109 protein-coding genes and 2 tRNA genes (2 of these 111 running past the window's edge) are annotated in these 115343 nt (G+C 66.1%); 69 read left to right on the plus strand and 42 right to left on the minus strand.

The window, feature by feature from the left end; translation table 11 throughout:
• Positions 1–463 carry the final stretch of an alcohol dehydrogenase AdhP gene (gene adhP, locus VVS03_RS03420; RefSeq protein ID WP_368519538.1) on the plus strand. It extends 563 nt beyond the left edge of the window, so 463 of the gene's 1026 nt are visible here — the last part of the coding sequence; its start codon lies off the left edge, out of view; the stop codon is at positions 461–463.
• A 123-nt stretch (positions 464–586) separates the two neighbouring features.
• Here adhP and VVS03_RS03425 read toward each other — a convergent pair whose 3' ends face one another.
• Positions 587–2086 carry an amino acid permease gene (locus VVS03_RS03425; protein ID WP_409338321.1) on the minus strand — a complete coding sequence of 500 codons (1500 nt, stop codon included), beginning with the start codon at positions 2084–2086 and terminating at the stop codon, positions 587–589.
• Between the two features lie 69 nt (positions 2087–2155).
• Between VVS03_RS03425 and VVS03_RS03430 the strand changes: the two genes are divergently transcribed.
• The gene (locus VVS03_RS03430) at positions 2156–2767 is read left to right on the plus strand and encodes a MazG nucleotide pyrophosphohydrolase domain-containing protein (RefSeq protein WP_368519539.1); all 612 of its coding nucleotides are present in this window, start codon (positions 2156–2158) and stop codon (positions 2765–2767) included.
• 14 nt (positions 2768–2781) lie between these two features.
• Here VVS03_RS03430 and VVS03_RS03435 read toward each other — a convergent pair whose 3' ends face one another.
• Complete coding sequence (locus VVS03_RS03435; RefSeq protein ID WP_368519540.1) at positions 2782–3204, minus strand: hypothetical protein; 423 nt, start codon at positions 3202–3204, stop codon at positions 2782–2784.
• 233 nt (positions 3205–3437) lie between these two features.
• Between VVS03_RS03435 and VVS03_RS03440 the strand changes: the two genes are divergently transcribed.
• From VVS03_RS03440 to VVS03_RS03470, 7 genes are all read left to right on the plus strand, one after another.
• A complete protein-coding gene (locus VVS03_RS03440) occupies positions 3438–4214 on the plus strand; it encodes a lytic transglycosylase domain-containing protein (RefSeq protein WP_368519788.1) in 777 nt (258 codons plus the stop codon).
• A gap of 130 nt (positions 4215–4344) precedes the next feature.
• Positions 4345–5622, plus strand: coding sequence for a phosphopyruvate hydratase (gene eno / locus VVS03_RS03445; protein WP_368519541.1), 1278 nt, complete (start codon positions 4345–4347; stop codon positions 5620–5622).
• A 169-nt stretch (positions 5623–5791) separates the two neighbouring features.
• The gene (locus tag VVS03_RS03450) at positions 5792–6445 is read left to right on the plus strand and encodes a septum formation initiator family protein (protein WP_368519542.1); all 654 of its coding nucleotides are present in this window, start codon (positions 5792–5794) and stop codon (positions 6443–6445) included.
• Between the two features lie 46 nt (positions 6446–6491).
• Positions 6492–7037: a DUF501 domain-containing protein gene (locus tag VVS03_RS03455; RefSeq protein ID WP_368519543.1), complete on the plus strand. Its 546-nt coding sequence runs from the start codon at positions 6492–6494 to the stop codon at positions 7035–7037.
• A 62-nt stretch (positions 7038–7099) separates the two neighbouring features.
• Positions 7100–8071 carry an exopolyphosphatase gene (locus VVS03_RS03460; protein ID WP_368519544.1) on the plus strand — a complete coding sequence of 324 codons (972 nt, stop codon included), beginning with the start codon at positions 7100–7102 and terminating at the stop codon, positions 8069–8071.
• Between the two features lie 108 nt (positions 8072–8179).
• Positions 8180–8256, plus strand: a tRNA-Leu gene (locus tag VVS03_RS03465).
• Between the two features lie 332 nt (positions 8257–8588).
• Positions 8589–10043: a DHA2 family efflux MFS transporter permease subunit gene (locus tag VVS03_RS03470; protein WP_368519545.1), complete on the plus strand. Its 1455-nt coding sequence runs from the start codon at positions 8589–8591 to the stop codon at positions 10041–10043.
• A 156-nt stretch (positions 10044–10199) separates the two neighbouring features.
• On the opposite strand, the gene VVS03_RS03475 is transcribed toward VVS03_RS03470, so the two are convergent.
• A complete protein-coding gene (locus tag VVS03_RS03475) occupies positions 10200–11768 on the minus strand; it encodes an esterase-like activity of phytase family protein (RefSeq protein ID WP_368519546.1) in 1569 nt (522 codons plus the stop codon).
• Positions 11769–12101: 333 nt separating this feature from the next.
• Between VVS03_RS03475 and VVS03_RS03480 the strand changes: the two genes are divergently transcribed.
• From VVS03_RS03480 to VVS03_RS03495, 4 genes are all read left to right on the plus strand, one after another.
• The gene (locus VVS03_RS03480) at positions 12102–12737 is read left to right on the plus strand and encodes a hypothetical protein (RefSeq protein WP_368519789.1); all 636 of its coding nucleotides are present in this window, start codon (positions 12102–12104) and stop codon (positions 12735–12737) included.
• Between the two features lie 116 nt (positions 12738–12853).
• Complete coding sequence (locus tag VVS03_RS03485; protein WP_368534113.1) at positions 12854–13648, plus strand: Bax inhibitor-1/YccA family protein; 795 nt, start codon at positions 12854–12856, stop codon at positions 13646–13648.
• Positions 13649–14394: 746 nt separating this feature from the next.
• Positions 14395–14985 carry a DUF3558 family protein gene (locus VVS03_RS03490; RefSeq protein ID WP_368519548.1) on the plus strand — a complete coding sequence of 197 codons (591 nt, stop codon included), beginning with the start codon at positions 14395–14397 and terminating at the stop codon, positions 14983–14985.
• Positions 14985–16778 (plus strand): hypothetical protein, encoded by a 1794-nt coding sequence (locus VVS03_RS03495; RefSeq protein ID WP_368519549.1) that lies wholly within the window; start codon positions 14985–14987, stop codon positions 16776–16778. The genes VVS03_RS03490 and VVS03_RS03495 overlap by 1 nt, the downstream gene beginning before the upstream one ends.
• Positions 16779–16873: 95 nt before the next feature.
• On the opposite strand, the gene VVS03_RS03500 is transcribed toward VVS03_RS03495, so the two are convergent.
• From VVS03_RS03500 to VVS03_RS03510, 3 genes are all read right to left on the minus strand, one after another.
• Positions 16874–17365, minus strand: coding sequence for a hypothetical protein (locus VVS03_RS03500; protein WP_368519550.1), 492 nt, complete (start codon positions 17363–17365; stop codon positions 16874–16876).
• 44 nt (positions 17366–17409) lie between these two features.
• Positions 17410–17934 (minus strand): transcription elongation factor GreA, encoded by a 525-nt coding sequence (gene greA, locus VVS03_RS03505; RefSeq protein WP_368519551.1) that lies wholly within the window; start codon positions 17932–17934, stop codon positions 17410–17412.
• Positions 17935–18156: 222 nt separating this feature from the next.
• Positions 18157–18660: a DUF4307 domain-containing protein gene (locus tag VVS03_RS03510; RefSeq protein WP_368519552.1), complete on the minus strand. Its 504-nt coding sequence runs from the start codon at positions 18658–18660 to the stop codon at positions 18157–18159.
• Positions 18661–18823: 163 nt separating this feature from the next.
• On the opposite strand from VVS03_RS03510, the gene mca reads away from it, so the two are divergent.
• The 3 genes from mca to VVS03_RS03525 all read left to right on the plus strand — a co-directional run bounded on the left by mca (position 18824) and on the right by VVS03_RS03525 (position 20931).
• Complete coding sequence (gene mca, locus VVS03_RS03515) at positions 18824–19714, plus strand: mycothiol conjugate amidase Mca (RefSeq protein WP_368519553.1); 891 nt, start codon at positions 18824–18826, stop codon at positions 19712–19714.
• An 85-nt stretch (positions 19715–19799) separates the two neighbouring features.
• Positions 19800–20108 carry a hypothetical protein gene (locus VVS03_RS03520; protein WP_368519554.1) on the plus strand — a complete coding sequence of 103 codons (309 nt, stop codon included), beginning with the start codon at positions 19800–19802 and terminating at the stop codon, positions 20106–20108.
• A gap of 52 nt (positions 20109–20160) precedes the next feature.
• Positions 20161–20931: an isoprenyl transferase gene (locus VVS03_RS03525; RefSeq protein WP_368519555.1), complete on the plus strand. Its 771-nt coding sequence runs from the start codon at positions 20161–20163 to the stop codon at positions 20929–20931.
• A gap of 27 nt (positions 20932–20958) precedes the next feature.
• Here the strand turns inward: VVS03_RS03525 and coaA are convergent, their stop codons facing one another.
• Positions 20959–21885: a type I pantothenate kinase gene (coaA, locus tag VVS03_RS03530; RefSeq protein WP_368519556.1), complete on the minus strand. Its 927-nt coding sequence runs from the start codon at positions 21883–21885 to the stop codon at positions 20959–20961.
• Between the two features lie 193 nt (positions 21886–22078).
• Between coaA and glyA the strand changes: the two genes are divergently transcribed.
• Positions 22079–23380 (plus strand): serine hydroxymethyltransferase, encoded by a 1302-nt coding sequence (glyA, locus tag VVS03_RS03535; protein ID WP_368519557.1) that lies wholly within the window; start codon positions 22079–22081, stop codon positions 23378–23380.
• Between the two features lie 46 nt (positions 23381–23426).
• Here the strand turns inward: glyA and VVS03_RS03540 are convergent, their stop codons facing one another.
• On the minus strand, positions 23427–23771 hold the full coding sequence (locus VVS03_RS03540; RefSeq protein ID WP_368519790.1) for a DUF5997 family protein: 345 nt from the start codon (positions 23769–23771) through the stop codon (positions 23427–23429).
• A gap of 84 nt (positions 23772–23855) precedes the next feature.
• Here VVS03_RS03540 and VVS03_RS03545 point away from each other — a divergent pair, with 84 nt between their 5' ends.
• From VVS03_RS03545 to VVS03_RS03560, 4 genes are all read left to right on the plus strand, one after another.
• Positions 23856–24542, plus strand: a complete 687-nt coding sequence (locus VVS03_RS03545) for a LysR family transcriptional regulator substrate-binding protein (protein WP_368519558.1) — start codon at positions 23856–23858, stop codon at positions 24540–24542.
• Positions 24543–24662: 120 nt separating this feature from the next.
• Positions 24663–25298, plus strand: coding sequence for an LGFP repeat-containing protein (locus VVS03_RS03550; RefSeq protein ID WP_368519559.1), 636 nt, complete (start codon positions 24663–24665; stop codon positions 25296–25298).
• Between the two features lie 251 nt (positions 25299–25549).
• Entirely contained in the window at positions 25550–26923 is a 1374-nt protein-coding gene (locus VVS03_RS03555; protein ID WP_368526542.1) for a PhoH family protein, read from the plus strand.
• Between the two features lie 81 nt (positions 26924–27004).
• A complete protein-coding gene (locus tag VVS03_RS03560; protein ID WP_368519561.1) occupies positions 27005–27556 on the plus strand; it encodes an N-acetyltransferase family protein in 552 nt (183 codons plus the stop codon).
• A 173-nt stretch (positions 27557–27729) separates the two neighbouring features.
• Here the strand turns inward: VVS03_RS03560 and VVS03_RS03565 are convergent, their stop codons facing one another.
• From VVS03_RS03565 to glpX, 5 genes are all read right to left on the minus strand, one after another.
• The gene (locus VVS03_RS03565) at positions 27730–29289 is read right to left on the minus strand and encodes an MDR family MFS transporter (RefSeq protein WP_368534605.1); all 1560 of its coding nucleotides are present in this window, start codon (positions 29287–29289) and stop codon (positions 27730–27732) included.
• The gene (locus VVS03_RS03570) at positions 29283–29912 is read right to left on the minus strand and encodes a TetR/AcrR family transcriptional regulator (protein WP_368519563.1); all 630 of its coding nucleotides are present in this window, start codon (positions 29910–29912) and stop codon (positions 29283–29285) included. The genes VVS03_RS03565 and VVS03_RS03570 overlap by 7 nt, the downstream gene beginning before the upstream one ends.
• A gap of 98 nt (positions 29913–30010) precedes the next feature.
• On the minus strand, positions 30011–30538 hold the full coding sequence (locus VVS03_RS03575; protein ID WP_368519564.1) for a hypothetical protein: 528 nt from the start codon (positions 30536–30538) through the stop codon (positions 30011–30013).
• A 77-nt stretch (positions 30539–30615) separates the two neighbouring features.
• The gene (locus VVS03_RS03580) at positions 30616–32016 is read right to left on the minus strand and encodes a class II fumarate hydratase (RefSeq protein WP_368519565.1); all 1401 of its coding nucleotides are present in this window, start codon (positions 32014–32016) and stop codon (positions 30616–30618) included.
• Positions 32017–32130: 114 nt separating this feature from the next.
• The gene (gene glpX, locus VVS03_RS03585; RefSeq protein WP_368519566.1) at positions 32131–33150 is read right to left on the minus strand and encodes a class II fructose-bisphosphatase; all 1020 of its coding nucleotides are present in this window, start codon (positions 33148–33150) and stop codon (positions 32131–32133) included.
• 216 nt (positions 33151–33366) lie between these two features.
• Here glpX and VVS03_RS03590 point away from each other — a divergent pair, with 216 nt between their 5' ends.
• Positions 33367–33963 carry a DUF4245 domain-containing protein gene (locus VVS03_RS03590; protein WP_368519567.1) on the plus strand — a complete coding sequence of 199 codons (597 nt, stop codon included), beginning with the start codon at positions 33367–33369 and terminating at the stop codon, positions 33961–33963.
• Here the strand turns inward: VVS03_RS03590 and VVS03_RS03595 are convergent.
• From VVS03_RS03595 to xseA, 3 genes are all read right to left on the minus strand, one after another.
• Positions 33944–34303 carry a hypothetical protein gene (locus VVS03_RS03595; RefSeq protein ID WP_368519568.1) on the minus strand — a complete coding sequence of 120 codons (360 nt, stop codon included), beginning with the start codon at positions 34301–34303 and terminating at the stop codon, positions 33944–33946. The two genes, VVS03_RS03590 and VVS03_RS03595, sit on opposite strands and share 20 nt — an antisense overlap.
• 64 nt (positions 34304–34367) lie before the next feature.
• Positions 34368–34649 (minus strand): exodeoxyribonuclease VII small subunit, encoded by a 282-nt coding sequence (locus VVS03_RS03600; protein WP_368519569.1) that lies wholly within the window; start codon positions 34647–34649, stop codon positions 34368–34370.
• Positions 34650–34700: 51 nt separating this feature from the next.
• The gene (xseA, locus tag VVS03_RS03605; RefSeq protein ID WP_368519570.1) at positions 34701–35942 is read right to left on the minus strand and encodes an exodeoxyribonuclease VII large subunit; all 1242 of its coding nucleotides are present in this window, start codon (positions 35940–35942) and stop codon (positions 34701–34703) included.
• Between the two features lie 85 nt (positions 35943–36027).
• Between xseA and VVS03_RS03610 the strand changes: the two genes are divergently transcribed.
• Positions 36028–37014, plus strand: a complete 987-nt coding sequence (locus tag VVS03_RS03610; RefSeq protein WP_368519571.1) for a 4-hydroxy-3-methylbut-2-enyl diphosphate reductase — start codon at positions 36028–36030, stop codon at positions 37012–37014.
• Between the two features lie 108 nt (positions 37015–37122).
• On the opposite strand, the gene VVS03_RS03615 is transcribed toward VVS03_RS03610, so the two are convergent.
• From VVS03_RS03615 to VVS03_RS03625, 3 genes are all read right to left on the minus strand, one after another.
• A complete protein-coding gene (locus tag VVS03_RS03615; protein WP_368519572.1) occupies positions 37123–38007 on the minus strand; it encodes a DUF6542 domain-containing protein in 885 nt (294 codons plus the stop codon).
• A 120-nt stretch (positions 38008–38127) separates the two neighbouring features.
• Positions 38128–39246 carry a DNA recombination protein RmuC gene (locus VVS03_RS03620; RefSeq protein ID WP_368519573.1) on the minus strand — a complete coding sequence of 373 codons (1119 nt, stop codon included), beginning with the start codon at positions 39244–39246 and terminating at the stop codon, positions 38128–38130.
• Between the two features lie 35 nt (positions 39247–39281).
• A complete protein-coding gene (locus VVS03_RS03625; RefSeq protein WP_368519791.1) occupies positions 39282–40658 on the minus strand; it encodes an AI-2E family transporter in 1377 nt (458 codons plus the stop codon).
• A gap of 127 nt (positions 40659–40785) precedes the next feature.
• Here VVS03_RS03625 and ychF point away from each other — a divergent pair, with 127 nt between their 5' ends.
• A complete protein-coding gene (gene ychF, locus VVS03_RS03630; RefSeq protein WP_368519574.1) occupies positions 40786–41871 on the plus strand; it encodes a redox-regulated ATPase YchF in 1086 nt (361 codons plus the stop codon).
• A gap of 66 nt (positions 41872–41937) precedes the next feature.
• On the opposite strand, the gene VVS03_RS03635 is transcribed toward ychF, so the two are convergent.
• Positions 41938–42597 carry a pyroglutamyl-peptidase I gene (locus VVS03_RS03635; protein WP_368519575.1) on the minus strand — a complete coding sequence of 220 codons (660 nt, stop codon included), beginning with the start codon at positions 42595–42597 and terminating at the stop codon, positions 41938–41940.
• 41 nt (positions 42598–42638) lie between these two features.
• Between VVS03_RS03635 and VVS03_RS03640 the strand changes: the two genes are divergently transcribed.
• Together VVS03_RS03640 and VVS03_RS03645 are read left to right on the plus strand one after the other, a co-directional pair.
• Complete coding sequence (locus VVS03_RS03640) at positions 42639–43205, plus strand: mismatch-specific DNA-glycosylase (protein ID WP_368519576.1); 567 nt, start codon at positions 42639–42641, stop codon at positions 43203–43205.
• A gap of 108 nt (positions 43206–43313) precedes the next feature.
• Positions 43314–43847, plus strand: a complete 534-nt coding sequence (locus VVS03_RS03645) for a type 1 glutamine amidotransferase domain-containing protein (RefSeq protein ID WP_368519577.1) — start codon at positions 43314–43316, stop codon at positions 43845–43847.
• Between the two features lie 60 nt (positions 43848–43907).
• Here VVS03_RS03645 and VVS03_RS03650 read toward each other — a convergent pair whose 3' ends face one another.
• A complete protein-coding gene (locus tag VVS03_RS03650) occupies positions 43908–44633 on the minus strand; it encodes a FadR/GntR family transcriptional regulator (protein ID WP_368519578.1) in 726 nt (241 codons plus the stop codon).
• Between the two features lie 425 nt (positions 44634–45058).
• Here VVS03_RS03650 and VVS03_RS03655 point away from each other — a divergent pair, with 425 nt between their 5' ends.
• Together VVS03_RS03655 and VVS03_RS03660 are read left to right on the plus strand one after the other, a co-directional pair.
• Positions 45059–46003 carry a PRC and DUF2382 domain-containing protein gene (locus tag VVS03_RS03655; protein ID WP_368519579.1) on the plus strand — a complete coding sequence of 315 codons (945 nt, stop codon included), beginning with the start codon at positions 45059–45061 and terminating at the stop codon, positions 46001–46003.
• A 207-nt stretch (positions 46004–46210) separates the two neighbouring features.
• Positions 46211–47422 (plus strand): MFS transporter, encoded by a 1212-nt coding sequence (locus VVS03_RS03660; protein ID WP_368519580.1) that lies wholly within the window; start codon positions 46211–46213, stop codon positions 47420–47422.
• A 130-nt stretch (positions 47423–47552) separates the two neighbouring features.
• On the opposite strand, the gene VVS03_RS03665 is transcribed toward VVS03_RS03660, so the two are convergent.
• Complete coding sequence (locus tag VVS03_RS03665; protein ID WP_368519581.1) at positions 47553–48941, minus strand: dicarboxylate/amino acid:cation symporter; 1389 nt, start codon at positions 48939–48941, stop codon at positions 47553–47555.
• 151 nt (positions 48942–49092) lie between these two features.
• Here VVS03_RS03665 and VVS03_RS03670 point away from each other — a divergent pair, with 151 nt between their 5' ends.
• From VVS03_RS03670 to yedF, 7 genes are all read left to right on the plus strand, one after another.
• Complete coding sequence (locus VVS03_RS03670; RefSeq protein WP_368519582.1) at positions 49093–49791, plus strand: PIG-L deacetylase family protein; 699 nt, start codon at positions 49093–49095, stop codon at positions 49789–49791.
• Between the two features lie 108 nt (positions 49792–49899).
• Positions 49900–53178, plus strand: coding sequence for a formate dehydrogenase-N subunit alpha (gene fdnG / locus VVS03_RS03675; protein ID WP_368519583.1), 3279 nt, complete (start codon positions 49900–49902; stop codon positions 53176–53178).
• 72 nt (positions 53179–53250) lie between these two features.
• A complete protein-coding gene (locus tag VVS03_RS03680) occupies positions 53251–54252 on the plus strand; it encodes a 4Fe-4S dicluster domain-containing protein (protein WP_368519792.1) in 1002 nt (333 codons plus the stop codon).
• Positions 54249–55367, plus strand: a complete 1119-nt coding sequence (nrfD, locus tag VVS03_RS03685; RefSeq protein WP_368519584.1) for an NrfD/PsrC family molybdoenzyme membrane anchor subunit — start codon at positions 54249–54251, stop codon at positions 55365–55367. Before VVS03_RS03680 ends, nrfD begins: the two co-directional genes overlap by 4 nt.
• Before the next feature lie 129 nt (positions 55368–55496).
• Positions 55497–56498, plus strand: a complete 1002-nt coding sequence (yedE, locus tag VVS03_RS03690) for a selenium metabolism membrane protein YedE/FdhT (RefSeq protein WP_368519585.1) — start codon at positions 55497–55499, stop codon at positions 56496–56498.
• A gap of 12 nt (positions 56499–56510) precedes the next feature.
• A complete protein-coding gene (locus tag VVS03_RS03695; RefSeq protein WP_368519586.1) occupies positions 56511–56747 on the plus strand; it encodes a hypothetical protein in 237 nt (78 codons plus the stop codon).
• Positions 56747–57070 carry a sulfurtransferase-like selenium metabolism protein YedF gene (yedF, locus tag VVS03_RS03700; protein ID WP_290225688.1) on the plus strand — a complete coding sequence of 108 codons (324 nt, stop codon included), beginning with the start codon at positions 56747–56749 and terminating at the stop codon, positions 57068–57070. The genes VVS03_RS03695 and yedF overlap by 1 nt, the downstream gene beginning before the upstream one ends.
• Here the strand turns inward: yedF and selD are convergent.
• The gene (selD, locus tag VVS03_RS03705) at positions 57067–58053 is read right to left on the minus strand and encodes a selenide, water dikinase SelD (RefSeq protein ID WP_368519587.1); all 987 of its coding nucleotides are present in this window, start codon (positions 58051–58053) and stop codon (positions 57067–57069) included. The two genes, yedF and selD, sit on opposite strands and share 4 nt — an antisense overlap.
• Positions 58054–58233: 180 nt before the next feature.
• On the opposite strand from selD, the gene VVS03_RS03710 reads away from it, so the two are divergent.
• From VVS03_RS03710 to selB, 3 genes are all read left to right on the plus strand, one after another.
• Positions 58234–58328 (plus strand) — tRNA-Sec (locus VVS03_RS03710).
• 27 nt (positions 58329–58355) lie between these two features.
• Positions 58356–59648 (plus strand): L-seryl-tRNA(Sec) selenium transferase, encoded by a 1293-nt coding sequence (gene selA / locus VVS03_RS03715; protein ID WP_368519588.1) that lies wholly within the window; start codon positions 58356–58358, stop codon positions 59646–59648.
• A complete protein-coding gene (gene selB, locus VVS03_RS03720) occupies positions 59649–61442 on the plus strand; it encodes a selenocysteine-specific translation elongation factor (protein WP_368534112.1) in 1794 nt (597 codons plus the stop codon).
• A gap of 9 nt (positions 61443–61451) precedes the next feature.
• On the opposite strand, the gene VVS03_RS03725 is transcribed toward selB, so the two are convergent.
• Positions 61452–62327, minus strand: coding sequence for a hypothetical protein (locus VVS03_RS03725; RefSeq protein WP_368534111.1), 876 nt, complete (start codon positions 62325–62327; stop codon positions 61452–61454).
• Between the two features lie 361 nt (positions 62328–62688).
• Between VVS03_RS03725 and VVS03_RS03730 the strand changes: the two genes are divergently transcribed.
• Entirely contained in the window at positions 62689–64581 is a 1893-nt protein-coding gene (locus tag VVS03_RS03730) for a BCCT family transporter (protein ID WP_368534149.1), read from the plus strand.
• A 39-nt stretch (positions 64582–64620) separates the two neighbouring features.
• Positions 64621–65421, plus strand: coding sequence for a zinc transporter ZupT (zupT, locus tag VVS03_RS03735; RefSeq protein WP_368519591.1), 801 nt, complete (start codon positions 64621–64623; stop codon positions 65419–65421).
• Here zupT and VVS03_RS03740 read toward each other — a convergent pair.
• From VVS03_RS03740 to VVS03_RS03755, 4 genes are all read right to left on the minus strand, one after another.
• A complete protein-coding gene (locus VVS03_RS03740) occupies positions 65390–66694 on the minus strand; it encodes a chloride channel protein (RefSeq protein ID WP_368534110.1) in 1305 nt (434 codons plus the stop codon). The two genes, zupT and VVS03_RS03740, sit on opposite strands and share 32 nt — an antisense overlap.
• Complete coding sequence (locus tag VVS03_RS03745; protein ID WP_368534109.1) at positions 66675–67592, minus strand: DUF808 domain-containing protein; 918 nt, start codon at positions 67590–67592, stop codon at positions 66675–66677. The genes VVS03_RS03740 and VVS03_RS03745 overlap by 20 nt, the downstream gene beginning before the upstream one ends.
• Before the next feature lie 130 nt (positions 67593–67722).
• Positions 67723–68265 (minus strand): DUF402 domain-containing protein, encoded by a 543-nt coding sequence (locus VVS03_RS03750; RefSeq protein WP_368521031.1) that lies wholly within the window; start codon positions 68263–68265, stop codon positions 67723–67725.
• 4 nt (positions 68266–68269) lie between these two features.
• Positions 68270–68989, minus strand: coding sequence for a hypothetical protein (locus tag VVS03_RS03755; protein ID WP_368534148.1), 720 nt, complete (start codon positions 68987–68989; stop codon positions 68270–68272).
• A gap of 520 nt (positions 68990–69509) precedes the next feature.
• Between VVS03_RS03755 and typA the strand changes: the two genes are divergently transcribed.
• The 8 genes from typA to VVS03_RS03795 all read left to right on the plus strand — a co-directional run bounded on the left by typA (position 69510) and on the right by VVS03_RS03795 (position 77296).
• On the plus strand, positions 69510–71420 hold the full coding sequence (gene typA / locus VVS03_RS03760; RefSeq protein ID WP_368534108.1) for a translational GTPase TypA: 1911 nt from the start codon (positions 69510–69512) through the stop codon (positions 71418–71420).
• Between the two features lie 86 nt (positions 71421–71506).
• Entirely contained in the window at positions 71507–73105 is a 1599-nt protein-coding gene (locus VVS03_RS03765) for an ABC transporter family substrate-binding protein (protein ID WP_368521033.1), read from the plus strand.
• Positions 73092–74006 (plus strand): N-acetyl-1-D-myo-inositol-2-amino-2-deoxy-alpha-D-glucopyranoside deacetylase, encoded by a 915-nt coding sequence (gene mshB, locus VVS03_RS03770; protein ID WP_368521034.1) that lies wholly within the window; start codon positions 73092–73094, stop codon positions 74004–74006. The genes VVS03_RS03765 and mshB overlap by 14 nt, the downstream gene beginning before the upstream one ends.
• Positions 74003–74386 (plus strand): hypothetical protein, encoded by a 384-nt coding sequence (locus tag VVS03_RS03775; RefSeq protein ID WP_368519598.1) that lies wholly within the window; start codon positions 74003–74005, stop codon positions 74384–74386. The genes mshB and VVS03_RS03775 overlap by 4 nt, the downstream gene beginning before the upstream one ends.
• A gap of 48 nt (positions 74387–74434) precedes the next feature.
• Positions 74435–74758, plus strand: coding sequence for a ferredoxin (fdxA, locus tag VVS03_RS03780; protein WP_070769427.1), 324 nt, complete (start codon positions 74435–74437; stop codon positions 74756–74758).
• Between the two features lie 7 nt (positions 74759–74765).
• On the plus strand, positions 74766–75866 hold the full coding sequence (gene dapC, locus VVS03_RS03785) for a succinyldiaminopimelate transaminase (RefSeq protein ID WP_368519599.1): 1101 nt from the start codon (positions 74766–74768) through the stop codon (positions 75864–75866).
• 8 nt (positions 75867–75874) lie between these two features.
• On the plus strand, positions 75875–76675 hold the full coding sequence (locus tag VVS03_RS03790) for a pseudouridine synthase (protein ID WP_368521111.1): 801 nt from the start codon (positions 75875–75877) through the stop codon (positions 76673–76675).
• A 57-nt stretch (positions 76676–76732) separates the two neighbouring features.
• The gene (locus tag VVS03_RS03795; RefSeq protein WP_368519600.1) at positions 76733–77296 is read left to right on the plus strand and encodes a GtrA family protein; all 564 of its coding nucleotides are present in this window, start codon (positions 76733–76735) and stop codon (positions 77294–77296) included.
• Positions 77297–77626: 330 nt separating this feature from the next.
• Here VVS03_RS03795 and VVS03_RS03800 read toward each other — a convergent pair whose 3' ends face one another.
• The 5 genes from VVS03_RS03800 to VVS03_RS03820 form a co-directional block, all read right to left on the minus strand.
• Positions 77627–78118, minus strand: coding sequence for a hypothetical protein (locus VVS03_RS03800; protein ID WP_368534107.1), 492 nt, complete (start codon positions 78116–78118; stop codon positions 77627–77629).
• 151 nt (positions 78119–78269) lie between these two features.
• Complete coding sequence (locus tag VVS03_RS03805; protein WP_368519602.1) at positions 78270–79127, minus strand: DUF559 domain-containing protein; 858 nt, start codon at positions 79125–79127, stop codon at positions 78270–78272.
• A gap of 395 nt (positions 79128–79522) precedes the next feature.
• Positions 79523–80854 (minus strand): amino acid permease, encoded by a 1332-nt coding sequence (locus tag VVS03_RS03810; protein WP_368519796.1) that lies wholly within the window; start codon positions 80852–80854, stop codon positions 79523–79525.
• Positions 80855–80980: 126 nt separating this feature from the next.
• Entirely contained in the window at positions 80981–81952 is a 972-nt protein-coding gene (dapD, locus tag VVS03_RS03815) for a 2,3,4,5-tetrahydropyridine-2,6-dicarboxylate N-succinyltransferase (RefSeq protein WP_368519603.1), read from the minus strand.
• Positions 81953–82036: 84 nt separating this feature from the next.
• Positions 82037–83407, minus strand: coding sequence for an amino acid permease (locus VVS03_RS03820; protein WP_368519604.1), 1371 nt, complete (start codon positions 83405–83407; stop codon positions 82037–82039).
• Between the two features lie 129 nt (positions 83408–83536).
• On the opposite strand from VVS03_RS03820, the gene dapE reads away from it, so the two are divergent.
• Genes dapE through VVS03_RS03855 form a run of 7 tightly spaced genes read left to right on the plus strand, consistent with a single transcriptional unit; the run spans position 83537 to position 88425 of the window.
• Positions 83537–84640, plus strand: coding sequence for a succinyl-diaminopimelate desuccinylase (dapE, locus tag VVS03_RS03825; protein WP_368521035.1), 1104 nt, complete (start codon positions 83537–83539; stop codon positions 84638–84640).
• 43 nt (positions 84641–84683) lie between these two features.
• On the plus strand, positions 84684–85475 hold the full coding sequence (locus VVS03_RS03830; protein ID WP_368521036.1) for a TIGR00730 family Rossman fold protein: 792 nt from the start codon (positions 84684–84686) through the stop codon (positions 85473–85475).
• 4 nt (positions 85476–85479) lie between these two features.
• A complete protein-coding gene (gene folP / locus VVS03_RS03835) occupies positions 85480–86319 on the plus strand; it encodes a dihydropteroate synthase (protein WP_368521037.1) in 840 nt (279 codons plus the stop codon).
• The gene (locus VVS03_RS03840; RefSeq protein WP_368534106.1) at positions 86316–87059 is read left to right on the plus strand and encodes a glucosyl-3-phosphoglycerate synthase; all 744 of its coding nucleotides are present in this window, start codon (positions 86316–86318) and stop codon (positions 87057–87059) included. Before folP ends, VVS03_RS03840 begins: the two co-directional genes overlap by 4 nt.
• Positions 87056–87343, plus strand: coding sequence for a cell division protein DivIVA (locus tag VVS03_RS03845; protein ID WP_368521039.1), 288 nt, complete (start codon positions 87056–87058; stop codon positions 87341–87343). Before VVS03_RS03840 ends, VVS03_RS03845 begins: the two co-directional genes overlap by 4 nt.
• Before the next feature lie 44 nt (positions 87344–87387).
• Complete coding sequence (locus VVS03_RS03850; RefSeq protein ID WP_070769414.1) at positions 87388–87555, plus strand: DUF3117 domain-containing protein; 168 nt, start codon at positions 87388–87390, stop codon at positions 87553–87555.
• A gap of 9 nt (positions 87556–87564) precedes the next feature.
• A complete protein-coding gene (locus VVS03_RS03855) occupies positions 87565–88425 on the plus strand; it encodes a methyltransferase domain-containing protein (protein ID WP_368534606.1) in 861 nt (286 codons plus the stop codon).
• 14 nt (positions 88426–88439) lie between these two features.
• Here VVS03_RS03855 and VVS03_RS03860 read toward each other — a convergent pair whose 3' ends face one another.
• A complete protein-coding gene (locus tag VVS03_RS03860; protein ID WP_368519797.1) occupies positions 88440–89858 on the minus strand; it encodes a GH32 C-terminal domain-containing protein in 1419 nt (472 codons plus the stop codon).
• Between the two features lie 23 nt (positions 89859–89881).
• A complete protein-coding gene (gene glgA / locus VVS03_RS03865; RefSeq protein WP_368519611.1) occupies positions 89882–91036 on the minus strand; it encodes a glycogen synthase in 1155 nt (384 codons plus the stop codon).
• A 109-nt stretch (positions 91037–91145) separates the two neighbouring features.
• Between glgA and glgC the strand changes: the two genes are divergently transcribed.
• Positions 91146–92363: a glucose-1-phosphate adenylyltransferase gene (glgC, locus tag VVS03_RS03870; RefSeq protein ID WP_368519612.1), complete on the plus strand. Its 1218-nt coding sequence runs from the start codon at positions 91146–91148 to the stop codon at positions 92361–92363.
• Here the strand turns inward: glgC and VVS03_RS03875 are convergent.
• Positions 92360–93031, minus strand: a complete 672-nt coding sequence (locus tag VVS03_RS03875) for an O-methyltransferase (RefSeq protein ID WP_368519613.1) — start codon at positions 93029–93031, stop codon at positions 92360–92362. The genes glgC and VVS03_RS03875 overlap by 4 nt on opposite strands.
• Positions 93032–93145: 114 nt before the next feature.
• On the opposite strand from VVS03_RS03875, the gene sigE reads away from it, so the two are divergent.
• The 3 genes from sigE (at position 93146) to VVS03_RS03890 (ending at position 94865) form a co-directional block, all read left to right on the plus strand.
• On the plus strand, positions 93146–93754 hold the full coding sequence (gene sigE, locus VVS03_RS03880; RefSeq protein WP_368519614.1) for an RNA polymerase sigma factor SigE: 609 nt from the start codon (positions 93146–93148) through the stop codon (positions 93752–93754).
• Positions 93755–93894: 140 nt separating this feature from the next.
• Positions 93895–94302 (plus strand): zf-HC2 domain-containing protein, encoded by a 408-nt coding sequence (locus VVS03_RS03885; RefSeq protein WP_409338180.1) that lies wholly within the window; start codon positions 93895–93897, stop codon positions 94300–94302.
• A 5-nt stretch (positions 94303–94307) separates the two neighbouring features.
• Positions 94308–94865, plus strand: coding sequence for a twin-arginine translocase TatA/TatE family subunit (locus tag VVS03_RS03890; protein WP_368519615.1), 558 nt, complete (start codon positions 94308–94310; stop codon positions 94863–94865).
• Between the two features lie 3 nt (positions 94866–94868).
• Here VVS03_RS03890 and VVS03_RS03895 read toward each other — a convergent pair whose 3' ends face one another.
• The gene (locus VVS03_RS03895) at positions 94869–96005 is read right to left on the minus strand and encodes a P-loop NTPase (protein ID WP_368519616.1); all 1137 of its coding nucleotides are present in this window, start codon (positions 96003–96005) and stop codon (positions 94869–94871) included.
• Positions 96006–96096: 91 nt separating this feature from the next.
• Here VVS03_RS03895 and VVS03_RS03900 point away from each other — a divergent pair, with 91 nt between their 5' ends.
• Both VVS03_RS03900 and VVS03_RS03905 read left to right on the plus strand, forming a co-directional pair.
• The gene (locus tag VVS03_RS03900; RefSeq protein ID WP_368519617.1) at positions 96097–96801 is read left to right on the plus strand and encodes a hypothetical protein; all 705 of its coding nucleotides are present in this window, start codon (positions 96097–96099) and stop codon (positions 96799–96801) included.
• A gap of 134 nt (positions 96802–96935) precedes the next feature.
• Entirely contained in the window at positions 96936–97964 is a 1029-nt protein-coding gene (locus VVS03_RS03905) for an HNH endonuclease signature motif containing protein (protein ID WP_368519618.1), read from the plus strand.
• 87 nt (positions 97965–98051) lie between these two features.
• On the opposite strand, the gene VVS03_RS03910 is transcribed toward VVS03_RS03905, so the two are convergent.
• Positions 98052–101795 carry a multifunctional oxoglutarate decarboxylase/oxoglutarate dehydrogenase thiamine pyrophosphate-binding subunit/dihydrolipoyllysine-residue succinyltransferase subunit gene (locus VVS03_RS03910; RefSeq protein WP_368521042.1) on the minus strand — a complete coding sequence of 1248 codons (3744 nt, stop codon included), beginning with the start codon at positions 101793–101795 and terminating at the stop codon, positions 98052–98054.
• A gap of 144 nt (positions 101796–101939) precedes the next feature.
• The gene (locus tag VVS03_RS03915) at positions 101940–102707 is read right to left on the minus strand and encodes a hypothetical protein (RefSeq protein ID WP_368521043.1); all 768 of its coding nucleotides are present in this window, start codon (positions 102705–102707) and stop codon (positions 101940–101942) included.
• Between the two features lie 116 nt (positions 102708–102823).
• Between VVS03_RS03915 and VVS03_RS03920 the strand changes: the two genes are divergently transcribed.
• Genes VVS03_RS03920 through VVS03_RS03930 form a run of 3 tightly spaced genes read left to right on the plus strand, consistent with a single transcriptional unit; the run spans position 102824 to position 106254 of the window.
• Positions 102824–104524, plus strand: a complete 1701-nt coding sequence (locus VVS03_RS03920; protein WP_368519621.1) for a carboxylesterase/lipase family protein — start codon at positions 102824–102826, stop codon at positions 104522–104524.
• A 54-nt stretch (positions 104525–104578) separates the two neighbouring features.
• The gene (locus tag VVS03_RS03925) at positions 104579–105391 is read left to right on the plus strand and encodes a DNA primase (RefSeq protein ID WP_368519622.1); all 813 of its coding nucleotides are present in this window, start codon (positions 104579–104581) and stop codon (positions 105389–105391) included.
• Positions 105392–105417: 26 nt separating this feature from the next.
• On the plus strand, positions 105418–106254 hold the full coding sequence (locus VVS03_RS03930) for a hypothetical protein (protein WP_368519623.1): 837 nt from the start codon (positions 105418–105420) through the stop codon (positions 106252–106254).
• Between the two features lie 12 nt (positions 106255–106266).
• Here VVS03_RS03930 and VVS03_RS03935 read toward each other — a convergent pair whose 3' ends face one another.
• Positions 106267–106773 (minus strand): hypothetical protein, encoded by a 507-nt coding sequence (locus tag VVS03_RS03935; protein WP_368519624.1) that lies wholly within the window; start codon positions 106771–106773, stop codon positions 106267–106269.
• A gap of 106 nt (positions 106774–106879) precedes the next feature.
• Here VVS03_RS03935 and VVS03_RS03940 point away from each other — a divergent pair, with 106 nt between their 5' ends.
• Entirely contained in the window at positions 106880–108154 is a 1275-nt protein-coding gene (locus VVS03_RS03940) for an MFS transporter (RefSeq protein ID WP_368534105.1), read from the plus strand.
• Between the two features lies 1 nt (position 108155).
• Here VVS03_RS03940 and VVS03_RS03945 read toward each other — a convergent pair whose 3' ends face one another.
• On the minus strand, positions 108156–109217 hold the full coding sequence (locus VVS03_RS03945; RefSeq protein ID WP_368521045.1) for an alcohol dehydrogenase catalytic domain-containing protein: 1062 nt from the start codon (positions 109215–109217) through the stop codon (positions 108156–108158).
• A gap of 326 nt (positions 109218–109543) precedes the next feature.
• On the opposite strand from VVS03_RS03945, the gene VVS03_RS03950 reads away from it, so the two are divergent.
• Positions 109544–110860, plus strand: a complete 1317-nt coding sequence (locus tag VVS03_RS03950) for a YjiH family protein (protein ID WP_409338324.1) — start codon at positions 109544–109546, stop codon at positions 110858–110860.
• 27 nt (positions 110861–110887) lie between these two features.
• On the opposite strand, the gene hutG is transcribed toward VVS03_RS03950, so the two are convergent.
• Positions 110888–111874 carry a formimidoylglutamase gene (hutG, locus tag VVS03_RS03955; protein ID WP_368519628.1) on the minus strand — a complete coding sequence of 329 codons (987 nt, stop codon included), beginning with the start codon at positions 111872–111874 and terminating at the stop codon, positions 110888–110890.
• A 61-nt stretch (positions 111875–111935) separates the two neighbouring features.
• On the opposite strand from hutG, the gene VVS03_RS03960 reads away from it, so the two are divergent.
• The 3 genes from VVS03_RS03960 to VVS03_RS03970 all read left to right on the plus strand — a co-directional run.
• On the plus strand, positions 111936–112679 hold the full coding sequence (locus VVS03_RS03960; protein ID WP_368521048.1) for an IclR family transcriptional regulator: 744 nt from the start codon (positions 111936–111938) through the stop codon (positions 112677–112679).
• Positions 112680–112815: 136 nt separating this feature from the next.
• The gene (hutH, locus tag VVS03_RS03965) at positions 112816–114396 is read left to right on the plus strand and encodes a histidine ammonia-lyase (protein ID WP_368519630.1); all 1581 of its coding nucleotides are present in this window, start codon (positions 112816–112818) and stop codon (positions 114394–114396) included.
• Between the two features lie 282 nt (positions 114397–114678).
• Positions 114679–115343: the 5' portion of a urocanate hydratase gene (locus VVS03_RS03970; RefSeq protein ID WP_368521049.1), read on the plus strand. Its footprint extends 1012 nt past the window's final position; 665 of the gene's 1677 nt are visible here — the first part of the coding sequence; it begins with the start codon at positions 114679–114681; the stop codon falls past the right edge of the window.

A 115343-nucleotide genomic window follows, 5' to 3' on the forward strand; every position in this document is an offset into this window, starting at 1 on the left:
CGTGGCCATGGGCATGCGCGTTATCGCGGTGGACATCGCGGACGACAAGCTCGAGCTCGCCAAGAAGCACGGCGCCGAGTTCGCGGTCAACGCCAAGGACCAGGATCCGGCTCAGGCCGTGGAGGAATACACCCAGGGCGGCGCCCACGGCGTGCTCGTGACCGCGGTCCACCCGCAGGCCTTCGGTCAGGCCATCGGCATGGCGCGCAAGGGCGGCACCATCGTCTTCAACGGCCTTCCCCCGGGAGACTTCCCGGCGCCGATCTTCGACATCGTCTTCAAGGGCCTGACCATCCGCGGATCCTTGGTCGGTACGCGTCAGGACCTGGAAGAGGCGCTGGACTTCTACGCCCGCGGCAAGATCAAGCCGACCGTCACCGAGGTCAAGCTGGATGACGTCAACGACGTCTTCGACGGCCTCATCAACGGCGGCGTGGACGGTCGACGCGTCATCCGCTACTAGCCGCGCGCCCCTGCGCTAGCTGCTAGCTAGCCCGCGAAAGCCCAGCGAAAAGCCCGGTTGCTGCGTTGAGAGCAACCGGGCTTTGCCGCGTGCCTGGGCCGTGTGGTCTTTAAAGTAGTGCTGCTAGCGGAGGGTGAGCGAGCCGGTGCTCAGCCCCCAGATGGCAACGGCGGCGCCGATGGTCACGACGACGACCACGCCCCACTCGAAGGCGTTGAAGACGCGCTCGCGCTTGTACAGGCGGGTGCCGACGTAGGGGATCATGCCCGGGATGACCGCCAGGGCTCCTAAGAGCACGTAGACGGGATCGGCGGCGTAGATGAGCCAGACCGAGTAGATGAAGGCGACCAGCGCGATGGCGAAGTGGCGGTGGTTGTCCCGGCGGCCGACCTCGGGCCCGGAGATATCGAAACGCACCCCGGCGTGCGGGTGGTTCAGGCCCTTGCCGCGCACCGTGAGCAAGAGCAGATAGAACGCGGAGAAGATATAGGGCAGCAGGTACATGATGGTCGCCAGCTGCACCATGGCGTTGTAGGAGGTCTCGTTCAGGTAGAAGATGATGATGAAGACCTGGATGACCGAGGTGGAAATCAGCTGCGCGGCCCAGGGGGCGCCGGCTACGTTGACGGTGCCAATGCGGCGGGGGATGAGGCCATCGATAGCCATCATCACGATGGGCTCAGCGCACAGCATCTGCCAGGAGACATAAGCGCCCAGCACGGACAGGCACAGGCCTAGGGAGATGAGCGCGCCGCCCCACGGGCCGACCACGGCGGTAAGAACCGAGGCCATGGAGTTGTCCGGCAGCGCGGCGAGCTCTTCCTGGCTCAGCACGCCGAAAGATAGCGTGGATACGGACACCAGCAGGGCGAGGACGGAGAAGAAGCCGACGACCGTCGCGCGGCCGACGTCGCCGCGGGTGCGGGCCTGCTTGGAGTAGACGGACGCGCCCTCCACGCCGATGAAGACCCAGACGGTAAACAGCATGATGCCCTGGACCTGCTCGAACAGGCTGGCTTCGGAGGCCCGGCCCCAGAAGTCGAAGGTGAACTTGTCCCAGCTGAACCCGAGGAAGGCGACCAGGACGATGAAGGCCAGGATGGGGACCAGCTTGGCCACGGTGGTTACCAGGTTCATGAAGGCAGCCTGCTGGATGCCGCGGGCTAGCACGGCGAAGATGAGCCACGTCATGGCCGAAACGGCCAGGGCGGAGGTCCACTGGTGGTCCGCGTTGAAGAACGGGATGTAGTGGCCGACAGTGTTGAAGAAGAGGGTGGCGTAGCCGACCTGCGCCATGACAGAGCCGAGCCAGTAGCCCCAGCCGGAGGTGAAGCCGATGAAATCGCCCAGGCCGGCGCGCACGTAGGAATACACCCCGGAGTCGAGGTTGGGCTTGCGGTGCGCCAGGATTTGGAAGACGAAGGCGACTGACAGCATGCCGACGCCGGCGATGAGCCAGCCGATGAGCATGGCGCCCGGGCCGGCCACGGAGGCGATGTTTTGCGGCAGGGAGAAGATGCCCGCGCCCACCGTGGAGCCGATAATGAGCGCTACCAGCGTCCATAGCGTCACGGAGTGGGAGCGGCCCGTCGCTGCCACCACCGGGGAATCTTGATTAGTCACCCGTTAAAACTATCGTGTATACCGCCCGCAAGGGAATTCAGCGAAGACGACCCCCTATACTCGGGGTCTATGACTGTCCTGCTGCTCGATGAACGTTGGCCCACCCTGATCCCCATGCAGGCGCACGGCCGGCTTGCCGGCCCGGTGTCTTTCACCAGCGAAGTTCCCGTGAAGGTGCGGTGGAATTTCTCCGATCTGGTAACCGGGGAAACGCCCGAGGGCCTGCTGGTGACCACCGACGACAACGACCCGGAGGCCCGACGCCGGATTGCGGCGGGCGAGGCGGTCATCGAGGCGGAGTCGCGGCAGGACCCGGTCGGCCAGGCGCAGCGCGTGATGACGCGGGCGTTGCACATCGGGGAGTGGGAGCGGGCGCAAACGCACACCAGCCTGCTGCCGTATCTGGAGGAAGAATCCGCCGAATTCGCCGAGGCGGTGCGCTCCGGCGCCGCGGAAGCAGAGCTCTGCGCCGAGCTAGGCGACGTCTTCCTGCAGGTGCTCTTCCATGCCGAGATCGCCAGCCGCCGGGGTGCTTTCGAATTCGCGGACGTGGCGGCCAGCTTCGTGAACAAGATGCGCCAGCGCAGCCCCTACCTCTTCGACGGCACACGCACGGTCGTGCCGAGCGAAGAGCAGGAGCGTCTCTGGCGGGAGGGCAAGGCGCGCAGCCGTCGCTCCTAGCTGCTCAGTTCTACCTAGGCGCCCTGGCGCAGGGTAGAGGACAGCAGCGGGAGGTAGTCGCCCAGCTGGGAGGACAGGCCGGTGCCGCCGGTGAGCAGGGTGTCCTGCTTAACGATGCCGCACTCCAGGGCGCGGTCGGCGGTCTCGCCGGCGAACTTGGTGGCGGCCAGCTGAATGGGCGAGAAGGTCTGGCCGTTGGGGTTGAGCTCGCGCAGGTTGCGCGAGAGCTGGTTGCGGGTGGTCTCCGGGGTTAGCAGCTCGCCGGAGGTGGTGGCATCGATAGCGTGCAGGGTGGTGCGCAGGGTGTTGCAGTCGGCGCCCTTGATGAGCTGGGAGCCCAGATCCAGGATGGACGGGGCGGCCTGGGCCGCCGGGGCCAGGGCCAGGGTCAAAGCGGTAGCTGCCGCGGTCGCAGCGGCGGTAAGGCGAGAACGCATGAGAAAAGTCCTTTGGGGTGAGAAGAGAGGTTAAGGAAAAGGCCGGGGCCCGGCAGCTGGCCGGGTAGAGCCCAGATAGAACATAGCCGAGAAGTTGTTACAAAAGTTAAAAGAGTGACAAATGTTGCAAATTTGTGACCCTTTCCGCCGGTCGCGGCGCCCTCATGTCGCAGTTCGCCCCGGGCGATAGCAGGCCGGTAGGATATGACCTCGTGACTCAACGGACGGGCAAGATGGCACTGAGGGGATGCGGCTGCGCCGCGGTCCTCGCCATCGTGCTGATCGTCGCGCTGGTGGGCTGGTCACTGTCCTTTTTGGGGGCGCCCTCGCCCGTACGCAAGCTCGACCCAGTGCCGGACAACGTTCCGCCGCAATCCCCGGCAGAAGTCGCCGACATCAACGTCCACGCCCCAGGGCGCACCGCGGACAAGTTGACCTACTGGGCCCAGGATCTGTCCGAGCAGACTGGGATCCCCGCCCAGGCGCTGCGCGCCTACGGCAACGCAGAGCTTATCGCCCGGGATTCCTGGCCGGGCTGTAACTTGCGCTGGAACACGCTGGCCGGCATCGGCTACGTGGAGACCCGGCACGGCACCTACTCGGGCAACTGGTTCAAACCGTCCTCGCTGGATAGCAACGGCTACCCGCAGCCGCCCATCGTCGGCATCAGCCTGGACGGGACCAACAACACGGCCGAAATCCCGGACACGGACAACGGCGAATTTGACGGCGATACCGAGTACGACCGGGCCGTCGGCCCCATGCAGTTCATCCCCGAGTCCTGGAAGCGCGTCGGGGTGGACGCCAACGGGGACGGACACCCGGACCCGAACCAGATCGACGACGCCGCGGCCGGGGCGGCGAAATTGTTGTGCTTGGACGGACGTGACCTTTCGCACGAACAGGGGTGGGTCGCTGGTGTGCTCGCCTACAACCAATCGGGGGAATACGTGCGGAAAGTCGCCGCTGCGGCCAATTCTTATGCCATTGGCCAACCGGCTACCAGCTAAGGCCAGCCCGGCACAGAAAGCGAATATGGCCACGCCGCGGGCAAGTTTTCGGTAAAAATGGAAGCTAGGTAGGCGTCCCATGTTTTCGGGGCGCGCCCACATCTAACCTCTAGAGGAGTGAATTTCTAGCATGGCCGATATCCTGCACGTATTCGCACGCGAAATCCTGGATTCCCGCGGCAACCCGACCGTGGAGGCGGAAGTTTTCCTGGATGACGGTGCCCACGGGCTCGCCGGCGTCCCGTCCGGTGCTTCCACCGGTGTCCACGAGGCCCACGAGCTGCGTGACGGCGACGACCGTTACCTGGGCAAGGGCGTGACCAAGGCGGTCGAGAACGTCAACGAGGAGATCGCTGATGAGCTGGCCGGCTTCGTGGCCGATGACCAGCGCCTGATCGACCAGGCCATGATTGACTTGGACGGCACCGAGAACAAGTCCCGCCTGGGCGCGAACGCCATCCTGGGCGTGTCGATCGCCGCCGCCAAGGCTGCCGCCGAGTCCGCCGCGCTGCCGCTGTACCGCTACGTCGGCGGCCCGAACGCGCACATCCTGCCGGTGCCGATGATGAACATCCTCAACGGCGGCGCCCACGCTGACTCCGGCGTGGACGTCCAGGAATTCATGATCGCCCCGCTGGACTTCGACTCCTTCGCCGAGGCCCTGCGCGCCGGCGCCGAGGTCTACCACGCCCTCAAGTCCGTGCTCAAGGACAAGGGCCTGTCCGCCGGTCTGGGCGACGAGGGCGGCTTCGCCCCGTCCGTCGGCTCCACCAAGGAGGCGCTCGACGTCATCGTGGAGGCCATCGAGAAGGCCGGCTTCACCCCGGGCAAGGACATCGCCCTGGCCCTCGACGTTGCCTCCTCCGAGTTCTACCAGGACGGCAAGTACCACTTCGAGGGTGGCGAGCACACCGCGGAGGAGATGTCCAAGGTCTACGAGGAGCTCATTGACGCTTACCCGATCGTCTCCATCGAGGATCCGCTGCAGGAAGACGACTGGGAGGGCTACACCGCCCTGACCGCCGCCATCGGCGAGAAGGTCCAGATTGTCGGCGACGACTTCTTCGTCACCAACCCGGCCCGCCTGCAGGAGGGCATCGACAAGAAGGCCGCCAACGCCCTGCTGGTCAAGGTCAACCAGATCGGCACCCTGACCGAGACCTTCGACGCCGTGGACCTGGCTCACCGCAACGGCTACCGCACCATGATGTCCCACCGCTCCGGCGAGACCGAGGACACCACCATCGCCGACCTGGCCGTCGCCCTGGGCTGCGGCCAGATCAAGACCGGTGCCCCGGCTCGCTCCGAGCGCGTGGCGAAGTACAACCAGCTGCTGCGCATTGAGCAGGAGCTGGGCGAGGCCGCCGTCTACGCCGGCCGCTCCGCCTTCCCGCGCTTCAACGGCTAAGCGCAGCTAAATTTTAAGTAACGGCCCCGGGTATTCCCCGGGGCCGTTACTCGTCTTGGGGCTTCGCCAGGCTCTGTGGGCGTGGTCTTAAACTGCGCCCCTTTTTTAACACTCGCCCCGCCGCGCCGCCGCTGCGCGATGGGGCGGTCACGCTAGGATAGTGGCCTATATGGCACGCGAGAAGAAAACCCCCAGCAAGCGGCGCACCACCGTACCGGTAGCGTCGCGCTCTGCGGGGCGCTCCGGCCGGTCCACCGCGCGCCCGCGGCCCAAGGCAAACCGGAAGCCGGACCGCCTCGACGTCGCCGGCTTTACCGTCATCGTCGCCGTGCTGGTGGTGGTGCTGGCCGCCATCGCCGTGCCGCTGCGCAACTTCTATCAGGGACGCTCCGAAATCGCGCGGCTGAACGAGTCCATCGCCGCGAAGGAAGCCGAAAAGGCGCAGCTGCAGGAAGAGATCGACCACTACCAGGACGAGGACTTCGTCAAGCAGGAAGCCCGCCGGCGCCTGGGAGTCATCGAACCGGGGGAGACCGCCTACCGAATCCTGGACCCGCAGATGAGCCCGGATCACTCGGTGACTACCGGCAAGGACGCCGTGGAAGAGGATCAGCCGTGGTACGCGGTGCTGTGGGACTCGCTCTCCGAGGGCGAAGAGCCGCGTTCGGTGGTTTCCGGTGGGCCGAAGGACACGGGAGCTAACCAGGACGAGACCTCCGAGGGGCCGGTCTCCTCGGCCGTGGAGGAGGCCATCGAGGAATCCCACAACTCCCCGGAGCAGCCGGATCCCGTGGACCAAGGCGCGGATTACGCGCCGCAGTAGCGCCCCGCGCTCACGCCGGTGGGGTGTTCGTGAGACAATAGCGTCTATGACCGTGACAGATAAGGACCTCGCCACCGTCGGCCAGCAACTGGGCCGTACTCCGCGGGGTGTGCTGGAAGTTTCCTACTACACCCCGGACGGCCAACCCGCCGTCATCAAGACCGCCCCCAAGCTGGAGGACGGTACCCCGTTTCCCACGCTGTACTACCTGACGGATCCCCGCCTGACCGCGGAGGCCTCCCGCCTCGAGGTCGCCCACGTCATGAAGTGGATGGAAGCGCGACTGGCTGACGATGCCGACTTGGCTTGCGACTACCGCGCCGCCCACGAGCACTACCTGGCCGAGCGCAACAAGATTGCCGACCTGGGCACTGATTTCTCCGGCGGCGGGATGCCCGACCGGGTCAAGTGCCTGCACGTTCTGATCGCCTACGCGCTGGCCGAAGGCCCCCAGCACTTCCGCCTGGGTACGGAGGCAGTGGCGCTGGCCGCCGAGCACGGCGAACTGCGCGGCAGCGCCATCCCGGCTGACTGGCCGAGCGTGGCCGACCTGGGCATCGATATGGAACAGTTCGACTTCTCCAATACCTAAAACTGGCCCATAACCTCCTCGTTTACCCGCTCGAACAACTCGCCTAAGGACACGACACCAGCATGACTCGCGTAGCAGCAATCGACTGCGGCACCAACTCCATCCGCCTGCTTATCTCCGATGTGCAGCCCGGCGGCAAAGTCAAGGATGTAACCCGGACTATGGAAATCATCCGCCTGGGCAAAGGCGTGGACGCGACCGGGGAAATCTCCCAGGAGGCTTTGGGCCGCGCCCGCAACGCGCTCGAGCAATTCGTCCAACAGATGAAATTCGAGCAGGTCAAGAAAGTGCGGATGGTCGCCACCTCGGCGACGCGCGATGCGAAGAACCAGCAGGAATTTTTCGACCTGACCGCGGAGCTCCTCGGCGAGATCGAACCCGGAGCCTGCGCGGAGGTCATCACCGGGGAAGAGGAGGCGCGGCTGTCCTTCAACGGCGCGGTTAGCGACTTGGCTCCGGAGCGCGCCCCGTTCTGTGTGATCGACTTGGGCGGCGGCTCCACGGAGTTCATCGTCGGCGATGAGGACGGCACCATCGACAGCTCGCACTCGGCACAGATGGGCTGCGTGCGCATCACCGAGCGCATCATGCCCTCCGACCCGCCCTCGGAGACCGAGATCGAAATCGCCAAGGACTTCGTCGCGGACAAGATGGAGGAAGTCTCCCGGCTCGTCAACGTCGATAAGGCCCAGACCTTCGTGGGCTGCGCAGGCACGTTTACCACCCTGTCGGCGCTGGCCCAGGGGCTGGAGCGCTACGACGCCGATGCGATCCACGGCACCGAGCTGCGCTTCGACGCCCTCCGCGTGCTTTTGGACCAGCTCATGCACACCCCGGCCGATGAGCGCGCTCTGAACCCGGTGATTCACCCGGGCCGTGCCGACGTCATCGGCGGCGGCTCAGTGGCGGTCGAGGGGATCATGAACCTCATCGAGGAGCACAACGATGCCCGCTCCTTCGTCGTCTCCGAAAAAGACATCCTCGACGGCATCATCGCTGGCCTGGTCGCCGGCATGGATACCTCAGACAGCTAGCCCTTCGCAACGGAGCCTAGGCAACGGGACTCAAGCAACCAGCCACGGGGACCGAGACCCGGTTTCCATCCCGGCCCTGTTGTGAATTAGACTCAATAGGGTTGCACAGCCCCTATAGCCCAATCGGCAGAGGCAGTTGACTTAAAATCAATTCAGTGTGGGTTCGAGTCCCACTGGGGGCACCACTACCAGCGGAAACACTCCGCCGGCACCACGGGAACCGCGCTTTCCGGCTCTAAAGTGTCCAAAAAGTGTCGAAAAATTGCGCAATTTTGATGGGGTAGCAGCCCTTCGCGCCCCTAGCCGAGCCAATCGCAAGAACCGGGGCTCCGCCTGTGGCGGGTGCCCCTGCGCGATAAAAGTTCCGCAGGTCGCAGAGCCGTTGCTCCCGCCAACTGGTTTTTCAAGTTGACAGCGCCGCAAATGTCCAGCATTGTTGACTTATCACGATTATGCCGCCCGCCCCTTGTCAGGGGCGTGCGGCCCTTTTTAATTTGTTTTTCCAGGAGGTTGCCGGATGGCCAGGCCCGATCCGCGTTCCCGCTCCCTGTCAGGGGAGACCACGCTCATTATTTCGGTGCTCGCACTGACCACATTTGTGATGCTGCTGAATGAGACCGCCCTGTCGGTGGCCCTGCCGTCCATCATGACGGAATTCGACGTCACCTCCGCGGTCGCGCAATGGCTGCTGACTGGCGTGCTGTTGACCATGGCCATCATGATGCCGATGACCGGGTGGATCCTGGATCGCTTTACGACGCGTTCGGTGTACTTCTTTGCGGTCGGTGCCTTCCTTATTGGTTCTGTCGTCGCGGCCTTCTCTCCGACGTTCGTGATTCTGCTGGGCGGCCGTGTCCTGCAGGCCGTGGGTACCGCTATCCTCCTGCCGTTGCAGATGACCGTCGTGATGACCGTGGTTCCGCCGAAAGTGCGCGGTACCGTCATGGGCGTTATTGCGATCGTCATGGCAGTCGGCCCGGCCCTGGGACCGACGTTCGCCGGTGCCGTGATGTCCGTATCCACCTGGCACACCACGTTCTGGATCATGGCCGCCCTCGTCGCCGTCGCCGCGGCCTTTGCGGCCTGGAAGCTGCGTAACGTAAGCGAGCTCAAGCGCGCCCCGCTCGACGTCGTGTCCGTGGTGCTTTCCGCCATTGCCTTCGGCGGGCTGGTCTACGGCCTGTCCTCGGTGGGCGTGCTCATCGACGGCGGCGACGGTGCGGGCGTCGTCATCGGTGTGTCCATCGCCGGCGTTATCGGCCTGGCACTGTTTATCTGGCGCCAGCTCGCCCTGGCTCCGAGCGGCCGCGCCCTGCTGGACCTGACCCCGCTGACGGTCAAAAACTTCGTCGTGGCCATCATCGTCATCGTGCTCTTCCAGGCCGCGATGCTGGGCATGGCCAACACTCTGCCGCTCTACCTCCAGGGCGCGCTGCTGACCACCGCGCTGGTCGCCGGCCTGGCCTCCTTGCCGGGCGGCCTGGTGGAGACGGTGCTTTCTCCTATTGCCGGCGCCTTCTACGACCGCGTCGGGCCCCGCCCGCTGGTCGTCCCCGGCACCCTGATCGGCGCGGCCGCGCTGCTGTGGATGGGCACGGTCAGTGAGGAATCCCCGGTCTGGCTGCTGGTGGTGCAGTACACGATCTTTGGCGTCGCCATGGCGCTGTCCCTGACCCCGCTCATCACCACGGCGTTGTCTTCTCTGCCGTCCGAAATCTACTCGCACGGTTCCGCCATCCTCAACACCCTGCTCCAGCTGGCTGGCGCGGCCGGTATCGCTGTGATGATTGCCATCATCGGCCACGTCGCCGGTGCCGGGGGAGGCACCCGTGCCGCCCAGGGCGACGGCGCGGCCACCGCCTTCATGGTCTGTGGCGGCCTGCTAGTAGTCGCTGTTATCGCCGCGCTGTTCCTGCGCAAGCCCGAGGACCACGGTGAGGTCAAGACGGTGGATAGCGCTGAGCCGGCCTAAAAACCGCGGCTAGCAAGACCCAAAAACAATGCTGAGGCCTTAAGAGGCAGATGCAGCAGGCGTTGCTGAATACGGAAAAGACCAGCCAATAGGCTGGTCTTTAGTTTGCTTAAACCCACTAGCTCCCGGCCGGAAGCCGGGGCGGACTAGAGCGGACTAGCTCAGGAACTGGCGAACCTGGGCAGGCAGCAGGTCGAGCAGCTGCTGCGGCAGAGCCTTGGAGAAGGCCATGGCGCCGCCCACGACCGCGATGATGCCGACCACGGCTGCGAGGATCCCGCCGACGCTAGAACCGCTCAGGGAAGAAAGGGAGGATGCCGAAGAGGCGGAGGAGGTAGAGGAGCCGGAGGACTGAGACGGCTGCTCGTCGTCCTGGCCCTGGTCGCCCTCGCAATCGGTGGTGCGGGTGTTTTCCGCAGCCCGGAAAGGAATACCTTCGGTCACGCCGTCATCGGCCCAGAGGAAGACGGTGGTTTCCTCCTGCTTGCCGTCGGTGCACTCGCCGGCAAAGGTGTGGGTGGCGAAGCCCTCGTTGGCTACATTGTCCATCTCGGTCGGACGGGCCTGGACCTCGGAGGCTGCCTTCCACTCGCCGTCAGCCTGGGTCAGCTCGATGGACGCGCCTTCGCAGACCTCGTCGCACAGGGCGCGCAGGACGCCGGATTCGGCGTCGTAGTCCAGCGCCATGACGCCTTCGAAGGGGGACTCGTAGCGCTGCTTGAGAACCGGGGCGTCGCCGGACAGGTCGACGAAGAGGACCTCGCCGTTAGCCTCGACACCGACCGCGAACTCGCCGCCGCCCAGAGCAGAAATGGCTTCCAGGCCGGAGTTGGCGCCGATTTCGCCGGTGAACTCGGACAGGTTCCATTCCTGCTCGGCGGCCAGGTCCCCGCCCTCGCTGGTCGGCGCAGCGAAGTGGAGTACGGACGGGCGGGAGACATTGTTGGATGCGTTGTCGCACTCGGTGGCGACGTAGAGGGAGCCGTCCTCGGCAACGGTAATGCCCTCGGTATCCGGCAGGCCGCTGCCGTCCGGGTACTTGAGGTTCCACTGACCGGCGACGGTGTAGCTGCCGCTGTCAACGTCGTAGTCGAGCGCCAGCAGGCCGCCCTCGTCGTTGTTGACAACCCAGGCGCGCCCGTCGGCGTCGAAGTCGATGCCGGAGAAGTCTTCGATAGCAAACTCCTCGCCGAGATCAACGTCCTTGATGGTCTGCGGGTCGAAGGGCCACTCCGTATCCGCAACCGGCTCGGTCTCGCCCTCGGCGATATTGGTGGCATCGCGGGTCGGCTCGCCGGTCACGGCGAATTCGCCAGTCATGTCCGGAACGCGGCCCCAGGTGGTGGCAGCGTGGCCTTCCCAGGTGGTCTCCTCGACGAGCTGGCTTTCGGCGTCAAAGAGGTGAACCGAGTCGTTGCCGCCTAGGCCAAAGCCGTCGTCTTCCAGGTCCGTGTAGAAGCTGAAGTAGCCGCCGGATTCAATCTCGGTGCCTTCCGGGAAGACGATTGGGGTGTGGTCGTCATCGTCATCCAGGATTGACCAGCCGCTGATGTCTACCGAGTTCACCTCGTCGATGTTGGCTAGCTCAACCCAGTCACCGACTGGGTCGCCGTTGGACTCCACCTCGTTGATAACGACAGGGGACTCGGAGTCTCCTGCGCCAGGGCGGTGGGGACGGACAGAGCACTGAAGGTCATCGTGGCGGCGACGGTAGCCGGTAGCCAACGACGGCGGGAAACTGCAGACATGGGCAGGGTTCCTTGCTTATAGGGACAGAGAGAAAAGAGCAGACAACACCTTAAGTGCCAGTGGTAGCCGGGGCCCGACAACGAGGTAAACACTAGGCAAACGCTGAGTTTGTAGCCCCAAAATTGGATACAGGCACGCCTCAGTAACTGCTTGGTTAGCTATCTGGAACTGCTCTGGGGCCTACACGCATTCGCCCGGGGGACGACATCGAAGATTAGGGACTCGCTTTAGACATGCGCGCGATGGTGACCCGGCGACGGCCCCAACGGTCCCGACATTCTGGACGAAAGCGGCGTCGAGCGCCGTGACCTGACCACCTCCGTCGCTGGCAACGGCTCGGTCGACGGCGTGCCGATGACGCTGACGATGAACCTCATCGACATCACCAACGACAACCAGCCGCTGGCCGGCGCCGCAGTCTACGTCTGGCACTGTAACGGTGCGGGGGAGTACTCCATGTATTCCGATGGCGTGACGGATCAAACCTGGCTGCGTGGCGTCCAGGTCACTGACGATGCCGGTACCGTGACCTTCGATTCCATCGTCCCGGGCTGCTATAGCGGGCGCTGGCCGCACATCCACTTCGAGGTATTCACCAGCATTGATGAGATCACTGATGCTTCTAACTCCGTGCTGACCTCGCAGATTGTCGTGCCGGAAGAGGTCGCGCGTGCCCGTTACGACGACGATACCTATGCGGGCTCGCTCGACAACTCCAACAAGATAACCCTGGAAACCGACAACGTATTCTCCGACGGCTGGGACGCGCAGACCCCTGCGGTATCTGGCTCGAGGTCGGCCGGTTATCGGCTGGAGATCGATGTGCCCGTCGATGCCACCGACAAGGCCACCGGTGGCGGGCAAACGCCTGCCGCGGGCGGTGGCCCGGGCCAAGGCGGCCCCGGCGAAGGTGGCGGCACACCCCCGGAGCCACCGAGCAACTAGAATTTTGGGTATAAGTCAACAGAGTGGGAACTTTCTGGAAACGCGACGCGTTGATCCTAGTGACCAGACCCTAGACTCCTAGACATATTCCCAAAAGGAAAGGAAGCGGGATTCCCTTGCGCAGTAACAACCCGGTAATGAACACGCTTGCCACTTCGGAGCAACAATCTTCGAATGGCTACAACGACCTGCAGGCTTACGGCCAGGCTCCTGAGCGCCCGATGACTGTCGATGACGTCGTCACCAAGACGGGTATCACGCTCGGCGTCATTATCGCCTTGGCAGTCGTCAACTTCGGAATCGCCGTGGTTACCGGTGATGCCTCGCTGTCGATGATCCTGACGCTGGTCGGCGGCATCGGCGGTTTCATCACCGTTCTGGTCGCCACCTTCGGCAAGAAGTGGGACTCCGCAATCGTCACCCTTATCTACGCTGCTTTTGAGGGCCTGTTCATCGGCGGGTTCTCCCTGCTGATTTCCGGCTACTTCACCGTGGGCGGCTCCGACGCCGGCGCCCTCATCGGCCAGGCCATCCTGGGCACCGTCGGCGTCTTCCTGGGCATGCTCTTCGTTTACAAGACCGGCGCGGTCAAGGTCACCCCGCGTTTCCGCAAGATTGTCTCCGGCGCCATCATCGGCGTCTTCGTGCTGGTCATCGGTAACCTGCTGCTGGCGCTGTTCACCGGCAACAACCCGCTGCGCGACGGCGGCACCCTGGCGATCATCTTCTCCATCGTCTGCATCGTCCTGGCTGCCCTGTCCTTCATGAACGACTTCGACCTGGCCGACCGCCTCATCCGCGCAAACGCACCGGCGTCGCACGCCTGGGGCGTGGCCCTCGGCCTGGCCGTCACCCTGGTCTGGCTCTACACCGAGATTCTGCGCCTGCTGAGCTACTTCCAGAACCGCTAGCTTGCACCACGCTTTCTGCCTACCGCCTTTCCCCGTTTGGGGAGGGGCGGTTTTGTGTTTCCGGCAACCCCGCGGTTTGGCCGGTTTTACCGGTTCTGCGGCTCAGGTGCGCCCTTCGCGGTCACGGGCTGGCAACAGGTGCGCTGCTCGCGCTTCTCGGTGAGCGCGAAGGGTTCATTGGGCATCGCCGTTATTGCACGCGATTAGTGGCTGAGTGCTGGACATGGCAGGACATGTCAGTCAAGCTGTTGTGATAAACCTACAGGCACTAGACAGGTTGGCTTTGGTAGCCCATGTGTTGAGACCCCATGAGCTGCGAAAGAAGCGCAGAATTCCCCGCAGGCTTATGACATCTATGTAATTCCGGGTACACCCGTTTCTTCAAGCGCCAGTTGGTTTGAACATGGAGTGGCTCACTTTCATGCAGTTTTCAAACCGCAAATGGCCTGCACCTACGCTGTCAACTTTCTGTAAAAGGACTAGCGCGCAGACACCAGCTGAAACCGGCCGCAGAAAAAAGTTTGACGGCTCGGGAAGACAAAATTTCGATGTTCATGCAAACTGGGTACCGAGGCCGCCGCTAAGGGGCACGAGGGAGAGCCGACAAGGAGCTTCCAAGTGCTTCGCCCCGGTAATAAAAGCCAAGCTCGGGGTAGCTTTTGTTGCTGGGGTGGCGGTCTCACACGTTGAGGTGGGGCACGCAGAAAGATCGGGGGGATCACATGGTTAGAAAGGTACTGAGCAGCGTGGCACTAGCCACAGCCTTTCTCGCCGGGGGTTGTTCCGGAGTCGGTTTCTCTGAAACAGGCTCGGAGCTTTCTGCCGAGGATGAGCACAACACCATTGGTGCCGAGGGGGCGGCGTCCGAGCCCGCGGATGTTGCATCCGACGCAGAACCCCACAGCTCAAACTCCGAGTCCACGAAGTCCTTGCTTCCTCCACTAGGGGAGCCGGATGCCATGGACCCGGGGTTTGAGCTCTTTAAACCTTGTCAGGAAATCACCCAGGAAGAATTCACGGAAGCTGGATTTGGGAAGCCCGAGGAAGGTTACTGGGGAGAGCTAGTTTGTAGCTTCGTGGAGGGAGAGGAGCGAGATGTAGTAGTAACACTGGCTTCTCAAGAATTTTCTCCTCAAAACAAAGAGATGAAAGACGAGGAAGTCGATGGTCTCTATCTTGAGACGAGTGAAGAATCGGCGGGGAATTCTTGTATCGCGTATCTAGATACTATCGGAGGGACAATAGTGTTAGTAAGAACTTCATTAGAAAAAGAGACCACGGCTCAAGCTTGCGAAGGAGCTGAAGTAGGAATCAAGGGATTGGCGGGGTTAACTTAATGTTTTACATCGACGTCCGCGAGCTCGAGATGGCTTCTGAGTCCATGCGGAGGCTTCGAGAAAGAGTTAGCCAGTTAAATAGTTTCGGTTTCGACGTCTTAGACTTCGGCTTCTCGCCCATTACTGGCATTGACCGGGCGGGGGATATCCACGGGCGGGCGGTGCATATGGACCCGGCGTCGGCGTTTAGTACTTTGGAAAAGTTTGCGGGCCAGTTGGGCTGGATGGCATCGGTGCTGGGGGATGAGGCCCAGGGTTTCGAACAGCAGGAAGATGCGAATGCTCATGGCCTGGATATTGCGGATGCTGGCGGGGCGGTAGGCAAGTCGGCGATGCCGATTGTGAACCAGCCGGAGCCGGGCTACAGTCCGTTTAGCTTTGTGCCGCCGGTGGTAAATACGGGGTCGTCGCTGTTTGGTCTGGTCCAGGGCTTCTTGTTTACGAATATGGGCCGGATTAGCAACACGATTCACCGCTGGCAGCAGTTCGCGTCGCGGGTCAATGGGATTTCCAACGAGATGGATGCGCTGGCGGGGCAGTTGCAGTCGCGCAACCAGTCGGAGACCACGGATCGGGCCGCGGCCAAGATTCGGGAGGTCGCGGCCACGGGTCGGCAGTTCGCGGCTAATGCGACGGTGATGGCTGGGAAGAACTCGACCATGCTGGCGGGCCTGCAAGCTGACCAGGTGGTGGCGTCGGTTGACTGGGGTACGGTTCTTGCCATCCCGGATCCGGTGGCGCGGAAAGCGGCGGAGCAGGCGATGCTGCTCAAGCACCAGGGGACTTTGCAGAATATTGTGCTGCAGTCCATGCCGATCCAGCGCAGCCTGATGGACCAGGCCCCGGCCAGCGGTGGTGGGGACCTGCACTTGGGGATGGGGGCCGTGGATGGAAACGGGCAGCGCTATTCCACCGAGGGAGTCACACTGCCACAGCAGATGCAGGAGCTTATGAACCGCCCGGGCGTGGGCCCGGGCTCCTTCGAAGTCGCAGACGGCCAGATTAGTGCGGTCGACGGGGTGGGCCTGGACGCCGCGACGCGGCAGGAGATGCGCGATGCCGCCCACCGCGGCAGCCAGTGGCTGGCCGACCACGGGCTGATTCCGGCCGGGGATTCGGCGTTCAGTGGCGGGCAGATGGCAACGCACGCGGCCAACGTGGCGGCGCCGAGTATGCCGGGCGCGGTGGTGCCGGGTGCATCGGCAGCAGGTGGTGTAGCGACACCGGCCGGTGCGCCGGGCACTGTCACCCCGGCCGGGGCGTGGGCCGCACCAGGCGCCGGTCGACCGGGGATTGGGGCAGCGGGCGGTGGCCTGGCCGGAAGCAACCGCGGGGCGGCCTTCTTGCCGGGGAGTGCCTTCGGAGGGATGACCACGGCGGCGCCGGGTGCGGCCGGCGGTTCCGGCCATGGTTCAGCCGGAGCGCGCGGTGGCCTGCGCGGCGGGGTGCCGGGGGCTGCTGGCATCGCTGGTGTCCCGGGAGCGGCCGGCGGTGGCCTGGGCGCTGGTGCCGGGGCTGGTTCGGGTGCCGGCGGTGCCTACGGGCAGAGCCCGGCGCAGCAAGCCAACAAGGCTGCGGCCGGGGCGTCGCAGAATGGCCGGGCAGGAGGCATCGGCCGCGGAATGGCGCCCATGATGGGCATGCACCGCGGGGGACACTCGTCGAAGGAGTCCTCGCGGTCGGTGCGCGCGGTCGTAACCGAGGTCGAAAAGGACCCGAACCGGCTAGCGCTGCTGGGCCAGCGGCCGGCGGTCGTCCCCGGCGTTATTGGTGCCTGGGTGCGCGAAGACTAGGTTCTGTTAGGTCTTTTAGTCCCTTAGCTGGACAACAAAACCGCCCCGCGGGAGTGCGTGTGTACTCCGGCGGGGCGGTGGTGTTTAGGGGGAGATTAGTTCTCGCCGACGACTTCGCCGTCGACGGTGATCTCCGTGAAGGTCAGGCCCTGCGGGGACTCGGCCGGGCGGGAGAGGACGACCTCGACCTCTTCGGTGTTGGCGCCGCCGGCGCGGGTGCCGGTGCCGCGGGCGGAGTCATTGTCCCACTCGGTCCACTCGATGTTGGTGATGGAGTCGGTGGTGTCCTCGCAGTCCAGAGCGATGGAATCCGGCTCAGCGACGGCGATGGACTCGCAGGTCAGGTGGCGCGGGGCGCCGGCCGCGGCCAGGGTCGGCTGAGCCGAGGAGGGCTCAGCGGTGGTGCTGGCGGAAGAACCCGCGCCGGACTCGGCGGCGGAGCTGGACGGCTCAGCGCGGTCGGTGAAGGTCGAGGCGTTGTCGATCTTCTCCTCGGACGGGTTCTCGTGCGGCGGGTGGCAGGCAGCAAGGCCCAGGGCGGAGACTACGGCGAGGCCGGCGGTAGCGAGGCGAGAAAACTTCTTCATGGGGAGTGCTCTTTTCTGAGTTAGGGGGATCGCAGAAATGTGGATTAAGACTGCTGGCGCGGGGTAGCGGCCTTAGCAGAATCATACGGCTTGGCCGACAGGATCGTGACCGAATTGGTCTTGCCGCTCGGAGCGGTGTATTCGCGGGTCTCACCCTCGTGAGCGCCCAGGATGGCAGCGCCCAGCGGGGACTGCTCAGAGTAGGTCTCCAGGTCCTTGTTGTCGGAGGCGGCAGCGCGGGTACCGATGAGGAAGGTTTCCTTGTCGTCCTCGTCGCCGTTGTAGTAGACGTGCACCACGGAACCGATGTGGGCCACGCCCTCCTCGACGCCGGAGCGCTCCGTGGTGGAGTTGGCCAGCACCTCGGAGATCTGCTTGATGCGGGCCTCTTCCTGGTCCTGCATCTCACGGGCGGCGTCGTAGCCGGCGTTCTCCTTGAGGTCGCCCTCTTCGCGGCGCTCGTTGATCTCGGCGGCAACGACGGGGCGGTGATCGATAAGCTCCTGGAGCTCTGCCTCCAGCTTGGCCTTGGTCTCCGGCGTGATGTACTGCTTTTGCTGTTCAGCCATGGTGCACCTTCCCTAAATTCATCTCAGATTGTTCACCGTGCCACTACCTGGCCGGTGGTAAATGGTGGGGTCGGCCGGCGAAAAAGAAACAGGCACGGTCGACCCACGTAGCGCCCCGAATTTTAGCACAGCGGCTAGGCCGCACTTGTGTGCGTCCCCCAAGACTGGGGCCAGCGGGTCCCGCCGCACGGCGGAGTAACGGTAGCGGCGTGGGAGCCGGGATTATTCGGCGTATTCGGGGTTGTCGACGTCGAGGTAGGCCGGGATCTGGCTCGAGCAGCCGTAGACGCCGCCGGCGACGGCGCGGTCATTGGTGGGGATATCGACCGCGATGCGCATGCTGTCCTTACCGTTGGCAGGGATGGGGATTTCGCGCCGGCCGACCTCGGCCTTGGAGTAGTCATAGGCCTGGACGATGCAGTATGCGGCCTCGTCAGGGGAGTTGCGGGTGACATCCGCCCACACGCGCAGGGTGTGATCGTCGCGGATTTCGTGGGTGACGTAGGAGATTTCCGCGTTGACCTTTTCTTGCTGCATGAAATACTGCACGCCGTAGAAGATCATGGCCAGGATGATCGCGCCGATGACGAGGGCGATTGCCTTGCCCGTGAAATCCTTCGGGGCGGTGCGGGTGCGGGTGCCGCCGTAGCGGGCCGACAGGACCGTGCTCGTGGGCCGTGCTGCCGATGCCCCACGCGGGGCGCGCTGGTCTCCTCCGGAACTCATGAGCCACAGTCTAGTCAGAGTGCCCGGCGTTCGGGAATTCGCCGTCATCGCTTAGGATAGATCCGCATAGGCTCAGGCGGTTGAACGTTCGCGCCCCGCACGCGGGCGCCACGCACCGGATCTGAGCCGGACGGTAAATCTACGATTGAGGATGTTTTAGCACGTGACTGGATTGCGTCTGTTAGCTATTCACGCCCACCCGGATGACGAGTCATCGAAGGGCGCGGCCACCACCGCCAAGTACGCCGCCGAAGGCGACGAGGTGCTGGTGTTGACCTGTACCGGTGGCGAGCGCGGCGACATCATCAACCCGGCGATGGACAAGCCGGGCATTAAGGAGCGGATGAAGCAGGTCCGCCGCGAGGAGATGGCCGCTGCCGCCCAGGCGCTGGGCGTTAAGCACCACTGGCTCGGCCACGTCGACTCCGGCCTGCCCGGGGACCCGTGGACCGAGGACATCCAGGCGCTACTGCCGGAGGGCTGCTTCGCCGCGCTGGACGATGCCGTGGTGGCCCAGGAATTCGTCCGCGTCATCCGCTCCTTCCGCCCCCACGTCATCGTCACCTACGACGAGAACGGCGGCTACCCGCACCCGGATCACCTGATGGTGCACCGGGCCTCGATGATCGCGTGGGAAAAGGCCGGGGATCCGGGCTACCACCCGGAGCTCGGCGAGGCCTGGGAGCCGCTGAAGCTGTACTACTCCCACGGGTTTATCTACCAGCGGATGAAGATCTTCCACGAGATGCTGCTCAAGGAGGGCAAGACCAGCCCGTACGCCCCGATGATGGCGCGCTGGGACGAAGGCTTCGGCGATATTATGGCCAGGGTTACCACTCAGGTAGAATGTAGTGAGTACTTTGCCAACCGCGAGGCCGCCCTGCGGGCGCACGCGACGCAGATTGACCCGGCCGGCGCTTTCCTCGCGACCCCGGTTGCGGTGCAGCAGAAATACTGGCCGACCGAGGAATTCGAGCTGGCGCGCACGCGGGTGTCCACGTCGCTGCCGGAAAACGACTTGTTCGCCGGGATTTCTGCGGACAGCGAACGCTAACCGCGCAGCACACGCTTCTTGCCCCGCGTAGTGAGCAGTATTATTGAACCTATCGGGCATTTCTAACCAGGAGGACGAAGCCCCTATGAGTATCAGCGATCACGTGATTTACGCCGCCAGCGACCCCAGCTTCATGCTGCTGGCCCAGGGCGGCTCCGACGGCCCGGTCGGGCCGGAGTTCGGTAAGGCCTCGCCCATCGGCCTGCTGATCCTCGCCATCATGGGCGTCTTCGTCATCATGGCGGGGTGGTTCTTCCACCGCCGCTACTCCCGTTTCCGCCGCCGCACCCTCTTTGCCGAGGCGCACGGCATCGATCCCTTCGACAAGGAGACGCTGGACGCGGCCATGGCAGAGGCCGGGGTCCTCGACCGTCGCAAGTCCTCGAAATTCTAGACATTCAACCGCATTTGGCTCGAGAGAGGCAATAGCCAGCTACACTAAGGGCGTGAATTTCGTGCCAGCTTTGCTCTACCCGCTCTACGAAGCCCGGCTCCTGCGGGGGCTCAAGGGCAAACCCCAGCCTAAGCACGTCGCGATCATGGCGGACGGCAACCGCCGGTGGGCACGGGAAGCTGGTTTTACCGACATCAGCCACGGGCACCGGCAGGGGGCCAAGAAGATCGGCGAGATGATCTCTTGGTGCGCCGATACCGAGGTGGAAGTTGTCACTATTTATCTGCTTTCGACGGAAAACCTCAAGCGCCAGGAGGCGGAGGTCAAGCTCCTCTTCGACATCATCTCGGATGTGGTAGAGACCCTCTCGACGGGCGATCTGGGCTGCCAGGTCCGCTTGGTCGGGCACTTAGACCTACTGCCGGACCCCGTCGTCGATCGCATGCGTCAGGCCGCCGAAAAGACGCAGGATAACTCCGGGGTCATCGTCAACGTGGCCGTCGGCTACGGCGGCCGGCAGGAGATCGTCGACGCCGTCCAAGACTTGGTGCGCGCGGAGGCGGCCGAGGGCACGACCGCGGAGGAGATGGCTGAGCGCGTGACCGCCGAGTCCATCTCGCACCACCTCTACACCAAGGGGCTGCCGGACCCGGACCTGGTCATCCGCACTTCGGGCGAGCAGCGCCTGTCCGGCTTCCTGCTCTGGCAGGCGGCCTATTCCGAAATCTGGTTCACGGACACGTACTGGCCGGCCTTCCGCAAGCTCGACTTCCTGCGCGCGCTGCGTGACTATTCGCAGCGCTCCCGCCGCTTCGGCAAGTAGGACGGGGAGTTCAGCGCGGAGTTTTGTTTAAAGCTTGCGCATGCGCACTTGCTCGACCAGGTGGTTCGGGCCCTTGGTGAGCACCAGGGAGGCCCGCACGCGGGTCGGCAGGATGTTTTCTACCAGGTTGGGCAGGTTAATCGACTGCCAGATCTCGCGGGCCTGGGCCGCGGCCTCGGGGTCTTCCAGCCCGGCGTAGTGGGCGAAGTGAGCGCCCGGCTTGCGGAAGGCCGTGTGGCGCAGCCGCAGGAAGCGATCGATGTACCACTGTTCGATGACGCTGGTGCGGGCGTCGACGTAGACCGAGAAATCGATCAGGTCGGAGACCATTAGCGTCGGGCCGGTCTGCAGCACGTTGAGGCCTTCCAGGATGAGGATGTCGGGCTGCTCGATGACCTGCTGCTCGTCCGGCAGGATGTCGTAGACCACGTGGGAGTAGACGGGGGCCTTGACCTGCGCGGCGCCGGACTTGACCTCGGTGACAAAGCGCAGCAGCGCGCGCCGGTTATAGGACTCGGGGAAGCCCTTGCGTTGCATCAGGCCGCGTTCCTTGAGCACCTTGGTGGGGTAGAGGAAGCCGTCGGTGGTCACCAGGCTGACCTTCGGGTGGTGCTCCCAGCGCTGCAACAGCACCTGGAGCAGGCGCGCGGTGGTGGACTTGCCGACGGCCACGGAGCCAGCCACGCCGATGACGAACGGGACGTTGGCGGGCGGATTGCCCAGGAATTGTTCGGTGGCGGCCGTGAGCTTCTGCCGGGCCTCGACCTGCATGTGGATGAGACGCGACAGCGGCAGGTAGACGTCTGCGACCTCGTTAAGGTCGATGTTCTCCCCGAGGCCGGATAGCTTGGCTACCTCTTCTTCGGTCAGCACCTGGGGCATAGATTTGCGCAGCTCGCGCCAGGAATCTCGGTCGAAGTTCAGGTAGGGGCTGGGGTCATGCGTGCGCGCCATAGCCCCTATTGTTCCAAAGCTCCCTCCAAGCGGGTGTAAACGGGTAGCGGGAAACGCCGAACTAAACGGGAAAGTACTCACTTTCGTTAAGATAAGTGGCACGCCTAATACAACCCCGGGGCGTTCGGCTTTTGAGCGGGCCGGGGAGTGGCGGGTGAGTTTAGCCCCACAAGGAAGGTACGGAAGAATTTCTATGACTGCTTCGAATAACGCGGACGTTCGCTACCAGGAGCTGCGTGAGCTGGATCCGGACACGCACGCGGCGATCACCGGTGAGCTCGCCCGACAGCGAGACACCCTGGAGATGATTGCCTCCGAGAACTTCGTCCCGCGCGCGGTCCTGCAGGCCCAGGGCTCGGTGCTGACCAACAAGTACGCGGAGGGCTACCCGGGTCGCCGCTACTACGGCGGCTGTGAGCACGTCGACGTGGTCGAGGACCTGGCGCGCGACCGGGCGAAGGAAATCTTCGGCGCGGAGTTCGCCAACGTGCAGCCGCACTCCGGCGCCCAGGCCAACGCCGCGGTCCTGGCCGCGCTGGCCGAGCCGGGCGACAAGATCCTCGGCCTGTCCCTGGCCCACGGCGGCCACCTGACCCACGGCATGAAGCTGAACTTCTCCGGCAAGCTCTACGACGTCGCCGCCTACGAGGTGGACCCGGAGACCATGCGCATCGACATGGACAAGCTGCGCGAGCAGGCCCTGGAGGTCAAGCCGAAGGTCATCATCGCCGGCTGGTCCGCCTACCCGCGCACCCAGGACTTCCAGCGCTTCCGCGAGATCGCCGACGAGGTCGGCGCTTACCTGTGGGTCGATATGGCCCACTTCGCGGGCCTGGTCGCGGCCGGCCTGCACCCGTCGCCGGTGCCGTATGCAGACGTGGTCACCACCACCGTCCACAAGACCCTGGGCGGCCCGCGCTCCGGCATAATCCTGGCCAAGCAGGAGCTCGCCAAGAAGCTGAACTCGAACGTCTTCCCGGGCCAGCAGGGCGGCCCGCTGATGCACGTCATCGCGGCCAAGGCCATCGCCATGAAGATCGCCGGCACCCCGGAGTTCAAGGAGCGCCAGGAGCGCACCCTGGAGGGCGCGAAGATTATCGCCGAGCGCCTGACCCAGGACGACGCCAAGGGCGCGGGCATCGACGTGCTCACCGGCGGCACCGATGTGCACCTGGTGCTGGTCGACCTGCGCAACTCGGAGGTCGATGGTCAGCAGGCGGAGGACCTGCTGCACGAGGTCGGCATTACCGTCAACCGCAACGCCGTGCCGAACGATCCGCGCCCGCCGATGGTGACTTCGGGCCTGCGCATCGGTACGCCGGCGCTGGCCACCCGTGGCCTGGACGCGGAGGCCTTCACTGAGGTCGCCGACATCATCGCCACCACTCTGGTGGAAGGCGATAAGGCGGACAAGCAGGCGCTGCGCGCCCGCGTGGAGGAGATTACCAAGCAGTTCCCGCTGTACGAGGGACTCGAGGACTGGAAGCTGCTCTAAGGATTGGGGCCTGCAGCTAGGCTCAGCGAGGGCCTAGCTGCAGCTTTTATTCGGACGCCTCGTTGGCGCCCGAGTGGTTGTCCCGTTCCTGGGCGTGCTGCGTGCGCGCGGCGCGCAACCACTCGGGCTGGTTTTCCAGCAGCTCCTTGATCTGGGCTGTGGTCAGCGGGGCGTCCATGTCGTTCTTTTTCAGCGAGGTCACCGAAATACCTAGCTTCTGGGCGACCACGGGGCGCGGGTGCGGGCCCTCGCGTCGCAGGATGGCCAGCCACTCTGGGGGATTGTGCTGGAGCTCGCGGAGCTCGGCGTGGGTGACCGCGCCGGTTTGGAAGGACTCCGGGGCGGCCGGCAGGTAGATGCCAAGCTTCTTCGCCGCGGTCTGCGGGCGCATGGCGGTGCCGGAGGGCTGCTGCGGGGAATCTTTTTGGTAATCAGTCACAAAGATAACGGTAGCACTTTCGCTAGGATAAGGACCATGTTGCGCCTAGCATTTGCCACCGGCACGGAGCCGGGAAAGTGGTTTCGTCGGTTCCGGGAAAACACCGCTCACGGGGGACTGGAAACACTGGACGCGGACGACGCGCTTGCCGCCCTGTTGGAAGGGGGAGCGGATCTGGCGCTGGCGCGGGTGCCGGCCCGTGGGGATGAGCGCATCGACAGCTCCTTCCACGTGGTGCGCCTGTACGCCGAAGCCCCCGGCGTGGCCGTTCCCAAGGACTCGGTCTACGCCGAGGTCGGCGAGGACGTCCGCGCAGAAGACGTCGCGGACGAGTACCTCAACTATCGCATCCCGGATTCCGGGCTCGTGGACGTCGAGGCCGTGCGCGCCGGGCTGCAGGTGGTCGGCGCCAACGTGGGCATCGTTATTGCTCCGCGGCCGCTGCTGAAAGTGCTGTCCAAAAAGCAGGTGGTGCCGCTGGGGCTGGTGGACGCCGAGGTGCCGCGCACGGAGATCTGCCTGGTGTGGAAGAAGGACCGCGACGCCGACGACATCCAGGACTTCGTGGGCGTGGCGAAGGGCCGGACGAAGAACTCCTCCCGGCAGGAGAAGCCGAAGCTCAGTGCCCGGGAGAAGACCAAAGCCAAGCAAGCGCGGCGCGCGGCCGCGCGTTCGTTACCAAAAAGTAAGAAATCCTCTGACCGGCATAAACGGCGCAAATAGTTAGATGAAATCCCATAATTTCTGACTAAAGTTTGGGATATTTGTTGAAAAACTCTGGATGCGTTCTTACGGTGGAAGTTGCTGTTAAAGCGTATTTATCAACGAAAGTGAGGATCAACCATGAACAAGATTTCTCGTCGTGTAGTTGCCGGCCTGGCCGCTGCCACCCTGTCCTTCGGCGTAGTTGCGTGCTCCGACGCGGAGAACGCCGCCAACGACGCTAAGGACACCGCCGGCTCCGCCGCCAACGAGGCAACCGACGCCGCTGGCTCCGCCGCTAACGAGGCCACCGGCTCCAACGATGACGACGCCGACGACAAGGCTGACGATAAGGGCGACGACGCCGACGACAAGGGTTCCAACGGCGACAAGAAGGCCGTGACCACCGCCGCCGGCGAGAAGGAAGTTCCGGCTGATTTCGCTTCCGCCATCGAGGACAAGACCTCCGAGTGGGGCGAGCCGAAGGACATCACCGAGGGCGAGAACGGCTCCGTTGCTACCTTCGACGACGACAAGCTGCTGGCTTACTCCGAGGAGACCGGCGCCCAGCCGGTCATCGGCAAGATCGCTGAGACCTGGACCGCCGAGGGCGGCGTCGACAGCAAGGTCGGCCTGCCGACCGCTCCGGAGCAGCGCGACGACGATGACGACGACGGCTTCGAGGGCTGGAAGCAGAGCTTCACCAACGGCTCCATCGAGTGGGACTACGACGATGACCACGGCCAGTACGAGGCCGACATCGACGTCAACGACTAATCTTTCGCAGCGCCTCATTAAGGCGCGCTGATTCACACCCGCGGGAAGCGGCGGCAGTATTTGGCCGCGGCCCCGCGGGTTTCGTGATGGTTAGGGAAGGGGTGGCCGGGATGTTGCGGCTAGTTTGACTAATGTTCATCTTTCACCCATGTGATTTCAACCTAGCCGGCCTACATTGGGTGGTGTCCGCACGGGCCGGGCACCACTGGTTCGTGATTGACCGCCAATTTTTAAGGGAGCACCTTAAAGCCATGACCTATCCGACCACGACCTCCACCCTTCCGCTTACCGACGCCCACCTCGACGGTTCCGTCAAGACCAAGACTTATGTTCTGGATACTTCCGTGCTGTTGTCCGACCCCTGGGCGCTGAAGAAATTCGCCGAGCACGACATCGTGCTGCCGGTAGTTGTTATCTCGGAGCTGGAAGGAAAACGTCATCACCCAGAGCTTGGCTGGTTCGCCCGCCAAGCTCTTCGTCATTTGGAGCAGCTGCGCGTCACCTACGACCACCTGGACCAGCCGGTACCCGCCAACGAAGAGGGCGGCACCCTGCGGGTGGAGCTGAACCACCAGGACCAGTCCCTGCTGCCGGCCGCCTTCCGCGGCCCGGAGGGGGACCACCGGATTCTGGCCTGCGCGCTGAACCTGGCGCACGAGGGCAAGGAGACCGTGCTGGTGACTAAGGACGTGCCGCTGCGCGTCAAGGCTGGCGCCGTGGGCCTGCCGGCGGACGAGTACCACGCGCAGGACGTCGTGCTGACCGGCTACACCGGGATGGCGGACGCCGCCTTGCCGGGCGAGGTGATTGACGAACTCTATCGCGATGGGGAAGTCGTGATTGATGACGTCCGCACCCGCGAGGGCACGCCCGTGGCCGAGCTGCCGGTGCACTGCGGCGTGAAGCTGTGGGCCGGCCAGCAGTCGGCGCTGGGGCGCGTGGCCGCGGACGGTTCCGTCCAGGTCGTGCGCGGCGACGTCAACGCCTTCGGCCTGCAGGGCCGCTCGGCCGAGCAGCGCATCGCCCTGGACCTGCTGCTGGATAATTCCGTCGGCATCGTCTCCGTCGGCGGCCGGGCCGGTACCGGCAAGTCGGCGCTGGCGCTGTGCGCCGGGCTGGAGGCCGTGCTGGAGCGCGGCGAGCACCGTCGGATCGTGGTCTTCCGCCCGATGTACGCGGTCGGCGGCCAGTCCCTGGGCTACCTGCCGGGCTCCGAGTCGGAGAAGATGAACCCGTGGGCACAGGCCGTCTACGACACTCTGGACGGGCTGGTCTCCGAAAACGTCATGGATGAGGTGCTCGACCGCGAGCTCATCGAGGTCCTCCCGCTGACCCACATCCGCGGCCGCTCCCTGCACGACTCCTTCGTCATCGTGGACGAGGCACAGTCGCTCGAGCGCAACGTCCTGCTCACCGTGCTCTCCCGCCTCGGGCGGGGGTCCCGCGTCGTGCTGACCCACGACGTCGCCCAGCGCGATAACCTGCGCGTCGGCCGCCACGACGGCGTGCAGGCCGTCATCGAAAAGCTCAAGGGTCACGAGCTATTCGCGCACGTGACCCTGCAGCGCTCCGAGCGTTCCGCCATCGCGGAACTGGTCACGGACCTGCTCGAAGGCGATCACTAAAAGCACTGGTGAGCACGCTCGAAACGCGGTTTTGGGAAACCGACTAGCGCGCAAAAACAACTGCAAGGAATAATGGACAGCATGTCTAAAAAGTCGTTCAACATTCGTCCGTTCCGGACAAACGATTACCCGCAGATGATGCATATTTACGAGGAGGGCCTGAACACCGGCCACGCCACGTATGAAACGACGGCATTGTCGCTCGAGCAATTCACCAACGCCAAGATCCTGTCCACCGTCTTCGTCGCCGTCGAGGAAGACGATGACAACAAGGTCGTCGGCTGGGTTTCGGCCGCCCCGATTTCCTCCCGTTCCGTCTTCCACGGCGTGGTGGAAGACTCCATCTACGTCGACCCCTCGGCCCAGGGCCGGGGCGTGGCCGGCGCGCTGCTGGACAAGCTCATCGAGGTCTGCCAGGAGCTGCACAAGTGGGCCATCCACGCGTGGATCTTCCCGGAAAACACCGGCTCGGCCAAGCTGCACGAGTCCCGCGGCTTCGCCAAGGTGGGTACCTATTCCCACCTGGCGAAGATGACCTACGGCGAGCTCGCCGGCCAGTGGCGCGACACCGTCGTCTACGAAAAGCTGCTGCCGAAGCCGGATGCGCCCGGCACCGCGCCCGCTGAGGACTAGCTCCGCTCAACCGCTACTGCACGCAACGCGTTCCTACCTTGGGTAGGGGCGCGTTTTGTCTTTGGGGCACCGACCCCTCAGGCAGGCGAGAAAAGAAGATGGCCACCCGCGCCGCGGCTGGTTCGCAGTGCGGCAATGGGTGGCCATCGTTGGCATGGGAGTAGGTAAGGGGTTTAGGAGATGGTCTCCTTGAGGTGCTCCTCGCGCAGCGGTAGCAGGAGCAGTAGGGCGATGATGGCCATCGGGACCATCAGCAGGATGACGGGGGTGAGGCCGTCGTTGTAGGAATTCAGGATGGCGTCCTGGACCGGGCCGGGCAGGTTGGCGACCATGTTCGGGGTCAGGGAGTTGGCGCCGCCGCCATTCTCGCTGAACTTCTGGGCCAGGGCCGCGCCCTGCTCGCCCATCTGGGCGAAGGCCTTGGGCAGGCGGGTGGCCATCTCATCCTGCATGTTGTGGATGAACATGGAACCGACCAGGGAAGCGCCCAGTGCGGAGCCGATCTGGCGGAAGAAGTTGTTGGCCGCGGTCGCGGTGCCGACCTGGGCCAGCGGGAAGGAGTTCTGGACGATCAGGACCAGCACCTGCATGACCAGGCCGAGGCCGACGCCGAAGACCAGGAAGCGCACGCCCAGCTGGGTCAGGGAGGTATCCACGGTCAGCTGGGAGAGCCAGTAGAGGGCGCCGGCGGTAATCGCCAGGCCGACAATCGGGTAGATCTTGTAGCGGCCGGTCCGGGCGATGATGAAGCCCACGCCGGTGGAGGTGCCGATCAGGCCGACCATCATCGGAATCATCATCAGGCCCGCCTCGGTCGGGGTGAGGGTGTGGACCATCTGCAGGTAGGTGGGCATATAACCCAGCACACCGAACATCGCCAGGCCCAGGACCATGCCGGAGGCGGTGGTCAGCACCATGTTGCGGTTCTTAAACAGGTGCATCGGGATGAGCGGCTCGGCCGCGCGCAGCTCGATCAGCACGACCAGGACGGCGCCGATGACGGTGATGGCGGCCAGGGTCAGGATGACCGGATCGGACCACTCGTATTCGGTGCCGCCCCAGGTGGTCATGAGGATCAGGCTGGTGGTGGTGATGGCGATGAAGGTCGCACCCAGGGTGTCGAACTTCTGCAGGTTCTTCTCACCGACGCGCAGGTGGAGCACGGCGATGCTCACGCCCATGGCCAGAATGCCCAGCGGGATGTTCATCCACATGCCCCAGCGCCAGCCGGGGCCGTCGGTGAACCAACCGCCCAGGACCGGGCCGAGCACGGAGGACAGGCCGAAGACGCCGCCCATGATGCCCATGAACTTGCCGCGCTCACGGGCGGAGGTCACCTCGGCCACGATGGCCTGGGAGGAAATCATCATGAAGCCAGCGCCGAAGCCCTGGACGGCACGGCCGATGATAAGCAGCGTCATCGAGTTGGCGAAGCCGCCGATGGTGGAGCCGATGACGAAGGTGAAGGTACCAGCGATATAGATCCACTTGCGGCCCATCTGGTCGCCGAGCTTGCCGGAAATCGGCATAGCGATGGTCATAGTGACCAGGAAGGCGGAAATAACCCAGCTCATGTGGTCGACGCCGCCGAGCTCGCCCACGATGGTGGGCAGGGCCGCGGAGAAGATCATCTGGCCGAGCGAAGACATCAACATTGTCAGCACGAGCGCGCTGAAGATGAGCCCGAGGTTGTCGGCGCTCTTTTTACCCGCGTGGGGGTTTGCAACTACCATGCCAGGCCTTTCGCGTACGAAGTAATAATTTGAGCAGAACGACGGAGATTCTCCGTCAAAGATTTATCGGTGGAGTAGAAGTCCCCGGTGGCCACCAGCCACAGCGACTCACGAAGCAGGGAGGCGATGAGCGCGGCCTCGCACCGCGGGGACATTCTCGGGTTTTGTTGGTCGTCCGGGGTCTTTTCCAAGCGCTTCTCGATCAGCTCGCGCAGCTCCTGGGCCTTGGCCCGCTTGCGGGCGAAGGACTCGGCGGCTACCTCGCTGTCTTGGGCAATTCTTTGCCGACGCGCGTGGATTTCCGGGCTGTCGTAGTGATCGTCTACGTGCTTAGCGATGAGGGTGAGGCTGAGCTCCAGAACGTTGTCGGTGGGGGTGGTCAAAAACCACTCGGTCAGCTCCGGGGAGAATTCCCGGGACGGGCTGCCCATGACCGCCGAGGCCTTGGAGTCGAAGTAGTTGAAGAAGGTGCGCCGGGAAATGCCGGCGTCCTCGCAGATCTCTTCTACCGTTACCGCCGCGAAGCCGTGTTCGTCCACGAGCTTGGTGGCGGAGTCTTCGATCCGGCGCCGCGTCTTGCGGCGCTTCTGTTCACGCAGTCCTACACAGTCATCGTCTTGCACGGAGTGCAACTTTACACGCGGTGCAAGTTTGCACCAAGTGCAACGACTATGATTTTTCGAAAACTCTCGGCCGATTGTTTCCGGCGTTACATCGTGGCCTATTCGGCGGTCAGCGTGCCCCGGACCAGGCCGGCATCCGCAGCCTCATCGCGCGGGGTATACGTCGCGCGCAGGCCGTGGTCGGCGGGCTCAAAAGCCCAGGTCCCGTCCGCCTGGCAGCGCCCGGCGAGGGTCTCGGCGTCGAAAACCACCCGAGAGCCGTCGGCCTCCGGATCGAAGAGGTAGACCTGGCAGTTTTGGTCCGGGTAGGTCACGATCCCCGTCTGCCCGGTCAGCGCCGCGACCGCGGTCCAGGGAGTATCGGCGGAGTCTTCCTCGCTCAGCTCGCCGTAGAACATGCCGCGGGCAGAAGCGGAGCCGGGATCGGTATGCAGCTCGAAGTCGCCGCCCGCGTCGTCGCGGGCGGTGGGGAGGGAAAACGGCGCGGGCTCGCTGGGGGCCGGGCGCAGCAGGTAAGCGGCGACGGCTGCGAGAAGCGCTAGCACTATCACGGTCACCCCGGCGAGGATGAGGCGGCGGCGGGAGCGACGGGACTCGCGGTAGCGCGTGAAGGTATCGGCAGGCATGACAAAAGCATAACGCCTCCCGCCGGCCCGACTGGGACCGGTGGGAGGCGTAGGTCAGCTTTTAAACGCTGGCGGAACTAGAAGTTGTCGCGGTCGGTGTTGGCCATGTCCAACACGTTCAGGCGGCGATCCAGCTCCCCCTCGGTGAGGTTCTCGCCGTCGACGAAGCCCAGGTCAATGACGGCCTCGCGCACGGTGATCTTCTCGTGGAGAGCGTGCTTGGCGGCCTTGGCGGCGTTCTCGTAGCCGATGGCGGAGTTCAGCGGGGTGACAATCGAGGTCGAAGACTCAGCGAAGGTCTTCATGCGCTCCTCGTTGGCGGTGATGCCGTCGATGCACTTCTCGGCGAAGACGCGGCCGGTGTTGGCCAGCAGGCGGGCGGATTCCAGCACGTTGCGCGCCATCATCGGGATGAAGACGTTGAGCTCGAACTGGCCCTGGGAACCGCCGAAGGCGACGGCGGCGTCGTTGCCGATGACCTGAGCGGAGACCTGGGTGGCGGTCTCGCACAGGACCGGGTTGACCTTGCCCGGCATAATCGACGAACCCGGCTGCAGATCCTTCAGGTGGATTTCGGACAGGCCGGTCAGCGGGCCGGAGCCCATCAGGCGGATGTCGTTGGCGATCTTGTACAGGCTCACAGCCACGGTGCGCATAGCGCCGGAGAACTCCACCAGGGAGTCGCGGGCAGCCTGGGCCTCGAAGTGGTTGTGCGCCTCCTGCAGCTCCTCCAGGCCGGTGAGCTTCTTGAGCTCCTCGGTGACCTTCGCGCCGAAGTCGGCGGAGGTGTTCAGGCCGGTGCCGGTGGCGGTGCCGCCGATGGCCAGCTCACCCAGGCGCGGCAGGGTAGCCTTGACGCGCTCGATGCCGAGCTCGATCTGGCGAGCGTAGCCGCCGAACTCCTGGCCCAGGGTGACCGGGGTAGCGTCCATCAGGTGGGTGCGGCCGGACTTGACGACGCCCTTCCACTCCTGTGCCTTCTTGAGAAGCGACTCGTGCAGAACCTCCAAGCCCGGGATGAGGTCGTTGACGGCCTCGTAGGTGGCCGCCACGTGGGTGGCGGTCGGGAAGGTGTCGTTGGAGGACTGGCCCATGTTGACGTGGTCGTTCGGGTGGACCTCGACGCCGGCCTTAGCAGCCAGGGAGGCGATGACCTCGTTGGTGTTCATGTTGGAGGACGTGCCGGAGCCGGTCTGGAAAACGTCGATCGGGAAGGCGTCGTCGTGCTGGTTGTCAGCAATCTCCTTGGCGGCGGCGATGATGGCGTCAGCCTTGTCCGCATCCAGGGCGCCGGAGTCCTTGTTGACCTGGGCGCAGGCCGCCTTCAGCAGGCCGAGGGCGCGGATCTGCGCGGACTCGAGGCCACGGCCGGAGATCGGGAAGTTATCCACCGCGCGCTGGGTCTGGGCGCGCCACAGGGCGTCCTTCGGGACCTGCACTTCGCCCATCGTGTCGTGTTCGATGCGGTACTCAGTCATGAAAAACCTCGTCTTCCTTAAGTTGGATTAATTGAGCTGTTGAAAACTGCGTTACAGCCACCTTTCAGTATGACAAAAAGCACGCGGGAGGGGGCTGTGATGAGTATGTCCGATTTATTCGTTCGGATCCGAGTAGTCGACCACGGAGTATTCCCGCAGCTTGGACATCTGGTGGATCGAATCGATGTAGCGGATGGTGCCGGACTTCGAGCGCATCACCAGCGAGCGGGTGGTGGCCGAGTGGGCGCGGTAGGACACGCCGCGCAGCATGTCGCCGTTGGTCACGCCGGTGGCGGCGAAGTAGCAGTTCTCGGAGGAGACCAGATCGTCGTTGGTCAGCACGCGGTCTAGGTCGTGGCCGGCAGCCTTGGCCTTTTCCGCCTCCTGCTCGTCCTTCGGCCACAGCTGGCCCTGGATCTCGCCGCCCATGCACTTCATGGCGCAAGCGGTGATGATGCCCTCCGGGGTGCCGCCGATGCCCATCATGATGTCGATGGAGTTGCCGTCCTGGGCGGCCGCGATGGCGCCGGCGACGTCGCCGTCCATGATGAGGCGCACCTTCGCGCCGGCGGCGCGGATCTGGGAGATCAGATCGTCGTGGCGCGGGCGGTCCAGCACGACGACGGTGATGTCCGACGGGCGCAGCTTCTTGGCCTTGGCCACGGCGTTGATGTTGTCCTCGACGGAGGCGCTGATGTCGATGTGGCCCTTGGCCTCTGGGCCGACGGCGATCTTCTTCATGTAGAAGACGGCCGAAGGATCGTACATGGTGCCGCGCTCGGCAGCGGCGATGACGGAAATCGCGTTCGGGCGGCCCTCGGCCATCAGGCGGGTGCCGTCGACCGGGTCCACCGCGATGTCCATCGCCGGGCCCTCGCCGGTGCCGACCTCTTCGCCGTTGAAGAGCATGGGGGCTTCGTCCTTTTCGCCCTCGCCGATAACCACGACGCCCTCCATGGACACGGAGTTGATGAGCTTGCGCATCGCGTCCACGGCGGCGCCGTCACCTTCGTTCTTCTGCCCGCGGCCAACCCACCGGCCCGAAGCCAGGGCGGCGGCTTCGGTCACCCGCACCAGCTCCATGGCTAGGTTGCGATCTGGTGCCTCCGGGGTTCCAGCGTGAGAATTCGACATCGAGGAGATTACCTTCCTTTTAATGCTGTGAGGATCTGAAAATTATCCACCCTCTATTATCCACGCCGATAGCCATTTCCACCCGCAGTACGCCCCACCTGTGGGCAAACGCCCCCGAAAGTGGGAAGTCCCGCGCGTCCGGGCGCGGGTCCGGCGGACGCTGCGGGCGGGGAGAGGGTTTTTCTTACGGCGTTGCCAACTGCCATACTGGAGGGCGTGGCTGCAGAGAATAAACCCAAACTTTTCGAGGGCGGCAAGGACATGATCCTGTCGCTGGGCGTGACCGTCATCGCGATGTTGGCGGTCGTCGGCGCGACCGGCCTGTGCACGGTCAACCCGGAAGACTCGCCGCACGCCGAGGTCACCGAGGTGGACGCGGAGAACTTCCTGCGCATGGAAACCCAGGCCACCGGCGTTCCGGCCCGCCTGCCGCAGCTGCCCGATGGCTGGTACGCCAACTCCGCCCGCCGCGGTCAGGTCGCCGGCGAGCCGGCGCCCATCGTCGGCTTCGTCACCGCCGAGAAGGGCTACCTCCAGGCCACGCAGACCACCGTCGACTACGACGAGGTCCGCCGCGGCTATGACGGCAACTACCGCGAGCACACCGACACCACCGAGATCGACGGGCAGACCGTGGAGATCTACACCAGCGACGACAACGACGTCCGCGACCTGTGGGCCGCCGACCTAGGCGACGTGCGGGTTATGGTCTCCGGCTCTGCTAACGATGCCGACTACCGCACCCTCATTTCTGCCATCGTGGCCGCCGAGCCCGTCGCCGAGGCGGGAACGCCTAGCGGCGAGCAAAAGTAACGGTTTCCAGCCGGTCGGTAAATTCCACGCTGACACCCGGGCCCTGGGCCAGCTCCGCGAGCTCGTTCTGGGTCAGCCCGGTCAGCTTCTCCTTGGCCTGGAAGACGTCGATCTTCTCCCGGCTCAGGTGCGGCTTGACGATGACGTCCGCGACGCCGTCGTCCTCGAAGGTCAGCGCGATCGCGCCGTTGAAATAGCTGATGACGTCGCCGGCGGCCTGGTGGGCTGGGCCGAAAAACTCCTCGACTAGCGCGCGGGAATCACCAAAAAAGACTGCCCCGGCCGAGCCGGAGGCGGAGACGAAATCGACGCGTTCGCCCGGGTAACCATAAATCTGCAACGTGGTGCCTTTCTCTGTTCTAAAAGTAGCTAGCTGTTAAACCGCAAGGGTGCGCGGCGCGGGCCTATTCGGCCGGGGAAGCCGGCTCCTCGCCCTGCGCATCCGGGTCGTTGCCCAGCGCCTTTTCCACGCGGCGGGCGGCGCCGTCGAGGTGGGACTCGCAGGCCTTGGCCAAGGCCTCGCCGCGCTCCCAGTACTTCAGCGACTCGTCCAGGCTCATCTGGCCCAGCTCCAAAATCTTGACGGTCTCGATGAGCTCGTCGCGGGCCTGCTCGTAGGTCAGGTTCTCCACGGGCGGGAAGGCGTCGTCGCCGGCCTGGCCGGTACCGATGGTGTCTTCGTTCATCCTGGTCTCCCTTTCGTTGTGGGGGCTTAAGGTGCGGGTATAAGGTTCTGGCTAGTCGGCCGGCTTGGCCGCCATGGCCGCGGCGGTAACGGAACCGTCGGCGACGCGGATGCGCAGCTGCGAGCCGGGCGGGGATTGCTTATAGGAGGTGACCACCTCGGGGCCGCTGCCGTCGCGGGGCAGGACCTGGACCACGGAATAGCCGCGCTGCAGGGTCGCCGCCGGCCCGAGCGCCGAGACCTGGGCGCGCAGGGCATGGACCCGGTTGTTTTCCCGGTCGAGCAGGTAATTGACGTCGCGGCGCATGGTGGCCCGAGAGCGGTCGATCTCCTCGCGGCGGGCGGTGATCGGGGAGAGGGGATCGGCCAGCACCGGGCGGGAGCGGATATTGGCCAGCCCGCGGCGCTGGTTGTCCACCCAGCCGCGCAGCGCTCCGGCCATGCGCTGGCGGGCCTCGTTGATCAGCGCCTTTTCCTCCATGACGTCGGGCACGACGCGCTTGGCCGCGTCCGTCGGGGTGGCCGCCCGCAGGTCCGCCACGTTGTCGAGCACCGGGCTGTCAGGCTCGTGGCCGATGGCGGAGACCACCGGGGTGGCCGCGGCCGCCACGGCGCGCTGCAGGGCCTCCTCGGAAAACGGGAGCAGGTCTTCGACCGAGCCGCCGCCGCGGGCGATGATGATGACGTCTACCTCCGGATCCCGGTCCAGCTGCTGCAGGGCGTCGACGACCTCTGGGACCGTGGAGCGGCCCTGCACCGCCGTATTGATGACCCGGAACTGGACGGCCGGCCAGCGGTCCTGGGCCACGGAGATGACGTCGCGTTCGGCCGCCGAGCCGCGGCCGGTAATCAGGCCGACCTTGCCCGGCAGGTAGGGCAGGCGCTTCTTGCGGGCCGGGTCGAAAAGCCCCTCGGCGGCCAGCTGCTTGCGCAGCATCTCGATGCGGGCGAGTAGCTCGCCCAGGCCGACGTGGCGGATCTCCGTCGTCCACAGCGAGAAGCTGCCGCGGCCGGCGTAGAAGGCCGGCTTGCCGCGGATGATGACCCGGTCGCCGTCCTTGAGCGGAGTCGGCAGGGAGCGGATCAGGTTGGTGGGGCAGGTCAGCTGTACGGACTTTTCCTGCTCGACGTCGCGCAGGGTCAGGTAGGACAGCTTCCACGTGTTCTTGACGTTGATCTGGGTTAGCTGGCCCTCGACCCAGAGGAAGCCTAGCCGCTCGATCCACCCTTTGACTTGGTCATTGACCTTGCCCACCGGCCACGGAGTATCCGGGGTATTCGCCGGTGCATTCATGTGTGAGCTTCCTCCCGTTCTCCCGTGATTATAGGCGTTTGCACCCAGTCTATTGTTTTGCAGTGGATTTCGTTATTCTGGGGGCATGACTGATGCTGGAAAGAATGTGCTTCTCGCGGCCCCGCGCGGGTACTGCGCCGGTGTGGACCGCGCGGTGGAAACAGTAGAAAAGGCGCTGGAGAAATACGGCGCCCCGATTTACGTGCGCAAGCAGATTGTGCACAACCGCTACGTGGTGGAATCCCTGGCCGAGCGCGGGGTGGTCTTCGTCGACGAGGCATCGGAGGCCCCCGAGGGCGCGCACCTGGTCTTCTCGGCGCACGGCATTTCCCCGGCCGTCCGCCAGGAATCCCAGCAGCGCCGCCAGCTGACTTTGGACGCGACCTGCCCGCTGGTGACGAAGGTGCACAAGGAGGTCCAGCGCTTCGAGCGCGACGGCTATCACATCCTCTTGGTGGGCCATAAGGGCCACGAGGAGGTCGAGGGCACCGCCGGTGAGGCCCTGGAGATTACCCACCTGGTTGACGGCGTGGAAGGCGTGGCGGAACTGCCGGAGTTCCTCCACGACGAGAAGCTCGTGTGGCTGTCCCAGACCACCCTGTCGGTGGATGAGACCATCACCATCGTCAACAAGCTGCGCGAGCGCTTCCCGCACCTGGAGAACCCGCCGTCAGACGATATCTGTTACGCGACGCAGAACCGCCAGGAGTCGGTGAAGGCCATCGCCCCGAAGTGCGACCTGATGATCGTGGTCGGCTCCCGCAACTCCTCGAACTCGGTTCGCCTGGTCGAGGTGGCCTTGGACGCGGGCGCGAAGGAGTCGCACCTGATCGACTTCGCCAAGGAGATCGACGAGTCCTGGCTCGACGGCGTGCAGACCGTCGGCGTGACCTGCGGCGCCTCCGTGCCGGAGCTGCTGGTCCGCGAGGTGCTCGAGTACCTCGACGAGCGCGGCTACAGCGACGTGGAGCAGGTCACCACCACCACCGAGACCATCCAGTTCGCCCTCCCGCGCGAGCTGCGCCCGGCTCGCACCAAGGCAGCCAAGGAAGCGGCAGCAAACCAGTCTTAAACCCACCGCGCCCCAGTGCCGGGGCGCAAAGAAAGCGGCGAGGCGGCCACCTTAAAGAATGTGACCGCCTCGCCGCTTGTGATTATCTTGCCGCGTCTAGCCTTTCGCCTAGTCCTCGTAGAGGTTGTCGTCGCGGGAGGGATTCGGCCGCATGCGGCGGGCCTGAGCCTGAGACTTCGGCGAGTACTGGCGGGACGTCTCAGCCAGCCGGCTGGTGGCCTCGCCGTACCGGGGAAGGTAGGAACCCGGCCTGCCCGCGCGGCGGTTCGGATCCGGGCGGTAGGCCTGCTGGTTGGTCTGCTCCTGCCGGCGCTGTTCCCGGTCGCGCTCGCGGACGCGGCCACCCCGCGAGGCGGGCTGTTCGGAGCCAAGCCCAGACGTGCGGCCCAGCGGGATATTGCCGGCCTGGGCGTGGCGCTTTTGCTCCTCGTTGCGGGCAATGAGCTCGGCCACGGTGAGCCGGCTACTGCGCTCGCGGGCCCGGGCGCTGGTGTCGCGATTGCGCTTGTCGGCCGCGGCCTCCGCGCGGCGGGCGACCTGGGCCTTTTCGTTTTCCGTACGGGCGTTAGACCGCAGCCGCCGCAGTCGGAAGGCCATAATCGCGATGGACGCCAGCGTGGTCAGGAAAAACGGAATGAAGTGCTCCAGGAACGGGAAGGCGCCGGTGACCAGGGCCGTAGCAGAAAACGCTGAAGCCCCCTCGCTGGCCCTTTCCTGGGTAACCAGCCAACCGCAGAGCAGCGTGAACACGGCGTACAGCAGCGGGGATGTGGCCACGGTCAGGTACAGCCCCCGCGGGGCCACGGTGCAGGTGACAGCCAGAACGCTAACGATGTAGCAGAGTAGGTACGGCCACCCCAGGTCCCCGAAGAGGAGGGACAGGAGAAGTCCGGTGGTCAAAGCCGCAGCGACGATAGCGATCGCCATGCCGAGCGGCAGCCCACCGCGGGCCGTTCGAGCCTGGGTTTTATGAAAAGCGTTCGCATGTGACACGAGGCGTTATTCTACCTGCCGCCCATCGTGTCCTGGGAATCATTTGGCCGCGTGCCCGAAGTCGCCCAGGCAGGGCCGGAGGTTCTGGGCCCTGCCCGGGAGAGAGCCGGAGGCTAGATACTAGTCGGACTCGGCGGCGTGGCGCGGCGAGGATTCGACCGGGGAAATCTGCGGCGGGTGCTTGTCCGTGCGGGCCGAGATGTCCATCTCCGCGAGCCGCCGGGAGGTGACCATGACGCGGCTGTCGAAGGAACCCAGCGTGGAGTTGAAGGCATCGACTGCCTTTTCCAGGTTGCGCCCCACCTTGTTGAAGTGCTCGCCCACGGTGTTGACCCGGCTGTAGAGCTCGCGCCCCAGGCGCTGGACCTCCCGGGCCTTGTCCGAGAGATCTTCCTGCCGCCAGCCCAGCGCCACGGTGCGCAGCAGGGCGAAGAGCGTGGTGGGGGTGGCGATGACGATGTTGCGGGAGAAGGCGAATTCCAAAAGCTCGGGGTCCACGCTAAGCGCCGCGTCCAGGAAGGGATCCGCGGGCACGAAGAGGACCACGAACTCCGGGGTGGGCTGGAAGGCCTCGATGTAGTCCTTGCCTGCAAGCGTGGTGATGTGGTTGCGCATCTGGTGGACGTGGTGGCGCAGAAAGGCCGCGTGTTCCTCGGGGTCCTGGGCCTCCAGCGCGTCGAGGTAGGAGCTAAACGGCACCTTCGCGTCGATGACGATGTGGCGCCCGCCGGACAAGTGGATGAGCAGGTCCGGGCGGACTTGGTGGCTGCCGAAGTGGGCGGAGACCTGTGGGTTAAAGTCCACGTGCTTGACCATGCCGCCCAGTTCGACGACGCGCTCGAGCTGAATCTCGCCCCACCGGCCGCGCACATTGGGCGAGCGCAGCGCGGTGACCAGCTGGTCGGTCCTGTCGGACAGGCGGGTAGAGGTGCGCATCATCGCCTGGACCTGGCCGCGTAGGGAGGAAAACTCGCTGGCGCGGTCGGCCTCCAGCTCGCGCAGGTGCAGGCCCAGTCGGTCCATGGCCTTTTCCAGGGGAGCTAGCGATTCGGCGACGTCGGCGCGCCGCTGCTGGGAGGCTTGGAGGGCGGCCTGTTGTTGCTCGGCGGCGCTGGGGCCGGTCGTGGCGGCGGTGGGCTGCCGGCGCTGCCAGTGGGCGTGCCCGAGCCAGCCCAGGACCGCGCCGAGGGCCACACTAATGAGAAGGAAGGCAACCGTGGCGAGCGTGGAAGTACTCATGCCTTCTAACTTCGCACACCCGCCGGACGGAAGCCTTAAGATCCCTCCCGCGTTTCGAACATTCGCGCGATTTTGTCCTTCAGCTTGCGGATGCCGGTGCGGGCCGCCGGGCGTTCGTACTCCGGCGGCGGGGAGCTCAGATCGACTAGTTCGCTCACGTCGGCACCGTCGGGCTCGGGGGCCTCCTCACGCCAATCCTGGCGCTGCCGCAGGCCCTGTTCCTGCTTGACGCGGCCGACGAGGTAGCCGGCCATGGTGGAGAACTCGACGTCGTCGGTGGACTTTTCACCGGACTGCAGCATGAGGATGTCCTGGACGTAGCGGTAGGCCACCGCGATCATCGCCGCGGCGGGCACGGCGAGGAAGGCACCGACCAGATCGAAAAGCGCCGAACCCAACGTCACGGAGACCAGGACGATAACCGGGTGCAGGCTCATCGCGCGGGCCTGCAGCAACGGCGAGAGCACGTTGCCTTCCAGCTGCTGGACCAGCAGGACCAGGCCGAGCACCATCAGGGCCTCGGTAAAGCCTAGGGAGACCAGGGCGATGGTCACGGACAGCGCGCCCGCCACGATGGCGCCAATGAACGGGATGAACCCGGCGATGAAGGTGATGATCGCCAGGGCCATCGCCAGCGGCACGCCGATAATGGCGAGGCCGCCGCCGATGAAGATGGCATCGATGCCGGAGACCAGCGCCTGGGCCCGGATGAACCCGCCCAGCGTGTTCCAGCCGCGCGTGAACAGCTCGGTCAGGTGCCAGCCGGCGCGGCGGCCGACGCTCTCGCGCAGCCACGGCAGGAATTTATGCCCATCCTTGAGGAAGAAGAAGGTCAGCACGGTGACGACCACCAGGGTGATCAGCAGGGAGGTCGCCGTGCCGATGCCGGTGAACACGGAGCCGGCGATGTCGCCGGCCTGGGCCTGCAGCCAGGAGGCGATGTCGTCGATGTACTGGCCCATGTCGTCGCTGTCCAGGTTCAGCGGCGGCCCCTGCGCCCACAGCTGCAGGCGCTGGATACCCTCGACGGTTTGCAGGTAGAGGGACTGCGACTGCCGCGCGAAATCCGGCGCGATGAACGCGACCAGTCCGCCCACCAACGACACGAAGGTCAGCATGGTAATCGCCGCGGCCAGCGAGGCGGGGAAGCGGTGGCGTCGCAGCCAGGAGGCGAACGGCGCCAGCACGGTACAGACGATCAGGGCCAGGATGACCGGCAGAATTCCCTCCCAGAAACTGCCGATGAGCCAGCCGAGCGCGTAGACCAGCAGGCCGATGACGAAGACGCGCACCGACCACAGGGCGATGCTGCGGATGTAGTGCCCGAGCACGACCAAGCGGTCGACCTGGTCGCCCGGTGGGTGGGGAGAGACCGACTTCAGCAGCTTCTGTTGGCCCTCCGCGGAGGTTATGGCCGGGTTGGCGGCTTCATCTTCTTTAGAACTCACGTCCACTATCTTGCCTTAAAAGGCCGTAAGAATGGGAAATACCTGCAACCGGCTGTCGGCTACCTGCCCCCAGTGCGTTAGGATTGGGCACGTGAGTCTTACATTAGGAATTGTCGGATTGCCCAACGTTGGCAAGTCCACGCTGTTTAACGCCCTGACCCGCAGCGACATCTTGGCGGCGAATTACCCGTTCGCCACCATCGAGCCCAACGTGGGCTTGGTGGAGCTTCCCGATGCGCGCCTGAACCGCCTGGCGGAAATCTACTCCTCCGAGCGCATTCTGCCGGCGACGGTTTCCTTCGTAGACATCGCCGGCATCGTCAAGGGTGCTTCCGAAGGCGAGGGCATGGGTAACGCCTTCCTGTCCAATATCCGCGAGGCCGACGCCATCTGCCAGGTCGTGCGCGCCTTCTCCGACGATAACGTCATCCACGTCGACGGCCAGGTCAACCCGACCAGCGATATCTCGGTGATCAACACCGAGCTCATCCTGGCCGACCTCCAGACCATCGAAAAGGCACTGCCGCGGCTGGAGAAGGAAGCCAAGAAGAACAAGGACTTGGCCGAGACCGTCGAGGAGACCAAGAAGGCCCAGGAAATCCTCGAGGACGACACCACCTTGTTCGCCGCCGCCAAGGACGGCAAGGTCAACCTCGACCTCCTCAAGGAGCTGCACCTGATGACGGCGAAGCCGTTCCTCTACGTGTTCAACTCCGACGAAGAGGTGCTTACCGACGAGGACAAGAAGGAAGAGCTGCGCCTGCTGGTCGCCCCAGCCGACTGCGTCTTCCTGGATGCCAAGACCGAGACCGAGCTGCTGGAGCTGGACGACGACGAGGCCCTCGAGCTGCTCGAGTCCGTGGGCCAGAGCGAGCCGGGCCTGCAGACCCTGGCCAAGGCCGGCTTCAACACCCTCGGCCTGCAGACCTACCTGACGGCCGGCCCGAAGGAGTCCCGCGCCTGGACCATCCACCAGGGCGATACCGCCCCGCAGGCCGCCGGCGTTATCCACTCCGACTTCGAGAAGGGCTTCATCAAGGCCGAGATCGTCTCCTTCGAGGACCTCGACGCCGCCGGCTCCATGGCCGAGGCCCGCAACCACGGCAAGGTCCGCCAGGAAGGCAAGGACTACATCATGCAGGACGGCGACGTCGTGGACTTTAAGTTCAACGTCTAGACCTGGATGCTTTCCGGCCCGGGGCAGTGTGCTCCTGGGCCGGATTTTTTATGTGTGGCCAGCGCCTTAATCTACGTGCCCAGCGGGCGGAGGCGTACTGTCCTGTCTTTCGGCGACACCCGTCGCCAGCGCCCGCAAGGCAGCGACGATGCCGGCCGTGATCTCACCCTGCGTGAGTCCTTCATTGGTGAGCGCTCCGGTGGCGGAGGATTCCGCGCCGAGGGCCTGGGGCACGTGAATGAACCCGGCGCGGGCGGGTGTTCCGGCCGTGGCGTGCAGGGCCGTGAACATGGCGGTGTTGCACACGTAGGTGCCCGCGCTGTAGGAGTCCTCCGCGGGGAGGTCTTCCCGGCGCACCGCCGCGGCCATGCCGGCCACCGGCAGGGTAGAAAAATACGCCGCCGGCGCCCCGGCGCAGACCGGCTCATCTAGCGGCTGTGCACCGGCGTTGTCCGGGAGGCGCGCGGCCATCACATTGACCGCCACCTTTTCCATCGATAGCGCCCGGCGGGATTCCGCCAGCCCTAAGCACACCACGAAGTCTGGACGATGGCTGGCGATGAGGCCGCGCAATTGCCTTCGCGCGGCGGCGAACTCCACGGGAAGTACGGCGGTGGTGACGGCGGCATCGGCAAGCGCGCTTTCGATGCCCGGCAATGCCGCGCGCGTCGGATTGTAGGAGCTCGGCCCGAATGGACCGAAGGCGGTGACCAACAGGGAAGCCATGGTGCCAAAGTCTAGCGGCTGACGGGACTAGCCTGGGGTCTATGCGTTTTAGCCAAGAACAACTGGCCGCCTACCGCGGCGCCACCGTGCCAGATCTGTTGCCGGAGCCGCTGCGTTTGCTGTTTGTTGGTATCAACCCCAGCCTGTGGACCGCGGCGACCGGCGCGCACTTCGCCCGCCCCGGCAACCGCTTCTATCCCGGTCTCTACCAGGCTGGGCTGACCACGCACCAATTCGATGCCTCGGGCGGCTACGCGGACGCCGATTTCGCCGAACTGCAAGAACTCGGCATCGGCGTGTCCAACCTCGTTCCGCGCGCGACCGCCCGCGCCGATGAGCTAACCACCGACGAGCTGCTCCAGGCCCCGGCACGCCTGGACGACGTCGTTAGCACACACCACCCGAAGGTCGTGGCCGTGCTGGGGATTACCGCCTACCGCAAGGCTTTTAAACTGCCCCAGGCAGTCATCGGGGAGCAGGATTCGCCGTGGGAGGGCACCCGTTTGTTTGTGCTCGACAACCCGAGCGGCCTCAACGCCCACGCCAGCGTCGCGGACCATGCGGCCGGGTACCGGAAGGTGGCTCAGGCCGCGGGCATCGAAGTGTAATTCTTCTGGGCCCAGATTCGCCCCGTGCGGAGGGCTTCTGCAAGAACGAAAAATGGCGCCTACGATCGGGGACCGTAAGTTACTTTCGAATTTCAAGGAGTGATTGTTGTGGCTGATCTGTCCAACAAGACCGTTGCGGTTATCGCGACTGACGGCTTTGAGGATTCGGAGCTGACCTCCCCGGTCGAGGCCGTGAAGAACGCGGGTGCGACCGTGAAGATTATCGCGCCGAAGGCAGGCGTCATCGAGGGCAAGAACGGCACCAAGGTGGACGTCGACACCACGACGTCCCTGGCCAAGGGGCAGTCTTTCGACGGCATCATCCTGCCCGGCGGCACCGGTAACGCGGATGCGCTGCGTATGGACAAGGACGCGGTCGAGCTGGTGGGCAAGCACGTCGATGCTTACCTGCCGCTCGGCGTCATCTGCCACGGCGCGTGGATCCTCACGGATGCGGACGTGCTCAAGGGCCGCACCCTGACCTCCTTCCCGTCCCTACAGACTGACCTGCGCAACGCGGGCGCTACCTGGGTTGACGACGAGGTCGTCTGCGACCAGGGTCTGGTCAGCTCTCGCACGCCGGACGATCTGCCGGCCTTCAACGACAAGTTGGTCGAGGAGATCGCAGAGGGGCAGCACTAAACCCTGCTTGACGATGCCCGGTCGCCGGAACCTTGCTTCCGCGGCCGGGCTTTTGCATGCCTAGCTCGGGCGCGCGCTAGAGCGGTGCCCCATGGTGTGTCGGTCGATGGCACGCTTGAGCGGTGAGTAGTGCTCGACGACGACGCGGCGGTAGGCTTCGGCATCGCCGGCATAAAGGGCGTTAATGATGTCCTGGTGGGCCTCGACGGTCAGGTCGAGGTTTTCCGACAGGGCGATCCGCACGTGCGGGAGGACGGCCATGTGGACCTGCCAGAAGGCATCGGAAAGCTCTTTAATGAGGGGGTTGGACGTGACCGAGACGAGCTGGGCGTGGAAGGCGCGGTCCTCGCGGGTGAACAACTCGCCCTTGGCGCGCCGGGCCCGCATGCCCTCGACGATAGTTTGTAGCTGGGACATGTCTTCGCCGCGGTAGTGGCTGACCAGGTCGTCGGTCATCCACAGATCGAGGGCCTGGCGGGTATTGACCACGTCCAGGAGGCGCTCGAGGAAGTGGTCGGTGTCCAAGACGATGCGGAAGACCATGCTCGTGACCATGGGGGACAGGGACATGTCCGCGACATAAGTCCCGTGGCCGTGGCGCACCTCGACGATGTCCAGGCTCGACAGGGTGCGTACCGCCTCGCGCACGCTGGAGCGGGAACAGCCCAGCTCCTCGCACAGGGCTGCCTCAGAGGGGAGGCTATCGCCAGTGGTCAGCCGCCGGGAGCGGATGTAGTTAATGATGCCGGTCACGGCATGGGCGGCGGCGCCGGAGTGGTTGAACATGGAGGGACGGACTTTCTAGCTCGGGGCCGGCGGACTCAGTTCCTTCTAGTTTAGTCGGTGTGCCCGGGCTGGAGTGAGTCGTTTCAGCGGTGGGAACGCTGGGCCGCCGGACCGCGGGGGTAGCGTGTCGGAGACCCCATAAACGACACTTATGCGACGCGAGACACTGTTAACATCGGGCGCGAATCAAATGTAGCCGATTTGTTATCAAAGTTCTGGCCTGCGATAACGTTCCCATTTCGCGGCCATTCATGGAAAACACAGACGTTTTCATGGCGATATTGAGCTGGACGCGTACCTTGGGTGGCAGCACGGAAAAGCGAATAAGTTAACTACGCCGGTGATAAGAAAGCAAATCACGGGTGTAGGCCGTGTGATTCCGACAGACGAAATTACCAATAACTAACCGAGAGGAAAGTGTGACTATGTCTAAGGACATCAAGGACCTGCTCAACGCCACCGCCTACGACAAGGACGGCGAGAAGCTCGGCGACGTCAACGAGATCTTCGTGGACGACAACACCGGTAAGCCCACCTTCGTGGACGTCAAGCACGGTCTGTTCGGCATGAACAGCAGCCTGGTCCCGCTGCGCGGCCACGACTTCAACGGTGACGAGCTGCGTCTGGCATTTTCCAAGGATCGCATCAAGGATGCCCCGGACTTCGATTCCGACTCCGCACTGACCCCGGAACAGCAGAACGACATCTTCCGTCACTACGGCCTGGAGCAGGCCGAGGACCGCACCGAGTACCGCGACACCAACCGCGACGTTAACCGCGAGCAGGACCGCACCAACGCCGGTACCGCTGGTGTCGCTGGTGCTGGCGCCGGCGCAGGTGTTGCAGGCGCTGGCGTTGCCGGCGAGCGCACCGCTGCCGACGAGAAGAAGGTTGCCGGCGAGCACGCTGCTGACAAGAACGTTGCTGACCGCGAGGCCGCAGCCACCGAGCGCCAGGCTGCTACCGACGACCGCACCGCTGCTAACAATGACGGCTCCATGATCCGTTCCGAGGAGCAGCTCAACGTCAACAAGGAAAAGGTTGCTTCCGGCGAGGCTCGCCTGCGCAAGTACGTCGTCACCGACACCGAGACCGTCGAGGTTCCGGTTACCCACGAAGAGGTCCGCGTCGAGCGCACCCCGATCTCCGAGGAAAAGGCTGCTAACTTCACCGGCGAGATCAAGGACGGCGACACCGAGGAAGCTTCCGTCACCCTGCACGAGGAGCGCCTCAACGTTGACAAGCAGACCGTCCCGGTCGAGAAGATCAACCTCAACAAGGAGCAGGTCACCGAGACCCAGCGCCACACCGAGGAGCTGCGCAAGGAGCAGATCGACACCGACGGCCTGGGCACCCAGGACAAGAAGTAAACACTTCCTCGTCTAAATAGCACACCCCGGCAGGCCCCGCGCCTGCCGGGGTTTTGTGCTGCCAGCAGGTCTTCGACTAGTTCCAGCAGGTATTCGCCTAGGTCTTGTCGTCGGTGAGGCAGTGCTTGGGCGGCTAAGTGGTACTGATAAAGTATTTCGGTTCCAATAATTCCCGCTGCCGCGTGCAGCTTGCCACAACTCAAGAAGGTGACCCATACGTCCGTAACGCATGCCGACAACGACAAGCTTTTCAACCCGACTTTTATCCTCGCGTGGATCGTAAACTTCGCGCAGTTCCTCGTCTTCTACATCCTGATCACCACGATGGCGGTCTATGCCGTCACCCAATTCGGTGCTTCCGATACCGCCGGCGGCTTCGCTGCTAGCTCCTTCGTCGTGGGCGCCACCGTGGCCCGGCTCTTTTCCGGCTACGTAGTCGACGCCGTCGGCCGCCGGTCCTCGCTCTTGGTGTCCCTGGTACTGGTTGTAGTCAGCTGTGTTTTGTATTTCCCGGCGCATTCGCTGGCGGTGCTCATTCCCGTTCGCTTCGTGCACGGTGTGGGCTACGCGGTGACCTCCACGGCGATTATGGCCGTGGCGCAAGCCGTCATCCCGAACCGCAAGCGCGCCGAGGGGACCGGCTATTTCGCCCTCGGCACCACGCTGGCGACGGCGATCGGCCCGGCCATCGGCCTCTTTCTGGCCAACGGGCCGGGGTATACCACGATGTTCGTGGTCGTTTCCGCGCTGACCATCATCGATCTTGTCGTCGCCTTGTTCCTCAAGGTTCCGGAAAGCAACCGCGACTCCCGGCCGAAGTTCACCTTGGCCGCGGTGGTCCACCCGCGGGTCGCGCCCATTGGCGTGTTCATGTTCCTAGTCGGCATCGGTTACACCGGCGTCGTGACCTTCCTTAATTCTTATGCGCACGCGACCGGCCTGACCGCCGGTGCCGGGCTGTTCTTCATCGCCTATGCCTTAATGACCTTTGCCATGCGCTTCTTCCTGGGGCGTCTCCAGGACCGGCGCGGTGACAACAGTGTCATCTACATCACGCTGGCGGGCTTTATCGCTGGCCTCGCCCTGTTGGCCACGGCGACCGCCGACTGGCACGTGGTCCTCGCGGGCTCGCTGGTCGGCTTGGGTTATGGCTCCATCATGCCGGCCGTGCAGGCGATTTCCGTGCGGCTGGTCAAGCGTGAGGAGATGGGCGCTGGCATCTCCACCATGTTCCTCTTCCTCGACCTGGGTGTGGGGCTCGGCCCGATCTTCCTGGGCATGCTCATTTCTTCTACCGGCTACTCGGCCATGTACTGGTTGCTCGCCGGCCTCATCGTGATGGCGGGCTGCGTCTACTACCTCGTCCACGGTCGCACCGACGCCGCCAAGGGCAGCAACTTGCACACCGAAGACATTTAGAGGTGCGCCCTTCGCGCTCACCGGGAGCAGATTCTGGTGCAGCCGGGTCGTGCTGGTGACCGCGAAGGGTTCATCAAGGGGGTGTAAGGCATGAAAAAAGCCCCCAGGAGGGGGCTTGGGCGGTACCGGCTTAGGCGGCAGGTTGCTTGGACGGCTCGATGATATCGCCGACGCCGTGCTCGGCGGCGTCCCAGACTTGCTTGTCCTGGATGCCCGCGCGCTTGGCGACGATGGTGGCGCACACGGACTGGCCGGTGACGTTGACGGCGGTGCGGCCCATGTCGATGATGGGCTCGATGGCCAGCAAGAGGCCGACGCCGGCCAGCGGCAGGCCCAGGGTGGACAGCGTCAGGGTCAGCATGACGGTCGCGCCGGTCGTGCCCGCGGTGGCGGCCGAGCCGATGACTGAGACGAAGATGATGAGCAGGTACTGGGTCGGGCTCAGCGGGATGTCGTAGAACTGGGCGACGAAGATGGCCGCAATGGCCGGGTAGATGGAGGCGCAGCCGTCCATCTTTGTCGTCGCGCCCAGCGGGATGGCGAAGGAGGCGTATTCGCGCGGCACGCCCATGGCCTTTTCGGTAAAGCGCTGGGTCACCGGCATGACGCCCATGGACGAACGGGTGACAAAGCCCAGGGAGAACACGGGCCAAACGCGCTTGTAGAAGCCCATGACCGGGATGCGGTTGTAGGCCAGCACGGCCGGGTAGACGACCAGGATGACCAGGGCCAGGCCGACGTACATGGCAAGCACGAACTTGCCCAGGGAGGCGAGGGCGTCCCAGCCGTAGGAGGAGACGGCCTTACCGATGAGCGCGGCGGTGCCGATGGGTGCCAGGCGGATGATCCACCACAGCACGACCTGGATGACCTTGAGGAAGGACTCGGTGAAGTTCAGGAACGGGTCGGCGGCCTTGCCGGCCTTGACGGCGGCGATGCCCAGTGCCAGGGAGACGACGAGGATCTGCAGGGCACCGAAGCTCAGCGAGACCTCGTTGTCGCTGAAGGAAGCGCCCAGGCCGATGAAGTTTTCCGGGACGATGGACTGGAGGAAGCCGAGCCAGGAGCCGACGTTGCTGGGTTCCTCGGCGGTGGAGGCGTCCACGGTGGTGCCCACGCCCGGCTTTATGACGACGGCGACGAGAATGCCGATGACTACGGAAATCAGGGCGGTGATGGCGAACCAGATGAGGGTGGAAATCGCCAGGGAGGCGGCGTTGGCAACCTTGCGCAGGTTGGCGACCGAGGTGATGACCGCGGCGAAAATCAGCGGCGGCACCATGACCTTGAGTAGCTGGACGTAGGCGGAGCCGACGCCGGTGAGCAGGGAGGTCAGCCAGTTGGGATCCTCGGAGGTGCCGCCCATGCCGGCGGCGATGAAGCCGAGGATGAGGCCGATAATCAGGCCGGCGATAACTTGGGCGCCGAAGCCGGTGGCCCACTTGGGCAGGCCGGAGGAGCCGCGGGTGTTCTTATCGTCGGCGGGCGTGGCCGCGGACGATGGCGTGGAAGAGGACATGAGAAACCTTCTTTAGAAATGAACCGACTAGGTTAGGAAAAATAGACAGGGTAGTTCTTTTAATTGCCTGTTCCACCTTAGACCCTGGCAGGTCAATAGCACAATCCCGCAAGCCCTAGCCGGCCGCCGAAACTCCTGGCAGAATGGGGATATGGCTCTGGAGACACTGGATGATTCGCAGCTGGAACGCATTCTCGTGGTGGTAGCGCACCCGGACGACGCCGAGTACGGCATCTCCTGCGCGGTCAAGCAATGGACCGACGCCGGCAAGGAGGTGGCCTACCTGCTGGTCACCGCCGGCGAGGCCGGGATTAGGAGCCTGCCGCCGGAGGAATGCGGCCCGCTGCGCGCGGAGGAGCAACGGCGCGCCTGCGCGGCCGTCGGGGTCGAGGACCTAGAGATCCTGGACTTCCCGGACGGGCTGGTGGAGCACTCGCACGCGGTGCGCCGGGCCATCGCCGCCAAGATCCGGAAGTTTAAGCCGGATACCGTCGCCATCATGATGTTCGGCCTGCAGGCGCGCTGGGGGCTCAACCACGTCGACCACCGCGCGGTGGGCGTGTCCACGATTGACGCCATCCGGGACGCCGACAACCCCTGGATCTTCCAGGACCTAGACCTGCCGGCCCACAAGGCGCAGCGGCTGCTGGTGGCTAACGACCCGGACAGTACCCACGTGCAGACGCTGAGTGGGGAAGCGGTGGCTGGTGGGGTGGCATCGTTGAGCGAGCACAAGCGCTACCTCGAAGAGCTGCCCGACCATCCGCGGCCGGAGGATTTTATCCCGCAGATGGTCGCGTTGGACGGCGGTGGCTACGGGCTGCGCGTGCGCGTCTACGATCCGGTTTAGAACGCCGGAAGTTGACGCGGCAACTAAAAGCCGTGGCAGTGGCTCTAACAGGGCTTAATTAGGATAGCCTTTCTGGAAATCGGGCGGTCTGCGCCGTAGATTGAGGACATGTCTAAATTTAGCCCTCTCAACTGGCCTGTCGTGCGCCAGTTCCGCTCGGGTGACGCCTTCGGACGGGACGTGAATACCCAGTCCGCCAAGAGCCAGCACCTGCACGGCCGGACCGCGGAGGCGGACAAGGTTGTCCAGTCCGTGTGCCCCTATTGCGCGGTGGGCTGTTCCCAGCGCGTCTACGTTAAAGATGACAAGGTTATCCAGATCGAGGGCGATCCGGATTCGCCGGTCTCGCGCGGCCGCCTGTGCCCGAAGGGCTCGGCCTCGGAGCAGCTGATCAACTCCGAGTCCCGCCTGACCACCATCAAGTACCGCGCGCCGTATGCCACCGAGTGGCAGGACCTGGACACGGATACCGCGATGGAGATGATCGCGGACCGCTACCTGGAGTCCCGCCGCAACGGCTGGCAGGACACGGACGATTACGGCCGTCCGCTCAACCGCACCATGGGCGTGGCAGGCCTGGGCGGGGCGACGCTCGATAACGAGGAAAACTACCTGATTAAGAAGCTGTTTACCGCCACGGGCGCGGTGCAGGTCGAAAATCAGGCCCGCATATGACACTCCGCCACCGTTCCCAGTTTGGGAACTTCGTTTGGCCGCGGCGGCGCAACCCAGCCGCTGCAGGATATGGCGAATGCGGACTGCATCGTCATTGAGGGTTCGAACATGGCCGAGTGCCACCCGGTGGGCTTCCAGTGGGTGGTTGAGGCCAAGAAGCGTGGTGCCCGCATCATCCACGTGGACCCGCGGTACACGCGTACCTCTGCCTTCGCGAACCGACACATCGGTATCCGCGGCGGCACGGACGTGGTGCTGCTGGGTGCGTTGATCAAGTACATGATCGACAATGATCTGTACTTCCACGACTACGTGGTCAACTACACCAACGCGCCGACCATCATCAGCGACGACTACCTGGACACCGAGGACTTGGACGGGCTGTTCTCCGGCTTCGACCCGGAGACCGGCAAGTACGTCAACGACTCGTGGCAGTACGTCAAGAAGGATGAGGGCCAGGCGTGGAACGTGGAGCGCGACGAGACCCTGCAGCACCCGAATTCGGTGTTCCAGATTCTCAAGCGTCACTACGCGCGCTACACGCCGGAGATCGTGGAGGAGACCTGCGGTATCTCGCAGGAGGACTTCTACTACCTGGCGCAGTCGATCGCGGATAACTCCAAGCCGGATCGCACGACGTGCTTCGCCTACGCTTTGGGCTTTACCCAGCACACGCTGGGCGCGCAGTTCATCCGCACGGCGGCTATCCTGCAGCTGCTGATGGGCAACGTCGGCCGCCCGGGCTCGGGCATCATGGCGCTGCGCGGGCACGCCTCGATCCAGGGCTCGACGGATATCCCGACGCTGTTTAACAACCTGCCGGGCTATCTGCCGATGCCGCACGTCCAGGACGACGGCTGGGACAACTACGTGGCCAACTTCGCCAAGCCGGGCTCGAAGGGCTTCTGGCAGATCGGTGAAAACTACGCCGTGTCCCTGATGAAGTCCTACTTCGGCGACAACGCCACGAAGGACAACAACTGGGGCTTCGACATGATGCCGCGCATCTCCGGGGCGCACTCGACCTACGAGACGCTCATGGGCATGCTCGACGGGCAGGTCGAGGGTTACCTGGTCTTCGGCCAGAACCCGGCGGTGGCGCAGTCCAACGGTGGCATGCAGCGCCGTGGCCTGGCCGCGCTGAAGTGGCTGGTGGTCCGCGACTTCCAGGAGATCGAGACCGCCTCCTTCTGGCACGACTCCCCGGAGATTAAGACCGGCGAGCTCAAGACGGAAGAGATCGGCACGGAGGTCTTCCTCATGCCGGCGGCCACCCACGTGGAAAAGGCCGGCACCTTCACGCAGACGCAGCGCATGCTGCAGTGGCGTTTCAAGGCTGTCGATGCCCCGGGCGACGCCACCAGCGAGCTGTGGTTCTTCTACCAGCTGGGTAAGAAGATCAAGGAGCGCTTGGCGGATTCCACCGACCCGCGCGACCGCGCCATCCAGGCGCTGGCGTGGGACTACGAGGAAAACGAGGAAGGCGAGCCGCACTCGGAGGACATCCTCAAGGAGATCAACGGCTACTACCTGGACGGCCCGAAGAAGGGCCAGCTGCTGCCGGCGTTCACGGAGATGAAGTCGGACGGCACCACCTCGGGTGGCTGCTGGATCTACACCGGCGTCTACAAGGACGGCATCAACCACTCGGCCAAGAAGGTCCCGGGTTCGGAGCAGAACGAGGTCGCTCTGGAATGGGGCTGGGCGTGGCCGGCGAACCGCCGCATCCTGTACAACCGGGCATCGGCGGCGCCGGACGGCACCCCGTGGTCGGAGCGCAAGAAGTACATCTGGTGGGACGCCGAGGCCGGCAAGTGGGCCGGCGACGACGTGCCGGACTTCCCGGCCACGCTGCCGCCGGATTACAAGGCGCCCATCGACGCGGTGGGCCCGGCTGCCCTGGACGGCACGGATGCCTTCATCATGCAGACCGACGGCCGCGGCTGGCTGTTCGCTCCGTCGGGCCTGTCGGACGGTCCGCTGCCGACGCACTACGAGCCGCATGAGTCTCCGGTGCGCAACATCCTGTACAAGCAGCAGCAGTCGCCGACGCGCTTGACCATCAAGCGCCCGGACAACCTGTCGAAGCCGGAGGCCGGCACGCCGGGATCCGAGGTCTTCCCGTTCGTCTTCTCCACGTACCGACTGACGGAGATGTACACCTCGGGTGCGATGTCGCGCCGCCTGCCGTACCTGGCGGAGCTCCAGCCGGGGCTGTTCTGCGAGGTCTCCAAGGCCCTGGCAGAAAAGCGCGGCCTGGAAAACGGCGGCTGGGCCACGATTGTCTCGCCGCGCGGCGTGATCGAGGCGCAGGTGCTGGTCACCGACCGCATGGAGCCGATGGTCATCAACGGCCAGGAGTTCCACCAGTTGGGTCTGCCGTTCCACTACGGCGATTCCAACAACGCGGTGGTGGCCGGCGACGGCCCGAACGACCTGCTGGGGCTTACGCTGGAGCCGAACGTGTTCATCCAGAACTCGAAGATCGGCGCCTGCGATATCCAGCCGGGCCGCCGCCCGCGCGGCCAGGCCAAGTTGGAGCTGCTGCACGAATACCAGCGCCGGGCCAACCTGGACCTGGATTCGGGCAACCAGTTGGTCGACGTGCTCGATGAGTTCACCATCGAGTCCAAAAATGCCGACGAGGACGGCGGCACCGGCACGGACCGGACCGCCGGCAACGTGGCGGACGACGAAGGAAAGGAGTTCTAGGTGACTGACGTTTTGGGCGCTAATTCCAACGCGCTGACCGAGCACTCCCACGGGTATGACTCATACACGCGCATGGCGTTTTTCACCGATACCTCCGTGTGCATCGGCTGCAAGGCCTGCGAGGTCGCCTGCAAGGAGTGGAACCGTAACCCCGTCGAGGGCTACGAGCTCACCGGCAACTCCTACGACAACACCGGCGCGCTGGGGGCGAATACCTGGCGCCACGTGGCGTTCGTGGAGCAGGGCGACGACCGCATCCAGGAGGCCCGCGAGGAGGGGCGGAAGCTCATCTCGCTGGGCATGCCGACCATCGGCGGCGCGGAGCCAGAGATTGACACCACCCCGCCGGATACTTCGGATTTCCGCTGGCTGATGTCCTCGGACGTGTGCAAGCACTGCACCCACGCCGGCTGCCTGGACGTGTGCCCAACGGGCGCGCTCTTCCGCACCGAGTACGGCACCGTGGTCGTCCAAGACGACGTCTGCAACGGCTGCGGTACCTGCGTGGCAGGCTGCCCGTTCGGCGTGATTGAGCGCCGCGACGACGGCGGCGTGACCCTGAAGACGGACAAGACCGCCACCGTCGATCACCAGGACAACCCCCACGCGGGCGTCAACGTCTTGGCCAAGCTCAAGCAGCTTAAACCGCAGGGCGACGACCACACCGCGGGCCAGCCCATGCCGGTGAAAAACCTGGGCGTGGCCCAGAAGTGCACCATGTGCTACGACCGGCTAAAGATGGGGCAGGAGCCGGCGTGCGCGAAGACCTGCCCGACCAATTCCATCCAGTTCGGCACCTACGACGACATGCTCGCCGCCGCCCAGGAGCGCGTGCGCGAGCTGCACGCGCAGGGCCTGCACGAGGCGCGCCTCTACGGGGCGAACTCGGAGGACGGCGTCGGCGGCACCGGCTCGCTGTTCCTGCTGCTGGATTCGCCGGAGGTCTACGGCCTGCCGCCGGATCCGCGCGTGCCTACTGCGGATCTGCCGCAGATGTACAAGACAGCAGCTAAGGCCATCGGCGCGATGGCGCTGGCGGTCGCGGGATCCTTCGTGTTGGGAGGCAAGAAGTGAGCGCATACGACGAATACCGGCCCCCGCAGCCGGAGCGGGCTAACCGCTACAAGAAATTCGACGGCACCAAGCCGAAGCGCAAGAAGCGCGGCAAGGTAGGCGCCGGTGCGCAGGACGGCTCCAAGGAGCAGCGGATGGCGGAGGACTTCGAGTTCTCCTCCTACTACGGCAAGCCCGTGGTCAAGGCCCCGCCGTGGGAGTGGCCGATTGGCGTCTACCTGTTCCTAGGCGGCGTCTCCGGCGGTTCGGCGCTGCTGTCGCTGGGCGCGCAGGCCACCGGCAACCGAGCGCTGCGGCGTTCGACGTCTATCTCCGCCTTCGGCGCAGCCGCGGCCGGCTCGGTCTGCCTGGTGCTCGACCTGGGCCGCCCGGAGCGGCTGCTCAACATGTTCCGCGTGTTCAAGGTGACCTCGCCGATGAGCATCGGTTCCTGGATCCTGGCTACCTTCGCCACGGCGGCCCCGCTGCCAGCTCTGTCCGAGCTCGACGATGCCACCGGGCGCCGCGTCCCCCTGCCGAAGTTCGCGCGCAAGGCCGTGCACGGCGCGGCCGGCCCGGCCGGCGTCGTCGCCGGTGTACTGGGCGGCCCGCTGGCCGGCTACACCGCCGTGCTGCTGGGCAACACCTCGAACCCGACCTGGAACGACACGAAGCGGCACCTGGCCTTCGTCTTCGTCTCCTCGGCCTCGGCGGCGGCCTCCGGCCTGGCGATGGTGACCACCCCGCAGCAGTTCGCCGGCCCGGCCCGTGCCTTGGGCATGATGGCCGCGGTCAGCGACTTGGTCGCCACCCGCGTCATGGAAGAAAACATGGAGCCCGAGCCGCGCGAGACCCTGCACAAGGGCACGCCCGGCAAGCTGATGAAGGCCTCCGAGTACTTCATCGCCGCCGGGGGAGTGGGCACCGCGATTTCCGCGCTGACCAAGTCGCGGTGGGGCGCGGTCGCCTCCGGACTGAGCCTGCTGGCCGGCTCGGCGTGCACGCGTTTCGGCGTGCTGAATGCGGGTTTGGAGGCGGTCAAGGACCCGATGACGACCATCGGCCCGCAGAAGCGCCGCGCCGCCGCGCGGCGGGCGGAGCAGGGCTTGGATAGCTCGGTCGTCACCCCAGATTAGCGGGGGACAGCGCAGTCTGAGTTTTCGGTTTGTCAGCCCTGTCAAAGGGCGGCATAACGTTGGCTCGTGTGCCCAAGGTGGGACAGAACCTTCGGCACGAGCTACAACCGAATGAAAGATTGCATATTCGTGACTATTCCCCGCACGAAGTCGTCCTATGACAAGCGCTCGTACGACGCCTTCTATCGCAGCCGCGTAGGCCTTGCCCCTGGACCCGTGTTCGCCATCCTGGGCGTGCTCAGTGGTCTCTACTTCCTTCTGACCGGCACTGTTTGGGCAGTGACCGGCGAGTTCACCCGCCTGGGCGGCCACCTGGTCGAGGCCCTGGGCGCAGATATCCAGTCCTGGCAGTACTACCAGGAGGTCACCACCATGGAGGGCAACCCCCTCCAGCGCACCGACGGCTGGATCGTCGTCGCCATGCTCATTGGCTCCCTGGTGGCCGCCCTCATCGCCGGCGATTTCCGCTGGCGCATCCCGCCGCTGAAGCGCCGCTGGGTCCAGGCCCTGTGCGGCGGCATCATCGCCGGCTTCGGCGCCCGCCTGGCGTTTGGCTGCAACCTCGCCGCCATGTTCACCGGCATCCCGCAGTTCTCCCTGCACGCCTGGCTGTTTACCATCATGACCGCGGTCGGCACGGCCGTGGGCGTCAAGATCATCAAAATGCCGTGGTGGCGCGGGCCCTCCAAGCCCAAGCCGATCAACACGCCCAAGGTGGGCCTGGCGGACGTGCGCCGGCAGCTGCAGCGCAAGCGCTGGCTGGGCATCGCCGTGACCATCGTGACGCTTGTCATCGCCGTCGTCTACTTCGCTTCCGGCCAGCCGCTGCTGGGAGTGGCCGTCCTCTTCGGCCTGGCCTTCGGCGTGCTCATCCAGCGCGGCCAGATCTATTTTACCGCCGCGTTCCGTGACCTGTGGGTGACCAAGAAGACCAAGCTGGCGGACTCGCTGATCATCGGTCTGGCCGCCGCCGTCGTCGTGACCTTCGCGGTCCTGCTGCTTACGGATGCCACCCCGCTGACCAAGCCGGCCGGCTGGGGCACCATCCTGGGCGGCTTCCTCTTCGGCATCGGCATCATCTTCGCCGGCGCCTGCGAGACCGGCATGATGTACCGCGCGATGGAGGGCTAGCTGGTTGCCTGGGTGGCCTTCGCCGGCAACATCATCGGCGCCACCGTCTTGGCCTACGGCTGGGATCACTGGGGCATTTACGATGCCCTGGTGGCCAACGCCATCAAATTCAACTTCTACGAATCCTGGGGCCCGTGGCTGGCGCTCATCGCCTCGCTGGCCGCCCTCGGCCTGTGGTGGCTGGCGCAGGCTCCGCTGCGCACCGACCGCCGCGGCCGCCTCGACGCCCAGTACGGAAAGGACAACTAGTGAACGAGCTACCTGATTTCGAGCTGGATCTTTGCGGCGAATCTTGCCCCTACCCGGTTATCCAGACTTTGAGCGCCCTGCAGGACATGGACCCGGGGCAGAAGCTGCAGATCACCACCGACTGCCCGCAGGCCTTCCGCAACGTGCCTGACGATGCCACCGCCGCCGGCCACCGCCTGGTCGGCGAGCCGGAACGCACCGGCGCGCGCATGACCTTCGTCTTCGAGCGCGGTGAGCACGTCACCGGCCCGCGCATGGACAACAAAACCCAGCAGACCAAGCCGGGTCTGCTGGGCAAGCTGAAAAATAAGCTGGGCCGCTAGCGCACGCTAATCAGGGCCTCGCCGGTAGCCGGCACGGTGCGGCCGATGACCGGGTAGCCCGGCACCTCACCGATGAGCAGCAGGCCGCCGGAGGTCTGCGCGTCGGCCAGGAAGATGAGGTCTTCCTCGCTGGCCTCGCCGCCGTCCAGGTGCGGGCGGACCCAGTCCAGGTTGCGGCGGGAGCCGCCGGGGATGAAGCCGTCGGCCAACGCCTCGCGGGCGCCGTCGATGGCGGGCACGGCCGACTGATCAATCTCCGCCGCGATGCCGGAGGCCCGGCACATCTTGTACAGGTGGCCCAGCAGGCCGAAGCCGGTGATATCGGTCGCGGCCTTGATCCCGGCCTGGGTGGCGGCCTGAGCGGCCTCCCGGTTCAGCGTGGTCATGGATTCGACCGCCGACGGGATGGCCTCGCCGGTGGCCTTGTGCTTGTTGTTCAGGATGCCGACGCCGATGGGCTTGGTCAGGGTGATGGGCAGGCCCGCCTCGGCGGAATCGTTGCGCATGAGCTTGTCCGGGTCCACGATGCCCGTGGCCGAGAGCCCGTAGAGCGGCTCCGGCGCGGTAATAGAGTGCCCGCCGGTAATCGAAATGCCGGCCTGCTCGGCTACGTCCATGCCGCCGCGCAGCACCTCGCGCAGGATGTCCAGGCTCAGCACCTCGCGCGGCCACCCCACGAGGTTGATGGCGGTAACGGGCGTGCCGCCCATCGCGTAGACGTCGCTCAGCGCGTTCGCCGCGGCGACCCGGCCCCAGTCATAGGGGTCGTTGAGCATCGGGGTGAAAAAGTCGGCGGTGGAGATGACGGCCAGCCCGTCCTGGATCTTGACCGCGGCGGCGTCGTCGCCGGCGTCCAGGCCGACGATGACGTTCGGGTCCGCGTGGCCCACCAGGCCTTCGACGGCGGATTCGAGCTCGCCGGCGGGGATTTTGCAGGCGCAACCGCCGCCTGCTGCGAATGAGGTCAGCTTGATATCGTCCATGCCCCCGAGCCTACCCGTCAAAGCGCCCGGGATGGTACGGTTGTCGCCCCTCCCATGAACCCTTCGCGCTCACCGGGAGCAGGAAAGTGTGCACTTTGCTCGCGCTGGTGACCGCGAAGGGCGCACCTAGGCAGGCGGGCGCTGGTGTTGGCCGCGGGGGTGCTTGGTAGAGTCTCCGGTGGAGGCGTCTGCGTCCTGGTGGGCGCCCCGGTCTTCAAAACCGGTGAGGCCGAGTATCTCGGTCTGGCAGGTTCGATTCCTGTCCGTCTCCGCCAATAAGCTTATTTTTATCCAGGAGTGCCGTGACTGACCCGCGCCGCAACATCCCGCGCACCGATGAACTGCTGAAACTGCCCGAGGTCGAGCAGGCCCGGGCGCACGTGGCTGAGCCGGTGATTCGCAGCATCGTCGACGGTGTCCTCAACCAGGCCCGCCGCGGGCAGGTGCCGCCGGAGGACGTGGCGAGCGAGGTCGCCCGGCGAGTCGGCAGCGCCCAGCCGTATTCGCTGCGGCCGGTCATTAACGCCACGGGCGTTATCGTGCACACGAACCTGGGACGCGCCCCCTTGCCGCCCGCGGCCGTCGATGCCCTGGTCGCCGCCGCCGGCTACACCGACGTGGAGCTGGATCTCAAGACGGGCTTGCGCTCTAAGCACCGCGGACGCGGGGCGGTCAATGCGCTGCTTGCGGCGTGCCCGGCGGCTGAGGACGCGCTCATCGTAAACAACGGCGCGGCCGCCCTGCTGCTGGCTACTGCGGCGCTGGCCCCGCACCAGGAAGTGATTATCTCGCGGGGAGAGCTCATCGAAATCGGCGCGGGCTTCCGCCTACCGGAGCTCATCGAGTCCTCGCACGTGCGCCTGCGCGAGATCGGGGCGACGAACCGGACCCACCTCCACGACTACGTCGGAGTCATTGGTCCGGAGACCGGCGCCATCTTGAAGGTGCACCCCTCGAACTTCCGGATCACCGGCTTTACTAGCGCGGTCTCGGTGGAGCAGCTGCGCCCGGTCGCGCAGGAGCATGGCGTCCGCCTCATCGTGGACTTGGGATCGGGCCTTCTGACCCCGGACGCGACGCTGCCGGACGAGCCCGACCTGCACGCCCAATTGGCGGCCGGCGCGGACGTGGTCATCGCCTCCGGGGACAAGCTGCTGGGCGGCCCCCAGGCCGGGATTCTGCTCGGCACTCGGGAGGCCATCGCCTGCATGAAGAAGCACCCGCTGGCCCGGGCGCTGCGGGTGGACAAGCTGCGGCTCAACGCCTTAGAGGCCGCGCTGAACACGCCGAGCAACGCCGTCGCGGACGCGCTGCACGTCAGCGCCGAGCCGCTGAAAGCCCGCACGGAGGCGATGGCCGCGGAGCTGGGCGCGCAGGTCGTCGAGCACGCCGGGCGCGTGGGCGGCGGCGGGGCGCCGGAGTACCCGCTGCCCGGCTACGCCATCGCCTTAGACGACAAGGTGGCGGGGCGCCTGCGCAAGGGCAGCCCGGCGGTGCTCGCGCGCGTCCACGACGGGCGCTGCCTGGTGGATCTGCGCTGCGTGCCGCCCGGAGAAGATCCCACCTTGCTCGCGGCCCTGAAGGAGGCTATCTAGATGCAGGTCATCGCCACTGCCGGACACGTCGATCACGGCAAATCCACCCTGGTCAAAGCGCTGACCACCATGGAGCCGGACCGCTGGGAGGAAGAAAAGCGCCGCGGGCTGACCATCGACCTGGGCTTTGCGTGGACCACGCTGCCCAGCGGGGAAGACGTCGCCTTCGTCGACGTGCCCGGGCACGAGCGTTTCCTGGGCAACATGCTGGCCGGGCTGGGGCCCATCGGCCTGGGGCCGGCGCCCATCCTGCTCTTCGTCGTCGCCGCGGACGAGGGCTGGCAGGCCCAGAGCAGCGATCACCGCGACGCCGCGGTGGCGCTGGGCATCGAGCGCGCGGTGGTGGTCTTAAGCCGCGCGGACAAGGCGGACGCGCAACAGCGGGCTAACACCGCCGCCCAGGTCCAGCGGGAGCTGGCCGGCACGCCGCTGGCGCAGGCGCCGGTGGTGGAGGTCTCGGCGGTCACGGGCGAGGGCATCGACAAGCTGCGCGAGGCCCTCGACGGCCTGGTCGGGCCGGAACCGGACCCGGCAGCCGCCGTGCGGTTGTGGATCGACCGGTCGTTTAGCATCACCGGCGCGGGCACCGTGGTCACCGGCACCCTGGTGGCCGGCACCCTGCGGCCCGGGGACACTCTCAGCCTGTTCCAGGCCACCGGCGTGCGCGAGGTCGAGGTGCGCGGGCTGCACAGTGAGAACTCCGCCATCGACCTTGCCCAGCCGGTCAGCCGGGTGGCGGTGAACCTGCGCGGCATCGACGCCGGCACCATCCACCGCGGCGACGTGCTGGCCACCCCGGGCAAGTGGGAGGCCACCCGCGTTATCGACGTGCGCCGCACCACGGGCCGGGGCCTGGACGAGGTCCCGCAGGAGGTCGTCGCCCATCTGGGCAGCGCCGGGGTGGGTGTGCACGTGCGGCCCTTCGACGCCCAGCACGCCCGCCTGCAGCTGCCGGAGCCGCTACCGGTCGTGGTCGGGGACCGCCTCATCCTGCGCGGCTCGGGCGCGCGCCACGTGCTGGCCGGCGTCGATGTCATCGACGTCGCCCCGCCGGAGCTCAACCGCCGCGGGGACGGGACCCGGCGCGGCCAGGTGCTGGCGGGCATTACCGATGCCAGCGACGCCGGGGAACAGGTACGTCGCCGCAAGGCCGTGCGCGTCGAGGACCTGGCCCGCCAGGGCCTGGATACGGACAACCGACCGGCCGGCGTGGTCGCCTTCCGCGGGTGGTGGATTGCCGCCCGCGCGGTCACGGAGTGGAAGACCGAGCTGCTGGGCGCACTCGAGGCCTATTTCGCCGACAACCCGCTGGCCGCCGGCATGCCGCGCGTGGCCGCGGTCCACCTGTTGGCCTTGCCCGGCGAGGAGCTTCTCGACGTCGTCATCGCCGCGGCGAAGGTCAGTTCCGCCGACGGGCTGCTGAGCCTGCCGGGGCGCCAGGCGGGCCTCGGCGCGGCGGAAGAAGGCATCGCCAAGCTGGAAAAGCAGCTGGCCGATGCCCCCTGTGCGGCGCCCGAGGCCGGCGACCTGGAGGCCTGGGGGCTGGGCGCGAAGGAGCTGGCCGCTGCCGAGCGCGCCGGGCGCGTGGTGCGCCTGGGCGGCGGGGTGGTGTTGGTGCCGGCCAGTCTGGAGTGGGCCAAGGCCCGCCTGGGCGAGCTGGACCAGCCGTTTACGACCTCGCAGGCGCGCCAGGCGCTGGGCACCACCCGCCGCGTGGTCATCCCGGTGCTCGACCACTTCGATGCCCAGCGGGTGACCCGCCGGATCGACGCCGGGCACCGCGAGCTGCGCTAGCGGGAGGCGCTAGTCCTGCGCCGGCGGGTCGTGGTGCAGCTTCGGGAAAGGCCCGAAGGCGCTCCTGGGGGCCTCCTCCTCGTCGGGAGCATCGGGCCCTAAAACCGGCCGCCCGCCCGGGGTGGGCAGGGGGAAGGCGGCGCAATCGAGAGTGACGTCCCAGACCTGGGGGACCGGCTGCGGGCGGGCCGGCCAGGCCTGCGCGTCCGGCAGCGCAGGCGGGACGGGGCGAAAGCGCAGCGCTTCTGCGTCGGCGGGGACATCGACGGCGATGCTGCCGTCGGCCACATAGGCACGCGCACAGACGGAGCGGTCACCCGCGGCATCGAGAGCTGCGGTCAGCGCCGGGTAGTCGGCCGGGGCCCCGATGGTGCCTAAGACGTGGTCTTCGGTGCTGGCGATGAGCTCCGCGGCCTGCCTGTCCACGCGCACGATGAGCTGGCAGGCGCGGCTGCGCGCCGCGAAATCGTCCGGCAGGTCCCCGCGGGAGGTATCCACCGCGGCGGGCTGGCCGCCGTCGAGGAGCGCTGCCTGGGCCGGCACCGTGTTGACGGGGACCAACCATTCGTCCGGGCCCAGGTGGATGCCGACCTCGACCTGGCCGTCGGCAATCTCGCACTGCGCCCACGTGGTGGGCACCAGCCCGGCGCGCCGCAGGCGCTCCAGGGAGGGGAAGGCCACCGCTTCTTCCGCGGTGATGGTGGCGATGATGCCCACGACGGCCCGGACCCGCCAGCCGGTAGGCAGGGGCTCCAGGCTAACCTCTAAGACCTGCGGCTCGTGCGCCAGGCCGGGCAGGCTCAGCACCACGGCGGGGATGAGGTGATCCAGGAGGGCCAGGTGCTCCACGCCAAGGAACTGGGCGGGCAGATGGTAGTTACGCATAAGGCGGCGCTCCTGCGGTTGCTTTGAGAAACGGGTGGGCTCAGCCAGAACCAGCCGAAAGCTGAGCGGCAAGCCCTCACTGCCAGACAGTCTATCGAGGCCTCCGCCGCCTTTACCCGATTACTAGGGTGGACGTTCGCCCAAAGTGGAGAAGTCCAGCACACAGTGCGTTATGGTATACGCCACAGAAGTATCGACTTATGTGTTCTGTCCACTCTTTTATCCACTCGGGAATCGAGTGTCTAGGGCAAGGAGGATCCTCATCTCGCAGCAAGAACCTTCATCATCGTCCGACGCCGGCGTAGGGTCGGAACCGGTTTCGGCCCAGCGCGGCGCCGGGCACAACCGCAAGCCAGGCCGCCTGCCGCAGGCCAAGCGGGTGCTCAAGGACATCATCTACCCGCACAACATCCACCCGGCGCTGGTGCCGGGCGTGTCCATCGAGGACCAGAAGATCAAGTACGGGGTGGACAAACCCATCCTGGTGGTGGTCGGCGGCCTCATCGTGGCGTTTATCATCTGGGGCGTGCTGGCCCCGCAGCAGGTTTTCGATGCATCCTCGGTCGCCCTCGAATGGGTCATGACGAACCTGGGCTGGATCTTTACCGTGCTGGCCATCGGGCTGGTCTTCCTGCTCCTCATCCTGGCGTTTTCCCGCTACGGGCGCATCCCGCTCGGCGTGGACGGGGAAAAGCCGGAGTTCTCCACGCTCAGCTGGGCGGCCATGCTCTTTGGCGCAGGCATCGGCATTGGCATCATCTTCTTCGGCCCCTACGAGCCGCTCAGCCACTACCTCTCGCCGCGGCCCGGGGCCTACGAGGCCGCCAGTGAGGAAGCCATGATGGGCGCGATGGCACAGGCGGCCATGCACTGGGGATTGAATGCCTGGGCCATCTACGCCATCGTCGGCCTCGCCGTGGCTTATGTGTCCTACCGCCGCGGGCGCGTGCCGCTGATGAGCTCCATCCTGTTGCCGCTGCTGGGAACCAAGAAGAACGACTCCTGGCAGGCCCGGGTTATCGACGGCCTGGCGATCATCGCCACGCTGTTCGGTACGGCGGCGACGCTCGGCATCGGCGCGCTGCAGATTAGCCGCGGCGTCGAGGTGGTCACCGGCTGGTCGCCGGAGGGCAACGCCCTGGCGCTGGTCATCATCATGGTGCTCTCGGTCGGCACCATCGCCTCGGCGGTCTCGGGCGTGGCCCGCGGCATCCGTTGGCTGTCCAACATCAACCTAGCCCTGGCGCTCGGCCTGGCGATCTTCTTCTTCGTGGTCGGCCCGACCGCGTTTTTGGCCAATATGCTGCCGGCCGTGGTCGTCGAGTACGTCGGCTCCATGCCGGACATGCTGGCCGCGAACATGGGCGAGGGCGAAGAGATGCAGGCCTACCTCTCGGCCTGGACCACGTTCTACTGGGCCTGGTGGGTGTCCTGGGCGCCGTTCGTCGGCGTCTTTGTGGCCAAGATTTCGCGCGGGCGCACCATCCGCCAGTACATCCTGGGCGTGCTTTTTATCCCGTCCGCCATCATCGTGGGCGCCTACACCATCCTGGGCGGGACCACCATCTGGCTGCAGCGCCAGTCCAACGCCGTGGCTCCCGACGGCACCGCCGAGTCCATGCCCGCGCCGGAGGAGATCTTCTTCGTGGTGCTGGATAAGCTCCCCGGTACCGAAATCGTCGCGCCGCTGGTGATGGTGATGCTCGCGGTCTTCTTCGTGACCACCGCGGACTCGGCCTCGCTGGTCAACTCGCAGATGACGCAGAAGGGCAACCCGCGGCCCAAGCCCTGGATCACCATCTTCTGGGTGCTGTGTATGGCCGGCATCGCCGTGGTGATCCTGCTGGCCGGCGGTCGCAACGCCCTGCAGGGCCTGCAGAACCTCATTACGATTACCGCGCTGCCCTTCGCCGTCATCATCGTGGCCATGTGCGTGGCCTTGGTGCGCGAACTGCGCAACGACCCGATGAGCATCCGTGCCCACTACGAGTCCCAGGCGATCTCCAACGCCGTCGTCCACGGCGTGCGCGACTACGGCGACGACTTCGCCCTGACCATCGAGCCGACCCCCTCCGAGTCCGACTACGCCACCGGCGCCGACTTCGACTCCACCGCGGACGAGGTCACCGAGTGGTACACCCGCACCGACGAGGAGGGCAACGCCGTCGGCTACGACTACGAGACCGGCGAGTACATCGCCGAGGACAACAGCGGCGTCGAGCCGGAAGGCGACGGCGGAGTTAAGTCGGACTAATAACGGCGGGGGAAAGGCCGGGCCTTTAAGGTAGTGGGCATGCACGATCTGCCCACCATCGCCTTCGCCTTCGGGCTGGCGCTGCTGGCCGGCCTGTCCACCGCGATCGGTGGCGCCATTGCCGTCAGCCGCCGCAACCCGGGCCCCGGCTTCATGGCCGGGGCCCTGGGCTTGTCGGCCGGCGTGATGCTGTACGTCTCCTTCGTCGAGATCCTCCCGGAGGGCAAAGAGCAGCTCACCGAGGCCTTCGCCGACGCGCGCGCCGGGACCTGGGCGGCCGTCGGCGCGTTCTTCGCAGGCATTGCCGTCATCGCGATCATCGACCGCCTGGTGCCGGAGGAAATTAACCCGCACGAGCCCGGCACCACCGAGGAAGCCGCTCGCCGCCGCCGGCTCATGAAGACCGGGGTGTTCACCGCCGGCGCGCTGGCCATCCACAACTTCCCGGAGGGTTTTGCCACCTTCCTGGCCGGCCTCGAGGACGTCCAGGTCGCGCTGCCCGTCGCGGTGGCGATTGCCATCCACAACATCCCCGAGGGCATCGCCGTGGCCGTGCCGCTGCGGGAGGCGACCGGCTCGCGCGCCAAGGGCTTCTGGTGGGCGCTGGTCTCCGGCTTAGCTGAGCCTATGGGCGCGCTTATCGGTTTCGTGCTCCTGATGCCGCTGCTGGGACCGGCGACGATGGGCATTAGCTTCGCCGCCATCGCCGGCACCATGGTCTTTATCAGCCTGGACGAGCTGCTGCCGACGGCCGAGGAAACCGGCAAGCACCACTTCGCCATCTACGGCGTCATCGCGGGCATGGCCATCATGGCGCTGTCGCTGCTGCTGTTCCTGTAGGAGTCTTGCGCGCAGCCGCCGCCCGCCGCGCCCCGCGGGCGAGGTAGAACGAGCCCAGCGCCGAGACGACAATTGGGCCGACCAGCCACAGCGGGGCCGCGGTCAGTTCCCAGGTGATGACGGCGGCGAAGAGGGGAGCCCGCTGAGTGACCGCCAGCACTGCGGCGGCGCCGATGAGCGCGCAGGTGATGATCGAGTATTCGCTGTCCATCCACGGCAGGCCGGCCCAATGAAAGAAGAAGGCGGCGGCCCCGCCCAGCGATGCCCCCGTGGCCAGTGCGGGCGTGAGCGTGCCGCCCACGGCCCCGCAGCGCAGGCAGAGCACCGTCAGGACAGGTTTGGCCACCAGCAGGCAGGCAAAGAGCGCGCCGCTGCCGCCCAGGTGCAGCGTGAGCTGGATGATATCGAAGCCGTTGCCCGGCACGGGCGGCAAGACCAGCGCGCAGGCGCCCACGGCCGCCCCGGCCGCGCCGACGGAAAGCGGCAGGTACCACCGCGGCGGGGTGCGGTTGCGGCCGGCCCAGTCCGCGCCGGCTGCGAAAGCGCCGCCGATGCCGCCGGCCAGCGGCATCACCACCACCATCCAGCCCACGGCCGCCAGGACGAGCCCGCGGCTGGGGGAGAAGTCGGGCAGCGTATAGAAAGTCTGGTGGCCCACCACCGGCCAGGCGGTTACGGTCGCCAGCCCGGAAACCGCCAGCGCGGAGCACACCGTGCGGAAGGTGGGGGTTATCCGCATTACGGAGAAGGCGAAGATGGCCCCGGCCAGCGGGACGTTATAGACCGCGCCCAGCCCGGCGCCGGCGGCGATAGGCAACAGCTCGCGAACGACGCTGTCGGTATGGCCGTCTTTCCGGGGGAAGGCCGCGGCGAGGGCGGCCGCACCCTGGCGCGGGGCGTTCTCCCGGCCGATGGAGCTGCCCGTGCCGGCGGCGAGCAGTTGGAAGGCGGCATCGGCTAGCGTGCGGCCTAGCGGCAGGCCCCGGCCGCCGCTTAACGCGTCGTCCACGGTGCGCACGGGACCGCCGCGGCGCAGCCACCACCAGCCGGCCCCGGCCAGCAGCCCGCCGGCGGACGGCACGCCGACGACGGTTAGCCAGTGGGCAGGGCCCGGATCGTCGTGCGCGCCCACCAACAGGAGGGCGTCGACGAACAGCGTCATGGCCATGCCGACCAGGCCGGCGGAAATACCGCTCGCGACCAGCAGGGCCAAGTAGGAAAGCCGGGATTTCAGCCGCGTGCTACGGGTGGTGCTACTTGGCCGCCCGGACATGCTGAATACCTTCGACGACGGCGACGATGATGGCGCCGCCCATGAAACCGAAGACCATCGAGCCGGCGGTATCGACCAGCCACTCCAGCACGCCGGCGGGGACCAGCTGGCTTAAGTGGTGGACGGCATCGGCGGGCGCGCTCAAGCCGAACTCGGCCAGGCCGGAGGTCAGGATGTGGCCGCCGACCCACAGCATCGCGGCGGTGCCGATGATGCCGATGATGTGCAATACGTAGGGCATGCCCTTGACCAGGGCCTTGCCCACGAAGGAATTGCCCTCGCGGCGCTCGAGCAAGCGCAGGCCGATGTCATCCATCTTGACCAGCACGGCCACAGCGCCGTAGACGCCCAGGGTGAAGACGATGGCGATGGTGATCAGCGTGACCACGCGCAGCCCGAAGGACTCCTCCATCAGCTCGTTGAGAGCGATGACCATGATCTCGGCCGAGAGAATGAGATCGGTGCGGATGGCCGAGGAGACGAGGGAATCCTCAGCCTCCGGGCCGGACTCGCGCACCGGCGTTTCCTGATCCTGCATGCCCGGCAGCAGCTTCGCGGCGATCTTGTGGGCGCCCTCGAAGCACAGGTAGCAACCGCCCAGCATCAGGATGGGGGTCAGCGCCCAGGGGGCCAGCCAGGACAGCAGGAGGGCCACCGGCAGGATGATGATGAGCTTGTTGACCAGGGAGCCCTTGGTGATGCGCCAGATCATCGGCAGCTCGCGCTTGGGGTCCACGTCGGCGACGTATTGCGGGGTCACGGCGGCGTCATCGACCACCACGCCGACGGCCTTGGCGGAGGTCTTGCCCGTCAGCGCGGCGACGTCGTCGATCGACGAGGCCGCCGAACGCGCGATCAGCGCGATGTCATCGAACAAGGCAAGAAGGCCACCGGCCATGAAACCACTCTCCGAACAGTGCTAGGCGAATAAAGGCGAAAGCAAGAATTTTAAGCAAAAATCAACAGCTAAAACGATTGCAATCTACCCCGGATCCCCGGCGGCTGCAACACTTGCGACGCTAGAGTGCTTAGGCGTTGCCGGCGGGCACGAGCTCTACCTCGTCGGCCCACGTGAGCGGGAAGCCCAGCTGGTGCAGCCACTCCATGGCGTCGTCGCGGTGGCGGGTGATGCCCTCGACCGCGGTCAGGGTGGCATCGATAGCGCCCTCGGCCTCCTCGGCGGTGAGGTAACCGGCGGAGGTGGCGGCCGCGAGCTCGTCGATGTCCAAGACCTCGACCGGGCGGCCGGTCAGGGAGACCAAGTCGACGTAGAGGTCACGAGTGGACCACACGTCGTCGGTCACCGAGATATCTGCGATGTCGAAGTAGAAGTCCTGGGAGTGCTCGACGCCGGGGCGGAAGTGGAAGATGTTGGCGCGCAGGCGCAGTTCCGGCAGGAGCCAGGACTCCAGGTAGCCGAAGCACGGGTGGTCGGCGCCGCGGCCCATGTAGAGGCCGAAATCGGTGCGCTCGTAGCGGTCGACCGGGCGGTTAAAGCCCTTCGGATCGATGTTGAAATCGCCGCGCGTGTCGAAGGTTTCTTCCTTCACGGGATGCAAGTCAACGCTCATAGCTTTACTTAACCTCCACGATGGCGGCGGTGGGGGCGAAGCGGCAGCTGCCCTCCTCGGTGTTGACGGCGCCGCTGAGCAGGGCGACGACGGTGCCGGGGCCGGTGGCGGCGCGGCCCGAGATGGTCGCCGGGCCGTCCGGGTTAATCCCGTGGTTGCCCAGCGCGGTAACGCCGCTGCGGAAGTTGTTCAGGTTGAACCAGTGGACGTTCATCTGGCCCTGGTTGGGCGTGGCCGCCTGGGTGCCCATGGCGGTGAACAGGAAGGCGGTCTCGCCGGCGCCCGCGCCAGGGGTGGGGATCTTGGTCGGACCGGGCACCGCGATGGCAGACCCGACGGAGTCCTGCGTGCCGCCGATGCAGCGGCCGGAGACGGTCGGCCAGTAGAACTGGCGGAAGTTCGGGCCGCCGACGGGCATCTCCACGCCGGCCTCGCCGCCGCCCTGGCCGGTGGTATAAGCCAGCGCGGCCAGGATGGCGTTGCGCGCGTCCTCCGGCATCCACGGCTGGTAGGCGAAGTCGCGCACCTGCGCGGCCGCCTGCGGGGTGGGCCGGCCCAAGTGATCCACCGGCAGCGAGGAGCCGACGGCGTCTTCGAACTGCGCGCTCAGCTCGGCGGCGGACGACGCGGCCGAGGCGGCGGGCGCCGGTACCTGCGCGGCGGCCTCGGCGGGGGAGACCATGGCAACGAGGGCGCCGATAAGGCCGGCGGTCGCGGCTGACATGGCTGCCGCGCGGCCGAGGCGGGACGTCGAGTTCCGGCGGCGCGGGTGGTTGGCGTGGTCCGCAGAGGAAATGGTCACGATGAACGCAGTCCTTGGGTGGGGGATAAGTTCTAGTAAAGAAGTCGTTGTCCGGCGGTGACTAATCTGACCCCGGGATTTGTGTCTGCAAGCCTCCTGAGTCACATTAGTTACAGCCGTAACAACTTCACCTGTAGTAACAGTATTCAATTTTTGGCAACAGTCAACTGGAAACTTGACTATTACTTCATCTTTCGTCGAATGTAATGGTTTCGTTACACATCCCAGCGCGGGGCAAATGCGGAAGCCGCTGCGGGGGCCGGGAGGGCGGCGGGGATAATTTTGGGCGGTTTTTCGGTGGCCAATTCTGCAGCGAACCAGCAGGCGGGGTATCGTAGTACCCCGTTGAAAAATGTCCCGTTCCTGGGAGCCTGGGCGGCAAGAGCCTGCTCCCGGCAAGGAAAGCGGGAAACCCGAGATTCCATTGAAGGAGAATCGATTCGTGACCCATACTGAGTTCCGTAACGTCGCCATCGTCGCCCACGTTGACCATGGCAAAACCACCCTGGTCAACGGCATGCTGGAGCAGTCCGGCGCTTTCGGCGAACACGGCGAACACACGGACCGTGTCATGGACTCCAACGACCAGGAAAAAGAGCGCGGCATTACCATCCTGGCCAAGAACACCGCGATTACCCGTAAGGGTAAGGGCAAGGATGGCGCCGACCTTATTATCAACGTCATCGACACCCCGGGCCACGCCGACTTCGGCGGCGAGGTCGAGCGCGGTATCTCCATGGTCGACGGCGTGGTCCTGCTGGTCGATGCCTCCGAGGGCCCGCTGCCGCAGACCCGCTTCGTGCTGACCAAGGCCCTGGAGGCCAAGCTGCCGGTCATCATCGCGGTCAACAAGACCGACCGCCCGGACGCCCGCATCGACGAGGTCGTCACCGAATCCCAGGACCTCCTGCTGGAAATCGCCGCCGGCCTGGACGATCCGGAGGCCGCGGCCGCCGCCGAGGAGCTGCTCGACCTGCCGGTGCTCTACGCCTCCGGTCGTGCCGGCATCGCCTCCACCGAGAACCCGGGCGACGGCAACGTGCCTGCCGGTGAGGACCTGCAGCCGCTCTTCGACGTCATCTACGACGTCCTGCCGGAGCCGTCGGCCACCATCGACGCCCCGCTGCAGGCGCACGTGACCAACCTGGACTCCTCCGACTTCCTGGGCCGTATCGCGCTGCTGCGTATCTACTCCGGCACCATCAAGAAGGGCCAGCAGGTCGCCTGGATCCACTACGACGACGAGGGCAACCAGCACACCAAGACCGTCAAGGTCGCGGAGCTGCTGCGCACCGTTGGCTTCGAGCGCCAGCCGGCCGAGGACGCCATCGCCGGCGACATCGTGGCCATCTCCGGCATCTCCGACATCATGATCGGCGACACCATCGCGGACCCGGAGCACCCGGAGGCCCTGCCGCGCATCACCGTCGACGAGCCGGCCATCTCCATGACCATCGGCGTGAACACCTCGCCGATGGCCGGCCGTGGCGGCGGCGACAAGCTGACCGCCCGCCTGGTCAAGGCCCGCCTGGACCAGGAGCTCATCGGTAACGTCTCCCTGCGCGTCCTGCCGACTGAGCGCCCGGACGCCTGGGAGGTCCAGGGCCGCGGCGAGATGGCGCTGTCCGTGCTCATCGAGTCCATGCGCCGCGAGGGCTTCGAGCTGACCATCGGCAAGCCGCAGGTCGTCACCCAGGAGATTGACGGCAAGGTCCACGAGCCCTACGAGCTGATCACCATCGACGTGCCCTCCGAGCACCAGGGTGCGGTCACCCAGCTGATGGCCACCCGCAAGGGCCAGATGCAGTCCATGGACGTGCGCGAAGGCGACTGGGTCCGCATGGTCTTCCGCATCCCGGCCCGCGGCCTCATCGGCTTCCGCACCCAGTTCATGACGGAGACCCGCGGCGCGGGCATCGCCAACTCCATCTCCGACGGCCTGGACGTCTGGGCCGGCGAGATCAAGTCCCGCCCGACCGGCTCCCTGGTCGCCGACCGCACCGGCCAGATCACCCAGTACGCGCTGACCCAGCTGGCCGACCGCGGCAGCTTCTTCGTGGAGCCGGGCGACGAGGCCTACGAGGGCATGGTCGTCGGTGCCAACAACCGTGATGAGGACATCGACATCAACATCACGAAGGAAAAGAAGCTGACCAACATGCGCTCGGCCACCGCCGACGCCACGGTCACCCTCGCCAAGGCCCACACCCTGAGCCTGGAAGAGGCCCTCGAGTTCTGTGGCACCGACGAGTGCGTCGAGGTCGCCCCGAACGCCCTGCGCGTGCGCAAGGTGATTCTGTCCGCGACCGACCGCAAGCGCGCGGCCTCCCGCAACAAGCAGCTCAATAAGTAGTTCGCCCGAGCGTTAACTACCTCATCCCGCCCCTACTGCACTAAAGTGGGGTGGGATTTATTTCTTTCTAGAAGGCAGGTGCACCGGTGACAAAGCCGTTTCGCGGCGCGATCGCGCTGCTGAGCGCCGGGCTGCTGGGCGGCGGCGTTCTCAGTGCGTGCGCGGCGAACCCGGGCCCGCCGCCGGTGGTCGAAGAGGCCCCGTCGGAGCCCTCTACCACCTCGACGACGACCAACCCGCCGCCCGAGCCCACCGAGCGCTCGCGCGTGGCCGTCGGCGTCGACCCGCTCCAGGCCGGGTTGAACCCGCACCTCTTGGCGGACAACCAGCAGCTCGTTGAAGACATCGCCGACCTCGTGCTGCCGTCGGTTTTCCATGGGGACCAGCTAGATACCGACGTGGTGGACTCCGCCGAGGAAGTCGAGGCCCCGGAGGGCGTGGCCCAGCGCCTGCGCTACGAGATTTCCTCGGCCGCCCAGTGGTCCGATGGCACCCCGCTGACCTCAGCCGATTTCAGCTACCTGTGGGAGAAGATGCGCAGCGCCCCAGGGGTGAAATCCCCGGCCGCCTACCAGGCGATCAGTGCGGTGCACAGCTCCGACGGCGGCAAGATTGTCACCGTGGATCTATCCACCCGCGTGGCTGACTGGCGCGTGCTGTTCCAGCACCTCTTGCCCGCCCACCTGTTGGAGGAAGGCGACGCCTCCTTTAGCGCTGCCCTGGCCAACGACATCCCGGCCTCGGCCGGGCGCTTCCTGGTCGCCTCCGTGGACAACGCCCGCGGCATCATCACCCTGAACCGCAACGACCGCTACTGGGGCGCGGAGCCGGCCCAGCTGGACGTGATCGAGCTGCACTACATGCGCTCGTCCCAGCAGGCGGTCAACATGTTGCGCACCGGCCAGGTCGGTTTCGCCGACATCCTGCCGGAGCAGACCACCATGGAGTCGCTGTCCCTGGTGCCCGGGGTCGAGGCCCAGACCCAGGCCGGGCTGCGGCAGCTGCGCCTGCAGCTATCCACCCGCACGCTTGCCGATGCCTCCGTCCGCCGCGCCCTAGCCAGCCTCGTCGATACCGATCAGCTGGCCCGCCTGGCCACCGGCCGCAGCGCGGACCTGGCCGTGGCCCGCAACCCGGTGTCCGCCGGCGCGGATCTCACCCCGCTGCGCGAGCTCGCCGAGAACCGGCCCATCCGGCTGGCCGCGGACCCGTCCGACGTGCCCGCCACCAACGCCGCCCATGCGCTCGTGGACGTGCTCACCAGCCAGGGCATTGCCGCCGAGGTGGTCGGGGAGAAGATGTCGGTCATCACCTCCACGCTACTGCCCAACGAGCGCGCCGATGCCGTCCTCGCCTGGCACGACCTGACCTTGCAGCCGGCGGACTTCGCCGACTATTTCGTTTGCCCGAGCCCCGAGAACAAGGCTGGCGGCGACCTGTCCGGCTATTGCCCCGAGGACGCCGAGGCGCAGCTGGGGCGTATCCTGGGAGGCGAATACACGGGCGAACAGGCCCTCGAGCAGGTGCGCGCCCTGAATGCGGCCCAGACCCTCTACGTGCCGATCATCGACGAAACCCGGGTACACGCCGTGGGCCGGGGCATCGCCGGCCCCGCGGGCGCGCCGGCCGAGTGGTCGCTGGAAACCGCCCCAACCTGGAAAGAAGGAGAACGTGTCGAAGACTAACCTGGACCTGTCGGGATTTCGGGTCTTGCTGACCCACGCGCATCCGGACGACGAGACCCTGTTTACCGGCGGGACCATCGCCGGGCTGAGCGCGCGCGGCGCGCAGGTCACCGTCGCGACGGCCACGCTCGGCGAGGAAGGCGAGGTCATCGGGGACAAGTACCAGCACCTGGTGGCGGACGAGGCCGACCAGCTGGGAGGTTTCCGCATCGGCGAGCTGGACGCCGCCGTCGGTCACCTGGGCGCGCGGTCGGTGCTGCTGGGCGGGCCCGGCCAGTTCCGCGACTCCGGCATGGCAGGATCCGCCGCCCACGCCAACCCACGTGCCCTGGTCAACCGCGTCCCGGAGGCGGCGCAGCTCATCGCCCAGCTCATCGACGAGCTACGCCCTGATGCCGTCATCACCTACGGGCCCGACGGCGGTTACGGGCACCCCGACCACATCGCGGTGCACCAGGCTACCCACCAGGCGCTAGAGCAGGCCGGATGGGCCGTGCCCCGGGTGTGGTGGGCCATCTACGAGCGCGAGCTGACGCTGGGGGCGCTGGAGACCCTGCGCGTTCCGGAGGGCTGGCAGCTGCCGATCGCCGATTACCTAGACAACTTCACCAACGCCGGCGCCGATCTCAAGGTCCGGCTCACCCCGGCCGCCTACCAGGCCAAGCGGCGCGCGATGGCCGCCCACGCGACCCAGATCTGGCTCGGCGACGGCACCGTCACCGAGACCAACCCGGAACCCGCCTGGGTGCAAGCCACCAACCCGGCCGAGGTGCCCACCGGCTACGCGCTGTCCAACCGCCTGCTGATGCCGCTGCCGCGCACCGAGTCCTTCCAGCTCGCCCAAGGCCCGTCGCCGCTCGGCGAGGGCATCCGTGGGCTGCTGGGGGAGCTAGACTCATGAGCGGCGAGGAGGCGGTTATCCGCACCGACTTCACGCGGGCCGAGGCCGTCGGTGGGCTGACGTGGCTGTGCCTCGGGGCGGCGCTGTCCTGTCTGCTGGAGGTGGTCTACCTCAACGCGTGGATTGGGCCGGTACCGTTCCCGATTACCATCGTGGTGGCGTTCCTGTTCAACCACGTGCTGACCAAAACGGCGCGGCTGTGGAGCTCGAATCCCTTCGTGGTCGCGCTGCCTTTGGCGGTGTGGATCCTGCTCTTCGCGATATTTTTGTTTGGCGTTGAAGTAACCGGGGATCAACTACTAGCCAATAATATTCGCACCGTGTGCCTGCTTTTTGCGGGCATAGCGGGCGGTGTCTGGCATTTTGTCAAGACGAAGTGACATACTATTTAACGGCCTAAAAACTGGATCAGGAGATAATTTTCACCCATGACTTATACAATCGCCCAACCTTGTGTTGACGTGATGGACCGGTCCTGCGTCGAGGAGTGCCCGGTCGATTGCATCTATGAAGGCAAGCGTTCCCTCTACATCCACCCTGACGAGTGCGTGGACTGCGGCGCCTGCGAGCCCGCCTGCCCGGTGGAAGCCATCTTCTACGAGGACGACGTGCCGGACGAGTGGCTCGACTACAACGACGCCAACGCCGCCTTCTTCGACGATCTGGGTTCCCCGGGCGGGGCTGCCGCCTTGGGCCCGCAGGACTTCGACGCGCCGATGATCGCCGCGTTGCCGCCACAGAATCAGGAGTAGAAGCACCATGAACCGCACCCCGCTGGGGGAGAAGCTACCGGACTTTCCCTGGGACTCGCTGGCCGATGCCAAGGCCAAGGCCGCCGCGCACCCGGACGGAATCATCAACCTGTCCGTCGGGACCCCCGTGGACCCGGTCTCGCCGGGGGTGCAGCTGGGCCTGGCATCGACGGCCGCGGAGCCGGGTTACCCCGCCACCGCCGGCACGCCGCAGCTACAAGAGGCCATCGTGAGCGCTTTGGAGCGGCGCTACCACGTGACCGGCCTGGATACCCAGTCGGTGCTGCCGGTTATCGGTTCTAAGGAAGCCATCGCGTGGCTGCCCACTCTGCTGGGGCTCAGCGGCCACCGGATCGTGATCCCCGGCCTGGCGTACCCGACCTACGAGGTGGGCGCCCGTCTCGCCGGCGCCGAGGTTGTCCGAGCCGACGACACCGCCGACTTCGGCGATGCCTCGCTGGTCTACCTCAACTATCCCGCCAACCCGACCGGGGAGGTCGCCTCCGTCGAGCACCTCCGCGAGGTAGTCGCCTGGGCCCGGGCTCACGATGCCATCGTCGCCTCCGACGAGTGCTACCTCGGCCTGGGCTGGAACGACGACAACCCGCCGGTGTCCATCCTGGACCCGCGCGTGTGCGACGGCGACCACACCGGCCTGCTGGCCCTGCACTCGCTGTCCAAGACGGCGAACCTCGCGTCCTACCGCGCGGCGTTTATCGCCGGCGACCGCGACCTCGTCCAGGAGCTGCTGGCCGTGCGCAAGCACGCCGGCCTCATCGTGCCCGGCCCCATCCAGTCCGCGATGGTCGCCGCGCTTGACGACGACGCCTCCGAGCAGCTGCAGCGCCAGCTCTATGCCCGCCGGCGCGTGGCGTTGATGAAGGCACTGACCGCAGCGGGCTTCAAGATCGACCACTCCGACGGCGGCCTCTACCTGTGGGCCACCCGCGGCGAGGACTGCCGGGCGACCGTCGACTGGCTGGCCGAGCGCGGCATCCTGGTCGCACCTGGCGACTTCTACGGCCCGGCCGGCAAGCAATACATCCGCATGGGCCTCAACGGCACGGACGAAGGTATTGCCGCCGCGGTGGAGCGCCTGGGGCGCTAGTGCCGCCCATCGGCTGCCGGGAGGGTATCTCCCCGCAAAAGACCGTCCTGCGCGGTCGCGTTCCGTGGGAAGGGGAGTACTGGGCCGCCCGTGCTGGTGATTCCCCGTTTGCCGAGGGCGAGAAACTCCGTCCCGGCCAAGCGTTGCCGCGGCCCGTGCCGGCGTGGTTTCACCCCGTCGTGCCGGCGGAAGTGGAGGTCCCGTTCTACCACCGCGTCCTCTTCGCTGACGAGGACCTCATCGTGGTGGACAAGCCGCACTTTCTGCCGACGACGAGCAACGGGCGCATCGTCCGCAACACCGTCCAGACCCGCCTCCGCCTCGAGTTCGGCGAGGACGAAATCGTGCCCATCCACCGGCTGGACCGGCTGACCGCGGGGATTGTGGTCTGCTCTCGCCGGCGCGCCACCCGCAGCGTCTACCAGCAGCTTTTCGCCCAGCGCCGCGTTCGCAAGCAGTACCGCGCGGAGCTTTCCGCCCCGCTGGACATCGACGAGCTCATAACCCTGCCCATGCGCAAGATCGCCGGGCAGCGCCGCGTGGCCGTCGATGCCACCGGCACCACCACCCGCACCCGAGTCCGCGCGCACGGGCGGGTGGCCGACCTGTGGCCGGAGACCGGGCACACGCACCAGCTGCGGGTGCTGCTGAACCACCTGGGCGCGCCAATTCTCGGCGACGACACCTACCCAATCGACCGTGGCCTCGACCTTTACGACTTTTCCCGGCCGCTCAAGCTGTGGCACACCAGCCTTAGCTTTACCGATCCGTTGCAAGGCACGCAGCGCCGGTTTTCGCTCCCGCAGTAGTCGCGGAGTATTCTCGAAGAGTTATTGTTGTTATCCGCAGGCCTGAAAAGGTAGTTCATGAGTGAGCAGAGCTTCGCGCGCATGGCGGCCAACCTCCGGCAGTTCATCAAATTCGGAATGGTGGGCGGCTCGGGCGCGCTGGTTAACTTTGCCGTGTTCGTGCTGTGCAAGAAGATTGCCGAAGGCTTCTTCTCCGTGCACGAGACCGACGTCTGGTTCCCGATTTTCGGCACCGAATTCAACGTGCGCTGGTACAACGTCTTCATGGTGATCGCTTTCCTCGTGGCCAACACCTGGAACTACCAGCTCAATCGCATGTGGACCTTCAAATCGGTCAGCAGCGTGTCCTGGCTGCGCGGCTTCTTCCCGTTCCTGCTCACCGGCCTTGGCGCGCTGGTCGTCTCACAGATTTTCATGGTGCTGCTGATGAACCCCACCACGCCAATCGGCCTGCCGCGCGATATCTTCGACGACTCCACCGGCCTGCGCACCATGTCCTACTGGGCCAACATGATTTCCGTCATTCTCGCCATGCCGGTCAACTTCATCATCAACAAGCTCTGGACCTTCCGCTCGCGGCCCGAGGGCCCGCGCGTCGTCCACGAGCAGGAGCCCGCCTAGCGCTTATTCCCGGCCCGCTTCTCCCGCTTCCGCTTGGTTTCGCGCAGCCGTTGGCTCCTGTTTCCGGCTCTCCGCCGGCCCGCGCGCCCTCCGCGCTCACGGGTAGGGGATTGGTGCGCGGATTTGCCTTGCCGGTGACCGCGAAGGGTTCATGCGCGGTAGCGCCGGTCGGCCGGCTACTCGTATGTTCAGCAGAACTTTCCTCGCGCGCCCTTCGCGCTCACGGGCAGAGGATTGGTGCACGGATTTGCCTTGCCGGTGACCGCGAAGGGTTCATGCGCGGTCGAGTGAGGTTTCGGCCAGGCGGTAGTCGCCCAGCCGGCCAGCTAACTAGTCATCGAATGAGGCGTCCAAGCGCCGCTGGTCGCGTGCGCGGAGGAGGTTGATGATGAGCGGGGTGAAAACCAGCCCGCCGAGAAATCCCAAGATACCGCCGACGATGATGCCGCTAGCCGTATCAAGCTGGCCCGCCTGGTAGGTGTTGTAGAACATGCCCGCCATCATGATCGCAGCTGGTAGAGCGACAAGCGCGGTGGGAAGAAGACGCGGGGTAGCGGGCTTCGGGCGGGGAATGTGCTTAGTCATCCATTGGGTGCTGAGCATTTCGGCCAGGACGTACGGCAGAATCACGACCACGGAAACTTGGGAGAGCTGCCCGTCTAAGAGCCAGGCGAAGATTGCGCCGACGGTGTACAGGCTGAAGACCATCGTGGAATACCCCACGGCGTAGGACTTGTATACTATCTCCCCCTGGTACTCGTCCTCGGTGCACGCCTCGACCTGCTCAAAGGTGTGATTCGCGATGTGATCGGCGATCGACATGGCAGGTAATCCTTTCTTGGCTCTTGCCACTCCCGCCGGGGACAAAAACCGAAGGCTACGGAGGCGGGAGGTCCCATTGGCACCGAGCCAACGGCGCAACAGGCCCATCTTCGTGATTAAGCGTAGAGAATAGCGGGCTACCTGGCAAAGCTTAAAGGTTCCAGTGCCACTTCCAAGCAGGCTCGCGGCTGACATACGTCATTTGCCCGGGGTGTCCTCGCGTGCGGCACCGAATAGCGTCGCGGATCTGGTTGATCACACTGGGAAGGTTGAAGCGAATGCAGTCGCCGGTAAACCGAAGCACCAGGTAGCCGTGGTTCTGGCCGGCATTAGATTTCATGCGGTCGAGGATGAAGTTGCGGTGCTGGCTATGGTAGGTATAGCCGTCGACCTCGATGAGAATCTTCCACCGCCGCAGCTCCAGGTCGAAGCGGTAGCCAGCCACGACCGAGTTATGAATCGGGTAAATTCCCTCCTTGCGCAGGGCGCGCGCAAGTTCCCGCTCGCGCAGCGAATCCGTGCCGATGGCGCACTCGCGCAGGCACGCCCGCAGGCCCTTGGGTATCCGCCCCATCCGGCGCCTGTCCTTAGCCAGCCGAGCCCGGCCGTCTTTGCCGTGGTAGTGCCCTTCCAGCATGGGCCCGCTGCGCTCCGGGCAGCGCCGCGCCGCCCACAAGGGTTCCACGACCCGAAAACCATTGACCTGCTGCTTCGAGCGCAGCCGTGAATGCACGACACGGAAATTCTCACCCACGATGGTCCGCGGCCCCTCCAGCGTCAGTGGAAAGCTCAGCGGCAGCCCACAGTGCACCTCGATGGCGCTTCGCCCAGCCAGCGCCGCACGCGGATACGCCGCCAGCAGGCACGTCGCGACCTCGTGAGCGCTCGGTTGCTGGTCCGTGTAGACGCCGCGATGGATACGAAAAAGTCGGCCCTCGGCCAGCAGCGTTCGAATCCGCCGCTTGCCGATGCCCTCCTCCCGCAGCCGCGCAGTCGTCCACATCGCCATGCACCTAAAGCTAGGCAGCGGGCAGAGTCATTGCTAGGGAAGAGGGCGGAAATGGCCGACAAACGCTAAAAATACTCCGCCCACGCCGGTTTCTGGCGGGCGCGACCTGCAAAATGCCCATCCTAAATGGTGACATTGCTACCAAGTGGGTAGGCCGCGGGGGTGATTTCCGCTTAGCGCGCCCTTCGCGGTCACGGTGGCGGGTCTCGCGCGCAGAAAAGCGCCGCCGTTGCCCGCGAAGGGTTCATTGTGCCGGGCAATTGAAGCCGGCGGAAGAGAAGCCGGCGGAAGAGAAGCCGGCAGAAGGGCAGGCGGCATAAGCGCAGCCGGAGAACCAGAAGCCGGCACAAAGAAAGGGCGCCCACCACACGGTGAGCGCCCAGCCGGCCGAGCTGCTACGGCAGGTCCAGCGTCGAGGTCGGGGAAATGCCGCGGACCTTCGAGTTGATGAACCCGGCAACCGCCAGCACCGCGAACATGGCGGCGGCGGAGGCGAGCTGGATGCGGGAGGAGGCATCGCTGAGCATGAGCACGGCGATGCCGGCCAGCGCAATCAGAGTCAGCCACGTCAGGTAGGGGTAGGCCCACATGCGGATGGGCAGCTCGTAGCGGGCCTCGAGCTGGCGGCGCAGGCGCAGCTGCGCGACCGCGATGAAGGTCCACACGATAAGCAGGGAAGCGCCCGCCGAGTTGAGCATGAAGGTCAGCAGCCAACCGGTATCGGCGTAGTTGAGGACGACCATGACGGCGGCCAGCGCCACCGACAGCCCAATGGCCGGCAGCGGGACGCCGTGGGTGTTGGTGCGGGCGAAGATGCGCGGCGCCTCACGGCGGGTGGCCAGCGAGTGCATCATGCGGGAGGAGGCGTAGATCTGCGCGTTGAAGGCAGACAGCAGCGCCAGCACGATGATGACCTCCATCAGGCCGGCCGCGAACGGGATACCGGCGTGCTCGAGCACGCGGGTAAACGGCGAGGCGGCGGCGGTATCGGAGTCACCCAGCGAAGAGTAGGGCAGCAGGAAGGTAATCACCAGCACGGAGCCCAGGTAGAAGACCGAGATACGCAGGATGGTCGAGCGCACGGCGTTGACCAGGGAGCGCTTCGGGTCCTCCGACTCGGCGGAGGCGATGGCGACGACCTCGATGCCGCCGAAGGCGAAGGCGACCGCCAGCAGGCCGGTGGCCACGCCCGACAGCCCGTTGGGCATGAAGCCGTCGCCCAAGAAGATCTCGGTGCCGACGAAGGTGTGGCCGGGCAGCAGGCCGAAGATAAGCGCCACGCCCAGCAGCAGGAAGGCGACGATGACGACGACCTTGATGGCGGCGAACCAGTACTCGAACTCGCCGAAGGAACGTACGTGCAAAAGGTTAATCACGCCGAAGATGGCCACGCACACGGCCGCGGGGATCCACGGCGGCACGGCCAGCCACGCGCCGATGAAGGCGGCGGCGCCGGTGATTTCGGCGCCCAGCACCGCCACGGTGGCCAGCCAGTAGATCCAACCCTGTGTAAAGCCCGCCCAGCGTCCGATGCCGTGCTCGGCATACTCGGAAAACGAGCCGGAGGCGGGAATGACGGTGCCCATCTCGCCGAGCATCTGCATCACGAGGATGGCCAAGGTGCCGGCGATGACATAAGCGACGAGGACCGCCGGGCCAGCGGCGGCGATGGCGACCCCGGTGCCCAAAAAGAGCCCGGCACCGATGGTGGAGCCTAGGCCCATCATCGTCAGGTGGCGGACCTTCAGGCCGTGGCCGAGGGTAGCGGCGGGAGTAGGTTCAGCAGTAGACACTCTCTTAGTGTAGGTCGCCTACGAAAAAGGACCCCCGAAGGGGTCCTTAGCGGCCGAATTTTAATTCTTGTGGAGGTCGGAGTTTAAGGCCACGGCTGCGGCCTTCCACTCGGTGGCCTCGACGGCGCCGGTCACGGAGTGGCGGCGCAGCAGCACGCCGGAAGCGCCCGACAGCTTCGCGGCCTTAACCTGCTCGCCGGCCTCGACGCCGACGGCCTCGGCGACCTTGCCGTAGACGGTAACCCGGGTGCCGGCGGTGACGTACAGGCCCGCCTCGACGACGCAGTCGTCGCCCAGCGAGATGCCGACGCCGGAGTTGGCGCCGAGCAGGCAGCGCTCGCCCAGGGAGATGACCTCCTTGCCGCCGCCGGACAGCGTGCCCATGATGGAGGCGCCGCCGCCGATATCGGAGCCGTCGCCGACCACCACGCCGGCAGAGACGCGGCCCTCGACCATGGAGGCGCCCAGGGTGCCGGCGTTGAAGTTGACGAAGCCCTCGTGCATGACGGTGGTGCCCTCCGCGAGGTGGGCGCCCAGCCGGACGCGGTCGGCATCGCCAATGCGCACGCCGGAGGGGATGACGTAGTCGACCATGCGGGGGAACTTGTCCACCGAGTACACGGTGACCGGGCCGCGGGAGGCCAGGCGGCCGCGCACCATCTGGAAGTCGGAGACGGCGCACGGGCCGTAGTTGGTCCACACGACGTTGGCCAGGTGGCCGAAGATGCCGTCCATGTTCAATTCGTGCGGGCGGACCGCGCGGTGGGACAGCAGGTGCAGGCGCAGGTAGGCGTCGTAGGTGTCGATGGGGGCATCGTCAAGCGAGGCGATGCCGGTGGCAACTGCCACGCGGGCGACGCCGCGTTCCTCGTCGGGGCCTACCAGCTCAGCGAACTGCTGGGGAACCTCATCCAGCTGGGTGGTGCCGGACTGCTCCACCGGCTGATCGGTGTGGACGGCCGGGAACCAAACGTCCAAGACCGTGCCGTCGTGGGTGATGGTCGCGAGCCCGCGGGCGGATGCTGAAGTCATAGTGTGAAAATGCCTCGTGAAAAAATCGAAGGGAATATGCCACGTATTCAGTTGTTTAGACGCACGTTGAGCCAGTTTAGCTAATTAGCGTTTGTTGCGCCCCACCTGGCTGCGCGCGCCGGTCGGCAGCGCGAAAGACAGCACGATGAGGACGGCGGACATCGCCACGACGGCGCCGATCTGGGCGCGGGCGGCCGGGTCGAAGAGCATGAGCACGATCAGCGCGCCTAGGGCGGCCAGCACGATCCACGGCACGTACGGGAAGCCGGGGGTGCGCAGCTGGGTGAGCTCGCCGTTGGCCTTCATCTCGGGGTGCAGCTTCAGGTAGGAGCAGACCACCAGGATCCAGATGACCAGCAGGCACCCGCCCACGGCGTTGAACAGGAAGGTCAGCAGCCCCGGCGGGTTCCAGTACTGCAGGCCGACGGAGGCGAAGGCGAAGATCATGGAGAGCACGACGGCGTTGCGCGGCGAGCCCTGGGCGTTGGTGAACAGGAAGGCGTGGTGGGCGTTGCCGTCGCGGGCCATGTCGAAGACCAGGCGGGAGGTCGCGTAAATCTGGGCGTTGAACGCGGACAGCAGGGCCACGACGATGACGAGCTCCATGAAGCCGGCCACGGCCGGGATGTTGGCGGTGCCCATCACCAGGGCGAAGGGGGACTGGGAGGCGTCGTCGGCGTCCTGGATCAGCTCGAAGGGCAGCAGCAGGGCGATGACGGCGACCGAACCCAGGTAGAAGACGATGATGCGGAAGATGATGGCGCGCACGGCGGTGGAGACGTTGTGCGCGGGATCCTCGGACTCCGCGGCGGCGATGGTCACCAGCTCGATGCCGCCGAAGGCGAAGGCCACGGCCAGCAGGCCGGCGGCGAAGCCGGGGATGCCGTTGGGCAGGAAGTTATCGGTGAAGTTCTCCGTGGCGACGAAGGTCGTGCCCGGCCACAGGCCGGTGACCATCAGCACGCCCAGCACGAGGAAGGCGACGATCACCGCGACCTTGATGACAGCGAACCAGAATTCGAACTCGCCGAAGCCGCGCACGGAGGCGAAGTTGATGACCGCGAAGATCAGCACCGCAATGAGCGCCGGGATCCACGGCTCGACGCCGAACCAACCGCCGATGATGGCCGCCGCGCCGGTGATTTCGGCGCCCATGACCATCACCAGCATGAACCAGTACAGCCAGCCGCAGGTAAACCGCGCCCAGTTGCCGAAGGCCTGGCCGGCGTAGGTGGAAAAGGAGCCCAGCGACGGGCGGGCGGAGGCCATTTCCCCCAACATTCGCATGATCAGGGCGACCAAGGCGCCCGCGATGGCATAGGCGATGAGAATGGACGTGCCGGCGATATGAATGCCCACGCCCACGCCGAGAAACAGTCCGGCGCCGATGGCGGAGCCCAGGCCCATCATGGTCAGGTGGCGGGTTTTTAGTCGCTGTGGTTTCTCCGTAGCCATTGAATTCTCCAACCCAGATTTGCGATATGTCGATCCCGCTGAAATACAGCGAGTGTTTGCTGGGAGTTTACACGTTCGTCACCAAGGTCACGCCCGCCACCCCCGCGTTACGCGGTAGCATGGCCGGTTGTGAGTACTCCGAAGCCGAATTACCTAGATCTGCTGACCTGCCCAGTCGAGCTGACGAAGCAGCTCGTGGACATCCCCAGCCCCTCCCACCACGAGGAAGCCATCGCGGATGCGATTGAGGCCGCCCTCCGCGACATCGAGGAGGTGGAGGTCGTTCGCTTCGGCAACACGGTCTGTGCCCGCACCCACCGCGGGCTGGATTCCCGCGTGGTCCTGGCCGGGCACGTGGACACGGTCCCGCTGGCCGACAACGTGCCGCATCACATGGATGGCGAGACGATGTTCGGCTGCGGCACGGTCGACATGAAGTCCGGCCTGGCCGTCTACCTGCACACCTTTGCCACCCTGGCTAACGATGCCTCCTTGGCCCACGATCTCACCTTCATCGCCTACGAGGGGGAGGAGGTCGCCACCGAATACAACGGCCTGGGCCACATCCAGCGCGACAACCCGGAGTGGCTGGCCGGGGACCTGGCGCTGCTGGGTGAGCCCTCCGGCGGGATGATCGAGGCCGGCTGCCAGGGCAGCATCCGCCTGCGGGTCACCGCCCGCGGCACCCGCGCGCACTCGGCACGGGCCTGGCTCGGCTCGAACGCCGCCCACACCCTGGCCCCGGTCATCAACAACATCGCCGCCTACCAGCCGCGCGACGTCGAAATCGACGGCTGCGTCTATAAGGAAGGCATCAACATCGTGCAACTGGAGGCCGGGGTGGCGACCAACACTATCCCGGACGAGGCGTGGCTGTTCGTCAACTACCGCTTCGCGCCCGATCGCAGCTCCGAGGAGGCCATGGCCCACCTGCGCGAGGTCCTCGGCGAGCACGAGAACATCGACATCGAGGTCGATGACGTCGCCGGGCCCGCGCTGCCCGGCCTGGGCCAGCCCGCGGCCGCCGCGCTTATCGATGCCGTCGGCGGCCAGGTCCGCGCCAAGTACGGCTGGACCGACGTGTCCCGCTTCTCCGAGATGGGCACCCCGGCGGTGAACTTCGGCTGCGGCGATCCCGGTTTCGCGCACAAGCCGGACGAGCAGTGCCCGGTAGGCCAGATCACCTCGGTCGCCAGCGTCCTGCGCCAGTACCTGACCAGCACGAACTCTTAAGAGAAAACTCTTAAAAGAAAACAAAGAAAGGGAGCCGTTGTCGATGGCACCGCAGAAAAACAATCAGAAGCACCTTTCTGAAAATTATCACCGCACCCTGCGCGGGCCGCTGCTGCTGCGCACCGAAGGCGAGCAGGAGTCGACCTACGACCAGCGCCTGCTGCAGTCGGGCGCCGACCACGAGTGGCAGCACGCCGACCCGTGGCGCGTGCTGCGCATCCAGGGCGAGTTCGTGGCCGGCTTCGACGCCCTGTCGAAGCTGCCCAAGGCCGTGACCGTCTTCGGCTCGGCGCGCACGCCGGAGGATGCCCCCTCCTACGCCCAGGCCGTCGAGCTGGGCAACAAGCTAGTCGGCGCGGACTACGCCGTCATCACCGGCGGTGGCCCCGGCATCATGGAGGCCGCCAACCGCGGCGCGCACGAGGCCGGCGGCATGTCCATCGGCTTAGGCATCGAGCTGCCCTTCGAGCAGGGCCTGAACCAGTACGTCGACCTGGGCCTGAACTTCCGCTATTTCTTCGCCCGCAAGACCATGTTCTTGAAGTACTCCCAGGCTTTCGTCTGCCTGCCGGGCGGGATGGGCACCATGGACGAGTTCTTCGAGGTTGCCTGCATGGTCCAGACCGGCAAGGTGACCAACTACCCGATCGTCCTGCTCGACACCGAGTACTGGTCCGGCCTGGTGGACTGGATGCAAAAGCGGCTGGTCGCCGACGGCTACATCAATGAGTCCGACCTGGACCTGTTCCTGGTCACGGACTCGGTGGACGAGGCCGTCGAGCACATCGTCAGCGCGCACGCCATCATGACCGACGGGCGCATCCGCGATCTCTAGCCCCATGCACAACCACGCTATCGCCCAGGTCATGGCGATTATCAACCGCACCCCGGACTCTTTCTACGACCAGGGCAGCACCTTCGAGCTAGACCGCGCCCTGGCGCGCTGCGAGCAGGTCGTTGCGCAGGGGGCATCGATAGTCGATGTCGGCGGCGTCAAAGCCGGGCCCGGCACGCAGGTCGATGCCGCCGAAGAGATCGACCGCGTCGTGCCCACCATCGCGGCCATCGCCGAGCGCTACCCGGACGTCGTCGTGTCCGTGGACACCTGGCGCTCCGAGGTTGCCGATGCCGCCATCGCCGCCGGCGCCCGACTCGTCAACGACACCTGGGCGGGCTTTGACCCGCAGCTCATCGAGGTCGCCGGCCAGCACCGCGTCGGCTACGTCTGCTCGCACACCGGCGGGATCACCCCGCGCACCCGCCCGCACCGCGTGCACTTCGACGACGTGGTCGCTGACGTCATCGGGGAGACCACCGCTCTGGCCGAGAAGGCCGCGGGGTTGGGCTGCCCAGAAGAGCTGGTCTTTATCGACCCCACGCACGACTTCGGCAAGAATACTTTCCACGGGCTCGAGCTGCTGCGGCGCATCGACGAGGTCGTGGCGACCGGCTGGCCGGTGCTCATGGCGTTGTCGAACAAGGACTTCGTGGGCGAGACCGTCGGCCGCGGGGTAGGCGAGCGCGTCGCCGGGACGCTCGCGGCCACGGCTTGGGCCGCGGCCCGCGGGGTGGCGGCCTTCCGCGTGCACGAGGTCGCCGAGACCGTCGACGTCATCCGCATGACCGCGGCTATCGCGGGCGAGGTGGCCCCGCTGGCCACGACGCGAGGGCTGGCATGAAAGTCTCCGTTGTCATCCCGGCGCTCAACGAGGAAGCCACCGTGGCCCGGGTCGTTACCGCCTGCCTCGCCGACTGCCCGCACGAGGTCTTAGTCATCGACGCCGATTCCACCGACGAGACCGCGAAAGAGGCCGCCCGCGCCGGGGCCACGGTGCGCAACTGGCGCGAGGTGCTCCCAGGTATTACGCCCGTGCCCGGCAAGGGCGAGTCGCTGTGGCGCGGGGTCGCCGCCGCGCGCGGGGACGTCGTGGTCTTCGTCGACGCCGACTTGGACTCGGCCGAGCCCGGCATGGTCAACGCCCTGGCCCGGCCCTTCCAGGACCCGGGGATCCACCTGGTCAAAGCCCATTACGAGCGCACCCTAGGGGCACAAGCCACCGGCGGCGGGCGGGTGACGGAGCTTTCTGCCAAGCCGCTGCTGCGCCTGTTCTTCCCGGAGCTAGCCGATATCTACCAGCCGCTGGGCGGGGAGTACGCCCTGCGGCGCGCGAGCGCGGTGCAGCTGCCCTTCGTCGCCGACTACGGGGTTGAGGCCGGCCTGCTGATAGATGTGTGGCGGGCCTATGGGAGGGCATCGATAGCGCAGGTGCCACTGGCCCCGCGGCGCCACCGCAACAAGCCGCTGGAGCAGCTGGGCCCGATGGCGGACGTGGTGGCGCAGACCATCCTGGCCCGCGCCGGGGCGGGAGTGCCCGAGGAGGCCGAGCGGCCTGCGCTTGCTGGTATCCTCAAACCATGATTTCTTGGCTCGTGCTGATCGTGGTGCTGGGCGCCCTCGTCGTCGTGGGCACCTGGCTGTGGGGCAAGCTGGTAGGCCCCGGGCCCGTCATGGAGGCCGTCCCCAACCCGGCGGCCGCCGATGAGCACAACGATGCCGCCCTCGCCGCCGGCAACTACGCCGAGATGGAGTTCGACGTCGCCCGCCACGGCTACCGCCAGGACCAAGTCGACCGCGTGATAGCGGCCCTTAGCACCGAGCTGGAAAGGTACCGGGCCGCTACCCCGGATGTGAATAAAGGATAGACTGGGAAGAAGCAGTAATCCTTTGTAAAGAAAGTGTGGAAACCATGGCAGCTATGAAACCTCGTACCACGGGCGGAGCGATGGAAGCGGTGGAAGAATCGCGCAAGATTGTCATGCGGATCCCCTCCGACGGCGGCGGGCGAATCGTCATCGAACTGTCCAAGGAAGAGGCGGCGGAGCTCGGTTCGTTGCTGACCGAAGTCGCCAGCTAGAGTAGGTCTATGCTTTCCGACATCATTGATCTTTTGGCGGATCCCGCCGACGGAAGTGCCCTTAAGGGCGCAGACGAGTTTTCCCGCCTCGTGTCCGAGTCTGGACACAGCTACGACGTAGCCAAGCAGGGCTACGTGACGCTCGCGGCCGGGGCGGGGCTCAAGCACCAGGGCGATGACATGGACATGGTCAACGCCCGCGAAACCTACCTGGCCAGGGGCCATTTCGCCCCCTTCGTAGAGGCCGTGACCGGCAGCATCCAGGACGTCGTGGAGCCGGTGGCTGACGATGTCGCCCCGACCATCCTCGAGGTCGGCGCCGGCACCGGCTACTACCTGGCGCACACGCTCGACTCGATTGCGGGTTCGCGCGGCGTGGGCCTGGATATCTCCCCGCACGCGGCCAAGCACCTGGCCAAGGCCCACCCGCGGATCGGCGCCGTGGTCGCCGACGCCTGGGAGCGCCTGCCGCTGCGCGATAAGAGCGTGCACGCCATCTCCGTGGTCTTCGCCCCGCGTAACCCGGCCGAATTCCGCCGCATCCTGGCCCCGGGCGGCCAGGTCGTTGTGCTGACCCCCGAGGTCGGCCACCTCGACGAGCTGCGCGAGCCGCTGGGCATCCTGGGCGTGGAAGAGGGCAAGATCGACCGCATGTACGAGCAGGCCAGCGGCTACCTCGAGCAGGCCGCCGACCCGGTGGATATCTCTTTCCCCATCACCCTGGACAAGGAATCCATCCGCGACCAGGTGGGGATGAGCCCGTCGGCGCGGCACATCAGCGCCGCCGAACTCGACGAGCGCCTAGCGGCCCTGCCGACGACGCTGTCGGTCACCGCCCGCGCCCGCCTCGACCGCCTGCGCGCGGTCTAGCCCGGCCGGTTCTCCTAAGAGCCGGCGCGCTCCCACTCGCGCAGGATTTCGGCGTCGCCGCTGGTGCGCAGGCCGCTGCAGCCGCCGGTGAAGTAGACGCGCGAGGCCATGGCCACCTGGCCGCCGTCGGCGAAGACCTCGACGGTAGAGCCATCGATGATGATGGTCAGCGAGTCGGAGTCGTCCTCGGCGAGGGAGGCGGCGGCGGGGGCATCGTCGGCGTAGAGATCCTGGAACTTGGAGCAGCGCTTAAGGCTGAGCTCCTCGCCGGAGTGGGTCACGACCGCGGCCGGATCCCCGTCGGCGTCGAGCAGTTCGACCGTCAGGTGGGAGCCGGCCGGCACGTTGAGCAGACCCACCCAGGAACGCGCCCGGGAGGACTCGGCAACCGCGTCCGGCAGGCCCACGGCCGGGGTCTGGAAGAGCTTGCCGCCCTGCAGGGTGACGTGCCGCGGCAGGGAGAGCACGTTGGCCCAGCCTTCCTCGGTGAAGGAGGGGTGCGTGGTGGCATCGTCGGCGCGGCCCTGGCCGTTCATGAGACCGAACAGGCGCGACTGCTCGAAGCGCTGCTGCTGGTCGACCGTGCCCGGCATGTAGTTCGTGGTGCGCGGGCGGGTGAAATCGTGCCCGAAGTCCAGCTGCTGGAAGCCGGTACGTACGTTAAACACGGTGCCCTCCAGGCGCCCGACCAGGTAGCCGGAGACTTCTCGGTCGCCGCGCTCGATGGTCACTAGCAGGACGTCGTAGATGTGGTCGTCGACCTGATCGCGCAGGCGGATGATGCGCGGGGAGACGACCGGGGGCAGGTCCCCGCCGGCGCTCCAGCCGGACAGGCCGGTGTCGCCGTCGAAGGTCAGCGGGCCGGAAAAGGTCCAGGAGGTGCCGTCCTCGGAGTGGAGGATGACCGGCTGCGGGGTTTCCGTGGTGCCGGTCAGCGCCAGCATGATCCAGCCGGCGTGCCCCTCGTCGCGGTCGGCCTCGGCCCAGCCGGGCACGACGCAGGGGGAGCGGAACCGGGAGAAATCGGTGGTGTCGGAGGCGACGGTGCCCACCCGCTGGATGGCCGCGTCCAGGGTGGACGGGTCGTCGGAGACCTCGCAGACGCGGTCGAAGTCCTTGTCTTGGGCCAGGGCCACGGTGCTGCCCGTCGACGTCACGGAGGTGAAGTACAGGTTCACGCCGGCATCGACTGCCGCGACGGCGCCGGCGCGCAGCGTGATTTCGCCGCCGGCGGGGGCGAGCACGTCGTCGCACTCCAACCAGTCGAAGGGCATGTCCTCGGAGAAGACATGGCCCCACCGGGCGCCCTGCCCGGGCTGCGCGCGGTACTGGAAGTACAGGTGCCAGGTCGTGCCGTCGAGCAGCGCCCCGGCGGGAGCGTCCAGGATTCCGCTTTCCGGAGCGAAGTGAAGCTCAGGATGGTGAATGTGGATTGGCAAGAAAAACTCCTTAAAACTCAGACCAGCGAGCGGTAGATATCGACCGTTTGTTGTGCGATTGCCGCCCAGGAAAACTCCTCCACGGCGCGCTGCCGGCCGGCCTCGCCGTAGCGGCGGGCGCGGTCGGGGTCGGCGGCGAGGTCGTTGACGGCCTGGGCCAGATCCGCCTCGAAGGTGGCGGCGTCGTCGGCGTCGTAGGGCACCAGAGTACCCGTAATCCCGTCGCGGACGACTTCCGGAATGCCGCCGACGCGCGAGGCGACGACCGCGGTGCCGCACGCCATGGCCTCGAGGTTAACGATTCCCAGCGGCTCGTAGATGGACGGGCACACGAAAATATCCGCGCCGGTGTAGACCTGCTGGACGCGGTCGTGGTCGAGCATCTCTTGGACCCAGAAGACGCCGTCGCGCTCAGCGCGCAGCGTGTCCACTAAGGCCTGGGTGCGCTCGGCGATCTCCGGGGTATCGGGGGCGCCGGCGCACAGAACGAGCTGGATGCCCGGGTCGAAGGAGCGGGCGGCGCGCAGCAGGTGCTCCACGCCCTTCTGGCGGGTAATCCGGCCCACGAAGGCGACCACCGGCCGCTGGCTGTCCACGCCCAGCTGTGCCAGGTAGTCGCCGTGGCGCGGCTGCCAGCGCTGCGTATCGATGCCGTTGAGCACCACGTGCACCTTGCCGGCGTCGATGTGCGGGTAGGCGTCCAGGATGGAGTCCTTCATGCCCGCAGAGACGGCGATGACGGCGTCGGCGGATTCCATGGCGTTGCGCTCGGACCAGCTGGAGATGTCGTAGCCGCCGCCCAGCTGCTCGCGCTTCCACGGGCGGTGCGGCTCCAAGGAGTGGGCGGTGACCACGTGCGGGATGCCGTAGAGCAGCCCCGCCAGGTGGCCGCCCAGGCCGGAATACCAGGTGTGCGAGTGCACCACGTCCAGGTTGTCGGCCGCGTGCGCCATCCGCAGGCCGGTCGACAGGGTCTGTAGGGCGGGGTTGGCGTCATTCAGCGCGCTGTCGGGGCCGTGGGCAAAGACCCCGGCCTCAGCGCGGTCGGCGCCCATGCAGTGGACGTCGACGTCGATGATGTCGCGCATGAAGCGGGTCAGCTCGGCGACGTGGACCCCGGCGCCGCCGTAGACCTCGGGAGGGTATTCCTTGGAAAAGATTCCGGCTCTCATACCCTCCCAGAATAATGATTAATGCCGCGCCGCGCACCGAAGGTAAACAGGGGGTAAATACTAGCCATTTCCGCTGCGTAGTTTCGATACTGCGGATAGGTTGGAGGTTGTGAGAAGCCAGCCTAACGTCCTTGCCATCGTCCTCGCGGGCGGAGAGGGCAAACGCCTCTTTCCGTTGACGGAAGACCGCGCCAAACCCGCCGTGCCTTTCGGCGGCTCCTACCGACTCGTCGACTTCGTCTTGTCGAATCTGGTCAACGCCCGTTTCTTGAAGATCGCGGTGCTGACCCAGTACAAGTCGCACTCGCTCGACCGCCACATCTCCCAAGCCTGGAACCTGTCCGGGCCCACGCCGCAGTACATCGCCTCCGTGCCCGCGCAGCAGCGGCGCGGCAAGCGCTGGTACAACGGCTCGGCCGACGCGATCGTCCAGTCGCTGAACCTCATCTACGACGAGAAGCCCGACTACGTCATCGTCTTCGGCGCCGACCACGTCTACCGCATGGACCCGGCGCAGATGGTCGACGAGCACATCGCGACCGGCCTGGACTGCTCCGTCGCCGGCATCCGCGTGCCCCGCTCCGAGGCCAGCGCCTTCGGCTGCATCCAGGCCGACGGCATGGGCACTATCACCGAGTTCGTCGAAAAGCCGGCCGATCCGCCGTCCACCCCCGACGACCCGACGCAGACCTATGCCTCCATGGGCAACTACGTCTTCACCGCCCAGGCGCTTATCGATGCCCTCCTGGCCGACGAGGACAACCCCGACTCCGCGCACGACATGGGCGGCGACATCATCCCGTACTTCGTGGAGCGCGGCCAGGCCCACGTCTACGATTTCATGTCTAACCAAGTACCCGGCTCTACCGAGCGCGACCACGGCTACTGGCGCGACGTGGGAACAATTGACTCCTTCTACGAGGCGCACATGGATCTCATCTCCGTGCACCCCATCTTCAACCTGTACAACCGGCACTGGCCCATCCACTCGACGGATGATTCCAACTTCCCGCCGGCGAAGTTCGTGCAAAACGGTATCGCGCAGTCGTCGATGGTGGCCCCGGGCTGCATCATCTCCGGCGGCACGGTGCGCAACTCGGTGCTGGCCTCCGACGTGCACGTCGCCGACGGCGCGACCGTGGAGGGTTCCGTGCTGCTGCCGGGCGTGCGCGTCGGCCGCGGGGCCGTGGTGCGGCACGCCATCCTGGACAAGAACGTCGAGGTAGGCGAGGGCGCCATCATCGGCGTCGACGCGGAGCGCGACGCCGAGCGCTTCCAGATTTCGGCCGGCGGCGTGGTCGTCGTCGGCAAGAACCAGCGCGTTTAGAGCTTCGTCACGAGCGTGACCCCGCCGCCCAGCGGCAGGCGGGTGACCACGGCGTCCTCGAGCTCGCGGATGGCGGCGTCGGCCTGGCGGGCGGACTGGGTGGCCCGATCCGTGCGGGAGCTATCGCCCAAGGTCCCGTCCAGGAGGGCATTCGGGAGGATCAGGGTGCCGTGCGGGGATAGGAGGGGCCAGGCGGCATCGACTAGCGCGGGCAGGTCCAGGCTGTGCACGTCGGCGTAGATGACCTGGTAGGACTCGCTGGCCAGGCGGCTCATGACGTCGAGCGGGCGCGACGGCAGGTAACGCACGCGGCTGGGCGGGTAACCGGCCTCGCGGAAGGAGGCCTTGGCCGCGGCCTGGTGCTCGGCCTCCGGGTCGATGCAGGTCAGCGAACCCGACTCGGACAGGCCCTCCAAAACGTAGAGGCCGACGACCGCCGCGGCCGGGGAAATGACAATAGCTTGGGCTTTCGGCGTGGCCGCGTGCCCCGTCGAGGCGGCGGCGAGGGTGCTAATCAGCTGGCCCAGCGACTCGTCGGGCAGCGGCAGGGAATACTCCTGCGCGTGGTCGCGGGCGTGCGCCAGCGCCTCCGAGGGCGCGGAGGTCGAGCCGATATAGGATTGCAATGCGTCAAAAGCCGTAGTAGTCACGGCCTTCAGTCTAGGCATAATGCCGCGCTTAGGTGGGGATAACGCCCCGAGTTGTGGGTGGCAAAACGGCTAACAGCAAATGTACAGTCCACCGTCTGGAGTTTGGAAGAAAGATGTAGCACAATACTTGTTATGGCAAAAGAGTCACTCCCGTCGAACGATGCCCCCGCAAGCACCGCAGCTTTCGATGCCGGGCAGGCAGCCATGCCATCGTGGGCCGACTTGGTGGCCGAGCACGCCGACAGCGTCTACCGGCTGGCCTACCGCCTGTCCGGTAACCAGCACGACGCGGAGGACCTAACCCAGGAGACCTTCATGCGTGTGTTCCGGTCGCTGCACAACTACCAGCCGGGCACCTTCGAGGGCTGGCTGCACCGGATCACCACCAACCTCTTCCTGGACATGGTGCGCCACCGCGCGAAGATCCGCATGGAGGCCCTGCCCGAGGATTACGACCGCGTGCCGGGCAACGATATGACGCCCGAGCAGGCCTACACCGTGGCCAATCTGGACCCGGCCTTGCAGGCCGCGCTGGATTCGCTGAGCCCGGAGTTTCGTGTCGTCGTCGTGCTTTGCGACGTCGTGGGCATGAGCTACGACGAAATCGCCGAGACCCTGGGCGTGAAGATGGGCACTGTGCGCTCCCGCATCCACCGCGGCCGGTCCCAGCTGCGCGCGGCCATCGAGTCCGCCGCGGCTAACGATGCCGACGCTCGCCTCCTGCTTCCCACCAAGTCCTAGGAAAATTCCCTAGGCTGGTGTTAGGACTAGTGCTAGGTGGCAGAAAGGAGGCCAAAGCTGTGCACCCGCATGTTTCGCGTTTTTCTTCCTTGGGCGCGGCCGGAGCTGCCGGTTCGGCCGGAGCTGCTGGCGCGGCGGGGATTGCGCGGGCCCGCAAGATCCGCGACAAGGCTAAGGCGCGGGCCCGCCGCATGGACACCATCGGGCACTTGGGCCCCGAGGCGGTCGTGGCCTTCGTCGACGGCGAGATGGACCACAAGGCCGCTCACCGCGTGCGCGTGCACCTAGTACACTGCGCGGAATGCCGCCGCGAGGTCCACGTGCAGCGCGGCGCCTCGGAATGGGTGCGCATGTGCAACGTCGACCACCAGGTGCGCGCGCCGCATTCGCTGGTGGATAGGCTGACTAGCATCGCTAGCTCGGCGGTGGGGCCCGGCCCGGACGCCTCCACGCCGACCTACCATCCGGAACAGGATCTGCTCGACCGGCTGGAGATGATGGTGCGGGCCATCCGGCATAACCAGGGCCGTGGAGAAAGACTAGAGTAAGTCACGTGTTTTCGAATTTAGGCGTTACCGAGATCGTGGTGATCGTGCTGATCGCCGTCGTTGTCATCGGGCCGGAGCGGCTGCCCGGCGTGCTCCAGGACGTGCGCGCCGCGATTTTCGCCGCGCGGCGGGCGATCAACAACGCCAAGGCCGAGCTCAACGGCGAGGTGGGGGAGTTCTCCAAGGAGTTCGACGACCTGCGCGGGCCGCTCAACCAGGCCATGGAGTGGGGCCGGCTCGGGCCCCGCGGCGTGCTGACCAAGGCGCTGTTCGACGGCGACGATAGCGCCTGGGACGACTTCAACCCGAAGAAATTCTTAGACGAGCCGGCGGCGAAGGTCGAGCAGCGCGAGGAAAGCTACAGCCCGTACACCGACCAGCCGCGCGAAACCAATACCGCGGCGGCCGCGCAGGGCTTTGATTATTCGCAGATTTACGCTGCCGATGCCACCTCTGCCCCCGCGCCCGAGGAGAAGGCAGCACCGCAGCCTAAGCAGCAACCGCAGCCGAGTGAACGCCGCCCCGAGCAGACCTCGGGCTTTAGCTGGTCGGATATTACCTAGCGTTTAGTGCTGGGTAACGCCCAAGCCCAGCGGCTTGCCGGCCAGGGAATCCTTCCGCACCGCGATCTTGTCCGCGATGGCGGCCACCGCTTGCGCGGCAGCCGAGTCGGGGGCCTGCTCGAGGATCGGCACGCCGGCATCGCCGCCGGTGCGCAGCGCCGGATCCAGCGGAATCTGGCCCAGCAGCGGGACCTCGTGGCCCAAAAGGGTGCTCAGCCGGTCCGCGACGATCTGGCCGCCGCCGCTGCCGAAGATGTCCATCGTGGTGCCGTCCGGCATGACCATCGCGCCCATGTTCTCAATGACGCCGGCCACACGCTGGCGGGTCTGCTGGGAGATGGAGCCGGCGCGCTCGGCGACCTCCGCGGCCGCGGCCTGCGGGGTGGTGACGATGAGCAGCTCGGCGTTGGGGATGAGCTGGGCCACCGAGAGCGCGACATCGCCGGTGCCGGGAGGGAGATCCAGCAGCAGCACGTCGAGGTCGCCCCAGAAGACGTCGACCAGGAACTGCTGGAGGGCGCGGTGGAGCATCGGCCCGCGCCAGACGACCGGCGCGTTGCCCTCGACGAACTGGCCGATGGAGATGTGCTTAATATCGTGCGCGATGGGCGGCAGCAGCATCTCCTCGTCCAGCACGGTGGGGCCTGTCGTCGAGCCCAGCAGGCCGGGGACGGAGTGGCCGTAGATGTCGGCATCGATAATGCCTACCTTGAGGCTCTTGCGCTGCAGGGCGGAGGCCAGGTTGACGGTCACGGAGGACTTGCCGACGCCGCCCTTGCCCGAGGCCACCGCGAAGACGCGGGTGGTGGAATCGGGCTTCGCGAACGGGATTTCCGGCTCGGCCTTGCCGCCGCGGAGCTTCTTTTTGAGTTCGAGGCGCTGCTCGTCGTTCATCGCATCCAGCGTCACGGTGACGTTGCCAACGCCGTCGATGTCTTCCAACGCCGCCTGGGTGTTGGACTGGATGGTGTTTTTCATCGGGCAGCCGGCGATGGTCAGGTAGATTTCCACGGCGACGTCGTTGCCGTCGACGGAAATGGACTTGACCATGTCGAGTTCGGTAATCGGGCGCCCGATTTCAGGATCCTCTACGCGGGAGAGCGCGCTGCGGACAGCGGATTCGGTTAGTGCACTAGTCATATCATGAACCATCGTAGTAACCGGGCGGGGAAAATACACGTCGGGGCACGCCGTGTAAGATGACAGGGAATTTCAACGTTGGGAGGATTCGATGCGTGTGCAAGCCGGTGCCGCCTGCCTGGTGGCCGCGGTGGTGGCCTTGAGCGGGTGCGCGGACGCCGATCCGGGCAGCTCCGCCGACCCGCGGGAAGACGCGGACATCCGCATCCTGGTCGACTCGCAGGAGACGGAGGGCCAGGTCGTCGCCGAAATCTTCAAGCAGGCCTTCGCCCGCAACGACCGGCATGCCGAGCTAGTCGTCGAGGACAACACAGCCGGTTCCTCCCTGGTGGAAAAGATGGGCGAGGAAGGTAATTTCTGGGCCGCCTGCACCGGCGATGCCCTCTACGCCCTCGACCCCGACCGCGCCCGGGAGATGGCCGAAGATTTCGGCGCCGGCGAGGCCAGCCGGGACGAGGACCGCAACGGGCAGACGCACATCGCGATGATGGAATCGCTGCCGACCACGCTGACCACCGTCGACCCGTCGACCGCCCAGGGCTGCAGCGCGAGCCCCGCCAGCGAGCTGCCGCAGAACTACAGCCCCATCTTCACGAAGGGCCTGCTGGACCGGGAAGAAATGGAGATGCTGGGCTCGCTGTCGAAATTCCTGATCGAGCAGGACATCGACGAGTTGGTCGAGGAGGTCGAGACCGGTGACGGCGACATCGAGAAGGTCGTTTCCCGCTGGAGCCAGAACAGCGTCCCCGAAGGCGAGCTGGACGCGAACAGCGACTCGGATTCCACCGAAGAATAGCGCCCCGGAAAATAGCGCCCCGGCCTGTGGATAACTCCGCGGTATATGCGCCCGCATATAATTTGGGCCGGTTATCCACAGGCTAGCGCCCCGAATCCTTGAGCCGCGCCGCGCGGGCTGCTGTTCTAGGAGGCATGAACACAGAATTTGATCCAGACCGTTTAGAACGCACGCGGGCGTACTTCGGGGCGCGGGCGACGGGCATCGCCCTGCTGGAGGAAGTCCGCGGCGCGAGCGTCGACGACCTCGTGCAGCATGCCGGTGCCACGCGCGCCGGTGCCGAAGAGCTGCTGGGAGTGCGCGACCTCTTTTTCGGGGCCACCCGCTACCGTGGTCGCCAACGCCGGGCGCTAGCGTCTGCGCGCCGGATTGGCCACGACCTGGCGGTGCTGCTGGTGATCGCCTACCACGTGGGGCGGGCCCGCAAGCAGGACGACGCCTGGCGCATCTTCGAGGAACTTGCGGCCATTGCGGCGGACGAGGAGGCGATGGGGCGCATCGCTCGCCGCAAGGTGCGCGAGGCCAACCCCAGCCCAACCCGCACGCCCGGCGTCGAGCTGCGTCGCGGCAAGGACGGACTGTGGTCGTGGAAGATTACCGCGGACTCGGCGTTCATCGCGGACCTGCACGCCAACATCGACTCGGTCGACGACGCCCGCGCCGTCCTCTTAGGCGGCGGCGGGGCGGCCACACCGGCAATCACCAACGCGGTCATGGACATCAGCGACTTCGGTCGCCTGCTTAACGATGCCTCCTCCGGCGCCGAAGACATCGCCGTCCAGCTGACCAACGGCGCCGTCGTCAGCGGCGCCGAGCTGGTGCGGCGCAAGCTCAGCGAATTCGGTTTCGTCGGCCTGGTCGACCCAGTGCGCGGGCCGGTGAACCTCTACCGCATCGAACGCTTTGCCTCCGACAAGCAGCGGCGCCTGGCGCTGATTGAAAACCCGGTCTGCGCCTGGCCGGACTGCCTGGTGGGCGGGGATGAATGCCAGGTACACCACATACAGGCCTGGGAGCGGGGAGGGCCGACCAACATGGACAACCTGGTCACCTTGTGCCCGCACCACAACGGCGCGAATGATGACGCGGGGTGCGGCGGGCCGGCATCGCGGGGCAGGATGGCACGGGTGCGCGGAAAGACGGTGTGGATACCGCCCCGGTAGGTCCGCCTAGAAACAAAAAACCGACCCGCCGCCTCCCTAGCTGAGGGAGGGCAGCGGGCCGGCTAGTCGGCGTGCCTAGAGCGCGGTCTAGACGTCGAAGGCCTCATCGAGCAGGTTCTTCTGCTCGAGCTGGTGGACCTTGGACACGCCGGTGGCAGTCGAGGACTGCGCGCGGCGGGACACGCGGACCAGTTCCGGCATGTCCGGAATCAGCTCGCGCAGGTGCTCGTTGTAGAACGGCCACGGGCCCTGGTTGGCCGGCTCGTCCTGGACGAAGCGCACCTGGGTGGCGTTCGGGTAGGTCTCGAAGGCCTCGCGCAGGCGGTTGAACGGGATCGGGTGCAGCATCTCGACGCGCACGATGGCGATGTCGTCGCGGCCGTCCTTCTCCCGCTTCTTCTCCAGGTCGTAGTAGATCTTGCCGGAGCAGAGCATGATGGTCTTGACCTTGTCCGGGTCGCCGACAACCTTGCCGTTGTGGTCGACCTGGTTCGGGTCGTTGATGACCGAGCGGAAGGAGGTCACCTCGGTGAAGTCCTCCACCGCCGAGGTCGCCTGCTTGTTACGCAGCATGGACTTCGGGGTGAAAACGACCAGCGGACGCTTCATCGTGCCCAGTGCCTGGCGGCGCAGCAGGTGGAAGTGGTTGGCCGGGGTGGTCGGCTGCGCCACGGTCATCGAGCCCTCAGCGCACAGCTGCAGGTAGCGCTCGATACGGGCGGAGGAGTGGTCCGGGCCCTGGCCCTCGTAGCCGTGCGGCAGCAGCAGCACGAGCGAGGAGGTCTGGCCCCACTTGGCCTCGCCGGAGGCGACGTACTCATCGATGATGGTCTGCGCGCCGTTGGCGAAGTCGCCGAACTGGGCCTCCCAGGCCACCAGGGCGTCCTGGTTGCCCAGGGAGTAGCCGTACTCGAAGCCCATGCCGGCGTACTCGGTCAGGGCGGAGTTGTAGATGAGGAACTTGCCGCCGTTGCCCTTGGCGTCGGCCAGGTGGTTGAGCGGGTTGTACTCCTGGCCGGTCTCCGGGTCGAACAGGACTGCGTGGCGCTGGGTGAAGGTACCGCGGCGGGTATCCTCACCGGCGATACGGATGACCTTGCCGGAGTTTGCCAGGGAGCCGAAGGCGAGCAGCTCGCCCCAGGCCCAGTCGATGCCGCCTTCCTGCGCGGTCTTGGCCCGCTCCTTGGCGACCTTGGACACGCGCTTGTGCAGGTCGAAGCCCTCCGGCGGGTTGACGAAGGCCTGGCCCAGCTCGTTCATCTCCTCGGCGGTGATGGAGGTATCCAGACCGCGGGTCAGCTCCTGGGACGAGGTAATACCGGTCTGCTCCTGCGGGCCGGTCTTTTCGGCTTCCTTGACCTCGGTGAACACGGACTCCATCTGGTCGTGGAAGTCGCGGGCGGCGGCCTCGGCGTCTTCCGCCGAGAGATCGCCACGGCCGATGAGGTCCTCGGTGTAGGACTCGCGCACGCCCTTGTGGTCGTTGATGAGGTCGTAGAGAACCGGCTGGGTCATCGACGGGTCGTCGGCCTCGTTGTGGCCGCGCAGGCGGTAGCAGATGAGGTCGATGAAGACGTCCTTGCCGAACTGGCGGCGGTACTCGGTAGCCAGCTGGCCGACCCAGACGACGGCCTCCGGGTCGTCGCCGTTGACGTGGAAGACCGGGCAGTCGAAGCCCTTGGCCAGGTCGGTGGCGTAGTGGGTCGAGCGGCCGGAGTCCGGGGTGGTGGTGAAACCAATCTGGTTGTTGACCACGATGTGGATGGTGCCGCCGACGGTGTAGCCGCGCAGGTTGGACAGGTTGATGGTCTCCTGGACCACACCCAGGCCGGTGAAGGAGGCATCGCCGTGCAGCATCAGCGGGACGACGGAGTAGCCCTCGTCGCCCTGGTCGATGATGTCCTGCTTGGCGCGGGCCATACCGACCAGCACCGGGTCGACGGCCTCCAGGTGGGACGGGTTGGCGGTCAGGGAGACCTTAATCTCGCCGTCGCCGAACATCTGGAGGTGCTCGCCGCTGGCGCCCAGGTGGTACTTAACGTCGCCAGAGCCGCCCAGCTGGCCGCCGCGGTAGTTGCCGTCGAACTCTTCGAAGAGCTCGGCCAGCGGCTTGCCCACGATGTTGAACAGGACGTTCAGGCGGCCGCGGTGCGGCATGCCGATGACGACCTCGTCCAGGCCCTGGCCGGCGGCGGTGTCGATGATGGAGTCCATCAGCGGGATGAGGGACTCGGCGCCCTCCAGGGAGAAGCGCTTCTGGCCGACGTACTTGGTCTGCAGGAAGTTCTCGAAAGCCTCGGCGGCGTTGACCTTCTGCAGGATGTACTTCTGCTCGGCATTGGTCGGCTTGGGCATGCCGTCCTCGAGGCGATCTTGCAGCCAGCCGCGCTCGTCGCGATCGAGGATGTGGGCGTACTCGGAGCCGACCTTCAGGGTGTAGGCCGAACGCAGGCGGGACAGGACCTCGCGCAGCGTCATGGACTCCTTGCCGCCGAAGCCACCGACGTTGAAGGTGCGGTCCAGGTCCCAGATGGTCAGGCCGTGGGTGGCCATGTCCAGGTCGCGGTGATCCGGCGACGGCAGGCCCGGCTGGTGCCAGCCCAGCGGGTTGACGTCGGCCAGCAGGTGGCCGCGGGAACGGTAGGCCTCGATGAGCTGCATGACGCGGGTGTTCTTGTCCACGCCGGAGTTCGGGACGTCCTGGGCCCAGCGGAACGGCTGGTAGGGAACGCCCATCTCGGCGAAGAGCTCGTCCCAGAACTTGTCGTCGACCAGCAGCTGGCCGATGGTGCGCAGGAACTCACCGGACTCCGCGCCCTGGATGACGCGGTGGTCGTAGGTGGAGGTCAGCGTGACCAGACGGCCCACGCCCAGGTCCGCCAGGCGGTCGGCGGAAGCGCCGGCGAACTCGGCCGGGTAGTCCATGGAGCCGACACCGATGATGGAGCCGGAGCCCTTGGTCAGGCGGGCGATGGAGTGGCGCGTGCCGATGCCGCCCGGGTTGGTCAGGTTGATGGTCACGCCGGAGAAGTCGTCCATCGTCAGCTTGCCGTTGCGGGAACGGGTGACGATGTCCTCGTAGGCGTCGACGAACTCGGAAAAGCCCTTGTTTTCACATTCCTTGATGGCGGCGACGACCAGCGCGCGGGAGCCATCCTTCTGCGGCAGGTCGATGGCCAGGCCCAAGTTGATGTGCTCGGGCTGGACGACGGTCGGCTTGCCGTCGGAGACCTCGTAGCGCACGTTCATGGCCGGGTGGATCTGGGTGGCCTTAACCAGGGCGTAGCCGATGATGTGAGTAAAGGAGATCTTGCCACCGCGGGTGCGCTTGAGGTGGTCGTTGATCATGGAGCGGTTTTCCCACATGAGCTTGACCGGCATGTCGCGCACGGTGGTTGCGGTCGGGATCTCCAGGGACTCGTCCATGTTCTTGGCGATGGCCTTGAAGGTACCCTTCAGCGGCTTCTGGCCCGGTTCGGGGGTAGCGCCGATGCGATCCAGGGGTGAAGTCGGGGCCTTTTCCTTAGCCGGAGTGTTGGCCTTGGCGGATTCCTTCTGCGCCTTCTTTACACCCTTGGAGACCTCAGTCTCGCGGACGTTCTGCTTGGTCTTAGCAGTCGTGCCTTCAGATTCCTTGGGCGCCTTCGCCGGCTTGTCCTTCTTCGGCTGGGTCGACCCGGATTTGCCAGCGTCAGCCGACTTTTTGGGGGCGCCGTTGGCCTCGAAAAACTCCCGCCATTCCTTATCTACGGAGGATGGATCCTGGGAATACTGCTGGAACTGTTCGTCAATCAGCCACGCGTTGGGGCCGAATATATTCGACTTGCTCACGGCAGGTGCTCGCCTCTTTTCCTTTAGCTTTGTCGGGTAGTCACATCAACTTTAGTGGTAAACATCCACGGCGGGGGTAATGCCCCCAGCAAAGTGGTCCGTTCCCAATGATACGGGTCAACAGCTGGCTGACAATCCTGCTTCTTAATTGGTGATCGCGGGCAGCGGATCGAGGTTGGTGCGGGCGTGTTCGATGACCTGACGGGCCAGCTTGCGGTTGGCCACGGAGCCCAAAAACGCGCCGATTCCGAGCGGCATTAGCTTGGACACCCAGGCCCATTTGAAGCGCTTGGTGATCTGCTTGGTAAAGAGCTTGCCCAGGCGCGCGTTCATCCCGGACAGGGTAGGGGCGGAAAAACGCGTCAGCGATGCCGCGCTCGACAGGCTCGCCCCCTGGCCCAGGTCGCCGACGATGGTGTCGACGAGCGCCGAGCCCTTGGAACCGGTCAGCACCAACAGCACGAGCGCGCGCCTCTGCTCCTCGTTGCTGACATCGATGCCCCGCAGGTGCGCGGAGGCCAGGATGTACCAGGCCGCGGCCTCTAAGAAAACGAGCGAATCCGCCCCGATGGCGGCCGCGCCGGTGAAAAAGCCGACGCCCGGAACGGAGGCGGCCGCGCCGGCCCCGGCGCCCGTGCCCGTGGTGATGTTGCGGAAGTGCTTGTCGATAATCGCCTGGATCTGTTCCGGCGTGGCGTTCGGATTGCGCTTCTTGACCGACTCGACGTATTTGACGATGGTGCCGGCCTGGATCTTGACGGCCTTATCTAAAGACTTGAGCAGAGTGGCCGTCCACTTGTCGGCGTTGTCCGGATCAATGTCGTAGCGCTGCAGGTTGTCCGCGGCCTCTTCCGGGGTGACGGTAGCTACCGCGCCGTTGTCTTCTTTGTTTTTCTTACCAATTCCAAACACGTTTCGTCTCCTCCGATAAATAGGTCCTATACCACTCTAGGGGAAAGTGTGGTGGGGCATCGTCAAGCGTGCGCAAGGTTGCGCAAACCCGACGCGAGCTTACTACGCTGGAATCCATGGGGCCCTGGGACGAGGAGTGGGAAGAAGAATCAGTCGCTGCCGCGCGCCGGCAAGCGGCAGCCGCCCATGCCCGCGCCGCCGAAGCCCAGGCGGCCGCGCACGCCCACCCCGGCGACGGGCTGGCCATCCGGACGGCCGCCGGCTGGGTCCACGGCAAGCGCGAGCACGACGACGAAGGCCTCGACGTCAGCTCCTGGAAGGGGATCCCGTTCGGCAAGGACACCGCGCTCACCGGGCGGTTTTGTGCCCCCGAGCCGGTGGCGGCCTGGGAAGGCGTGCGCGAATGCCGGGACTTCGGCGAGGTGGCGCCGCAGCCGACGTATTCGTGGACTGAGAGGGTCATCGGCAGCGAAGACTGCCTGAACCTGGACGTGGTGCGGCCGACGGGCACGCAGCGGCTGCCGGTGGTGGTCTACCTGCACGGAGGGTCCTTCATCATGGGCTCGTCGCACATGCTGATGCTGCGCGGTTTCCACCTGGCGCAGTCGATGAACGTCGTCTACGTTTCTATTAACTTCCGCCTCGGCGCGCTGGGCTACCTGGATATGCGCAGCCTGCCGGGCGAGTGCGTGGCCAACCCGGCGGTGCTGGACCAGCTCCTGGCGCTGGAGTGGGTGCGGGACAATATCGCCCAGTTCGGCGGCGATCCGGACAACATCACGCTGATGGGCGAGTCCGCCGGGGCGGCCGCGGTGCTTACCCTCATGACGAGCCCGGCGGCGCAGGGGCTCTTCCACAAGGCCATCGCCCAGTCGCCGCCCATCGGGCTGATTCATTCCCGCGCGCAGTCGACGCTGTGGGCCCGCGAGCTGGTCAAGCGTCTGGCCTTGCCGAGGGGAAGCGGCATCGATGAGCTGCGCGCCGAGGAGTGGCCGGACCTGGTCCGCGCTGGGCAGTCGATGATGTGGCGCGCCGGGGAGTTGCTGCACCTGAATTCCTGTTACGCGCCGACGGTCGACGAGGACGTGCTGCCCGCACACCCGCTGGAAGCCTTTGAGAAGGGGAGGCAAGCGGGGGTTCCGCTGCTGGTGGGGACCAACTCGGGCGAGACCAGTTTTGCCAAGTACCTGTTCCAGCGGGAGGATTCCCGCGCCCGCGCCGGGCTGCGGCTGCTACGGTCCTTCGACGAGCGCAACGCCGAACGGGTGGTGGACGCCTACGGGCGGGCCGAGGGCCGGCGGGATTTCGCCGACCTGCTTTCCGATGCCCTGTTCTGGGCGCCCACCGTCCGCGCCGCCGAGGCCCACGCGGAGCGCTACCCGACGTGGATGTACCGCTACGACTACACGCCGATGGCGCTGCGCTGGCTGGGGCTCGGCGCGGTGCACTCGCTGGAGCTGGCCAACGTCTTCGGGGATCCGAAATCCTCGCGGATGTCGCTGGTGACCAAGCTGGGCAACGGGGACGCGGGGGAGTCGATGACGGAGTTGATGCAGGACCACTGGGCACGGTTCATTTGGGAGTCGGAGCCGGCGCCCAGCTGGCCGCGCTACCGGGTGGAAGGCGCGCAAGAATCCGAAGAATCCGAAGAAGCCGAGCTGCGCGCGACGCAGGTTTACGATATCCCGCCGCGGGTGGACCACGATCCGAAGGCCGAGCAGCGCCGGGCTTGGGAGGACTATTCCATGCTGGAATGGGGTGCCGGCCGCCCGGAGCTGCTGGCGGAACTGGGATTCATCACGAGCGAGCCCGATTAGCGGTAGGCTAGGGCCGGTGCACCACTGCCTAAACACAAGGACGGATTGCTGAACATGAGCTTTTTCGAAGATATCGCAATTGCCTTGGACGCCGAAGGAATTGAATCCCGGGTCAACGACGACGTCTTGTTCGTCCCGATCACCGCGGAGCTGGAGATCCAGTTCGTGGAGATCGACCCGCTGCTGCCCGCTGCCAACGTCTACATTGCTGCCGCGGACGTCGACGAGGATGACGAAAACTTCGAGGCAGTGCTGGTCTCGGTGGCGTTTTCGGTAGAGGACGCGACCGAGGCGGTCGCCCGCCACATCGCCACCGACCAGGTGGTCACGGTGCTGCGGGATCTCATCGAAGGTACCGACGAGCGGATTTCCGACCTGGAATTCGAGCAGGACTCCTTTAACCCGAACCTGGTGGTCGCCGAGGTAGGCGAGGACTCCGAGCTGCGCGTGCTCGTGGAGACCGTAGACGGCATCCCGCAGGCGATCGTGCGTTTCCTGGCCTTCGACTTCGACGAGGACGAGCTCGACGCCGCCGAGGACGAGGCCATCTCGGAAGCCTGGGACCAGGGCGAGGCCGACGGCATCGTGGAGGAAGACCGGATCGCGCTGTTTGAAAGCGGCGAGCTGGCCGAAGGCGCGCCGATCATCGAGGTGCCGGCCGAGACCCTAGAGTTGGGCACCTACACCGACTTTGACCGCCTCTTCGACGTGCTGGGCTTGGTCTCCGAGCAGGCGCTTGACTGGGAGGCCCAGCTGGTCTCCTTCGACGCGGGCGAATTTGATGAGCCGGATGTCTACGACATCTTCGGCGAAGACGTCGACGATGCCGATTTCGCCGACTACGAGGACACCACCGGCGAAGACTAATGCACCTCCCCGTTCAAGGATCGCGGGTGAAGTGGCGGAAGGTTTTCGTTGGCCTCGCCACCGCGTTGCTAATCGCCGTGTGGGCCGCGGGCATTAAATACCCTTCCAGCTTGCTGGCGGAGGGGATTTTCGCCAGCACCCCGGCGCTGTTGATGTGGCTCGGGGTGGTTGTCGCCGCGGCCCTGCTGCTGTTGGCCCGGGTTGACGAGCTGCCGGGGACAGTCTTCAAGTTGTTTCCCTGCGCGGTGGCGGTCAACGTGCTGATTGGCTGGCTTTTCCGGGCCTGGGAACTGCCGTTTTATTTCGACAGTATCGGTACCGGTATAGCCGCCATCGTGGGCGGACCGCTGCTGGGGATGGCCACTGGGGCCGCTAGCGGCGCGGTCATGGCGCTGGGGGCGCCGGGAGATCTGGCTTTCGCGTCCGTCGGGGCCCTGGCCGGGGTGCTGTTCGGCTGGGCCGCCAAGCGTCAGTGGTGCAGCTCGGTCCTGCGCATCCTGGCCGCCGGCTGGCTGATTGGACTTACCACCGCGCTGGCTTCCTGTCCGCCCCGGCTGTGGCCGCAGCCCGAGACCAACGCCGCGGGGCTGCGGCACCTAACCGATTTCTATTTCCTGCTGTCCCGGCACCAGGGGTTTTCCACGGTTATGCAGGTGCTGACCTCGGATACGATTGACAAGATTTTCTGTCTGCTACTGGCCGGGGTGCTCTTGCGTACGCTGCCTGCCGCGCTGCAGCTGCGCTTGAGCTACGGCGGCAACGTGGAGCGCCTGGGCGGGTTGCTGCGCGCGCCGGACGAGGCCGAGCGGGCCCGCGAACAGATGCGGGCCTATCAGCGGCACACCCTCCAGACCGGGCGCTAAATCTCACCGCGCCTAGGCGGCCTGGTCGAAGCCGGCGAAGAGCGAGATGGGGGAATGCACCGGCTGGAAGTCGCGGTCGACGAGCCAGATGAAGGTGTGGGCGGTGCCGGAGCTGAGCTCGTGGACGGCATCGATAAGCTCTTTGTCGATGACGGCGCGGACCCAGGCCTCCGCGGTAGTGCTGTCGACGAAGTCGCCGCCGGCGTGGGTAAAGCGCAAGGAGACCACGTAGGCGGGCTCGCGCTCGGCGCCGTAGCCCTTAGCACGGGCTTTGGCGCGCGGGCCGACGCGGTGGCGCGTGATCGCCACGTTGAGCCCGGGGCTGCCGGCCACCGGTGGCAGGGAGACCGACGGTGGACGCCAGTTCGCCAGCGGACGAGCCAGGGAACGCGGGTGGCGCATGATGCTGGTTACCGCCCGGGCGTCCTCCCAGGCGGTGAACTGGATTTCGGAGGCCAAGCGGCTGGGGGAGATGGTCGAGGCGGCGGTGGGCTGGGGGCGGTAGTTCGTGTTCTTCATGCCTTAAAAGCTAGCGGCCCGTGGGGACATAGCCTCGCGCGAATTAGAACGCATGTGCGAATCTGGCTGGCGGATTTGGGGGCACCGGCTAAGCTAGGGATTTACCATGTCAGATACCGCGCCAGATTCCTCGCAGCCCAGCCCAGCCACTCCAGCCATTCCGCGGCAGATCTGGGTGCTCGTGGCTGCTGTCTTCATTATCGCGCTGGGCTACGGGCTCATCGCGCCACTGTTGCCGCAGTTCGTGGTGAGCTTCGACGTCTCGATGGCTGCGGCGGGCCTGGTCGTGTCGATTTTTTCCGCCTCCCGGCTGCTTTTTGCCCCGGCCTCGGGTTACCTGGTCAACCGGATAGGATCCCGGCGCATCTACCTGACCGGCCTTCTGACCGTGGCGGTGATGACGGGCTTGGTCTCGCTGGCGCAGGCGTACTGGCATATCATCGCGCTGCGCTTTTTGGCGGGGATTGGCTCGACCATGTTTACGGTCTCGGCCATGGGGCTCATCGTGAGCCTGTCGCCGGCGCAGATCCGCGGCCGGTGCTCGGCGCTGTACGGGACCGCCTTCCTGCTGGGCAATATCGCCGGGCCGCTTTTAGGCGCCGGGCTGGCGTTTTTGGGCTTCCGCTGGCCGTTTTTCATTTATGGCCTCGGCGTGGCGCTGGCCGCCGGCGTGGTCTGGTGGCTGATGCCGCGCTCGGCGGGGACGGGCAATACAAAGTCCAGCCTGCCGCCGATGCACCTTGCACAGGCCTGGCAGGACACCGCCTTTCGGGCCGCGCTGACCTCCAGCTTCGCCCACGGCTGGGTGAATATGGGCGTGCGCGTTTCGGTCATCCCGCTCTTTGCTGCCGCGGTCTTTGCCAACAGCTCCGCCGCCGCGGGTTACGCGCTGGCGGCATTTGCGGCCGGTAACGCCGTGGTCCTGCAGTTCTCCGGACGCTGGGCCGACACCTTTGGCCGGCGCCCGATGATCCTGGCCGGCCTGTGCGGATCGGCCGTTTTTACCTGGCTGCTGGGGCACGCGGACTCGCTGCCGCTGCTGATTGGCTTCTCGGTGCTCACCGGCGCCGCGGCCGGCTTCATCAACCCCGCCCAGCAGGCCACCCTGGCTGACATCATCGGATCCGAGCGCTCCGGCGGGCAGGTGCTCTCCAGCTTCCAGATGGCCATGGACCTTGGCTCTATCTTCGGGCCGGTCGTGGTGGGCGCGCTGGCGGATATCTACGGTTTCCAGACCGCGTTCGCGGTCAGTGGGGCGGTCGCGCTCGTGGGCGTTGTCGCGTGGAGCTTTTCCCGCGAGCCGCTACCGTCCACCCAGGCCAAGCTGCGGGTTATCCCCTGCCTGATTGGGGGACCGCGGCGGCCGAGGAGGCATCGTTAGCCTAGGCGTTGCCGTGCGGGACGATGACGGCGCGGCCGGATACCTCGCCGGCCTGCAGCTTGCGGTAGGCCTCCAGGCCCTCGCTGAGCGGGTAGGTGGTGTACATCGGCTCGAGGTAGCCGTCACGGAAGAGCTCGACCAGCTCGTGGAGCTCGGGCAGCGTGCCCCAGTAGGTGGAGATTAGCTCCGTCTCGCGCGGCGAGGTCAGCCAGGCGAACTCGTAGGGCGAGCCGTTGCCCAGGCCGACCACCGTCACGCGGCTGTCCGGCCCGACGGTGGCCATCGCGGTCGATACCGTCTGGCCCAGGCCGACGAAGTCGAAAGCGGCGTCGATCCCCTTGCCGCCCGTGGCGGCCAGGATATTGTCGACGACGTCGTCATCGGAGGCTACGGTAACCGCGCCCAGGCGCTCGGCCTCCTGGAGGGCGGATTCCTTCGTGTCGGTGGCGATAATCGTCGCGCTCGTCATGGCCTTGAGGATCTGGATGCCCAGCAGGCCCAGCCCGCCCAGGCCGATGACGAGGACGTACTGGCCGCCCCGGTTGAGCGTCGGCAGGGCCTTCTTGATGGCGTGGTATGGGGTCAGGCCGGCATCGGCGAGGGCGGAGGCAGCGATGGGATCGGCATCGCCCAGCGGGACCAGGTTGCGCGCCGGAACGGTGACGTACTCGGCCATGCCGCCGTCGCGGCCCAGGCCGATGCCGGCGGGGGTATTGGCGGCCCGGTTGCGGCACTGGAGCATATCTCCGCGCACGCACATGGAACAGCGGCCGCAGCCGAGGGGGCCGTAGACGAGGTAAGCGTCGCCCTTTTCAAAACCTTCTGCGGCGGAACCGGCCTCCTCGACCCAACCGGTGATCTCGTGGCCGAGGGTGAATTCCCGGTGGTAGACGGCGGGGGAGGACTCACCGAATTCGTCGAAGATGGCGACATCGGAGTGGCAGGCGCCGGAGCCGGCGACCTTCAGCAGGACTTCGGTGGGGCCGGGAGTAGGGCGTTCGATGTCTTTGAGCTCGGGGAAAGTGTGCAGGCCGACGTGGCGGATAGCCTTCATAGTGGTCATGTTCTTCTCCGTGTTCTAGCGCGGTGTTTCAACGCGGTGTTCGAGTGCGGGACTTGGCGCGGATAGGGGACGGGGGACACCGCCCAGTCTAGTAATTGACAACCTACTGGACATTGAAAGTGTTATAGGTTACATTAAGTTCTACTCGCGTCTGGCTGTCGCGCGGGCATAGGAGACCTCACCCCGGTGCTTCAAGGAACGGGCAAGGCCGTATGCCCTCAGCTGGCGTGCGCGCTTTTCCTGGCTCCTTGGGCCCGCTGAACCAGGAGTAAGCAGTGACTACTCAATCCCAACCGCCTGCCGACAAGCAGGTCGAGAACGCGCCCTTGCCTCGGGTGGACGGCAAGTGGCGGCTGTTCGTCTACAGCGCCATCGGCGCCTTCGTCTTTTTCTTCCCCGTCACCTACGACGGCAAACAGTCCATCCCGTTGGATCACCTGGTGACGATCATCCAGCAGTACCTGCCCGGGGTCGTGCCGTGGATCATTCTGGCGCTGGCCGCGTACGGCACGTGGCGCTCGATCGCCAACAAAAACTGGGAGCAAGGCCCGCTCCAGGCCGTCTTCACGGTGCTCAACGTGGTTGGGCTGGTGGTCAGCTTCCTGATGGTCATCGACAAACTACCGTGGGTCCTGGGCGAGGAGGACCTGGTCCCGTTCCTGTGGAACAAGATTGCGGTCCAGGTTGGGCTGATTGTCCCCATCGGCGGCGCCTTCCTGGCGCTGCTCATCGGCTACGGCCTGCTCGAATTCGTCGGCGTGCTCATGCAGCCCATCATGCGCCCGCTGTGGAAGACCCCGGGGCGCTCGGCTATCGATGCCGTCGCGTCCTTCGTCGGCTCCTATTCCCTGGGCATCCTCATCACCGACCGCGTCTACCAGAGCGGCGGCTACACCGCACGGGAGGCCTCGATCGTGGCGACGGGCTTTTCGACGGTCTCGGCCGCCTTCATGGTGATCGTGGCCAAGTCCCTGGACATCATGAATATCTGGGGCATCTATTTCACCGTGACCCTGGTGGTGACGTTCCTGGTCACCGCGGTGACCGTCCGGATCCCGCCGCTGCGCACGATCCCGGACGAGTATTACCACTCGGCCGAGCCGGATCCGGAGCGGACCATCAACGGCAACCGCTTCCGGGAGGCCTGGCGCGAGGCCCTGCAGGCGCTGGCGACGGCGCCGTCGCTGCGCAAAGGCATCGGCGAGAATTTCCTGGACGGGCTGAAGTTGTCGGGGGCCATCGCGCCGTCGATCATGTCCGTCGGGCTTATCGGCCTGCTGCTGGCCCGTTTCACCCCGATCTTCGAGTGGATTGGCTACCTGTTCTACCCGTTTGCCTGGATTGTGCAGCTGCCGGAGCCGGTGCTGGCCGGCAAGGCCTCGGCGATGGGCGTGGCGGAGATGTTCCTGCCGGCTACCGCCGTGGCAGACTCGGACAACCTGGTCCTGAAGTTCGTGATCGGGGTGGTCTCGGTCTCGGCGATCATCTTCTTCTCGGCGCTGGTGCCCTGCATCCTGGCGACCAAGATCACGATCAAGCTCTGGCACATGCTGGCCATTTGGTTCGAGCGGGTGGCCCTGACCATCGTGCTGGCCACCCCGATCGCCTACGTGCTCTTTGAGGTCTTAGGGCTCGGGGCTTAAAGCCTGGGGGCTTAAAGCCTTCGGGCTTTAAGCGTGGGCTGATGCGTGGGCGGCCACGATATCGGCGATGAGCCGGGCGGCCAGCTTCGCGGTCCGGCCGTCGACGTCGAAGTCGGGGTTGAGCTCGACGACGTCGACCAGGCGCAGCTTGCCTGTGGCCGCCACGGCCAGCGCCATCGCGCGGATTTTGGCGAAGTCCACGCCCAATGCCGCCGGGGCGGAGACCCCCGGCGCGGCGGCGGCCGGCAGGACGTCTAGGTCGATGGACAGGTGGATGGCCGGCTGGTTCTGCACGGACTTGGCGACCAGGCCGGCGGCCTGGGAGGGGCTGAGATCCACGAGGTCTTCGTCGAGGACGGTCTCCACGCCGAGCTCGTCCGCGGTGTTAAATAGCACGGCGGTGTTGTTGGCCTCGGAGATGCCGAAGACGGAGTAGTCGAAGGCGGCCGGCTGCTCGGGGCAGGCGTCCTGGACAAACCCCGCGATCTGCTTAAACGGCGTGCCGGAGGTGGCCCGGTCGGCGGTGCGCAGATCGAAATGGGCATCGAGGTTGACGATCTTCAGCGGCTGCTCGCCATTGCCGCGGAAGGCGCCGCGGTGGGTGGCGAAGGCGGTTTCGTGCCCGCCGCCGAGCACCACGGCCAGGTTGCCGCTGCCGACGATGTCCGCGACCCGGCGGGAAAGCTCTTCCTGGGAGCCTTCCAGGTCGTCGCGCTGGGTGGTCACGGTGCCGGCGTCGAAGCGGGGGGAGGAATCGTGGACGGCCAGGCCGCCCAGGGCGGAACGCAGCGCGGCCGGGCCGGCGGCTGCGCCCTGGCGGCCGCCGTTGCGCAGGACGCCTTCGTCGGAGGCGTAGCCGACGAGCACGGCGGCATCGCGAGCAGAAGCGGCGCCGTCGGCCGGCAGGGGCTGGATGACGCTGTGCCAGCGGGCGTGTTCGGGGCCGGGGCCGTCGGCGCGGCCGGTCCATTCGGGGGCGGGAGCAAAGAGCGGTTGGTCGCTGATGGTGTTCATAGTCTTCCACTGTAGGCGCTTTGTACCGCGAGTTCGCCGGGGAATTTCCTACAATTGTCGCGTGAGAAAGATTCAGGTCCCCGCCGCCCACAATGCCCTGCGGATTCTGTCGCTGCTGTCCACCATTGACGTGCCGATTTCGGCCGCGCGCATCCGCAGCGAGCTGGACCTGCCGCGCTCGAGCACGTACCACCTGCTCAACGAGCTGGTGGAGTCGGGCTTTGTGGTGCACCTGCCGGAAAACCAGACCTACGGGCTGGGGCTGGCGGCCTACGCGATGGCCTCGGCGTACACGACGCAGCAGCCGCTGGTGCGGCTAAGCCACCGCTTTGTAGAGCAGGCCGCGAATCTGGCGAGCGGATCCGGCCATCTGTCGCGCTTGGCCGGCTCGGAGGTCGTCTACCTGCACGAGGTCCGCAGCCCGGGGGCGGTGTCCCTGGTCACCGAGGTGGGCGTGCGCCTGCAGGCGCTGCGCTCGGCCTCGGGGCGGGTCATGCTGGCCTACCTGCCGGAGGCGGAGGCCCGCGCCACCTTCGCGACGGCGGGGCAGGAGGGCAGCCTGCGCCAGTTTCGGGAGCGCCTGGCCCAGGTGTGCGAGCGCGGCTGGGAGGAGGAGACGGAGGAGATCTCGCGCGGGCAGGCATCGTTGGCCGTGCCGGTGCTGGACCACCTCGCGCGGCCGGCGGCCAGCCTGGCGGTGACCTTCGGGGTCGGCCGGCTGGGCGATGCCACCCGTGCCGCCGTCCTGGACCACCTGCAGGCCTCCGCCCGGGAGATCGCGGCGCGGATGTACGGCGCCCGGTGAAGCCCCATTAGAGAGTCAGAACATTATTCGGCGAAACTGTGGCAAATAACACTCATTGGAGTTAGTGTCTGAAAGTAGCGTTCCGCAGCGCACAACGCTGGGAACCGGCCAGGCTACGAGAAGGAGACAACTGACCATGGCTGAGTTTAAGGCTGACAAGACCGCGCACCAGGCGGGGGAAATCCAGGAAGTGGAAATCGGGATCGGCGGTCTGAGCATCGCCGAAGTCGTGGCGGTCGCGCGCCACGGTGCCCGCGTGACGGTGGCGCCGGAAGCGCTCGACGAGGTCTCAGCGACCCGGCAGCGGGTGGAGGATCTGGCGGCCTCTGACACGCCGGTCTACGGGATCTCGACGGGGTTCGGAGCGCTGGCCCGCCGGCATATCCCCGCCGACAAGCGCGCGCAGCTGCAGCTGTCGCTGGTGCGCTCCCACGCGGCCGGCTCGGGGCCAGAGGTCGAAGAAGAGGTCATCCGCGCGCTGATGCTGCTGCGCCTGTCCACGCTGTGCACGGGCCGGACCGGCGTGCGGCCGGTGGTGGTGGAGACATACGCGGCCGCGCTCAACGCCGGGATTGTCCCGGTGGTCTACGAATACGGCTCCCTGGGCTGCTCCGGCGACTTGGCCCCGCTGGCCCACTGCGCGCTGGCGCTGCTGGGCGAAGGCGAGGTCCGCGTGGAGGGCAAGCGGCAGCCGGCGGCCGCCGCGCTGGAACGTGCCGGGATCGAGCCGCTGCAGCTGCGGGAGAAGGAGGGCCTGGCCCTTATCAACGGCACCGACGGCATGCTGGGGCAGCTGTGCCTGGCTATCGCAGACCTGGAGGCGCTGGCTAGGCAGGCGGACATCGCGACTGCGCTGACGGTGGAGGGCCTGCAGGGCAGCCTGGACGTCTTCGCCGACGACCTGCAGCAGCTGCGCCCGCACCCCGGCCAGGCCGCCGCGGCGGCGAATATCCGCGCGCTGGCCGCGGGCTCGGAGAACCTTTCCGCCGCGCACGACGAATTCGCCCAGTCGCACGTGCAGGACGCCTACTCGGTGCGGTGCGCCCCGCAGGTGGCCGGCGGCTTCCGGGACACGCTGGAGCACGCCCGCCAGGTTGCCGTCAACGAGTTGGCGGCGGCCGTGGACAACCCCGTGGTCGCGCTGGACGGGCGGGTGGTCTCCAACGGCAATTTCCACGGCGCCCCCGTGGCCTATGTGCTCGATTTCCTGGCTATCGTGCTCGCGGATCTCGCCTCCATCTCGGAGCGGCGCACGGATCGCTTCCTAGACGTGGCGCGCAACCGCGGCCTGCCGGCGTTCGTGGCGGCCGACCCGGGCGTGGACTCCGGCCACATGATTGCCCAATACACGCAGGCCGGCATCGTCAGCGAGTTGAAGCGGCTGGCGGCCCCGGCGTCGGCTGATTCGATCCCCTCGTCGGCTATGCAGGAAGACCACGTCTCCATGGGCTGGTCGGCGGCCCGGAAGCTGCGGCGCGGCATCGATGGCGCGCAGCGCGTGGTGGCGATTGAAATCCTGACCGCGGCGCGTGGCATCGACCTGCGCGACGGCGCGCCGGGGGACGGGGTGGCCGCCGTCGTGGCGGCGCTTAGGGAACGGGTTCCGGGGGTAGGACCGGACCGCTACCTGGCGCCGGAAATCGAGCAGGCGGTCCAGATGGTGCGGGATGCTACCTTCCTGCGCGCCGCGGAATCCGCCGTCGGAAAACTGCAATAAACGGCACCCAGCCTGCATAGTCCCGTATCTGAGACAGACCACCCCTCAGGCGCGGGACTTTTTACTATGACGCGGGTTACTTTTGATGCACGGCACGAGGTGGCGCACATCCCAGCTTGAGGTGAGCCACCACCGTGCATGCGCGCGATGCCGCCTGCCCGCTTCGGGGTAGTCGGGGAGACAGCCCAGGGACACCGGTCCCCAACGCCCCAGGGCGGCGAGGCAGCATCGACAAGCGCGTGCTGACCTGCCGCCGGAATTGCTTTGAGGAAGGATTAGTTAATGTCGGAAGCTCGTGAAATCCGCGCGCCGCGCGGGACCGAAATCAGCGCCAAGTCCTGGGCCACCGAGGCCCCGCTGCGTATGTTGATGAACAACCTGGACCCGGAGGTCGCTGAGCGCCCCGAGGGCCTGGTCGTCTACGGCGGCACCGGCAAGGCCGCCCGCAGCTGGGAAGCCTTCGACGCCATCGTCGACACGCTGCGCGACCTCGAGGCGGACGAGACCCTGCTGGTGCAGTCCGGCAAGCCGGTCGGCGTGTTTAAGACCAACGAGTGGGCCCCGCGCGTGCTGATTGCTAACTCCAACCTGGTCGGCGACTGGGCCAACTGGGAGCACTTCCGCGAGCTGGAGGCCGAGGGCCTGATGATGTACGGCCAGATGACCGCCGGGTCCTGGATCTACATCGCCACCCAGGGCATCCTGCAGGGCACCTACGAGACCTTCGCGGCCGTGGCCCACAAGCGCTTCGACGGCACGCTCGCCGGCACGCTGACCCTGACCGGCGGCTGCGGCGGCATGGGCGGCGCCCAGCCGCTGGCCGTGACCTTGAACGGCGGCGTGTGCCTCATCGTGGATGTGGACGAGACCCGCCTCAAGCGCCGCCAGTCCAAGCGCTACCTCGACGAGGTAGTCACCGACCTGGACGAGGCCCTCAAGCTGACCCT

This window comes from Corynebacterium sp. LK2537 (assembly GCF_040946485.1).
GTDB lineage: Bacteria > Actinomycetota > Actinomycetes > Mycobacteriales > Mycobacteriaceae > Corynebacterium.

Coding starts and splice junctions, on each gene's coding strand:
- VVS03_RS03640 (WP_368519576.1), top strand. CDS start 42,639: ATGCGTTTTAGCCAAGAACAACTGGCCGCCTACCGCGGCGCCACCGTG.
- folP (WP_368521037.1), top strand. CDS start 85,480: ATGCACAACCACGCTATCGCCCAGGTCATGGCGATTATCAACCGCACC.
- VVS03_RS03575 (WP_368519564.1), bottom strand. CDS start 30,538: ATGCCTGCCGATACCTTCACGCGCTACCGCGAGTCCCGTCGCTCCCGC.
- VVS03_RS03520 (WP_368519554.1), top strand. CDS start 19,800: ATGAGTATCAGCGATCACGTGATTTACGCCGCCAGCGACCCCAGCTTC.
- VVS03_RS03820 (WP_368519604.1), bottom strand. CDS start 83,407: ATGGCTACGGAGAAACCACAGCGACTAAAAACCCGCCACCTGACCATG.
- sigE (WP_368519614.1), top strand. CDS start 93,146: ATGGCAAAAGAGTCACTCCCGTCGAACGATGCCCCCGCAAGCACCGCA.
- VVS03_RS03430 (WP_368519539.1), top strand. CDS start 2,156: ATGACTGTCCTGCTGCTCGATGAACGTTGGCCCACCCTGATCCCCATG.
- VVS03_RS03680 (WP_368519792.1), top strand. CDS start 53,251: ATGGCGTTTTTCACCGATACCTCCGTGTGCATCGGCTGCAAGGCCTGC.
- VVS03_RS03755 (WP_368534148.1), bottom strand. CDS start 68,989: ATGTCAGCCGCGACCGCCGGCCTTATCGGCGCCCTCGTTGCCATGGTC.
- VVS03_RS03435 (WP_368519540.1), bottom strand. CDS start 3,204: ATGCGTTCTCGCCTTACCGCCGCTGCGACCGCGGCAGCTACCGCTTTG.
- VVS03_RS03550 (WP_368519559.1), top strand. CDS start 24,663: ATGAACAAGATTTCTCGTCGTGTAGTTGCCGGCCTGGCCGCTGCCACC.
- VVS03_RS03470 (WP_368519545.1), top strand. CDS start 8,589: ATGGCCAGGCCCGATCCGCGTTCCCGCTCCCTGTCAGGGGAGACCACG.
- dapC (WP_368519599.1), top strand. CDS start 74,766: ATGAACCGCACCCCGCTGGGGGAGAAGCTACCGGACTTTCCCTGGGAC.
- VVS03_RS03895 (WP_368519616.1), bottom strand. CDS start 96,005: ATGACTAGTGCACTAACCGAATCCGCTGTCCGCAGCGCGCTCTCCCGC.
- VVS03_RS03935 (WP_368519624.1), bottom strand. CDS start 106,773: ATGAAGAACACGAACTACCGCCCCCAGCCCACCGCCGCCTCGACCATC.
- coaA (WP_368519556.1), bottom strand. CDS start 21,885: ATGGCGCGCACGCATGACCCCAGCCCCTACCTGAACTTCGACCGAGAT.
- VVS03_RS03800 (WP_368534107.1), bottom strand. CDS start 78,118: ATGTCGATCGCCGATCACATCGCGAATCACACCTTTGAGCAGGTCGAG.
- VVS03_RS03850 (WP_070769414.1), top strand. CDS start 87,388: ATGGCAGCTATGAAACCTCGTACCACGGGCGGAGCGATGGAAGCGGTG.
- VVS03_RS03600 (WP_368519569.1), bottom strand. CDS start 34,649: ATGAACGAAGACACCATCGGTACCGGCCAGGCCGGCGACGACGCCTTC.
- VVS03_RS03440 (WP_368519788.1), top strand. CDS start 3,438: ATGGCACTGAGGGGATGCGGCTGCGCCGCGGTCCTCGCCATCGTGCTG.
- VVS03_RS03610 (WP_368519571.1), top strand. CDS start 36,028: ATGACTGATGCTGGAAAGAATGTGCTTCTCGCGGCCCCGCGCGGGTAC.
- VVS03_RS03740 (WP_368534110.1), bottom strand. CDS start 66,694: ATGTCCGGGCGGCCAAGTAGCACCACCCGTAGCACGCGGCTGAAATCC.
- VVS03_RS03845 (WP_368521039.1), top strand. CDS start 87,056: ATGATTTCTTGGCTCGTGCTGATCGTGGTGCTGGGCGCCCTCGTCGTC.
- VVS03_RS03940 (WP_368534105.1), top strand. CDS start 106,880: ATGTCAGATACCGCGCCAGATTCCTCGCAGCCCAGCCCAGCCACTCCA.
- VVS03_RS03620 (WP_368519573.1), bottom strand. CDS start 39,246: ATGAGTACTTCCACGCTCGCCACGGTTGCCTTCCTTCTCATTAGTGTG.
- VVS03_RS03450 (WP_368519542.1), top strand. CDS start 5,792: ATGGCACGCGAGAAGAAAACCCCCAGCAAGCGGCGCACCACCGTACCG.
- zupT (WP_368519591.1), top strand. CDS start 64,621: ATGCACGATCTGCCCACCATCGCCTTCGCCTTCGGGCTGGCGCTGCTG.
- eno (WP_368519541.1), top strand. CDS start 4,345: ATGGCCGATATCCTGCACGTATTCGCACGCGAAATCCTGGATTCCCGC.
- VVS03_RS03745 (WP_368534109.1), bottom strand. CDS start 67,592: ATGGCCGGTGGCCTTCTTGCCTTGTTCGATGACATCGCGCTGATCGCG.
- VVS03_RS03945 (WP_368521045.1), bottom strand. CDS start 109,217: ATGACCACTATGAAGGCTATCCGCCACGTCGGCCTGCACACTTTCCCC.
- glyA (WP_368519557.1), top strand. CDS start 22,079: ATGACTGCTTCGAATAACGCGGACGTTCGCTACCAGGAGCTGCGTGAG.
- VVS03_RS03495 (WP_368519549.1), top strand. CDS start 14,985: ATGTTTTACATCGACGTCCGCGAGCTCGAGATGGCTTCTGAGTCCATG.
- VVS03_RS03510 (WP_368519552.1), bottom strand. CDS start 18,660: ATGAGTTCCGGAGGAGACCAGCGCGCCCCGCGTGGGGCATCGGCAGCA.
- hutH (WP_368519630.1), top strand. CDS start 112,816: ATGGCTGAGTTTAAGGCTGACAAGACCGCGCACCAGGCGGGGGAAATC.
- VVS03_RS03905 (WP_368519618.1), top strand. CDS start 96,936: ATGAACACAGAATTTGATCCAGACCGTTTAGAACGCACGCGGGCGTAC.
- VVS03_RS03540 (WP_368519790.1), bottom strand. CDS start 23,771: ATGCGCCCGCAGACCGCGGCGAAGAAGCTTGGCATCTACCTGCCGGCC.
- VVS03_RS03545 (WP_368519558.1), top strand. CDS start 23,856: ATGTTGCGCCTAGCATTTGCCACCGGCACGGAGCCGGGAAAGTGGTTT.
- VVS03_RS03810 (WP_368519796.1), bottom strand. CDS start 80,854: ATGATGGGCCTAGGCTCCACCATCGGTGCCGGGCTCTTTTTGGGCACC.
- VVS03_RS03455 (WP_368519543.1), top strand. CDS start 6,492: ATGACCGTGACAGATAAGGACCTCGCCACCGTCGGCCAGCAACTGGGC.
- greA (WP_368519551.1), bottom strand. CDS start 17,934: ATGGCTGAACAGCAAAAGCAGTACATCACGCCGGAGACCAAGGCCAAG.
- VVS03_RS03555 (WP_368526542.1), top strand. CDS start 25,550: ATGACCTATCCGACCACGACCTCCACCCTTCCGCTTACCGACGCCCAC.
- VVS03_RS03795 (WP_368519600.1), top strand. CDS start 76,733: ATGAGTGAGCAGAGCTTCGCGCGCATGGCGGCCAACCTCCGGCAGTTC.
- VVS03_RS03775 (WP_368519598.1), top strand. CDS start 74,003: ATGAGCGGCGAGGAGGCGGTTATCCGCACCGACTTCACGCGGGCCGAG.
- VVS03_RS03500 (WP_368519550.1), bottom strand. CDS start 17,365: ATGAAGAAGTTTTCTCGCCTCGCTACCGCCGGCCTCGCCGTAGTCTCC.
- selD (WP_368519587.1), bottom strand. CDS start 58,053: ATGGACGATATCAAGCTGACCTCATTCGCAGCAGGCGGCGGTTGCGCC.
- VVS03_RS03875 (WP_368519613.1), bottom strand. CDS start 93,031: ATGCCTAGACTGAAGGCCGTGACTACTACGGCTTTTGACGCATTGCAA.
- VVS03_RS03670 (WP_368519582.1), top strand. CDS start 49,093: ATGGCTCTGGAGACACTGGATGATTCGCAGCTGGAACGCATTCTCGTG.
- VVS03_RS03725 (WP_368534111.1), bottom strand. CDS start 62,327: ATGCGTAACTACCATCTGCCCGCCCAGTTCCTTGGCGTGGAGCACCTG.
- VVS03_RS03665 (WP_368519581.1), bottom strand. CDS start 48,941: ATGTCCTCTTCCACGCCATCGTCCGCGGCCACGCCCGCCGACGATAAG.
- VVS03_RS03565 (WP_368534605.1), bottom strand. CDS start 29,289: ATGGTAGTTGCAAACCCCCACGCGGGTAAAAAGAGCGCCGACAACCTC.
- VVS03_RS03460 (WP_368519544.1), top strand. CDS start 7,100: ATGACTCGCGTAGCAGCAATCGACTGCGGCACCAACTCCATCCGCCTG.
- VVS03_RS03650 (WP_368519578.1), bottom strand. CDS start 44,633: ATGTTCAACCACTCCGGCGCCGCCGCCCATGCCGTGACCGGCATCATT.
- VVS03_RS03920 (WP_368519621.1), top strand. CDS start 102,824: ATGGGGCCCTGGGACGAGGAGTGGGAAGAAGAATCAGTCGCTGCCGCG.
- glpX (WP_368519566.1), bottom strand. CDS start 33,150: ATGTCGAATTCTCACGCTGGAACCCCGGAGGCACCAGATCGCAACCTA.
- VVS03_RS03805 (WP_368519602.1), bottom strand. CDS start 79,127: ATGGCGATGTGGACGACTGCGCGGCTGCGGGAGGAGGGCATCGGCAAG.
- fdxA (WP_070769427.1), top strand. CDS start 74,435: ATGACTTATACAATCGCCCAACCTTGTGTTGACGTGATGGACCGGTCC.
- VVS03_RS03855 (WP_368534606.1), top strand. CDS start 87,565: ATGCTTTCCGACATCATTGATCTTTTGGCGGATCCCGCCGACGGAAGT.
- VVS03_RS03925 (WP_368519622.1), top strand. CDS start 104,579: ATGAGCTTTTTCGAAGATATCGCAATTGCCTTGGACGCCGAAGGAATT.
- glgA (WP_368519611.1), bottom strand. CDS start 91,036: ATGAGAGCCGGAATCTTTTCCAAGGAATACCCTCCCGAGGTCTACGGC.
- VVS03_RS03635 (WP_368519575.1), bottom strand. CDS start 42,597: ATGGCTTCCCTGTTGGTCACCGCCTTCGGTCCATTCGGGCCGAGCTCC.
- VVS03_RS03840 (WP_368534106.1), top strand. CDS start 86,316: ATGAAAGTCTCCGTTGTCATCCCGGCGCTCAACGAGGAAGCCACCGTG.
- selB (WP_368534112.1), top strand. CDS start 59,649: ATGCAGGTCATCGCCACTGCCGGACACGTCGATCACGGCAAATCCACC.
- VVS03_RS03580 (WP_368519565.1), bottom strand. CDS start 32,016: ATGACTGAGTACCGCATCGAACACGACACGATGGGCGAAGTGCAGGTC.
- hutG (WP_368519628.1), bottom strand. CDS start 111,874: ATGAACACCATCAGCGACCAACCGCTCTTTGCTCCCGCCCCCGAATGG.
- VVS03_RS03750 (WP_368521031.1), bottom strand. CDS start 68,265: ATGAGCGTTGACTTGCATCCCGTGAAGGAAGAAACCTTCGACACGCGC.
- xseA (WP_368519570.1), bottom strand. CDS start 35,942: ATGAATGCACCGGCGAATACCCCGGATACTCCGTGGCCGGTGGGCAAG.
- VVS03_RS03655 (WP_368519579.1), top strand. CDS start 45,059: ATGTCTAAGGACATCAAGGACCTGCTCAACGCCACCGCCTACGACAAG.
- VVS03_RS03560 (WP_368519561.1), top strand. CDS start 27,005: ATGTCTAAAAAGTCGTTCAACATTCGTCCGTTCCGGACAAACGATTAC.
- VVS03_RS03830 (WP_368521036.1), top strand. CDS start 84,684: ATGGCACCGCAGAAAAACAATCAGAAGCACCTTTCTGAAAATTATCAC.
- dapD (WP_368519603.1), bottom strand. CDS start 81,952: ATGACTTCAGCATCCGCCCGCGGGCTCGCGACCATCACCCACGACGGC.
- VVS03_RS03900 (WP_368519617.1), top strand. CDS start 96,097: ATGCGTGTGCAAGCCGGTGCCGCCTGCCTGGTGGCCGCGGTGGTGGCC.